Below are 82,722 nucleotides of genomic sequence, written 5' to 3'. Positions count from 1 at the left end.
ACAATATTAAGAAATTTATTCTTATTAACGTTCATAAAGAACTATGTTTTCCATGGCAAAGATAATGGTAGAGGAACCGAACTTATCATATAGGGAAAATTAAGATAACATGCCGGGTAAATATGCATAACTATCCAAATAAAGGAAGATTATGCAATAAAACAGGGGTAGTAATTTACATTATTATGCAATTTATTCTCCAGTTATAGCAATGATTAGAATAAGTGTGTTATAAAAAACGATCATATAAGAACAAAAAGACAGGATAACTGCATTTTCTTGAAACTTTTACTAATTCCATCATGGTATTGCATTCGATAACATAAGAGAACAAATGTGTATTGGTGAGGAAAGGGATTATTTCTCTACTTACTCTCACTTTTCCAGTATTTTCTTTGATTAGTCAATAATAAATCCTTATATTGCGAACATTATCATTAGTAACTGCTACAATGAAGAAATCGTTAACCATATTCTTCGTCATCTTATGTAGTTGGCACCTATATGCTCAATTACCCATTATTCCGGTCCCCCAGCCCGCCACGATGGACACTTATGGAATAAACATCAACCCACAAACTCATTCCAGTACCCCATCTCCCTTTATTAAAAGAGCACAGTCTAATGCATATGATCCTAATGAATTAGAGCGACGTAATCAAAGAACACAACAAGAGATAAATGTAGCAGGATATATAACTGGATATCACCAAATTAGTTGGGACTTAGCCCGATGGCAATTCGATAAATTGCAGTCTAAGCAGGATAATCATCCATCTGTAGAAGGCTTTTCAAGCCAACGCGCACAGTTCCGAGGATGGAAAGATGGCATAAGAGGATCATTTAAAAATCCGTGGAAAGCAATACGTTGGCAATATAAGTCTGTACCAGGTATGACTAAATATTTTTTTAAGTAATTAAAAATGAGAAAAATAATAGTATTTGTATTAGTAATGTTGGTCCTTCTTTCTTGTGAACAGAAATCCGAACGAACAGAAATTAATTGTGTCTTTCAATTACCAGGTAAGGATGTTTTTGTGAAAACATCTAAACGCAAAGGAGGAAAGTTTGTTATTTTTTTCGCATTAGATTCCTTAATGCTAAAGAATAGTCAAGATTCTATCGAATTCCAAACGGGTGGTTACATTTATATGTTTATGGATACAACGAATGTTTATATAAAAGAATATGCTGCTCCCATACAGCATATCCAACATCAACATTTTAATTTCCAAATGATTTCTTTTAGTGATTATGATCGTTTTTCTGAAAATGGAAAACAAATAGAACCGTATTCTTATATAAACATTGATACGAGAGAGTATCACGTGGCAGTAGATCAGCAAGTTATAAGAAAAGGTGAACTTTATGGAGGTTGGTGACTCTGTTTTTTATGATCAAATAAGTAATCTTCCAGAGGGACGTTATCAAATTGTAGATGGAAAGGTTGTTTCATATTAAAAAGTACGTATATAATGAAAACATTATTTTCTAAAAAGAATATCAAAACGTTGTCAATACTATTGATTATTGATATAATTATGGTTGGTTGTTGGACACTGTACACTCAACCTGATAGTAGCCTTAGTATTATTTTATTATTTATTATTCCTATAGTATTTTTAGCCAATTTAGTGATTGCCGGCATATTCTATTTTATCAAGATGTATTATACACCTTTTTTAGTGATTAATGCTTTCTTATCTTCTTTTTTAGTGTACCTTTTTTTTGTACAGTATATTGAAATTGGTAAACGTATTCGCATGGATAGTTGGGAGTTTTTCATTGACGGACTCAAATATACCATATCGTGTGACGGCATTAATAGAGATGGTAGTTATTATAGTATCGAATATAGCCCTGAACCGGGTTTATCAATTGGTGGTGAGAATGAAAGAGGAATTGTTTTCGCTCGAAACGATACCGTATATTTTACTGCCGTAGATAGTACAACATATTTTATTTACAATAATCATTTATATGGATATAAAAATATCGACAAAATAAAAGTCAAAAAGAAGTATTAATTAGAGCTTGCTAAATAATTGAGTAATAAATCTTGTTATAACATAATTTTCCCATATCTATACTCAGCAAAATCAATAATAAAAGATGAAGAAAAATAGAAAGAGAATATTAATAATTATAGCCAGTATTTTCGCAGGGTGTGCACTTACTATTATTGTTATAATTGGTCATACATTGTATGAAATACAGACAGATTTGGAACATATTTTTACCAGACAGAAATCTTACTTTAGACAATCTAGTTTTTCCGGTAAAATCATAAAACGTTATCCATATCAACTGATGATAAAATATGATTCAACTGCAATTCTACCTCCAATGGGTTATCAATTTTTTTATAATTATTACTTTTTCGAACCGGACGACAGTACCGTACTGTTCAACGTACCCGAATCCATTTATAAGATTACAGAATTAAATGATTCTGTTATAAAAGAAAAAGGTTCAGATTCACTCAGAATAAATCAACATACATATAGATTATTAAGTGCAAAACGATTGGAGTGGTTACCTCGGAGCAAATGATTTATACTGAAAATGTAAATGTACAATGGTATGGTTAGAACACTGGTCTAAAAAAGCACAATCGATAATCTGTGGAAGACCCTACACTGGACAACTAAATCTATACCCAGTGGAATAAAATGGTATATAAAATAAGTAATTATGAAAAAAAACACTTTTATAATACTAGGATCATTAGCTTTTCTTTCCTGTGGCGAAACAGTCTATAGGGAAAATAATTACATGTTCCAATTACCCCAAAAAGATGTTTTCGTAAAAACGTCCAAACGTCCAGGAGGGAGATTTGTCATTTTCTTTGCACAGGATTCTTTATCACTTAATAATAGTAAAGACTCTATTGAACTTAGAACAATAGATTATATACAAATCATCGTGAATACTTCAGATATATATGCTCGAACATCCTACTCAACAATACAAAGTGTTGGATGTTCAAAATATAATATTGAGATTGTACCTGATAACTTTTTTATTAACCATTTCTTTGAGAATAATAAACGAAAGCCTCCATATACTTTCATAAATATAGACACTAAAGAATATAATATTATTGTAAATGAGCAGATTATTAAAAGAGGAAATATTTATGGAGAATAACAAAAAAAGAAATGTAACCATGAATAAATATTTAATATTTTACATCATTCTTTTATTTCTATCCTCTTGTAACAAAGTGATTACTGGACGAGTTGATAAAATACAATACACCCCATGGAAGGGAGGTAATGTATTAATGTATAAAATTAGTTTTTGTAAAGACGGAAAAATGGATTCTACTTATTTAATTGGAAACAGAATCTATGTTAAAGGCACTTATAATTCTTTTTATTTTGAAGTAGGTGACAGTATAAACATTAAATTAGGATTGACAGAATACCAAAACAAATTCATTAGTATTCATAAGTTAGTGAAAAGAGGAAATACATTTGTAGAAAAAAGAACAAAAACAATAGGAAGTTCTATCAATCGAGTAGATATTCCCCCTTTACTTCCAACAGCCTATAACAATGATGATAACACAGTAATAATAAACAACTTCTTCAACCAATGGTTTCAATATAATAAATTGAAAATAAGTTCTCCTATTGTTTTTTATGTTAATATTGATACTATAGGAAGAACCCATATCCACCACACATACAGTGATGATCCAAAAATCATAGATTGTATAACCAAAGGAGTAGATAAACTTCCATTATTCACTCCAGCATCTAACAATGGAGTAAAAGTAAACATAATAACTTCCTACGAATTAAAGTAATACGTTATCAAAACTCTCAATTTAAATACATGGACTGTCAAATAACAAACTTATGCATTATAGAATCATTTATATATTCATTTTACTATTAACGTTATTATTGTCTTGTTCAAAGAAAAATAGCGAAAGATGTAACTCTCTTTATGAAAAAGCTTTCAATCGCTGGCTTCAATATTCACTAACAGATAGTACATTATGTCTGGAAGAAGCAAAACTATATTTAGATAGTATTGATTGCAAACCTGTAAAAAGAAAAGTTTTTGAACTGAATCTTTCAATTAGGTATTTATTAAAAGACTACGAAGGAGGAAAGAAATATGTTGAATCATTTAATTCATCAGATTTCTCAACTAATTATAAAAAGGATATGTATATAAAAGCATTTGAAGTTGCTATATTGGAATCTAAAGGTGACACAGTAAATAGAAATCAATTATTCAAAGAACTTATCAATGAGATTCAACTCTATTTAAATAAAAATCCAAACGAAGAATCATTGTATGACCTATTTTTAGTAAAGAGAATAATAGAAGACCAAAATAAGATTCTTAAAGAAATAGAACATATACGTTCATCAAAACAGTATGAAGATAAAGTCATTGATAATATCATTCTGATGTTGACGGCTAACAATGATGAAAATAAGACATTTACATTCAATTGAATAATTCATAAAGGATGGCAAACGATAATGTATATGATACTTTATTTAGTCTGATCGTAAACAACATTCTACTATATTTTTGACTGTATACAACACTATATAAAATCTATACTGAAATAGAAGATGAAGAAAAATAGAAAGAGAATATTAATAATTATAGCCAGTATCTTCGCAGGATGTGCACTTACTATTATTGTTATAATTGGTCATGAGTTGTATGAAATACAAGCTGCCGCGGAACAAGCTTTTACTAAACAGAAATCTTATTTTAGACAATCTAGTTTTTCTGGTAAAATCATAAAACGTTATCCATATCAACTCATGATAAAATATGATTCAACTGCAATTCTACCTCCAATGGGACATCAATTTTTTTATGATTATTACTTTTTCGAACCGGATGACAGCACTGTACTGATCAACGTACCCGAATCCATTTATAAGATTACAGAATTAAATGATTCTGTTATAAAAGAAAAAGGTTCAGATTCACTCAGAATAAATCAACATACATATAGATTATTAAGTGCAAAACGATTGGAGTGGTTACCTCGGGTCAAATGATTTATACTGAAAATGTAAATGTACAATGGTATGGTTAGAACACTGGTCTAAAAAGCACAATCGATAATCTGTGGAAGACCCTACACTGGACAACTAAATCTATACCCAGTGGAATAAAATGGTATATAAAATAATCAATTACAATCATTTATGAATCCCATTAAAATAACATTGCTTACTTTAATAACAGTAATAATATTATTAGTCATATGTGGAACTATCTTTATTCAAAAAATCAAGGTAGATGCTCTTACTTTTTTGGTATATTCTTTTTATCTAACCTCTTTTATTTGTATGACATCTTTTGTTATAAGTTCATTTTTTTATCGTTCCTGGATAAAGAAACACAAAATAATTACTATTATAATCTTAACTATTTTAATCAGTTGGGTATCGATACTATTTTCTATATAAGTTCACTTTAAATACGGTAGCAGCAAGCAACTTACAGATATATAAAACATAGTGCCAGGCAGGTAATTTATTAAAATTAAAACAAAATCAATAATAGAAGATGAAGAAAAACAGAAAGAAGTAAAGATTATAGAATATGGAAACAAAAAAATCGCTAATACCAATTTATGAGTTAGAATTTTCGGATGGTATTTCTTTGAAAATTCATGTAAAGAAAGCAAAAACAGGTATACTAAGTATTATTTTATTTTTTGCACTTTCAATCTTTTTCATTCCGATTATATTCTTTATATATTTGGCTACAACCGGTGAAGGTATTCCTTTGGGTTTCATTATCACTTGCATCGTAGGCTTTCTTTCTTCTGGTTATCTATTGAAATTATATTTGTGGAATAAATATGGAACAGAGGTCATTATTATACAAAAGAAATGCTTAATTCTATATTATGATTACAAGCTATTCAAAGACAATTACCAAAAAATTCATTTTGAGTCGATTCAAGTTTATTTTGAGGACAATGGTATATTAATGAATGCCTCTCAAAGAGTCAGTGATCCCAAGGAAAATGCGAATATAAACAATGTGATTTGTTTTAATTTAGATGGTAAAGATGTAAAATCAGAAGGCGAAATACCTCTTGAAGAGATTATAAAAATCAGTAACTATTTACGTCAAACCAATTAACAAGCAGCACATATAAAATAAGAGTTCACATGTATCAAAATGAAATAGAAAAATTAAATAAAAAGTGTAGGATTTACCTTCTGTACATAATGACATGTATCATGGCATTACCTGTATATTCTCAAGCTACCTACATCAAAGAACAACTGACTCTCACCAATATGCTATCCGGCAAAGACTCCATGGATCTGCAAAAAGCAGTCTATGCCGTAGAAAATGCTTATTACAACGGCAACCTGAATGAAGAGATATTCAATCAGCAAATAGAATGGTATACTAATTTTTACCGCGGTATTATGCAATCCGGCGATATCCGTTATGAAGGACAAGGAGACGAGCAAGCAGCCAAGGCACAATGCGCCGTTTTCGTTTTCATGACAGATTCCATTCCTATGCAAGTTGGAGACACAGTAGCATGGCATACTCCATTTGAATATAACTTTGATGATTACGCCGGACGGGAAAACTGGAACAACATGTTTGTATCACGTATGATGGAAACGAAAAAAGGAAATTGCCACTCCATGCCACTACTCTACAAATTAATTATGGATAAACTCGGTGAGAAGTGCTGGTTATCACTGGCCCCTAACCATATGTACATAAAAGCATGGAACAAACGGGCAGGCTGGTATAATATAGAACTAACCTGTGCCGATTTTCCCACAGATGCCTGGTTGACAGCATCCGGATACATCCATCTGGATGCGATCAGAAATGGCATATATATGGATACTCTCTCCGTTCGGCAATCAATAGCTCTGTGTCTGACTGATTTAGCTCAAGGATACATGCACAAGTATGGGAGCGGGGACGGGCATTTCATTGTACAATGTTGTGATACGGCTTTGAAGTATTATCCGGACTATATCAATGCATTATTGCTAAAAGCACAAATTGTAACACAACAATATAAACAAAGCCCTTCTGTCACCATAAAGAAACAGATGAATGAGCTATACAGCAGAATTCATCAACTTGGGTATCGAAAAATGCCGACTGATATGTATTTAAATTGGCTCTATTCATTAAACGAATATAGCAACGAATACCGGATAAAGAAAATAATCAGCTATAAACAAAAATGAGTAATTACAAGGTTGTACACTTTTGCATAACAAAAGTGTACAACCTGACTATGCAAGAATGTACATTCTTGTTATACCAAAGCGTACACTCTTATATCAACTCATTATCAGCGCTTTACAAACAGATATAAGTTACGATAATCTGTCTTTCAAAACCTGTGGTAACTCAGGCATAGCGCCACTCTGAGTACATACATATGCAGAAACTTCAACTGCCAGTTTATGGGCTTCGGGCACACTCTTACCCTTCAATAACGAAGCACAGAAAGCAGCCGTAAACGAATCACCTGCCCCCACCGTATCGGCTACCGGTACTCTGGGTGTCTCCTGGAAAGAGACTACGCCCGGAGTAAATACATAGCTCCCGTTGGTTCCACAGGTCAGTATTAACATCTTCAAATTGTATTTAGCGAGGAGGATCCAGCATTTGTCCTGAAGATCGATACCCGGATAACCGAACATACGGCTGATAGCAACCAATTCTTCATCATTAATCTTCAGTACATTGCAACGCTGGCAAGACTCACGAATGATTTCTTTGGTATAAAACCCCTGACGAAGATTGATATCGAATATCTTCAACTGCTCATCTCCATCGGGCATCGCGTCAAGAAAACGATTGATAGAAACACGACTCACTTCATTGCGTTGCGCCAGCGAACCAAAGCAGAAAGCACGAGTACTGAGCGCCAAGCGTTTCAGATCATCAGTAAATGGAATATTGTCCCAGGCTACCCCCTCTTTAATCTCATAAAGAGGTATACCAGCACTATCGAGCGTTACCTGTACGGTTCCGGTAGGATAATTCACCACTTGCAACTGATGCTTCAACTGCTTTTCTTTGAATACCTCAAGGATTTCATCCCCTAACGCATCATTGCCAACAGCACTTACCACACGGCTGTCAAATCCAAACTGCGATACATGATAAGCGAAGTTTGCCGGAGCACCACCTATTTTTTTTCCTTCGGGCAGCACATCCCATAGTGCCTCACCCATTCCTACGATTATGTTATTCATACTAATTTACGATTAAACTATTTACAACTTAAATTACTTTTTAATGCGGAAAGTGTAGAATAAGAGATATGCTACTCCAACCGTCATTACGGCTACCGCACCGCTCTGTCCGATGGCGTCAGAAGCAACTCCCATTGCCAAAGGGAAAATTGTTCCTCCGAAAAGCCCCATGATCATCAGACCGGAAACTTCATTTTTCTTATTCGGCATAAACAATAATACCTGAGAGAAAATGATAGGAAATACATTTGAATTACCAAATCCTATAAAAGCAATACAAATGTAAATCATCATCAAGTCATGGAAAATAAACAATCCTGCCATTGCCATCAACATAAAAAACACACTGATAGCAAAGAAAGTTTTAGATGACATTTTACGCAGAATAAAGGATCCTAAAAGACAACCTATGGTACGGAAGATAAAATACAGACTGGTTGCGAAGCCTGCATCTGCTAATGTCATGCCTAAACGCTCCATAAGAATCTTCGGAGCAGTAGTATTTGTACCCACATCAATCCCCACATGACACATAATCCCGACGAATGAAAGTAAAATAAAAGGTTTACCCAACAAAGCCAGGCACTGCATAAAAGTGGAAGGCTTTCCTTCTTCCGGTTCTTCTACTATCGATGTAGCATTCAGTAACAGAATGGCAACAATCGATATAACCATGTAAATGGGGAAAAGTACACGCCAGCCAAGGTCGAATGAAGGAATGGCTTGTGTAGCCCCCCACATAGCGATGTAAGGAGCAAGGAAAGAAGCAATGGCTTTTATAAACTGTCCGAAGGTAAGACTACTGGCAAGTTTGTCACCACTAACAATAGTAGAAAGTAATGGATTCAGTGAAGTCTGCATCAAGGCATTACCAATACCAAGCAAAGAAAACGAAACAAGCATCAATACATAACCATCTCCGAAAATAGGGAGAACCAAAGATGCAAAAGTGATTACAAGACTAAGAAGTACCGTTTTTTTACGTCCGATACGATTCATCAACATACCTGTAGGTACGGAAAAGATAAGAAACCAAAAGAATACCAGTGAAGGAAAGATATTTGCCTGAGCATCTGTCAGACCAAGATCTGCTTTTACATAATTAGAGGCGATACCTACAAGATCAACAAATCCCATAGCAAAGAAACAAAGCATCACCGGGACAAGCTTCGTTAGCGAAGCATTTTTAGTATTTTCCATTATTTTTGAGTTGTTAAGTTGGGAAGTTTTTAAGTTGAGAAGTAGTTAAGTAGAAATGTTTTGCTTAGATAAAGCAGAACTATCCACTACTTACTACTATCTACTTACTACTAATTTATACACAGTAAATGAAGTCACATTATAGCTTCCGCCTTTGGCATAAAAACTAATGCGATTGTAAGGTTCCGATGGGAACACAAGGTTCGTCATCGCAAACCGGCCATCGTCGCCGAAAGCTTCAACACTCGATTTATCAATGAACAGACGAAGTTTCATTTCATTACTACCCCCGATAGGAGCCATTGTAACAGTTGGAAAATCTTTGCTGAATGATACATTTCCACTCTTTGTACGATCCATAGAGAATTTCTTCTCAATCAGATTGTAGCTCATCTCCACTTCTTCTCCTTTTGAATTGAATAGTTGAAATCCGATAACTTCGGCATTTTTATTTTTGATAGTCATCTCTATTTCGTAAGTATCCGTGTTGTCGGCAAAAAGCTTATCCATATTATAAGTACGGTCTACTTTGAAAGTACGCTTCTTTATTGCTTTATCACGTAACTTAAGTAACTCCTTGGAAGGAGTACACTTCACGTAAGTCTCCCCATTGAAAGTATAGAGTGAAAGATCACGAGGTACAGAGTTTGCACTACGGTATTGTTGAGTCGGAACATTGTTCGCATATTCCCAGTTACTCATCCATGCCAAAGCGATGTGACGGCCTTCGGGGGCATTACTCCAGGTTACTGTAGCATAATGATCTTTCCCCCAGTCCATCCATTTGGTTAAAGCCGGAGAGTCATTTACAAACTTCTGTCCATCGAATGAACCCACAAAATACTGCGTGGCCGAGCCACCGAACGGCCCCCCCGGATTAAGGTTACAGATAAGTACCCATTTCTTTAATTCAGTGCCTTCGACAGGTAGTTCTATAAGATCAGGACATTCCCATACACCACCGTGAGCCCCCTGTCCTTCACCGAATTTACTTTCCAAAGTCCAGTCTTTCAGGTTAGGAGAAGAATAAAGTTGCATCTCCTGTCCTACAGCAAGAATCATAATCCATTTCTTTGTATCTTCATGCCATATCACTTTCGGGTCACGAAAATCACGTTGGGTGGAAGTAAGAATGGGATTACGGGCATACTTTTTGAATGTCTTTCCGTTATCGAGGCTGTAAGCCATACTCTGTACCTGACGGTCACTTGCCGAGGTATAAAAAGCCACTATGGCTCCGGCACCAAATCCGGCAGTATTGTCTTTATCTACCACACATGAACCACTAAAGATCGTACCCAGTGCATCCGGAGAGATAGCATCGCCATGATGCTTCCAATTTACTAAATCCGTACTGGTAGCATGTCCCCAATGCATATTCCCCCACATAGAACCGTAAGGGTTGTGTTGATAAAACAGATGATAAACACCATCCTTATATACCATCCCATTCGGATCATTCATCCATCCATAAGCTGGTGTAAAGTGATATACCGGACGGAATTTTTCACAATTGGAAGTATCATATTCATCAGAAAGTTTCATCTCTTTCCAACATATAGCCGAATCCGGAATAAGCTGAAAATTGAAAGAAAGATGTTTGTTATCAAATCCGGTAAGGTCAACTGGTACAAAGTAATCTACTTTATTAACAGCCAAACGGACATTCATGTTACGCACTACATCGTTATCAGCTATCATATACAATTTTGCTTCGGGCGAAGCCTCTTCTACCGGAAGAAGCAAAAACTTTTTCTGCTCTTCTATCTGGACAATACTTTGTCCGTCACCTAAATGTTTAATCACGAAAGGAGGATTTATAGCCGGACAAGAACAGACAGAAGCAGCAGTCCCTACTATAAACAAGGAAAGTGTTTTTCCGATTTTCCGCCAGGAATCTTTTAAATGAAACATGTTGTTATGGTATTAAGATTTTTAAATTCTACTGCTGCAAAGATAGGCGCCATAGCATAGAACGCCTATCACATTTATTGCAAACTATATTATATTTGTTACATGGGTTCTCATTTGCCCAAGTCTGAATATTCGGTATTTATAATATTTGATTCATTCTATACTAATAATGATACGTCTGTCTTTTATATATTTTACTCAATCATTTATTTCACAGCATTTAATATCAAACAATCTAATCCGAAAATACCACCCGTACCATGGGCCTTTTCATTCTTACCAACCAGCTCTATTTTTAGACGTATTTTTCCATTCTCCGGATCATAGCGTCCGATGCGAATAGCCCCGGAATTAACAACACCATATTCAGGCGCACTGCAACCATCAAACAAGGTTGGAGATTTATGTCCATTTACATAAAAGCCGATAATACCATAATCCGGTGCTTTTGTTCCATGAACAGTTATATCATATGGTTTATTCTCAGGCACCTCAAATTCATATTCAATAAAACTACCAGTTTTCCCATGTGTACAGATCAATTGCTTACTCCCACTCCACTTTCCTTTAGAGAAAGTAAGCATGCCCTGACCATCAGTAAATAGTTCTTCGGATTTTGCTGTGGGAGTTAATTTTTCAAACTCTATCGCATTCGTTGCAATCTTGTAAGCGGCCGGATCCGCTGGTTGAGGCAGTAAAGGACGTGTTACCTCCTCTATCAATGTGCTGTTTTCTGCTTTTGCGTTCAGATCACCATACCAATATACAGTAGCAGCATAATCAACCTCACCCGATATCCAACTCAACATTTCTATATCAAAACGAAGGTGTCTATTAAACGGGATCTGATCCAGACTACGGGTTCGGAAAAATGTATTATACCCGATTGACGTTTCAGCATCTGCACGGGTTGCCCCTCCAAACGGTGTATAGAAAGGAATGACAGGAGCCCAGGAACAATTGTAATAATCTTCTGTGCCTGTGCCAAAATGAGAAGGAAAGTCTTTATCATCATCCACCCATATCTTTTCATCTCCTTCTCCATACCATGCTAATGTATGATTAAAAAGCGATAATACATCTCCTTTATAAACTCCACGCCCATTTAATGTTGCAAAATTCCAATCGATACATGCCGCATCATTATCCGGATTTGCTTCTACATGAATGCCATTTTCCTGTCTCCATGAAGAATGAAAATAAAGGCTGCGTTCATCCCATTTCCAATCATCCACACGTATTTCGATATCAGCTTTTACTGTGGTAGAAGATAGGTTCACAAGTTTAAAAAACGCATTACTCTGATAAGGCATTACCCAACGGCTAAGTACATGCCCTTTGCCATCAGCAGAAACATACCAGCTATCTGATTTGTGTGCTCCCATACCTGCTCCCGAGAAATCACTCAAAGGCACGGTAACTGTCTCCACACCATCAAAACTCATTTTAATAACCTGTTCGCGCATCGCCTGTTCATAATGTACTGAATCCACCTGAATATTTATAGATAATAAACGGACAGCATTCGTTCCTTCGGGCAAAGCAACCGACAATGAATCTTTTGAAAACAACTCTTTGGATTCAGTTAACAATGTTCCCTTCTCATAAGAAGGATAATTCCGGAGTAATGAATCCACATATAATATCTTATCTTTATTCTGCTCTACGAGCTCAACAGAAAAAGTTTCAACTTTTGTTCCTACCGGATAACTACGATAATTTATTCCATAGTATTTAGGAGAAGGCTCAATTGAATCCGGTAATTCAAATGTTATCTTACATCCATTACTATAGGGTATGGGTAAAAACAATGTATTACCTCCTTTTCCATCCGGAGTATAATTCGGATGTTCCTGCACTAATTCTTTACCTATTGACAAACCGGAACGGAGCAAATCATAAGCCGGTATCTCCCATTGGGCATCCCCGGCATGATTAAAATAAAAACGCATTATACCACGTTTATCCATTGTTGTTAACCAGAAACGCGTAATAACGCCCGGACCATCCTGATCAAATAAAACATTTTCTTTTCTCCCATTGATTGTATCAACACGGATTATCCCAAAACCATCATTATTGGCAAACCAGCCTGCTGAGTCCGGATGAACAGAACGGCGGTCGTAACTACTTTCCTGACGGCAAGAAAATGGTATGGCGGGAAAACGGGCACTCTCTTCGTAATCAACCATTTCATCTAATAATGAGCTAAAGGTAATATCATATTTTTCTTGTTTACAAGAAAAAAACGACATCATGCTAAACAACAAAAGCAAACAGCGTGTATAATTCATATCGGCATTCTTTAAAGTTTTATAAAAGAAAGTGAAGAGTCATGTTCAATCCCTCCTCTTCACTTTCCATACATACTAAAATTATCTATTCATCATTTTCTCAACCGTCACATTTCCTTCTTTATCTGTTTGACGAACAACATAAACTCCTTTTTCCAGATTGTCTATAACGGCTTCTTCGTTTGCACCGAATGTTGTCATAAGCATTCCTCTGATATCATAAATCTCAGTCTTCACAATTTCTTTCTTATCCTTTGAATATAAAGGAATGGATACAGTTTCACTCGACAAATAAAGCTCATCTACATATATATCCACAGGTTCGGTAAAACTTGCATCTTCTTTCGTATCTACAACATGAGCCTGCAAAATAATAATTTGCAATGGAGCACCCTCCAACAAATTGTCAGGGAATACAAATTCTAATTTTTGCCATCTACCCACCTCTGTATAATCAGCTGTCAGAATTTGTTTCTTTTCCTCACCAGGAGACTGTAACTCCAGACTTACCGGTCCTGCTATACTCTTCTTTACCATCATCGTCATACATCTGAATTCATTTAAATTATTCACCTTAAAATTACGATTAATGGCACCGGAAAATACTTCATCATTCTTTTCTCTCTTAATCCACAAACACTTGTCAGTGGTATTGATACCTGTCTGATCCGGATTAGCAACAATTCTGGCTTTTCTGCTGAACTCATCTCCCGGGAAAGGAATCCATCCACCAGCAATTTTATCTTCTCCATTAAAACCAAATTCCGGCATAGCCTTATGTAAAGTAATCTCATCGGCATACATAATGCAATCTTCGAAATCATCATTGTTATTTTCATCTTCACGATGAATTTCAATCAATATTTTGGTAAGTCCGGTTGCTCCAAGCCCTGAAACATTTATGATCGGAAATGTCAACTTCTGCCAGGAATCATCGGTGGCAGTATATTCTGCATATATCATACCGCTTCCTCCTGTTGGACTCTGTAATTCAAGGCAAACTTTCCCAGGATAGGGCTTTTTTACTAACATCGAAATCGAATTATAGTCAGTAATATTAGGCACACTAAAACTCTCGGATAAAGCGCCTTCCCAAGGCCATCCTATCTCGTCAGAGCCACCCGTCTCTTTAGGACGATTCATTGAGATACATTTAGCTGTCGAATTAACCGCATCCGGAGTTGGATTATCCACTTCCTGTACATTTGTCGGACCGGCAAAGTTGTGCCATTCAACGCCCGAAGTTACATCACCATAAATAACTAAATCATCTTGAGCCAATAATGTAGAAGTGGCAGCAAGTGCAGCAACGAGTAAAAATGTCTTTTTCATGTTATCAATGTTTTAATTTATTAAATAAAGGATTATTCATATACTTTTATATCAGAGAAAGAAATCTCGGTTCCCTTATCTGTAAAAATTGCCCAAGGATTTTTAGGCATTTTGTCAATACGATTAGAGAATGCAATCTTATCATTTACATACATCACACAAACTGATTTTTCAGCCACAATCTTCACCTTAAATTGTTTATCGGCCGGAACTGCCAATGTAACATCGGTTTGTGCAGGAGTAGTCCCACGTGTCAAATCATCTTTTGACATTATCATTTTCTTGGATTTCAAATCAAAACGAATAGAATAAACTTCTGTTTTATCATCACATGCTCCAAAAGCAAACCCAAAAACATCTTCATCGCCGGTGGCTTTGACAGTTGCTTCTATTTTGCATGTCTTATCCAATCGCGGGAAGGACACTGAAGCCACATCCGAAAGAACATATGAATTCTCTTTCTTGACAGCTTTCCCGGATTTATCAATAAGTACTGTCTTTTTCAACGTAGTAAACTTCTTATCAATTCCGTCAGGAAGTTTAAGATCAATGGTTCCGTCAGCATTAAACAACATATGATGGCAAACCAAAGAACCTCCCCACTGATCGGGATCACCATCACCGATACGCGTCGGACACCATCCCGCCAAATAACGTTCTTTTCCGTTTGACATCGTTTTTCCGGCATAGAAAGCAATGCCATCAAATATATCATTGGCAGGTTTTATCCATGGCCCTTTCAATGACTTGGCATAACGATAATGTACTTTACGATCAGCTACATTCGAATAAGTCAAATACCAATACTCTCCTTCCTTAAAGACATCGGCACATTCCATAACCCAGATAGCCGGATCTGTATAAAGAGGTTCCTGCAATGTCCATGCCTTTGCGTTCTGTAACTCTTTAGATGTGAATAAAGCCAATGTTGCCCCTGCATTCGTATGGGTTGTCACCACCATTTTATACAATCCGTCTTCTTCATCATAAAATACATGTGGATCACGACAATCATTTTCCACATATCCACTTTGTCCCCTAAGAGAGAGATAGAAATTATGTTCACCCTTCTTTGTCCAGGTCTTCATATCCTTAGAGGTAGTTAATAAGATAGCCTGTGTAGGTACTCCCATCTCCTGCCACTTCCATTGATGCCCTGTATAAAACGCACAGTATTCTCCGGTAATACGATCTTTAATTACACCACCTGTTCCTAAAGCTACATCCTGCTCTTCTTCTTTCCCACAAGGGATGGTTTCACCACCAAAAGTAAAAGAAGAAAGATCGGTGGAAGAAACCATATGCCATGGATGTAAGAAAGGATACCCCGAACGCCAGTCCTGTAAATAGAAAATATAAAATTTACCGTCATCATAATAAGGTATCGGATCACCTACCCAGCCATTTGCAGGTTTATACCAAGTAGTATAAGCACCTTTCTCGCTGGCAGATTGACAATCAGTGGTTTTATCCACCACCTCTTCTCCTCCGCCATTTGAAGGTTCGCTATCACTACATGCCCATAAATTGAAAGTTGCGAACATAAACAAAACATAGATATACTTTTTCATAATTATGATCTCTATTTATTTTGACTACTAAAAAAATAAGTTTGTTGTTTATAGTAAAGGATAGGATACATCGTTGACAAGCAACGATGTATCATTTTACACCAATTATTTAGTGAGATAATTGAAAACATTCAACGTCATCTTTTCTATATTAGAATAGTATGAATTTGACGACACATTTTCTTTCTCATAATACCAGTCATAAGACGGGGCTCCGATACAAACAGCAGTTCCTTTTCCACCTTCGATACCATCAAATACCGAAACAGCAACTTTTTCATTACAATCATCATCCCAATTGAAAGAAGCCAATGGTGTACCACCCGTCTTTGATGCCCAATCTGCCCAGTCTTGTGTATAAGGGGCAACAAGATCCCACGGACATCCGATATTCCTTCTCCAGGATATCTCTTTCCCAACAAGCCAAACTACCGGCCACGATTGAGTGGTTTTATCAATTGTCACTCCTTTATAAATAGGATGCTCTTCACAACCGGTAATAGCAATACCCCAAAGTTCACCAGGAGCATTCACCTGCCCGGCATCACCAAAACTGCCAAAAGCATTGTTTGGAGTATATGCAGCAGGGGTGATACCCAGACTTCCCGTATAGAGACAAGCTGTTCCGGAAAGGAAAATATTACCACCATTGCTGTAATATCCTTTAATTACATTTGTCACATTCTTATTAGCAGCAATAACCGGCAGTGTATTCGCTTGTTCATAATGGAACCATACCGCTGTAAACTGATTGAGTGAAGCAGCGCCATCTTTCAATGACTCCAATGATACATATTTACTGTTCGGAATATTTTCCATCATCCATTCTGCCGCAGTCTTTTCATCAGCATTAGTCAGTCCGTCAATGGTTTCGGCCGTACCCAGGAATGCATAGGTATGATCACTTTGTATTACAGAAACCTCATAAGTAAAGGTTTCATTCATATAAGTAAGTGTATAAACCACAGGGTTAGTGAAATCTTGTATTTTCGAATTTTCCGGAGAAATAGTAGCTCCCTCTGTATATTCGATTGTAGGAATCAGTTTTGTGATATCAATAGTGGTAGGAACTGTTACACTAATCGTGTTATTAACAGGATCGATCGTACCGACATATCTACCATTGAGTATAAACTTAGTAATTCTGGCATTCAATACTTCAACTGATACTTTATAAGTATTATATAAATTACCGTTTGTCACTTTATATTCCACATTTCCGGAAAAATTCTGTGATTCGCCACTACCCGGAGTTATAACAGCGTTATCTGCAACCTTAATATCAGGCACTAATGAAGTAACATCCGACTTAGGCGGAAGCATTACCTTGATCATCATGGTTTCATTATCGATAACTCCTTGCACCCCATTTATTGTAAACTCATGAATATTCACGTCTTGTGAGAAATCCAATGAATCACGTTTGTCGTCATCACAAGCTGTCAGAAACAGGCAAGATACAGACAACATTATCATTATTAAACTAAAATACTTTTTCATGAATTGTCTATTTAAGATTATTTCCATCCGTAATTCTGCTTGTATAAATCTTTACTATAACCTATCTGCTGCTGAGGTATAGGAACATATTCATTTTTATTTTTTGTAAATACGGCTTCCTTCAGATAGGAACGTCTTGCTTTTTCCGATTGAAAATACTTATTCATCGTTTCACTGCAAATCCCCCAACGAACCAGATCAAAAAAGCGCATATTTTCCATTGCAAATTCCAGACGTCGTTCCCATCTCAAAGCATAGCGGGCAAAGTCTTGATTCCAGGTGCAATTGTTTCCATCCTCATAAAGTGCAACTTCCATAACCGGTTTCAAATCCGGATCACTATAATTTACCATCCCATTCGCACTATCCTGTGCACGTTGACGAACCTGATTTATTAAAGGTAACGCTTCCGGTTCACGGTTTAATTCAATCAAAGCTTCAGCTCTTATCAATAAAACATCGGCAAAACGAATGAGAATTTTATTCATCGAATTGGCATAATACGGAGAAAGGTTAACAAAACAATCACAGGAAGGGTCTACATTCTCTTTCAATGAAGCATAATTACCGTATACTTCCGGGTTACGATTCCACGAATTCTGGAAAAGAAGATCCTCATTGTATTTATAAGGAAAACCATCCATTGCTACCGTACTGAATAAACGAGGATCAGCCGCTTTACTTTTCGAATAATTGGCTATATCATAATTCTCCGAATATACACCGTTGTTTACCTTGAACATCGGCAGTCCTTTGCTTGTCTTAAACGCATTTACGAGATTCTGGCTCGGCTTATGGAAATCACAACATCCCAATCCCTGCGGAACAGAAAGAAAATCTGCAAAATTCAGGTTACCAAACATTGTACCATCATCTTTAGAGAATTGAATGGCAAAAATACTCTCTTTCCCATTCTCAAATTCCGGCATAAAATTATAAGCGAAATCTGTTTCCAAACCGTAATTTGACTTCAAGACTTCTCCGGTATATTTTACTACTTCTTCCAAATCATCAACGTCAATTGAAGTTACTTCATATTTTTCATTCTGACGATAAGCTTTATATAAATAGGCCTTAGCCAGATAAGCAGCAGCGGCATATTTATTAGCTCTTCCTAAATCGGCCTGCTTCTCTGGCAGATTATCAAAAGCAAACTTAAAATCTGCAATAATTTTATCCCACATCTCAACATCAGTCAATTCTACATTAGATATGAACTGATATTGATGTTCGGGGACCGTCTCATCAACAAAAGGGATATTCTTGAAAAGTATTTTCAATAAGAAATAAAAGTGTCCTCTTAAAAAACGCATTTCTGCTTGTCGGGTCACCTTATTCGGAAATTCTTTTTCTGATACAATATTCAATGCATTAAGAGCCGAATTGACACGGGAAATACCACAATACTGCACAAACCAGTATCCATCCGGTTCACCAAAAGTAGTCACAATATGTGTACCTGTCTCATAACAATGCTCTGTATAACCATCGTTTGTTCCACCGCCACCTTTATATGCATCATCAGAACGGACATCACCCCAGGCCCATAATTTCACATCACGTTGATTCATTAATGAAGCATAAGCAGCATTACAAAATCTCTCTGCATCATTTGCCTGATCCGGATCCAAGCCATTTTGGGTAGCTACATCCAGAAAATCGGAACAAGCTGTAAACATTAATGCAGCTCCAATAAAACCCAATATATATTTTATCTTTTTCATGTTTCTGTTAGTTTATTTTCGCATAATATTTGAAACTCAAAAACCAATATTCACTCCTACGGTAAACGTGGTCGGTATCGGATAACCGAACCCTGCATTTTCCGGATCTACCCCGGAGAAGTTTTTACTTTTAATAGTAAACAGATTCTGTCCACTAACGTAAATACGGAATTTTTCAATAAATGCTTTCTCGCTGATTTTACGTGGTAATGTATATCCTAATTGTAAATTCCGTAATTTCAGGAAAGAACCATTCTCTATAAAATAGGTGGATAAACGCCCTTCATCATTCTCATTTAGAGCCGTGATAGCAGGAATATCCGAATTTGGATTACTTGGGCTCCAGGCATTTAATAAACGTGTACCTTTATTGGAACGAACATCATTGATACTCCAGAAATCAGTTTCACTTTTCACTGCATACGTATTCACATCAATGCCATTTACTCCATAAAAGAATGCACTTAAATCAAAGTTCTTGTAACTCAGCTCAATGTTCAAACCATACATAAAATCAGGATGAGGTGAGCCAATCCAGGTGCGATCATCATCATCGATTTTTCCATCATCATTCAAGTCACGATAGCGAATGCGTCCCAAATCTTCTCCGCCATTCTGTGTTGCATGGTCGGCAATATCTTCTTCTGTGCGAAATAATCCATCAGCAATATAACCATAAAACGAATTGATGGGGCGTCCCAGAATATTATCTCCCTTACCGTTTCCGCCATAAGAGTTTTCTACATCGGACGGCAACTTGGTCACTTTATTACGATAACCGGATATATTACCGGAAATATCATAAGAGAGTCCGAAAGGTGTTTGATCACGATAACCTAAGCTCACTTCAAAACCTTTGTTTTCCATTGAAGCACCATTGTACCAACAATAACCTCCTTCACCTATGATGCCTAAATAAGGGGGTTGTACCAAAATGTCTTTTGTTTTCTTGATATAATATTCAGCAGTACCATATAACTTCTGATCAAAGAAGCCAAAATCGAGACCAATATTGGTTTGAGTCGTTGTCTCCCATTTCAAATCAGGATTACCTTGTTGCACTTTCTTATAACCGGAAGGAAGTGAAGTACCGCCTTTTCCTGTCAAGTCATAAGAAGTACCATTCAAAGAAGTCCAGGTAGGATCTCCCATACCATAGTCAGTAACATAAAGTGTATGTACAGCAGTATTGGCCGTTTCCTGATTACCTGTTTGTCCCCATCCGAAGCGTAATTTCAAATCAGACAACCACTCTCTTGTTTTCTCCATATATGCTTCCTCACTGATTCGATAACCCAAAGAGAATGCCGGGAAAGTACCGAAACGATTATTTTTTCCGAAACGTGAAGAGCCATCATAACGAAGTGTTACAGAAGCAAGATAACGATTATCATATGCGTAATTGGCTTTACCAAAATAAGATAATAAAGCATAACTGGTAGCGCCACCTGTCACTTTGGATGTTCCAATTCCCATATCAGGCCACATCTGTTCCGGAGTTTCTACCAGAAAACCATCTTTATATGCAGAGAAATTAATCTGCTCCTCTTTATACATCTCCAAACCTGCCAATACATCAAAATTATGTACACCTATTTGTTTTGCATAACTGGCTGTATTACTCCAGGTCCATTTAGTTGTATAAGTTCCCCCCAAAGTAACAGAACTCAAATCATTATTCAACGTACCAGTTTTATAACTATGCACCATGTTACGCTTATAATAATTTGTATAATCAAGTCCGAAACTACTCCGGAGATTCAATCCTTTCAGGGGTTGCAGATTAATATAAGCATTGCCGAACAAACGCCAGTATGCATATTTATTATCCTTATTATCATACAATAGACGAGCAGGATTATGACGGTCATTCATACCGGTTGTAGGGCCTCCCCAACCTTTGCCGTCTACTGTGTGTACAGGAATCAGAGGCAATGCTTTCAATGCCATGTCCAAAATATTATCATCCGGAATCTGTACTTCTGATGTACGATTTACAGAAAAGTTTTCGCCAATAGTCAACACATCTTTAATAATATGGTAAGATGCATTCATACGAGCTGAAAAACGATCAAAAGAAGTATACTTCAATGTACCATCATTGCTCAGATACCCCAGGGAGAAAAAGTAATCCCCTCTTTCACTTCCATTACTCACCGAAAGATTATATGATTGCAATAATCCTTTTTGAGACACTGCATCAAACCAATCCGTATCAGAAGTAAGCATTGTTTTATCCGTATCCAAATACTTTGGTAAATACATATCATATAAGGCAGCTTCTCCATTATCATCGTATCCCCATTTATAAGTATATCCAATGTTATTTTTATTGGGATCTTCTGAGCTATTTACCGTAGCCTGCCACAATGCCTGTCCGTACTCTTTCGCATTCATTACTTCCAGCTTGTTATTATAAAAAGTCTGGGTAACATAGGCATCGAAATTCAGTTTAATTTTACCCTCTTTCCCTTTCTTGGTCGTAACAATAATGACCCCGTTAGCTGCGCGGGAGCCATAAATACTCGCTGCGGAAGCATCCTTCAATACCTGAATATTCTCAATATCATTTGAGTTCAATTCATGCATTCCACCACGGGTAGGCACACCGTCAATAACAAAAAGAGGATCATTATTATTTAATGTACCAATACCTCTGATACGAACGGTAGCAGCTCCACTTGGGTTACCATTTGCAGTAATTTCCATACCCGGTACACGCCCTTGTAAACCCTTTAAAGGATTGTTCTCCGCAGATTTCATCATATCATCAACCGAAACAACTGTTACAGAACCTGTCAGATCTGATTTCTTCTGAGTAGAATAACCCGTCACTACAATCTGATCCAACTGATAATGATCTGGTTGTAATACTATATCTACTTTATCACCCGCATTAACCCGTTTCTCTTGTTTAATCATCCCGACCATTGAAAAAACCAATGTAGAATTCGGGCTCTTTAAATGAATAGAAAAGTTTCCATCAATATCAGTTATAGTACCATTTGTCGTTCCCTTTTCGAGAACGTTAACACCCGGCAAAGCTTCTTTATCCTCAAATAGTATTACCTTCCCTGTCACAACCTGTGCAATAGATAAAATAGGGAAAAGTAACAAAAGAAAGATTACCATGCTTCGCTTTGTTCTAAAGATAAGTCTCTTCATGTTTTTTGATAGATTTAAAATACACATTAATAAAAAATATCATTTTCTAAGAATAAAAATATAAGTTACCCATCAGAACGAAATACTCACTCTCTTATTTTCTCAGGAAGGAAAGAGAGGTTTCATCAATACCTGAAAATAGATACACTTTACTTCAAAACAGTTATCAGGCAGTCCTACTGCCTATTTTCAAAATTGTTTCGCTATTAATAAGATGCAAAAAAAGAAGTGCAAAGATTATGCAATTCTGAAATACATGTTTACTCTCATTCATAATATTAAAATTTAAGAAATAAAAAAATAAAGTTGTTCTTAATAGAAATCCTATGGCAAAGATATTGCGGAAAACATAAAATAACATGCCACATTTGTTTCATACTATATCAATATTGATACATGGAGCCGTAAACAAAGGACTTTTAAAGTTAAAAGGTAGAATTTATAATTCATGGGAAGTAACCAACCAATAAAAGATATAAAATACAAACTAGTTCCGGCAACACTTTAGCAATCGTATGAACAGAATATATATACTAAAATAATTCCAATCAGTTATTATACAGAATATGCAATAGAGATTATCAGATTAAATAATAAATATGCTACATTTGAAGGATAAATAACAGATAGCATTAAATATAATAAAGATCAGATAATCATGAAAACAATATCCAACTCACAACTTTCCATTCAGGTATCCTCTCACGGAGCCGAATTATGCAGCATTATATCTAACGGAAAAGAATATCTATGGCAAGCTGACCCTACCTTTTGGAAACGGCATTCGCCCGTGTTATTTCCCATCGTAGGCAGTGTATGGGATAATGAATATCACCACGAAGGTGTAACTTATCATCTTACCCAACATGGATTTGCCCGCGACATGGATTTTGAACTTATACTTGAACAACCTGACGAAGTGCGTTACCGACTAATAGATAATGAAGATACGCGAAAGAAATACCCTTTTCCTTTCTACCTCGAAATAGGATATCGTATACAAGGAAAACAAATTGACGTATTATGGACGGTGAAAAATACGGGAGATAAAGATATGTACTTCCAGATAGGCGCTCATCCGGCATTCTATTTCCCGGAATTTAACGAGTCCAATGCCGAACGCGGATTCTTTGAATTTGATAAAAAGGAAGGAATAAAATACATTCTTATCTCCGAAAAAGGTTGTGCAGACCCTAATAAAGAGTATTTGTTGGAGCTCCCGTCAGACGGACTACTGCCAATAGATACACATACCTTTGACAAAGATGCTCTGATAATAGAAAATAGCCAGATAAAAGAAGTAATTCTCTGTACCAAAGAAAAGAAACCTTATTTAAGCCTGCGCTTCACAGCTCCAGTAGTAGGTCTTTGGTCACCACCAACCAAGAATGCACCATTTGTTTGTATCGAACCATGGTATGGGCGCTGCGACCGTGCACACTACACCGGAGAATACAAAGACAAGGACTGGATGCAACACCTGGCAGCAGGCGAAAAATTTCAAGGAGGATATTCTATAATAATCGCCTAATCGTTCATTTTGAGTTACCGGTTAGTTTATTAAAGGGTAATATCCTCAAACATGTGTTTAGCACAGGCATAACCTTCTTCATAGAATTCGGTCAGTTTGTGAATGTCTTTTTCGATGCGGTCCACCATTACAGGTTTAACGGGACGGATAACAGTTATCCGTCCCTCATCCTCCATACGTTCCACCATTTCGAGCTGTGCATTATAAACAGCACAACGGCAACTCAGGGCTTCACGCATTTTGGGATATTTACGATAAACAAATGAAGGGATTTTAATATCTTTATTCTCTTTCCGGTAACCACGATTACGAGTTAAAACCACTACATTGTTAGGGTATCCATCCGTAATAGCACGTTGCAAAGGAATGCTATCAACAATACCACCATCTAACATCGGGACACTATCTACATAGGCTATCGGACAAACAAATGGCAAACTACTTGAAGCTCTTACAATATCAATCACCCGATTCTTATCGCTTTTCTCTTCAAAATAATTAGCTTCTCCGGTCAGGCAATTTGTAGTCACCATCACAAAACGTTCGGAAGAAGAAAAGTAAGCATCATAATCATAAGGCAGGATATGCTCGGGAAACTCAGTAAACAAAAGATCAAAATCCATAATATTTCGTTTCTTGAGTAAATGACGCAGACCAATGTAATGGTACTTCTCCAACAGATCGATGTTACTGTATTTTGCGCGTCCACGCTGACGAGACATATAAGAGAGCCCATTACATGCTCCGGCAGAAACACCGATTGTATATGGAAAACGAATATCACGGTCCATCAGATAATCAAGTACACCACAAGTAAATACTCCCCGCATACCTCCACCTTCAAGCACCAGTCCGGTCTGATTGTCAAGAGTCATAGTTCTTTTCTTTTTGCAAAGATAATGCAAACCGGAAGCAGAATAAAATGAACTCATTCATTTTTTTATGCCAAAGTGCAATTTATATTTGCTTCTCGATCAAAAAAACAAATGAACAAGATTCGCCAATGAATCTAATGAAATTAATGTATCTCCCCAACAAGATCAGAACACCAATACCGGGCAAAACTGCAATAATTATTTCCTTTTTCAAAGTTATTCGTGTATCTTTGTCGCATAAATATAATAAAAACAACATAATAATGAAAAAGACAATTCTTATTGCGGCAGCACTCTGTATTTGCAGTATGAGCATGAAAGCTCAGGACACAAAAGAAGAAGGCTTCGTTTTCACTACAGTTAAGGAAAATCCGATTACATCTATCAAAAATCAGAACCGTTCGAGTACGTGCTGGAGCTTCTCTGCCCTTGGTTTTCTTGAATCAGAATTGCTCCGGATGGGCAAAGGAGAATATGATTTCTCTGAAATGTTCGTGGTTCATCATACAATGGTAGACCGTGCACGCAATTATGTTCGCTATCATGGTGACAGTTCCTTTTCACCAGGCGGAAGTTTCTATGATATCATGTACTGTCTGAAGAATTACGGCCTTGTACCACAAGAAGCTATGCCAGGAATTATGTATGGTGACTCACTGCCGGTACACAATGAGCTGGATGCCGTAGCAGGTGCTTATGTAGATGCTATCGCCAAGGGAAAACTAACCAAACTGACTCCGGTATGGCAAAAAGGTATCAGTGCCATCTACGATACATACCTGGGACAGTGTCCGGAAAAGTTTACTTATAAAGGAAAAGAATACACTCCGCAGACTTTTGCACAATCATTAGGTATAAATCCGGATGACTATGTATCTTTGACTTCATATACACACCATCCTTTCTATAGCCAGTTCTCTATCGAAATTCAGGACAATTGGCGCAATGGTTTATCATGGAACCTTCCGTTGGATGAATTTATGGCAGTAATGGATAATGCAGTAAAGAAAGGGTATACTTTTGCATGGGGAAGTGATGTGAGCGAACAAGGTTTTACCCGTGATGGTATCGCCGTTATGCCGGATGCAGCAAAAGGTGCTGAGCTGACAGGTTCTGATATGGCTCGCTGGACAGGACTTACTGCTGCCGATAAGCGTAAGGAACTGACTGCACGTCCTCTGCCGGAAATGAATGTAACCCAGGAAATGCGTCAGCAAGCATTTGACAACTGGGAAACAACAGATGACCATGGTATGGTAATCTACGGTATTGCCAAAGATCAGAATGGCAAAGAATACTTTATGGTAAAGAACTCTTGGGGCCCGAGCGGAAAATACAAAGGAATATGGTATGCTTCCAAAGCATTCGTTGCTTACAAAACAATGAATATTCTGGTGCACAAAGATGCTCTTCCCAAAGAAATTGCGAAAAAGTTAGGTATCAAATAAGAACTACATTAGTTTTTCAATATACTCCGTAAAACGCTCTTTATAGCTTTCACCTACCGGTATGTAGGTATTCCTATCAAAGATGATACGCAAACGGGAAATTTCTGTAATCTTGCGGAAATTAACAATATAAGAACGGTGTACCCGCATAAACAATTGTGCGGGAAGCCGTTCTTCCAGTTTCTGGAGGCTCATAAGAGTTACCACCGATTTCTCACAAAATATGAATAATATAAAAATAAGCCCTTTATCTGCCTCCTGCAAAGAGAATAGACAAAGGGCCTGTTTTTATCGCTAATCAGATGTTTTCTTACCAACCCTAACCACCGTGTCCACCACCTCCATGATTGCCACCTCCGCCACCAGAAACAGAAGCACCCGAATAAATAGTATAATTTAGGAAATAGGAAGAAGCTTTAGAAAAAGAATCAATGAACAGGCGTTTTTTATCTGCCAATCTTTATAATACTCTGAAGTACTTGGCAATCAAGCAATAAAAAAGTACGTACTTTTACCATACAAAAGTACGTATTTAATACACTGTTAATATGCATTTTAAGTAATAGTTAAAATACTAAGTTCAGAATCATGAAAAAGCATGTTTTTTATTCAGTCAATCTTTGATTGTCTTTCTCGAAAAGCGAAGCTAAGCTGCACCTTGGCATAAAAAATGAACAAGTTCTTTTTATTCTGCTCTCGGTTTGCATTATCTTTGCAACTTAAAAAAACAACCAACAGGATGAAAAAACGAATCATATTTTTATTATTATTCCTTTGCCCTTTCATAATGCAGGCACAAGAAGTTTTTGTCAACGCCGACTTCGTTAGCAATTATATATGGCGGGGTATGAAATGCGGCAATGCCTCCGTACAACCTACCTTAGGAATAAGCTTGGGAGATTTCACTCTTTCGGCATGGGGATCTACTGAATTTCGCAATGAAAATAACGAGATAGATCTTACATTAGAATACGAATTCAAAGGATTAACTCTGAATGTCACCAATTATTTCGAACAAAGCGAAGAAGAACCCTTTGACTATTTCAACTATTCGGCACACAACAGTGGCCATACATTTGAATTTGGGGCAGCATATACTATCAGTGAGAAGTTTCCTCTGACTGCTGCCTGGTACACAACTTTTGCCGGTAACGATTATCGTGAAAACGATAAACGTGCCTGGTCCAGTTATTGTGAACTCTCCTATCCTTTTAATGTAAAGGGAGTTGACCTTGCCATCGAAGCCGGATTCACTCCCTGGGAGGGTATGTACGCTGACAAGTTTAATGTGGTCAATATAGGTTTATCAGCTACCAAAGAACTAAAATTCACCAAGAGCTTCTCACTTCCTATCTCTGGCAAGTTCATAGTAAATCCACACGAAAACCAGGTATATTTTGTATTTGGAATAAGTTTATAATATCACTTTAACCTCCCCCAATAATATAATTATGAAAAAATGTAAGATTACCGTTATGCGAATAGCTTGTTATCAAGATTTGATGGAGAAGTATGAAAATCCGATGGAACATGCTTGTGATATGAAAGAGGGACAAATTTTTATAGCTAATGGTTGGGAGAAACCCAAAGGGATGTGTGATAGTGCCTGGGAGAGTATGTCACCTTTTGTGATGACTTTGGCACATGGCGGCAGCAATTTATACAATGGCTGGATGAAAAATGAAAAGTCTGCCATGATATCGTGCAATGACGGCTTTCGTCCGGTTAGTTTTTTGATTGAAACCATGGAAGAAGATGCAGACTGAAATACGCGCTAAAAATTCTTTCAATTCTTAAAACGATACGACGTCAATTTGTTACGTTACAGCGTTGCCCAAATCTACCACAATACATTACTTTAAAGGAAATAGCATCTCTTCCTGGGGTAACACCCGAAGCCATTAACCATCTACGAAGAAAATTACAGAAAGAACGAAAGTATTGAATTACTTCAAGACTTTTTCATTTGATATTCTTAACTTTGTACCGTTATATATACGAGCATATAATCATGAGAACAAAAAACAAACTAAACCTGTCATTAGGTAGTCTACTACTATCCCTATTTGTTGTTTTTAGTACAAGTTGTAGCAAAAATAGTGATGATAATAATCCTGAGTATCATTTGGAACTCTCTAAGAGTTCCTGCGAAGTGATGCAGGGACGCAGTGTTATCGTAGACCTGACTGCCCATGAAAACACTACGTTAGATGTTAAAAATTCAGACCTGATTGACGTCCTTTATACTTGGGAATTTGGCAGTTATAAAGCTAAAATAGAAATTAAAGGCAAACAGAAAGGCGAAACTGACATAGTAGTCATCGACCATGAAACGAGACAAACGGCTACAATAAAGGTGAAAGTGACAGAATATCCAATGCCTCTTCTTGCCGTCGAGCAACAGAAAGGAAACATTTTTGATATGATGAACTTTTATCTCTATAATAAAAATTCGCAGTCAATCAATTCCAGTGAACTTTCTGCTATATGCGATTCAATCGTTTGGACGGTAGATGGTCTGAATGGTAGTTTTCAAGTGTTTGAACACAAAGAAGGAGAAGATTGGATGGATAGTCATCTGACTTTGAAGTGGGGGCACTGCTTCAAGTATCCCAGTGAATATAAAACTTACCTGACTGCATGGAAAGACAATAAGACAATTTTCCGTCATCAGCTCGATATCTCCATCACCGATAACAAAGATTTTCTGGTTTATAATTGGAGTGACATCACTAAAGATTCTCAAGCCTGGTATTCTTATGCAGATGTACTGAATAGCAGTCCCGATTTGATGACCACATACGGCCTTAGCGGTACTGTCCCATTTGCTGAAGTAAGGCTTTTTCATAACGACATTACTCAAAGTTACCATGTTCTTTATGATTATTTCTGCAAGCTCTATTCAGCTCCAACGTATGAGGATAAAACTGATAAGATGTGGCAACTGTATGACAAATTGTTCTCTGAACAAAAGAAAGATGGTTATCCTGTTGCCATTTGGGTGACAGAACATGCCAATATTATTTTATTGTTGTTGGATGAAGCTATGGAATATCCCGGATATGTGGTTTATGCGGAACCCAACATATTGGATTCGCTATCTTAATCTTAACAAAGAATGAAGAGCGGAAATCTACATCCTCCCTCCTGATCTTTTGCTCAAAAACTTTAAACCTGTGCATTTTCTTAATGGTTTTCTTGTCAGAACCAACTGTTTCCGTAAATTTGCACGCTGATAGTTAACCGGATAGTTTGATAGCAAGATTCTTACTACTGACTACTGGCTACTAACTTGTAGAAATACTAATACTAAAATTAATAGCATGAGTTTGAAAATTGTTGTATTGGCAAAACAAGTTCCCGACACACGTAACGTTGGGAAAGATGCCATGAAAGCCGACGGAACTATTAACCGTGCGGCACTCCCTGCCATCTTCAATCCCGAAGATCTGAATGCTCTTGAGCAAGCTCTCCGATTGAAAGATGCCCATCCAGGCTCAACCGTTACCATCCTTACCATGGGACCGGGCCGTGCAGCCGATATTATTCGTGAAGGACTTTTCCGTGGTGCCGATAACGGTTATTTGTTGACTGACCGTGCTTTTGCCGGTGCCGATACATTGGCTACATCGTACGCTTTGGCTACAGCCATCAAGAAAATAGGTAAGTGTGACATCATCATCGGCGGTCGTCAGGCCATCGACGGAGATACTGCACAAGTAGGCCCGCAAGTAGCAGAGAAGTTAGGTCTGACTCAGATCACATATGCCGAAGAAATCCTAAAAGTAGCTGACGGACACATTACTGTGAAACGTCATATTGACGGAGGTATCGAAACTGTAGAAGGTCCGTTACCCATTGTGATCACTGTAAACGGAAGTGCAGCTCCCTGCCGTCCACGCAATGCGAAACTCGTACAGAAGTACAAACACGCTAAAACTGTTACTGAAAAGCAACAGGGTAATCTGGATTACACCGACCTGTATGACAACCGTGACTACCTGAATTTAGCAGAATGGAGTGTAGCCGATGTGAACGGAGATCTTGCACAGTGCGGTCTTAGCGGTTCACCTACAAAAGTTAAGTCCATCCAGAACATTGTGTTCCAGGCAAAAGAGAGTAAAACCATCAGTGGCAGTGACCATGATGTAGAGAATCTGATTGTTGAACTGTTAGCTAACCATACCATTGGCTAAGGAGTATGAATACAGTAATAGCATTCCTATGCTTACTACTATATTCTAACTACTAACTACTTAAAAGATATGAATAACTTATTTGTATATTGCGAAATAGAAGAAGGTATCGTCGCAGACGTAAGCCTCGAACTTCTGACCAAAGGCCGCTCGTTAGCTAACGAATTGAATTGCGCACTCGAAGCTGTAGTTGCCGGAACCGGTCTCAAAGATATTGAAAAACAAATCCTGCCATACGGAGTAGATAAACTCCACATATTTGATGGTAAAGGACTTTACCCTTATACTTCCCTCCCACATACCTCTATCCTGGTAAATCTGTTTAAAGAAGAGCAGCCGCAAATCTGCCTGATGGGTGCTACCGTTATCGGTCGTGACCTTGGTCCGCGTGTATCTTCTGCACTGACCAGCGGACTTACTGCTGATTGTACTTCACTTGAAATCGGTGACCATGAGGATAAGAAAGAAGGAAAGACTTACAAAAACCTGTTGTATCAGATTCGTCCGGCTTTTGGTGGTAACATTGTAGCTACAATTGTGAATCCGGAACACCGTCCGCAAATGGCTACCGTTCGCGAAGGTGTGATGAAAAAAGCAATTCTTTCTGCTGATTACAAAGGAGAAGTAATCCGTCATGACGTAAAAAAATACGTTGCCGATACGGATTATGTAGTAAAAGTGATTGAACGTCACGTAGAAAAAGCTAAAAACAATCTGAAAGGTTCGCCCATCATCATCGCCGGTGGCTATGGAGTAGGTTCTAAAGAGAACTTCAACTTATTGTTCGATCTTGCAAAAGTATTGAATGCTGAGGTAGGTGCCAGCCGTGCTGCAGTAGACGCAGGTTTTATCGATCACGACCGTCAAATTGGTCAGACCGGTGTGACAGTCCGTCCAAAACTTTACATCGCTTGCGGTATCTCCGGACAAATCCAGCACATTGCCGGTATGCAGGAAAGCGGTATTATTATCTCTATCAATAACGATCCGGAAGCTCCGATCAATACGATTGCCGATTATGTAATCAACGGTTCTATCGAAGAGGTTGTGCCGAAGATGATAAAGTATTATAAACAAAATTCCAAATAACCAAAAACAGGGGTAATATGAAAGGTGTATTTCTGACTATCATAGCAGTACTACTATTTACAGGTAGCAGTACGCTTTCAGCCCAAAAAACAGTTTATGTGGATAAATACTTCCAATGGACTACCGATAAGGAGAAAGCTGTAGAATATGCAGTGATCTCCAAAGCTAAAAAGAAGCAAACAAAAGTAGAATTCTACACACTTGATGGCAGGCTTAAAGGAATAGGTCACTATTCTGCTTACACAAAAGAGCTGAAAAACAGAGTGAGAAACGGAGTCTGCACTTTTTTGTATGCCAATGGCAAAGACAGTCTGGTAAACATCTATAAGGAGAATCGTCTGGAAGGTCAAAGCATAGCTTATTATCCGGAAGGAAATACAAAACTGATTATTACTTACAAAGATGGAAAGATGGAAGGAAAATTGGTAGGATACTATCCGGATGGGAAGCTACGCAGAGAAGAATCATATCTGAACGACAAATGTACAGATGGAAAGCTTCTGGCTGCCGACGGCAGTGAATTACCGTTTGAGCCTTACTTTGTAGCACCGGAATTTCCCGGAGGTATAGATGCACTGGCCAAACTGTTAAAGGACAACTTAGCGTACCCGCTTGATGCTGTCAGAGCCAAAACAGAGGGAAGAGTTATTCTCCGGATTGTGATTGACGAAAAGGGGCATATGACGGCTCCCCGATTAATTTCGGGTGTCGATCCTTTGCTTGACAAAGAAGCAATGCGCATTGTCGAAGCTATCGGCCGTACTCATACATGGACTCCCGGCAAGATAGATGGAGAAGCAAAACGCATCAGCTATACATTACCAATTAATTTTCATTTACCTTCATAAATTGGAATTTAGAATCTGGTAGTTAGTAGCCAGAATCTTTTCGGCATAGCAATACTGGTAGCTGCATCGATTTAAACTACTAAATACTTACTACTAATTACTTATTATAAATTATTATTAAAATGGCCAATTTTTATTTAGATACTCCCGAATTAAAACATCATCTCAGCCATCCGCTGATGAAGAGAATTGTTGAGCTAAAAGAGCGTAATTACGCTGATAAAGATAATTTCGACTATGCTCCGATAGATTTTGAAGATGCAATGGACAGCTATGACAAAGTGCTGGAAATTGTAGGTGAAATCTGTGGCGACGTCATTGCTCCCAATGCCGAAAACGTTGATCACGAAGGCCCGGTATGTGCCAATAACCGTGTAACGTATGCCAGTGGTACAGCAGCCAATCTGGAAGCCTGCCGTAAAGCGGGATTGATGGGTATGGCTATGCCACGCCGTTTTGGTGGACTGAATTTCCCGATTACTCCGTACATCATGGCTGCCGATATCGTAAGCCGCAGTGATGCCGGTTTCGAGAATCTTTGGGGATTGCAGGATTGTGCTGAAACGATCTATGAATTTGCAAACGAAGATCAGAAGAAACGTTATATCACCCGTGTCTGCGAAGGTGAAACCATGTCTATGGACCTGACTGAACCGGATGCTGGTTCCGACCTGCAGGCTGTAATGTTAAAAGCAACCTACAGCGAAAAAGACCAATGCTGGTATCTGAACGGTGTAAAACGTTTTATCACTAATGGTGATTCCGATATCCACCTCGTATTGGCTCGCTCGGAAGAGGGAACACATGATGGTCGTGGTTTATCCATGTTCATCTACGACAAACGTAATGGTGGAGTGAATGTTCGTCGTATTGAAAACAAGATGGGTATCAAAGGATCTCCTACCTGCGAACTTGTATACAAAAATGCTAAGGCTGAACTTTGTGGTGACCGCAAATTAGGTCTTATCAAATATGTAATGGCACTGATGAACGGTGCACGTTTGGGTATCGCTGCTCAGTCTGTAGGAATCTCACAAGCTGCTTACAATGAAGCGCTGGCTTATGCACAGGACCGCAAACAATTTGGTAAAGCAATTATCGAATTCCCTGCCGTAGCCGAAATCCTTTCATTGATGAAAGCCAAACTGGACGCTTCACGTACACTATTATACGAGACTGCCCGCTTCGTTGACGTTTACAAGGCATTGGACGATATAGCCAAAGAACGTAAACTGACTCCGGAAGAACGTGCTGAGCAAAAGACTTTTGCTAAACTGGCAGACGCCTTCACACCACTGGGCAAAGGTATGGGTAGTGAATTTGCCAATCAGAATGCTTATGACTGTATCCAGATACATGGGGGATCGGGCTTTATGAAAGATTATGCCTGCGAACGTATTTATCGTGATGCACGTATCACTTCTATCTATGAAGGAACTACTCAATTACAGGTAGTAGCCGCTATCCGTTACGTTACTACCGGTGCCTACCTCAATCGTATCAAAGAGTATGAGAATATGCCGGTAGCTCCCGAAATGGAAGGTTTGCACAACCGCCTGAAAACAATGGCAAGTAAATATGCCGCTTGTGTTGCTCAGATTACAGAGGCTAAAGATCAGGAGTTGCTCGACTTCTGTGCACGTCGTCTGGTAGAAATGGCTGCTCACATCATTATGGGACACTTGCTCGTACAGGATGCTTCAAAGAATGCCGAACTTTTCGGAACATCTGCACAAGTATATGTACGTTATGCTGAAAGTGAAGTAGAAAAGCATATTAACTTTATTCGTAAATTCGATAAAGACGATTTGGCTTACTACAGAAAATAAACAGCAATCAAATTAAGAATAAGGAAGGTGTGTCAAAAGTCTGAGAAAGCTATCAATATGTAACTTTAGAAACGCAGATTAACACAAATGACCGCGGATTTAATTTAATCTTTGCGTTAATTAGCGTTAATCTGCGTTTTAATGATGGTTAATTTTACTTTATTGACACACCCTCCTTTTTATACCCAACCTACCCTACCATAAAAGTAATAAATATATCACTTCCATAATCTTTACTTTTCAGGTTTATTCCGTATTTTTGCGTAATAATAATTAACTCCACACATCACATAGCAATGAATTTTGACCAACAAGAAGAACAACTGATTCAATCCGACGACGTCAACGAAGAAAAGAAAGAACGAAATTCAATGTTTCTCCCACACAAAGGTTTTATAGCTACTCCCATTCTACTGGGTATTAATGTGCTTGTTTTTATTCTTATGACTCTCTCCGGTGTCAACCTGTTTGAACCTAAAACTCTTGAACTACTACAATGGGGAGCCGATTTCGGACCACTTACACTAACCGGCAGCTGGTGGCGTACACTTACTTGCAATTTTATACATATAGGCATCGTTCATATTCTGATGAATATGTATGCGTTGGTTTACATCGGTGTGCTGCTCGAACCGATACTCGGAACACGACGTATGTTTGCCGCTTACTTATTAACAGGACTTTGCTCCGCAGTGTCCAGCCTCTTCTGGCATGCCGAAACAATAAGTGCCGGAGCCTCCGGAGCGATATTCGGTCTATATGGAATATTTCTGGCATTTCTTTGTTTCCATCATATAGAGAAAGCACAACGTAATGCATTACTTTCAAGTATATTGATTTTCGTTGGTTACAATCTGATATATGGATTAAAAGAAGGTATAGATAATGCCGCCCATATAGGAGGATTAATCAGTGGATTCATTTTAGGTTTCGTCTATGTAATGGCACTCAATGAAAAGAAACCAGAGTTACAAAAAGGCTATACGATGGGAGGAGAAGCCGGAATCTTATTGATATACCTTATAGGACTTCTGGCCCTCAGTAAAAATGTTCCCTCCGACTATCAGGATATGCGTCACGAATGGGATAGCGGACTCGTACAAGCCTATCTTGCCGGTGAACCCAATGAATCGGAGGAGTATGAAAATCAGAAAGAACAACCCATAAGCAAACCTATCACCACCAAAGATCAACTACCACCTTACACTCCTTTTACCGCTTCAGATACGTGGTTAAACTTCAGCAGTGAAAAGGCAGGCATACAGCTCCGTTATCCTTCCAACTGGCAGACGGCAGAAACTACCCGCCAGGGCGATAAAACAATATTACTTCAACAACGTTGGACCAATGCTGCCAATCACCTTATAATCACTGTTTCACAATACGATACAGACGAAATATACGAATACAATAAAAAATTATCTCTCAGTATTCCACGAAATGCCCAAAATGAGCCATCAGAAAATTATAAGCGTAGTACACTTACAATCAATGGTTTGAATTTCATAAAAACTGACAATATGCAGCATTTAGGTGCACCCGACGAAGAAGGTTATGAAATACTGCAAACTGTTCTTTATTATTTCTCTCCTGAAAAGAAAACAATATATGCGTTCGTTATGATGATTAATGATGAAGCTGCCCAACAGGATTTAGACGATATGCTTGAAAACGTTCAGTTTACACACCCATAAATATGAGTTCCGGTTATATAAAAACAAAAGCTCCGTTCAAATAAGACGGAGCTTTTGCTTTATATAACCGGCAGAAATTTAGTCCATATTGAACTAATCGCCAATTTTCATTACCATTCTACTTCTTCCAGGCCATGCCTTCTATATACCAAAAGCTGGCTTTGAAGCGAATTGATTTCTTTACGCATACTCTCCATCCTTTCCAATAGATGATGAATGGCATCAATACCTTCCATATTGATAGACAGGTCATAATACATACGACTGTAACGTTCCACTTCCGGAAGCTGTGATGCAAGCAGATAGTGTTCACCACCTTCGATATGTACCTCAATCAATCCTCCCTCCTGCAATAACTCTATAAAGGAGGGCTCAATATGGCATTTGTGACAGTATTCACTGACTATAATTAATTCGGTCTGCATAGTGCTGATTTTTTTTAGTTCATACTCTGTAATTCCCGGAACAATTCTTTCTGCCTATCTGTCAGATTGGTAGGCACTTTGACATTATAGGTCACTATCAAATCGCCAAATTGTCCTTCCTTTTTATAAACAGGAAAACCTTTCCCCTTCAACCGTACCTTCGTACCATTCTGTGTTTCAGGTTTCACCTTTAGTTTCACTTTACTGTTCAGTGTATCAACCTCCTGTTCACCTCCCAATACAGCCGTATAAAGATTCAGCGGAACATCGATATAAAGATCATCGCCTAAACGTTTGAACACAGAATCTTCAGGAATCACAAACGTGATATACAAATCTCCGGCAGGGCCACCATTAACGCCTTCACCACCATACCCTTTCAGTTTGATAACCTGTCCATTGGCTACACCAGCAGGAATAGTGATACGTACATTCTTACCATTCACCGTCAATACCTGTTTATGAGTCTCTGCAGCGTCACGAAGAGAGAGATGAAGTTCTGCGTTAAAATCTTGCCCACGGAATCCCGCACTACTACGGCCGCCTCTACCACGCCCGCCAAACATGGACTCAAAGAAATCAGAGAACCCTTCCCCTCCTGTTCCGGAAAATCCCTGACCATCCGATGAATACCAATACGCATTATCATCACCTCCTCCAAAGCCGGAGAATCCACCACTGCCACCAGCCTGTTGCCGAGCACGTTTCTGAGCTTCAAATTCATCAGCATGCTTCCAGTGTTCACCGTATTCATCGTATTTCTTACGCTTCTCCGGGTCACTCAACACCTCATTTGCCTCATTGATCTCCTGAAACTTATCCTTTGCACCTGGATTGTTTGGGTTCAAATCCGGATGATACTGGCGGGCTAACTTACGAAAAGCCTTCTTAATATCACTTTGAGAAGCACTTTTGTCTACTCCAAGAATTTTATAATAATCTATATAAGCCATGCTTTTATATATTTAAACGTTCTACTACTTTAAACGTTTACAAATAACACGCCAACACAGCATTTGGATTCATTTTTTAATAAATCTTCAGACTCTACTCTTTATGAAACAAAAATAACCGGAATACGAAACCAGAAACAGGCTCCCTCTCCTTCTTTAGAATCAACGCCAATAGCCCCTCCTAAACGTTCTACAATGACCCGACAAATTGCCAGTCCCAATCCGGTTCCCTTTACAAAAGCATTTAGTTTCACAAAACGTTCAAAAACCTGCTCCAGTTTATCCGCAGCAATACCCATACCGGTATCCTTACAAAAGAAATATATTTCATCCTTTGTTTCACTTATACGGTATCCGATAGAGATGCTACCCCGTTCAGTGAACTTCATAGCATTACTCATTAAGTTAATCATCACCTGAGACAAACGTACCCTGTCTGTATTAATCACACAAGCAGGTGCTTTCTCTATAAAAGAGATCTGCACTTCCGGAGAGTGATCTTTCTGCTCCATCTGATGGCATATATTACCCATTAGTTCATTGACGTCAGTAACGGAATAGGAAAAATCCATTGTACCTGCTTCAATTTTCGATAGATCCAGAATATCATCAATAAGTTGCAGTAACAGTTCGTTGTTTGCAATAATAATCTTCATATACTCCTGTTTCTCTACCGGATCATCTACCTGGCAAATCATATCAGAGAACCCCACAATCGCATTAAGAGGAGTACGTATTTCATGACTCATATTAGCCAGAAAAGCGGATTTTAACCTATTAGATTCCTCTGCTTTATCTTTCGCCTCCCGCAAGTCTTGTTCTATCTTCAGCTTTTCTGTAATATCTTCAAAACGCAATAATCCGCCTATCACCTCTTTTCCCCCCGTAGCATATACAGGAGTAGCCGTCACTTCAAAATCAACCTTATCGATGCGAATGGTATGACGAACAATTATCCCCTGTTCTATGGCCTCCTTAAATGCACAATGTTCACAAGGCTTATCTCTCAGGGCACTGGTTTGATAACAAATTAATCCCGGAGTATAATGTCTACCCGATACCAAACTCTTAATATGCGTTGTCTCCTCCCACTGCACTCTATAAGTTTTATCAATATAGATCAGTCCAAAATCAATACTCTTTAGTGCAAGGCTCTGCTTTTTAATCGCTTCTTCTAACTCTTCTTTAGCTGCAGTAATCTCCCTTTCATATTTTTTCAACTGACTGACGTCCCAACGAGCTACTAACAACCATTTACCTAATGTTTCCCAGGAAAGAATCGATTTCATTACAATTGTGTCATGTATTACACCATCTGTAGTTGAATACCGCTCTTCAGACCGATAAGGTTTTCCTATTCTGACTAACTCTTCATCAATGCTCCGATAATGTCGCCCTCTCTCCTCCCCATAAATATCATAATCATTGTGCCCTATCGCTTTCTCACGTTTTATCCCCGATTGTACCTCCGATTCTTTATTCCAATAAGCATAACAAAACTCATTCTGGATATCTTTTACCATGATAGGAAAAGGAAGGTTATCTAATATATCAGACAGAAAATGACGATAATCCCTGTTTCTTGTAACAATTTTCTTCAAATGATGAAGTCGGTACAATAAATAAAATATGATCATAAATAATATAACCAATAAAACGAAAAGCCATAAATAACTGTTTATAAGTCCATTGCCAGGGACTAATAGTAGATTGTTTGCCATAAGTTTGTACCTTGATATTTAAAAGGGTAAATATATAAATAAGTTTAGAAAAAACGCTAATATTTAATCTCTTCTTTTGTGGACATCTTAAAATTTACATCCTTTAAACCAACAATTAAACGAAGTACCAACCTCCTTATTATTACAATAATAATTGTTTTTTAGTATATCTCAATTTACACTTTTATCCTATTTATGTTCATAAATTACCTCAAAATCCAACGCGTACTTAATTCTAAAAATAAACCAACGACACTAAACAGTTATTAATAAATTAAAGAATTTGTCTCTAAAATTAAATTAATATACTTTATTTGTATCATACAACTTAACGCATCTTTAACCTTAAGCAAATATTCCCCCAATATGCAGCGAAAACATTGGATATCTATTGTTGTATTCACTCTCTGCGCCATTACCGTACGGGCAGACGAATGGATTCGGATCAACCAGCTTGGCTATCTGCCTGAATCAAAAAAAGTAGCAGTACTCCTAAGTGAAGAAGATAGCAGTGTAAAAGAGTGTTCACTTATCGATCTCTTCACTGGAAAAACTGTATCTACATTTACATCCATCCAACCAACAGGTGCACTTGGGAGTATGAAAAGTACATTTCGACTAGATTTCAGTGATTTTAATCATCCCGGTACCTATTATCTAAAAGCCGGTAATACCCGGTCTCCTTATTTCCCGATAAATAATCAGGTATACAATGGAACAGCCGATTTTTTACTTAACTATATGCGCCAGCAACGTTGTGGTTATAATCCATACCTAAAAGACAGTTGCCATATGGATGACGGATATATCATCTGCCATCCAACTAAAGACGGAACAAAAATTGATGTACACGGAGGTTGGCATGATGCAGCCGATTATCTTCAATATACTACTACTTCAGCCAATGCCATTTATCAAATGATGTTTGCTTATCAACAAAATCCGGAAGCATTTAGTGATTATTACGATGCGAACGGACACCGAGGAGCTAATGGAATTCCTGATATTGTAGACGAGATAAAATGGGGACTCGACTGGCTAAACAGAATGAATCCGACTACCGGAGAAATGTACAACCAAATTGCCGATGATCGCGACCATGCCAGTATGCGATTGCCCAATCATGACAAGGTGGACTATGGATATGGCCCCGGAAAAGGAAGACCGGTTTATTTCTGTAGTGGTGAAAAACAGGTGCGCGGTGAATTTATGAATGCAACAACAGGCATAGCCAGCACTGCCGGAAAATTTGCTTCTTGCTTTGCATTAGGTGCCCGAATTTTAAAAGACTTTTATCCGGAATTTGCTCAGGAGATTGAAAAGAAAGCCGATGCCGCCTATGAAGAAGGCATCAAAAAGCCAGGAGTCTGCCAGACTGCCTCTGTCCGTTCGCCCTATATCTACGAAGAAGATAACTGGACAGACGACATGGAGCTGGCAGCTATTGAATTATATAAATCAACCCAAAACAATAGATACCTGCAACAAGCTATAGAATATGGACGACGTGAACCGGTGACTCCCTGGATGGGAACAGACAGCGCCAGACATTATCAATGGTATCCATTTATGAACATGGGGCATTACTGGCTGGCAAAAACTGAAAACAACACACGATTGAATGAAGAATTCATCCGTAATATGCGTACCGGACTTCAACGTACTTATGAAAAAGCCCGGCAAAATCCATTCCTATACGGTATCCCTGCTATCTGGTGTTCCAATAATCTTACTACAGCCATGTTAACTCAATGCAGATTGTATAGAGAAGTTACCGGAGATTCTACATACGAGGAGATGGAAGCCTCTCTGCGCGACTGGCTATTTGGCTGTAATCCCTGGGGAAGCAGCATGATTGTAGAACTTCCTTTATATGGGGATTATCCTTCAGAACCTCACTCCTCTTACTTTACCAACAACACAGGAAACGCTACTGGCGGACTTGTTGACGGTCCTGTTTATACCAACATATTCAACAGTTTGAGAGGAGTAAACATTTCCACCGGAGAAGCTTATCAACGCTTCCAACCAGGCACAATGGTATATCATGACAGCACACACGACTATTCTACCAACGAACCGACAATGGATGGAACTGCCTGCCTGACCTATTATCTGTCTGCCCTTCAAAAAGAAGGAATGAGACAAGCCCAATCCGACAATGATAAAAACATCTATAGCGAAGGAGGTATTATACGTACTGACCCTTCTCAAAAGCAACTCACACTTATTTTTACAGCAGCCAATAAGGCAGATGGAGCTGATGCCATCATTCGTATATTGAATAAACAGAAAATACAAGGAGCTTTCTTTTTCACCGGTGAGTTTTTCGAACTTTACCCGCAAGTAGTACAAAAACTAAAAGCAGAAGGACATTACATCGGCAGTCATAGTTATGGACATTTACTATATAGCCCCTGGGAGAATCGGGATTCACTCCTCGTCACACGTGAGGAGTTTGAAAAAGATATGCTGAAAAGTTATGAAACACTCAGTGAAGCAGGAATTATGTACAAAGACGCCCCACTCTACATTCCTCCCTATGAATACTATAACAAAAAGATAGCAGCATGGGCAAAAGCCATGGGTATACAACTTATCAATTTCACTCCGGGAAGTGGCAGCAATGCAGATTATACTACCCCGGACATGAAAAATTACAAAAGCAGCAAAATGATTTATAAAAGAATCATGCAGTTAGAAAAAGAAGAAGGTCTAAATGGACATTTACTGCTAATACACCTTGGAACATCCGACTTGCGGACAGACAAATTCTACAATAATTACTTAGAAACAATGATAAAAGCTCTCAAGAAAAAAGGCTATAGATTTGTTCCCCTACGTACAGCAACAGGAATATAAACAAAGGTACAAAAGGTTAGTTTATTAGGTTATCATGAAAAAGGTTCGTACCTGTGAAGGCCCGAACCTTTGTTTTATGGTTCATCCGACAAATATGTAGTTATCAAAAAAGTAATTACCGGATTTTTTCAAGCAGAAATGTGAGAGAGAATATAAACGTTTATTCTGATGTAATCTATTGATTTATAACGAATATAAACCTCCTGTTTAAAGACAGACAAGAGTGTACACTTATCCGAGTGTTAATTGTACACTTTTGCCATACTATATTGTACATTCTTACCATGCTAAAGTGTACACTTATGCAAAGCAAGCCCAAAGGGTTAAAAAAACACATTAACAATATTAACAAACCGGCTATTTGTCAGACGAACCTGTTTTATTCTCTCCCCGCTCAAAAACAAGTTATTATCAGATATTTAGCAGATGAATAAATTGGTCAATATCCTCTTCTGTTGTATCAAATGAGGTGACAAGGCGAATTTCATTATTCCCTTCATTCCAGAAATAGAAAAAATAGGATTGAAGCATTCTGTCTATTACCGGACGAGGCATCGTCAAAAACAATTGATTGCTCTGCATCTTTTGAGTAAAACAAACGCCTGGAAAATCTTTCAAAGCTTCATAAAGTCTACGAGCCATGGCATTGGCATGAGAAGCATTCTTCAGCCAAAGTTCATTCGTCAGATAAGCGGTAAACTGACAAGAGAGATAACGCATTTTTGAAGCTAATTGTGCCGACTGTTTCCGTACAAATCTTGCTTCCGCTTTTAATGTATCATCAAAGATAACAACGCACTCTCCCATCATCAAACCGTTTTTGGTTCCACCGAAACTAAGAACATCAATGCCACAATCTACCGTCAATGCTTTCAGAGAGAGATTGAGGGCAGCACAAGCATTTGCAATACGTGCACCATCCATATGAACGCGCATTCCATACTGATGTGCCAATGAGGTAATAGCTTTTAATTCTTCAGGTGTGTAAACAGTACCCAGTTCGGTACACTGAGAGAGATAAACGGCACCTGGCTGTGAGTGGTGCTGATCGCCAAAACCGTGAAGATAAGGAAGAATAAGTTCAGGGCTAAGTTTGCCATCCGGTGTAGCTACCGGGCGAATCTGACAACCGGTCATCTTTACCGGAGCACCACATTCATCTACATATATATGGGCTGTTTCAGCACAAAGAATTGAATGGTAAGGCTTTGTCATCAGTTGCAAAGCAACCACATTACTTCCCGTACCATTGAATACAAACAGAGGTTCACAATCGGCAGTAAAGGTTTCTTTAATTTTCCGGACCGCTTCTTCTGTCCATGGATCATCACCATAACCCAGTGCATGATTCCGGTTAGCCTGCATCAGTGCTTCCATCACAGCAGGATGCACACCGGAATTATTATCAGAGGCAAAACTTCTCATAGTCTTTTTGAATAAAATTTTCTGCAAAGGAATAAAATTATTCTCAGAAAAAGGATGCCTCTAAATAAAGATTTATAAAGAAAGAGCTACTTTTATCCCGATTGAAAAAAGTAGCTCTCCTTTATTATCCTAAAAACAACTCACACTCAATGTGTAAATGAAACCGGTAATTTCAACTCTTCACCTTTTTGTCCTATAATAAAACCTTTATTGTTCCACACACGGGGATACCCTCCGATATTATTATTAATAAACAACAGACGGAATGCATGTTTTCCTTGCTGCAAAGCAAGGGAAGTGCGGCTATGAGAATGACGTATCAGCTTACCATCATTGCTCAATACAACTTTCCCGTCTACCTGAAGTTCATCCATTTCGGTTGACAGATAATAGACTCCATCACAGGGAACCTCAAAATATCCTGAATAACAAAATGCTCCTTTATCTTCCAAAACCGGTTTTAATTCGAAATCCGTCACTGTCTTAGACTCTTTCCATACAGCATTTTCTGTATCCTTTACATAATAAAAATCTCCATCGGCATGCGCCAACTGCATGCCGGGTTTCGTATCATCTTTGTATGCCGGAAGTAAATCTTCTTTCACCACTTCAATCACCCGGGTTCTGCTCATCTTGCCCGAAGGCAAAAGAGTAGCAATACGTATCACCTGATTAGTACTGACAATAATAGGGTCATTGTAAACTGTCGAGTGTATCGTTGGTTCACTTCCATCCAGTGTATAGACCATTGGCAGATTACGACTGTTTGAGAAACTCAGTGTATCTGTTCCGACAATAGCAACACGATCTGCCATCGGACCTTCCGGCAGTGGAATATGATAATTGATATGATGTTCATCCAGACGTACCAACTGATTATTTAACCTGCGTTCAAAAGAGGCATAATCCTTCTTCTCCAAAGGAGTCCAGGTCAGTTCGGCTACTGCCAGTATTCTGGGATAAAGCAGGTATTCGGTATAATCCGGAGTAGTTGCATATTCCGTCCACATATTACCCTGGGCGCCCAGAACATGAGAACGCAAATCTGCCGGTATTTTCTCTGAAGTAGGATTATAGTTATATGTCTTGCTCAATAGTGTTGTAAAATTAATCGCAATAGGTTCTACCTCAATATTACCCTGTCCAAAATCAATATACAACCATTTGGCAGGAGTCATAATGACATCATGTCCCATGGAGGCGGCTTCTATTCCTCCCTCTTCTCCACGCCATGACATCACTGTAGCCGTAGGAGCCAAACCTCCTTCAAGTATCTCATCCCAACCTATCATACTCTTTCCGTGTTCAAGAAGTACTTTCTCAATACGATGTACAAAATAACTTTGCAGTCCATGTGCATCTTTCAACTTCTCATCCCGTATGCGTTTCTGACATTTCGGACAAGCATTCCATTTCACTTTCGGACATTCATCTCCTCCGATATGGAAGTATTTCCCCGGAAACAAAGGAATGACCTCTTCCAATACATCTTCAAGAAATTTAAAGGTCTGTTCATTACCCGCACAATACACATTTTCCTCTACTCCCCATTTGTTTCTAAGCTGAAAAGGACCTCCGGTACAGGACAACTCCGGATAAGCAGTCAAAGCAGCCAAGGCATGCCCCGGTAACTCTACTTCCGGGATAACAGTAATAAACCGCTCGGCAGCATAAGCCACTACCTCTTTTATTTGTTCCTGTGTATAGTAACCTTGATGAATGGTACCATCGGCATTGTGACGGACAGAACCTATTTCAGTAAGTTTTGGATATTTCTTTATTTCAATCGTCCACAAATGATCATTCGTAAGGTGCCAATGGAAACGATTTATCTTAAACATTGCCATCACATCCAATTGCTTTTTCACAAAATCCACATCATGAAAGTGCCGGCTAACATCGAGCATCATTCCCCGATAAGGATAAGCCGGTTCATCCTCTATTACAACACAAGGAAGTGTCCACACAACATTTTTCACGGGTTCTTCACTTTCAATCTCTGCAGGCAGAAGTTGCATTACAGTCTGCATACCATAAAAGATACCGTGCGCAGACTTTGCCTGAACAGAGATTTCCCGGGAAGTAACAATGAGCTTATATCCCTCGTCCTTCATACTTAAAGCAGGATCCAGAGTCAACCGGATACAATTATCTTTTGCTTCTTTCACAATATCAGGACGGTGTCCGGTAGAGTGCTGCATCTTTTCCGCAAAATAGCCGGCAACCGTTTTTAGAGTATCATTATCAGTAACAAAACTAGTTTGAGATGTTAATGTAAATTCACCGGTTTGTTGCTCTATCATTTTAGGCTCGGGTACAATATGAAGCCCTTCATTGTAAGATTTCACTTCATTTTTGTTCTCACAGGAGAATAATGTCACCAAGACAAAGAGTATCAGATAAAAAGATTTAATTCGCATATATTCCAAGTTTTATTGATAATAACAATTCATTTAATTTTCTCCATAATTGATACGGACATTGATAATTCCTAAATTGTCTACAGGAACTTCCAAAGATTGGTATCCTTTTTTCCTAAAAACCAAAATCTCATGGTTTCCCGCATCAATCCGATACTGTCCTTTATCATCACTCTGTCCTAATAGTTTTCCTGAACTCCCGGCATAGATGTTCACACCACCAATCAGAGTAGCCTGTACATCACGTACTTCACCATGAATAGAAATATTCTTGCTACTTTTAGCCACTTTCATACCTTCAGCAGAAGCCGAACGTTCAAAATCACCTACTATCACCGTTTTTCTTTGAAGGATGTTGTCAGAAGCAGTTCCTACCTGCAGTTCGAACTCGCCGGGTTCAACTATCCTCCTGTTTCCGGCATCAACAATATACAAATCTTTCACGGCAACTTTCAACCGGACAGTCCGGGTACTTCCAGCCTCAACCAATACCTTTTCAAAATCACGAAGCTGCTTAACAGGAGTGACCACCGTACTCACTTTATCACGTACATACAATTGAACCACTTCCTTTCCATCCCTCTTCCCTGTATTTTTTATATCTACTTTTACATATATCGTGTCAGTAGGATCATAGTGTTCCTTATCCGTTTCCATAGACTTGTATACAAAGGATGTATAAGTAAGCCCATGCCCAAAGGCCCACAAAGGATCGGGACTGGAGAAAACATAATCTCTCCCCGGAGTTTCATAACTTCCGGGATTTTTATAAAAACCTTTGTCAGAAGGAAGATAGTCATAATAAACAGGCAAATGTCCCGTACTCTGTGGGAAAGAAAAAGTAAGCCTGCCCGAAGGAGAAATTTTGCCAAAAAGGATATCAGCAATCGAATTTCCGGCTTGTTCTCCTGCATACCATTGAGTCAGAATGGCTGGTATATGTCTCTTTTCCCAGGAAATAGTAAAAGGTTTACCGGTTACTAAGACCAGCACTACAGGTGTTCCGGTTTCATAAACCTCTTTTATCAACTGGCTCTGTGCTCCGGTTAGGTTCAAGTCATTTAAGTCAAATCCCTCTCCGCAAGTAGAGCTTTTATAATCACGAGCCAAAGCGGCACTGGCACTACCACAAAAAACAATGGCTACCTCACTTTGCCGGGCTACCTCAACCGCCTTCTTTATCCCACTGGTGTCCAGAGAGACCAGACTACACCCTTTTTCATAACGCACCGTTACTTTGTCCCCCAACAGCTGTCTGATTCCAGCCAATGGAGTCACTCCGTCTTTATTATTACGGCTCCATGTATAATCACCGAATTGCACCTGGTCGGCATTAGGTCCGATTACTGCTACCGATTTCAACTTTTCGGCATTTAGTGGCAAAAGTCCGTTTTCATTTTTCAGTAATACTACAGATTCGTCTGCTATCTCTTTTGAAAGCTGCACTCCTTCCTGCGGATGCATTTTGCAATGAGCGTATTGTTCACCATAAGGATCTTCAAAAAGCCCCATTTTAAACTTCACATACAATACCCGGCGGACAGATTCATTCAGAATCTCTTCATCCAGTTTATCTTCTTTAATAAGATCAGCCAATAGCGGATAGCAGTTACTGGAAGCTTCTACGTCAAGTCCGGCAGTAAAAGCCTGCATGGCAGCTTCTTCCGAATTATGAGCCGTATAATGCAATGTTTTCAACATTTCAATCGCTCCCCAATCAGAATATACATATCCCTTAAATCCAAACTGATTACGAAGTACCTCAGTTAATAAATAATGAGAAGCAGAATTAGGAATACGGTTCCATGAATTATAGGTAGACATTACAGCCAGAACAGGCGTATGCTGAATCACCATTTCAAAAGGTTTAAGATATACCTCGTGTAAATCACGGAGCCCGCATTCTACAGAAGCCAGATTCAAACCACTAAGTGGATTACCGTGTGGTCCGTAATGTTTCAGCATTGGCGAAATGCCATTATCCATATATCCCTTTACCTCTGCAATTCCAAACAGACCACAAAGAATCGGGTCCTCTCCAAAAGATTCCTCCACACGCCCCCAGCGTAAATCGCGTACTACGTCAATGCAAGGAGCCAGTACCTGGTGCATCCCCTGGGCATGCAGATCTTTCGTTATCATTGCAGCTTTACGATAGGCCAGTTCCGGAGAGAACGTACTACCAAGGGCCACATTCTGAGGATAGATAACAGAGCCTTCATGTACAGAACCATGCAACGACTCCGCAACTGTAAATACAGGTATACCAAGCCGGGTATTCTCTACCATAAACCTCTGTATTAATTGCATATTTTTCCGGCAATTTGCACCTGTAAGCGGAAAACCCTCTACAAATCCCCAACTCATTCCTTTAGAAAAGGCTTTCAGTTTCTCTGTATCCAATGTTTGTCCATTGAATATATTCCAGGAATGGATATGTCTGATCTGTGCGACCTTCTCTTCCAGAGTCATACGACTTAAAAGATCATTCACTCTCTCCTCTATGGGCAGGTTGGGTTGCTTATAAGGAAGTTCCTGAGCAAACACAGATATTCCCGACAGGAATAAACTACTGCAAAATAACAACCGGGATATACTCATTTTTATCATCATATACTTGTTTTTCAATTTTTCTGATAATTTTGTTCTATTTCGGTATGGTAACGTTTATATAAATCTTCAACAACGGCTATGGTTCCTTCAGGATTCACCCGCGAAAGATAAGTTGAATTGGTAAGTACCCATTCCTGTTCCATTTTGGAATAATCCGGATACGGCAGTTTCTTTCCATATAGCAAACTGGTTTTGTATGTCACATAAGCCTCCCAGCGAGGAAGGTAAAAATCGATCAATAACCCACTCCATTCTTTGTTAGCATAGTCGTGCAAATCCGAATCAGTATCCGTCCAGGTCGTAATCAGCCTCTTAGCATTGGTAACAAAGCGTCTCTTTTCTTCCGGTGTCCCCCCTGCCTTTTCTGCTTCTGCCAGCCACGTACCCAACATAAACTCCTTACGCGTAGATAGCAACCGGTCTTCATCCTTTATAATATTCAAGAACTTGCCACTATATTCCATAAAACGTTCTTTGTCTTTTTTCTGAAATGCCAGCACCATTCTTTCATGCAGATATTTGGCATAATCGGACAAAACCTGACGAGTGACATCCGTTAAATCGTATTCATACGTATCCGAATGATTAAATCTCTTACGCGATTGATAAAGAAGATCCCATGCTTTTACCACCTTCACCGGATCATAAAACATCACGGCATTTCCCCAGGTAGATACATGCTGAATGGTATCAGAAGGACGGGCACAGATATAAGACTCTACAGGACCTCCCAACTCATTATGACATTCGTAGATTGTTTCGGATAATAATTTCCAGGCCCTGTTACAATTGTTATCCTCTGTTCCATACCGATAATAAGTGTAATTGTCAAGCCATTGAGGAATATGAATGCTGTCCGTTCGCCAGGCCATATCATACACCATATCATAGACAACCGGGATGGTCCCTATTCCTTCGGGAGCCGTGCCAATACCACATATGTTTTTCCCCATCGGATGGTGTTTGGCAAAGACAGGTCCTGACGCATAACTACTCATCTTACCATGCAATCCTGTTTTTCCTCCGAAATTGGGCAGAGCACACCATATCCATTGATGATTCCAATGTCCTTCCGGCTTGTGGAACATGGAAGTTTTAACTCCCCCCCATTGGGGGCGTTCGCAAGCCATCAAATCCAGAATAATGGTTTCTCCGGGCTTCAAGCCTTCCATTAACTCTTTTACCGGATTGTGTTGCCATCCCTGCAATACCCACACAGCCTGCGGATTTACTTTTCGCATAGCCTGTAATATCTTTTGCGCAGCAAGTTTCACATTAATTCCCTCAGAGGTTCCTCCCTCATGAAAAGGGTCTCCACCAAAAAACTGTGCTTCACCGAATAGATTCTTTTGCTCTTCATAATAGATAGCAGCAAGTTTATCAAAAAGCGGATCGGTAGGATCCAAAAATGCAGGCCGTTGGTAAGTACCCCATATCCCCTGATCTTTAATGCGGGCATCAGGAAATTTTTCTTCCAATGCATTCGGAACCATACCATAGAATCCCTGAAACACGGGCTTCATTCCCAACTCCCTCATTCGCTTCAACATCTTCTGCTGCAAATCGGTCTGTCGTGCTATAAATTCCGGAGTTACCGGACCACCAAAACCTTCAAGATTTCCCATTAACCACCAGGCTTCATAACCTGCTCCCGGCAAAAACTTACGTATATCATCTTCACTGAAGTTTAATCTCCGCAATGTATTCTGCCATACCGCATACTGACTATACACAGCCATCAGCGGCATATTGATACCTTGAAGTGCCATTCTGTCTATCTCTTTCTCCCATTGTTCCCAATCCCAAAAAGCCATGGAATAACTGTATGTACAGTAATTCAGATAATAACGATAGGGAAAAGAAGCCGTAACTCTCACTTTTTCTCTAACTGGTGGCAAGGGTACAGGTAACTCTGATAAGTTATTGCCACACCACGAAACCGATTTGTGGCAATAATTCCTCAAATAATGATTCAATCCCCGCGCTATAGATACACCATTATTCCCCCTGATGATAATTCTATCATCTGCAGCCTGCTCCAATTCAAAGAAGTCGGAATCCGAAGAAAGCTTCTCGAAGATGAAGGAAGAAGAATTATTATCCGGCAATAACCGTTCAGCTAACTCACTAACAGGTTGATCTGATTCAGTAGACATTGAACATCCATACATTACCATGGATGTAAAAAAGAGTAAGAGGATTCTTCGCATCAGCATATATTTTAATTAATTAAGATCATGCAAGTGTCTCTACGAGATATTTTTACTCGTAAGGGGGAGAGACACTGCTATCGGACAACTATTATTTTTAGAACTTCACATCTACAAAAACGGGATAATGATCGGACACAGTAGCTGTATCCACACTCTTGCCATCCACAGAAACAGTACGTAAAATGTGCGTCCGGAGAACTTTTACTTTTGAAGCCTTTCTGTTTTTCAGCAACAGGACATAATCAATTAGAGCTCCGGAGTCTGTTCGTCCCGGGATCGAATTTCCTGTAGTATCACTAATAATATCAAAGTACTTTACCCACACCGGGAATGAAACACCGCCATTGGGCCAGCGATGAGAATCATTCAAGTCACCGGCAAGAAATACCGGTTTACTTTTTTTCCCGACCCAATCGCAAACTATTTGAGCTCCTTCCCTACGCTTTTCGTCATTCAGGTCTGAGTGTGTACCTATAAATATAAAATTTTTCAATTCCACTGCTACCGCTGCCCGGGTTTCATCACCAGGTAAATGAATGACCTGTATCCCCTTAACGGGCAGTGTATTCTTTATCAATACTCCACAGCCTATACTACCTTCGTCAAACGGAGCCGCACTGCCATAATAAGGTACATATCCGCTACCAGCTGCATCAGCAATCTCTTTCAACAGATAACGCGCCCCTCTGCCTACAGCAGCGCTATCCAACTCTTGCAAAGCAACCACATCCGCATCCAAAGCCTTTATCACTTTACCAAGCTTCTCAATATTATCCTTGGTCAACTCACCCGGATCTGTAGCTCCTTTACAATAATGAGTATTGTAAGTCAGCAGACGTATGGCACCTTTTTCTTTATTATAATTCTGAGCACTCACACAGACAGATAACAGCAAAGCAGCTCCGACAAAAAATAGTTTTCGTAACATGACGATCATAGGTTATATTATAACTGGTTTATATATTAAGATTAATTTTTTACGATTTTTCGTATCACGCATTTCCTGGTAGAGGAAACTTTGACAATGTATACTCCTTCGGGCTGATTTGACAGATTCACAGAATTAATTATCTCACCATTTACGTCTATCACATTTTGTCCGGTCAATGAATAGATTTCTACACGATTCACCTCTTCTTTTTCTCCTCTTACGTAAAGAGTGGCATCAGCAGAGTTAAAGCATATATAAAAATCTTCTCCCTTTTCTATATTCGTGATACTCGTATAACCGGGGAGTGTTATATCAATAAAGACAGGATAATGATCCGAAACGTTTTTCAGATCAACCGTAGCTCCATTTATTTCAATAGTACGTACAATATGAGTTTGTTGTACCTGTATTTCAGAATTACCATAATCGTGGAAAAGAACATAATCAATCAGTCCCTGATCGGCTCCTTCATTTCCATGCACTCCATTCCAGACTGTATTGCCTTCAGTATCACTTACTATCTCAAATTTCTGCATATAAATAGGAAATGCTATTCCTCCGTTTCCCCACCGGTGACAATCATTCAAATCGCCTGCCAGGAAAACCGGTTTACGAATATAATCCAATTCATTATTAATAATATTAGCTCCTTGTATGCGTTTGCTATCATTCAAATCTCCATGAGTACTTATAAAAACAAATTTATCAAGATCGGTCCTCACTGCTATCCGTGGTTCATCTCCCGGCAATGCAATCTTTTTTATCTTATTCACGGAAAAAGATTTCTTTATCAGGCTGCCACATCCCACACTGCCTCCATCCCATTTGGATGCAGCTCCATACACCGGAGTATAATCGAGCCCGGTTGCCTGGGCTATCTGCTCCAACAAATATCGTTTACCCCGGCTATTTGCTGCGCTATCAAGCTCCTGTAGAGCAACCACATCCGCATCCAGTGTCTTAATCACCGAAGCCAGTAACCGCGTATTGCCATCGTTAATATTACCGGGATCAGTTCCTCCCTTACAATAATGAGTGTTATATGTCAGGATTCTGATTACATTATTATCCTTGGGATAAGTCTGGGCTGACAATTGCAGACATATCCATAAAAAAGTTCCAAAGAATATATACTTTCTCATAGTGCTTTGCGGTTTTCAACAACCGGCAGAAGAATATATACCTTCTGCCAGCCGTTAAGAGTTACTTTAATAAAATTATTTCTTGATAATCTTCACCAATGTTTCATCCGCAGATGTAATTACCTTCACAAAATACAAACCAGAAGTAAGATCTGCTACATTCACCTGTTGTCCCCCTTTCACACTTCTTACACATGCACCTGTAGTAGAATAGATATCAATGCGCTGAACATCCGGCGCTGATACATAAATCACTTCATCAACCGGGTTGGGTCCTACTGTTATCAATTCTCTTTGAGACGTGTTCACTCCTGTAGAATAATTCTTTACAACCTTTACCCACACTGTATTCAGAGCAAGCTCGGGATACGTTGCATTCTGCATTTCACAACGATATACTTTACCCACACATTCATCTCCGAAGCTAAACCATCCATTTGCATCTGCTGATGTCGGTGTGATAATATCACCATCTTCATTTTTCCAGGTAAATGTGGTTAGTTTCCCCATTACATCATATTCTCCGGACAAGTCAATATCTTCATCTACTTCTATCTCATATTCGCCTTTATCGTTTTTCACACCTACAGGAAAACCACCTGCTGTGTTCCACTGAGATTTATAACCACTTCCCAATACTTTACCTGTAGCAGGGTGTAAAGGCAGTGTAGAATAAGAGTAGCAATTGTCTTCCAGATTTAACAGCCAATCCAAAAATTCAGTCTTCCGACAATCCGTACAAACAAAAGCTGTTTCATCCGATAGAATATTTTTATACCCGGCAAGTTGACGGCATTTTCCGGTAGAACCACTCAGGTCAATCTGTTTCACAAAAGGATTACGTCTGATGTGTAAATAACAGTCATTTTCTCCATTATTCATAGCTATTTTTACCGTATCCATCTGAGTGTTTGAGATATGTACAACCGAAGCCTTGCAATCTCTCAATACAAATTTTCCTTTCAGGTTTTTCACAGCAGGCAAAACAGGATACCATTTGTTATCTCCTTCTGAATTAGTCCATGACAAACTACTCGTTCTTCCATTAAAAGGAGCAGCAGCATTTACGCAAATTCCGAATATAGTTTCCGCATAGGTAGCAGAATAAGATCTCCAGATATTCCCCTCTGTATTTTTCCAGGTATTCATATCACTCCAGGAAAAGCCTTCCCGATTAATATCAATCCCCATTGCTTCTGCGTTGCATTTTCCTTCAATAGCAGAAGGTTGTTTAAAGAATGCGGCATAATCAGCAACTTCTTCCGCATTGAAATTCCAGATTTGTTCCTGTGCAAATACAGTTGTAGCACACCAGGCAAATGTAGCAATAGCAAATACCCGCTTTCCAATCAAAGTAATACTTTTCATAAGTCAAATAATTAAGTGTTAAACAATTATTTCATATTTAGATGTGGGGGCTTTTTGAACGGCCCCCCTTTTTTATTTAAAAGCTGAGTCCGTCTTCCCAGTTCGGATTCTGTGTTATGTTTCCATTACTCAGTACTCTTTCCTGAGTGGGTATAGGATATAAATAATCCCTGTCCTCCCTCCATTTACGAGGTTCATCCTTTACATCGTGTACTATAATATTTCCTTTCAATCCGTCTGTAAAACGGAACTCATCACCCAGTTTATAGAACTTACGAATGTTTTTCACAGCTGCTCCCGAGGGTTTCTTTCCGGTATAAATACAGATATCCACTTTGTCTTTATCCAGCAGAGTACCGTCATTCATGTCGAATACATCGAAGCGGTTCTCCCCTTCTCCCTGGTTCAATCCGGGGAAATACATGCCCAGATAAGGTTGCTCAAAGATTTTACCTTCTTTCCACCTCATCACATCATAGTAGCGAAAGCCTTCAAGAATAAGTTCAACCGTACGTTCACGTCGTATTTCAAGGATTACTCCCTTATTCGCTCCGGTTACATTTGCATATCCTGTTTCCACATTACTGAGATAAGGATCCGGATTGGCATTAGCTGCCGCCATATCTATATTAGGCATTCCCACCCGGTCACGAATCTTTTTAACCGAAATATTCAGATCATTCTGAGTCAGTGTACCTCTTTCGGCTTTTGCTTCAGCAAAATTGAGATAAACTTCTGCTGCCCTGAACAGGATATAATCGTTTGAAGATTTCATGTATCCGTCTCCACTGGCATCGGTCACCCATTTTATAATCTGATAGCCGGTAGTAGAGGAGTTAAAGTTGGGTGACTCTACCGTAGTACTATTAATACGGGTATATCCGGGTCCTACCACGGTCTGTGTCAAACGTGGATCGCGGTTCTGCATTTCATCATAATACTGCATCGTTTCATATCCGGCTTTATCAGTAAAACGACTTCCATCAGTCATCAGATAGCTATTCACCACTTTCTTATTCATTCCGGGACGTCCGTAGGTAGATGCCATCGTATTATAATTAGCTTCATGGACAACAGCTTTACCCAAATCATAGTCTCTTGCCAGAATAACCTCCTGCGCAATGGCATTCATCGAAGAAAATAAATCGCGATATGGTTTTTCACCTCCTTTATAAATGGAATAAGGACTACTTGTGATAAACTCTTCCGATACAGCGATACATTGATCCAAAAGTGCCTCATAACCGGGTATACCATGATATTTGCGATAAGTACCTTCAAAGAGACAAATTCTCGACTTCAAAGCCATTGCTGTCCATTTGGTCACTCTATACAACTCAGCCTTATCGGATATATGTGCAATAGCATAATCAATATCCTCCAATATCTTTTCTACAACAAATACTCTGGAATCACGTGGTTTTGTCAGATCGGTATCATCCGAGGCCATTGCCTTCTCATGCCAGGGCACATCCCCGAAACGCTTTACTTTTTCAAAATAGAAATAAGCTCTGAAAAAGCGGGCAATGCCATCATATCTTTCCCGTATGGCCGTATCCGGACAACGATGGGAATGCGCCAGGTAGAAATTGATGTTACGCAGATATCCCCAATCCCATCCACCTCCGGAAGTAGGAATGGTACGCGACCCTACCACCGCTTCCGGAAGAGTGAATATGCACACTACATCTTCACTTTCACCATAACCGGAAGGAGCTCCCGGAAACAACCCATAAAAATTATTCGTTGCACTCCTCAGTTCCTGTTCATCATTATAATAGGTCTCTGGCGCTAAAGCATCGAGTGGAAAGCGGTCCAGCATATCTGCACAACTTGTTGCTCCGAACAACAGGAGAAAAGCATATATATATTTATTTTTTTTCATCTTCTTATCTTTTAGAGGTTAATTAAAAGGTTACATCCAAACCAAACGAGAATGTTTTGGCATAAGGATATACACGCGCATCAGCATCGGCAGAGAACTGTTCAGGATCTACATAATCAGTCTTTAGCTTCGTCCATGTCAACAGATTATCTCCGCTAAAATAAAATCTCACCCGGTCCATTCCTACTTTAGCAGTCCACGCACGTGGTATCGTATAACCGATTGTGAAGTTTTTCAGACGGCAATAAGCCAGATTCTGTAAGTAACGGTCATTCACCTTTGCCAGTGAACGGTCACCTTGTGCTGCATATCCGCGCATTCTCGGAAAATAAGCATCAGGATTCTCTTCCGACCAGATATTATCAGGCAGGTCAACCGGAGTGAATGAAGCATAAGGACGGGCAAATCCTCCCCAGAAAAGCATTGCATTCCCTCCCGGATAACGGTTCTGACGTCCTACTCCCTGGAAGAAGGCCGAACAGTCAATGCCGGACCAGGTAAACCCGAGGTTACCACTATAGGTATAGCGCGGTCTCGAATTACCGATAATACGCATATCTCCACGGTCATCTGCTGTTTTCTTTCCATCATCTATCCTTCCGCTGCCGTCAAGGTCTTCAAAAATCATATCACCTGCTTTCAGACCTTTATTCTCTCCAATAGCCGTTTCAAGGATATTTTTACAAACATAACTATGATCTATGGCTTCCTGATAGGCTTTCGCCTCTTCATCTGTTTTAAACAGGCCTGATACGTGATAACCCCATATCTCACCAATTTCCATCCCTACATAGTAACTGGATTTACTGAACTCTTTCAAAGGATTGTCATACTTCGTGATGTGTGAACGGCTGTCTGCCAGACTCAGTGACAGATTATAACTAAACGGCTTCTCCAGAAGAGTGAAACTATCATTCCAGGCCAGAGTCATTTCAAATCCCTTTGTACGTAAGTCCGCTGCATTTTCACGTGGCTGGGTTGCTCCATATACACCCGGCAACACTTTACCCGGTATGAGCATATCCCGTGTATCCCGAATAAAGACATCCGCACTGTAAGTCAACCGGTTATCAAAGAATCCCAAGTCAATACCCAAATTCTTGTGTATTATGGTCTCCCATGTAAGATTACCTGCGGTAGGTGGAGGGCTAACTTCTGCATAAGTCAGTTTCTCGCCATCGATAAGATAACCATCAAACTGCACCATACTTAATTTTTGCAGATAAAGATAACAATCCTTAACCGCCTGATTTCCCAATGCACCGATAGAACCTCTCACTTTCAGATTAGAAACAACATTACGAACCGGTTCAAAAAATTTCTCCTCACTGATGCGCCATCCTGCCGAGAAAGAAGGGAAAATACCGGCACGCTGATCTTTCGGAAAACGGGAAGAGGCATCCCAACGAACGTTTACCTCAGCCAGGTATTTGCCTTTCCAGTCATAACCCAAACGTCCGAAATAGCCCAATAGAGCCCATTCATCCTGTCCTCCTTCCAAAGTGACATCCTTACCAATATCTCCCAGGTTAAAGTCGTTCAGGTTGTTCGACTGTATGTTCAGTTTGGTTCCGTAAATTCTTTTATAAGCGCTCTGTTCATAGTTGAAACCGGCTACTGCACGCAGATTGTGTCCGCCAAAAGACTGGTCATAGCTTAAATAAGCATCCACACTGTGATAATAAGTTCTTTCGTTCAATTGCCGCAACTTATTCTTAAATAATGAACCACCGGCATCTTCCGATACTCCCGGATGTTGAGAGTATTGCGACTTTGCCGTACGCTCCATATAATCAACCGTATTATATTTAAAGCTATAATTTGTATTGAGAGACAGCCCTTTATACAATTTAAATGTTGCACCCACCGTATAGGTTATCTGCTTCTTGTCCTCCACAGATTTAGAATTACCATCGGCAGTCATTATATGTACCCCGTCAGTGGGTTGCTCCGAAATGACCGGGTTGCTGAATACATGGGTTCCGTCCGGATTATACGGCATCAGGAACGGCATTGCATGGAAAGTATAGTTGGGCAGATTGTTCCCGTGTCCCAATCCCGGAGCCGAATATTTAGATGAGAAGAAACTTGTGGCAAAGTTAAGAGACAGCCACGGTTTTACCTCTGCATTGAGACGCGCCCTGAGATTACCGGTTTTATATTTATCCGGATTCTGTGCATAGATACCGGTCTGCGTATTGAAGTTCCCGCTTACCAGATAATTTATCTTATCAGTACCACCGGATATACTCACATTATTATCCCAGGTTGGCCGACTGGAATCTATCAGGTAATTATACCAGTCAAAATTGGCATAATACATATACGTATCTTCTCCCGTACGGTTTTGTACCACTGTCCACGGACGTTCGGGGTTCTCTGTTTTATCATACCTCCGGGCTTCAAGTTCTTTGTAATCATCTTCGGTATAACGGGTATAAGAACTTCCGTTGTACGAACGCATGAAGCCGTCCACCAATTTAGCCGCATCATATCCGGTCGTAATAAAGTCAGTATTTGTTGTCTCGGTCGAGAAACTGAAACGCCCGTTATAATTGATCTGCATCTTTCCGCTTTTCCCCTTCTTGGTAGTAACTAATATTACACCAAAAGGCGCTCTGGCTCCGTATATGGCCGAAGAAGAGGCATCTTTCAATACAGAAATGGACTCCACATCGCGTGGGTTCAGATTATCGATGTTTCCCTCGATACCATCTATCAATATCAACGGTTTAGACTCTTCATTGATAGAAGCAAAACCACGAATATTCATATTGGTGGCTTCTCCCGGTTTTCCGGAACCAAAAGATATATTCAAGTTAGGGATTGTACCTTGAATAGCCTGTCCCAGAGTAGCCACCGGACGGTTTTCTATCGCTTTGGCATCCGTATATCCCACGGCTCCAGTCAGGTTTGCCTTCTTCTGTGTACCGTAACCGATTACCACTACCTCGTCCAGCGCATTATTATCTTCCTCCATTCTTATATTAATGGTAGTCTTATCCTTCACTTTCACAGAGAGGGGTTTATAGCCAACATACGTAAAAGTAAGCGTACTCCCCACCGGTACTTTCATATAGTAATTACCATCAATATCGGTGATTCCTACCCCTACCCCATCTACGGCTACATTCACACCAATCAGTAACTCTCCGGCGACATCTGTAACTTTTCCGTTTACGGCAAGCTCTTTGCCAACTTGCGCCTTTTCCTGTAGTTTGGAAAGAACAATATGATTGTCTCTTATTTCATAATTCAGTTGTTGCCCTTCGAGTATGAGGGTAAGAGCTTTATCCAGAGATTCGTCTTTGATATTCATCGTGATACGCTGATTCATATTGACGTCATTTACATTAAAGAAAAAAGACTTACCGGTCTGTTTTCTTACGGCTTCAAGCGCTTCCTTAACCGTCACATTCTTTAGGTTAAGCGATACATTCTGTGCCTGGATCAGGGTACACCAGCAAAACAGCAGCAATGTAAATAGTCCTAATTTTTTTTTCATCATAAGGATTAAATAAGATTAATACGGAAAAAACAATAAAGCAGGAATCTCAAAACATAGTATACATAGATCGAAGTATTCCGGTTTATATAAGAGACAGGTACGGGAAGAAATTGTGTAGTCTGAAAACCGACTTTTTTTAAAATATATTTCAATAGAATAAAACCCACCGGAAGTCCTAACGAAACCGATCGAAGGCCAGTGAGGAACGATGTAAAACATGTACATGTAAAGCAGTACGAGATGCACATGTCGTACTGCTCCACATGTACATCTCGTACTGTATGACATGTACATCTCGTACATCGTTCCTCACCGATAAGAAAAAGGAGGTTCAGGAATAAAAGAAAAGTATCTCTAAGAGAACAAATATTGAATTAAAGCTCATCTCTTACCCATCTCATGCCGGGCAAACAACTTTTACGGATGCGTTTTCCTGCCAGACTGGTTTCCACCTCTATCTTACGGAATGAATTAAGATGAATAGCGTTAATCAAATCTTCATCGGGAACAATACGAAGAACTCCGTTTTCATACCCCGCCGAACAATTCCAACTTTGTATCCTACCCGTTTCATCTATTACTACATAGGCAGAAGTCAGAGTACACTCCTCCATTACTTTAAAAATTTCCTGTACTGTATTATCTCCCGAACCACCCCGTTCGCCAAAAGCACAAACAGAGTTCTCGTCATCGGGGCGTAACCAGGGACTGATCATATCCAGATATTGCTCTCCAACAATAGAATCTACCGGATGCCAGTCATGCCGTTTGTCACTCCGTTCCACACAAACCATCCCTTTTATATAAGGCTCGGGAACAAATCCCCAGCGTAAATGTCCATTCAAGTCCATAATCTGAGCACATGCTCCTAACGTATCCATAAAATCAGTAAGATAATGTACTTTCCCTGTCAATAAATAAAGGTAATAAGAGGCATAAATTTTCCAGGCCGTCCAGCCATGGGGAGAATTCATAATCTGATTGGGAACGAAATAGACATCGAGCGCTTCCCAATAACGAAGCGTCCCACCCCGCATGCGGCAATCAGGAATGAGTAACTGCTCCAGACACTGGTGTTTGTCCATCAAATAAACTGCTGCCGACGTATACTGCTGACGTTTGCCAGAATCCTCTTCAGATAAACCGCGCAAAGCCAATTGTAAAGCACTACAAGTTATCATCCCATCTTCAAAAGTCATATCTCCTTCTGTCTGAATATCGTCCAGACGCAACAACAGATCGTCGATTGCTCTGTAAGCCGACTTTTGATGCCTTTCGTAGCGTTCTTTCCATTGGGGAAGCCCCATAAAGTTCTTTTCGGCTGTAACCAACTCGAGCATGGATTTTGCAGGATAAATTACAGCTGTATAATGTGTTCCTTTAGAACGATAGGCACCATCCGCGGACTGAACCTTCTCCGAACAAAGATAATCACCAATATGAGCCGCTTTCTCCAGATAACTAATCTCTCCTGTTGCCTCCCATAAATCAACAAGCATACCAATCAGCGAAGAGAAGTTTTGCACCCGGTCCGGTGCTGCTTCTTTCTTCGGAATCCAGGTCAGAGTATCTATAAAAAACGGAAGTGTACGATTGAACCGTTCTTCAAGTCCCTTATCTTTAGAAGTATCCGGAAAATGCCGGGCGGCAAGAAAAGCAGTATAGTAGCCATAGAAAGCTTCGCAACCATTGGAGAACAAAGGCGGATTCTGCGCAACAAAGTCACGGGCATTTTTCATGTACCATGACCAGGGGTTGCGTACATAAATACTCGCTTCTGCAGTTTTCCTGTTTGTGGTTGTGGCCTTGATCTGATAAACTCCTTTTTGAGCAGAAGGTACGAAACTGGCTGTATATAAGTATTCAGAAACCTTATCAACGGATAATTCGGTTAATGCAGCATCCGGAGCTTTTACAATAAGACTTTTCAAAGGATACCGGCTGTGAATATACAGACGACTCTTCTCTTTTCCGCTGATCGTGTATTTGTCACACTCAATCATCGGGGCTTGTATCCATTGAGACAAGGTTTCTTTCACTTCGGACAGCTGACCGATACCTCCCAAATGGAGTATCCATTTTTTAGTCTCGCCAGGTTTCAGCAAGATTTTGTTCTGCGGATGTCGTTCCGGTAAAGGCAAACAATGCAGCAAGTCCAGACTTGCAGTTTTTATCTGATGTCCCCATTTCCACTCCAACAAACCTTCATATACATAATTCAATGCATAGGAAGCAACTGGCTCTTCTATACCAATTCCCATAATAACCTGCCTCGGAGACATGAAATATCCCCAGGTAAAATCTTTCTCACACCGTAGTAAAGTAGGAAAGAACTTAGTGTCCCACTCCGGAAATGTTTTCATCTCTGAGTCTATTCCAATAAAAAGACGGGAATATTCCGGTTCAAAGATTTCTTTTCCCCGATTGGAGAGTATACACTCTACAATCAAATGATCTGCTGCAGGACGATAGCGGAGTGCATAATGAATAGCTCCTGTTTCTGCTTCAAAAGTGCCGGGCTGACCAGAGGATGGAGACAGCCGTATGCCTTTCCAGGCCGGACCGGCCAACGTATCCTCTCTGAAAGGAATTATTTCCCATACATTCCCTATTTGCTGCTGATATTGATGAATAACTCCACTTTCGGGATGAATGAGTACTCTCCACCCTTGTTGTTCACTACCCAGCGTCAGATAATCTTTAGCAACAAGAGATAAAGGCTGAATTATGAATACAAAAACAATGCAGTAAAAAACGAAACATTTGCGCTGCTCTTTCATGTGAATTGTATTTTGTGCTTCCCGCACGGGAAGGTGCGACAGGCGATGGTTTATTGAAACGCAGGATGAACGCAGATTTTCGCAAAGAAAAACAAATAGATGATAAAGAACTACAGTCTTTTAATCTGCGTTCATCCGCGTTTCATCAGAGATTTAAAACTCTGTGTAACTCTGTGCGACTCTGTGGTGAACAGAATCAGAAAAAGAAAGAAATACTAATGATAAATACGAATCTCCTTTTTATCCATATCATAACGATAATTGAACTTATTCGTAGCTGCCATAATGTCCATAATCTGTACTATATTATCAGCTTCTATCGTGATGTCTCCATAGAATATCAAGTTCTTCAAATCATCATTTTCAAAATGAATAGTAACATCAAAAGCTCTCTCTAAAACTTTAGCAATAGTACCCAACTTCTCTTCATTAAAGAAAACATCATCATAAATCCATGAATTAGCATATTCTGCATTGATATCCTTCAAAGTCAGCACTCCGGTTCTTTTATTGCAAGTTATCAGCTGGTTGGGTTTCATCACAATAGACTTATCATATCTACTATCGGAAAAATCAATAGAACCCTCCAGAAGTGCCACGCGAATCTCATCATCATCCTGATAGTTCTGTACATTAAATTTAGTACCCAGCACTCGCACCTTTACATTGCCCGAAGTTACAATCAAAGGTAATTCAGGATTCTTACTGATTTCAAAATATCCCTCGCCTTGCAAAGTCAAATCACGGTTACTTACTCCAAACTCGTTGTTATAACACAAAGTAGATGCCGCATTCAACCATACCAAACTTCCGTCCGGCAAACTCATCTTCACCTTTGCTTTTCGGGGAGCTTCCAAAGAATAAGTCAGAAGCTCTTTATCCTGAAAGCGTTCAAATAAGTATTGCGTTCCAATTCCTGCCATGAAAATAAAGAGCACGCAGGCTGCATAGTAAAACACCTTACGAAGAGGAAAAGTCCTGTTCTTTATTTTCTTGTCAGTACTATTAATGCGGGCCACGAAGTTTTGGTAAGCCTGTTCTTTATGAAAACGGGATTTCTCTGCAGAACCGGCAGAAACTAACCATGACTCTTCAAACTGCCGGAAATAGGTTTCATTTTCGGCAGACTCCTTTACCCATTTCCTCAAAGCCTGTAATTCTTCGGAAGAAATGGTCCTCTCCAGAAAAGAGAGTATTAAGCTATCTATATTTGTTATATGTTTCTCCATAATCTATAACTAAGACAAGTATCTCGTGTTTTTTGTGTAGTCTGATAATCCTATTTTGTTTCAAAATTATTAAATGATCGTTAATAACACAAGAATTGATATCACATAATCCTTTAATTCTGCCCTTAACTTCATCAACGCATTTTTCATATGATACTTTACTGTATTAACAGAGATATTCAACATACTTGCTATCTCCTCATACTTCATATTATCAAAACGGCTCATCCGGAATACCTGCCGACACTCGGGGGACAAGCTATTTATCACCTCATTTATTTTATTTTCCAGTTCCTGTTCAAGCAAACTCTCCAACGGATGTTTGCTTTCGATAAAAAACAGCTCTTCGATAGCCGCTTTATCTTCATATTGATTAATACTGACCTCCCGTTGCACATATTCCTGCTGAAGATAGTTGATACAGCGGTTTTTCACGCTTCGCACCAGATACGACCGCAGTGAATATTTAATATCCACACTCTCTTTTATTTCCCACAAATTATAAATGATTTCTCCTACTATCGTTTCCGATATAAAACTATCCCTCAGATAACTATCCGCAATCAAGCACAGGTAATCATAATATTTATCGAAAATAAAACGGAAAGCACACTCATTTCCCTTTTTCAAATGCTCTATGACATTATTATCAGTGATAATAACGGCATCTTTTAGTGTAATAGCCATAGTTAATTCCCAGATCGGCTCATCATTTTAGCCAAATTAAGTAAAAGATTTGATTGTTGTACTTCAAAGATAAATAAAAACATTTGTACTATTCACAAAAACTCATAATTTACTTCTGCTGCTCAAATAGCCAATCCATAAAATCAGGAAAATTAAAAGCCGGATTCCAGGAAAGATGATCACATCCATAGAATTCAATATATTCGACTTTAGCACCGCATCTTTTTAATACTTCATAAGCTTGCCTGGAACACTCTACAGGCACAGCCGTATCCTTTTCTCCGTGAAATATCCGAAAACAGACTTCCTTTGCTTTTGGTAACCGCTGTACATTCACAGATCCGCAAATAGAAACAGCCGCTGCAAAAAGATCCGGAAAACGGCATACCATATCGTAGACACCCATTCCTCCCATCGACAAACCAATAATGTATATCCTGCTTTTATCAACTTCAGGCTTATTCATATAATCATCCAATAAGTTTTTCACCTGAATAATAAAAGGGCTCATCTCGAATGTTTCCGGAAAACTACTTCCATCAAAGTTAGAGGGTTCAGCAATAAAAGGACCAAAGTTTTTTTTAGGACATTGCGGAAATATTACAAAAGCCGGAAACTTTTCTCTATTTACCGGATTGAGAAATAATCCTGAACCATGTTTTAGTTGAGTTTCGTTGTCATTTCCACGTTCTCCCGCACCATGTAAAAACAAAACCAAAGGGTATTTCTTTCCGGAGCAAAGATTATCCGGTTGTAAACATCGGTAATAAAGCGTATCTTCTCCATTGGAAGTAACATTATACTTATAGGCATATTGCTCCTGTGCTTCAATATTAGTACTCCACAAACCTATTATTACCAAGAAAAAACAGACAGAAAACACCTTTGATTTTCTGCTCACGTGATGGTTTTTCATAATTGACTATAGTTTATTCAAAGTTTTAACGCATTTATAATAAGACAGGAATATAAGAAAACAGGGTAGTAAACAGATCGATTTTTAACAATTAAAATATTCCGGAGAATCGTGCAATAACATAGGAGAGTGATAAAAGAAAAACGATGGCTTAACAAAGAATAGTTCAGCCTGTCAAGCCTGTATAATATGGTAAGCCAAAATACGTACTTAACTATGTATTAAATACGTATTTTTATATAAAAAGAGTACGTACTTTCTGATATGAAAAATACGTACTCTTATGCAGATAAAAAGTAATAGTTCAAAAACCCGTTAACAATGTTAAAGCAAGGCAGGTTAAGATATTAATTCATATTTTAAAGCCGGAAACCATTTCTCCAATATATTATCCACTTTGGACTCTATTTCAGGGGTAATGTGTCTTTTTACTTTCTTATATGCTATCATTACAGCTGCCATTTCATCTACCCACCCGATCACCGGCCACCGCCTTGTAGATATCAAATCAATAGGTAAAACTAAATAAGAAAGAGCAGAAGCAATCAAAAGTTTATCCGACAGTGGCGTTTCCGGACTCCTCAGCACATAGTAAAGAGACAATACCGGACGCATTGAAGTGCGGCCAAGACTTTTACCCATATCTTTGATATTCTCTAAAAGTTGATCCAAATCCCAGTTTGCAAAAAATTTATTCATAATCATTATTCTTTTATAAGTACTGATTCTAAATTAGTATACTCTATAAATACGAATTTATTGAAACGCAAATGAACGCAGATTTTCGCAAATTAGGTTGCTGCGTTATGCTTGAAAATAATATCCCTTACAGAAAATCTGCGTTCATCCGCGTTAATCTGCGTTTCAATAATAACCCGCTAAATAATCATTTAATTGTGATGTATTACTTATACTTATTTATTATAGGCTGACTTCTTCTTTTTTCTAATCCAATAATCAGCTCCCAACAGTCCCAAAGATAGTAGAGCGATGTAGCTGTAAAATCCTAAAAGTGAGGAGGATGCTCCTGATGGCTTCCAACGAGGCATAAAATCAACCACACTAAAGTCTAAATAGAAAAACAAACAATACACTACCAATACTATCAATACAGTAACGGCAATACTCAAAGAAAAAACAGTGATCCGTTTTCTTCGTCTTTCCATTTTCAGAGCCTCAGCCCGTACTTGTTCCATCATACGGAAGGAAAAATTGGAAGGAAGTCCAGTCGTTTGCCTCCGTTCCAAAGCTTTCTTAATAGTATTATTTCCATTCACATCCATAATCAACCTTCATTCATTAGTAAATATAACTTCTTCCGAACACGGTGTAATCTCACTTTGACATTGGCAACGGTTAATTTTAATATTCCTCCAACCTCTTCTATCGATTTCTCTTCATAATAGAAAAGAGTTATTAACGCTTTTTCCTCTACACTCAACAAATCAACAGCATGTACCAAACGGGAAATACGCTCTTCATCATCTGTTGGTTCAAACAAAGTTGCCACTTTTTCATCCGGTACATTATTAATGGCATTCTCCTCTATATAAAGAAATTCATGCTTCTTTTTACGGACAGCCGATATAGCTGTATTGTAAGCTATCCGATACAGCCAGGTAGAGAAAATACAATCTCCTTTATATCCACTCAGATTCTTAAAAGCCTTTAGAAACACATCTTGCACCAGTTCTTCAGCATCTTCGGAACAACCTACAATCTGCACAATCAATGAATAAAGAGGACGACCGTAGCGATCGAGAAAGACAGAAAAGCATTCTGTTTCTCCATTCAGGATTCGTGCGATGTATTGTGCTTCTTCGTTCTGTACCATGATATCCATTAGACGCAGGGGGAAGGAAAAGGTTACAATCAGTAGTAAGTAGACAGTAGTAAGTAGATAGTAGTAAGAATCTATGCAGCATATTGGCCTTGCCATTCCAAAAGAATTCTAATTACCAACTACCAGCTACTGTCTACTTACTACTGATTGTAACCTTTTTCTTTCTTCTGCGTCAAACAGTACAAAGAACGAAATTATTCATTTAAAAACATACAATTATGATGGATTTTATTATGGTTCCGCTTATTATGGGAATTATCACACTGGGAATTTATAAATTGTTTGAACTCTTTGTTTGCAGACGCGAACGAATGGCGATTATTGAAAAGCTAAGTGACAAAATTACAACCACGGACTTAAATGGAAAATTTTCTTTGCCAGACTACAGTCACAACCGGTCTTTTAGTGCACTAAAAGGAGGATGCCTGATGCTCGGTATAGGATTAGGACTGTTAATAGGTTTCATTATCTGTGCAGTCTCTATTCCCCGCTATGTATTTATGGAAGATATCAGTTGGAATGTACGCCAAATGACCAGCATCATTTATGGTGCCAGCGTATTGCTATTCGGAGGAGCAGGACTTATCACTGCTTTCCTTATTGAAAACAAAATCAGTAAAAAAACTAAAGACCAATAAACAAGCTGATATAAGCTATGTCAAAAGCCTGATAAAAATATCAATGCGTGACTTTAGAAACACAGATTAACGCAAATTGGCGCAGATGCAATTTTATCCTTGCGCAAATTAGCGTTAATCTGCGTTTTATTGGTAGCTAATACTACTTTTGACATACCCTCTTATGTCCAACTATCCGATATACACATTCACACAAAGGTAAATGTAAAGTTCTTCTTCCTGCTGTTCAAACTCGATTTTATCTTCTCTGGCCAGCCAGCCAATAGCCGCTCCCAACTCTTTGTCTTTTAGCCCGGATTTCCTTTTAAGGCTACCATAGCTCCACTTTTCATTGTTGCAAAGCAACTGCCAAACTTTCCCGGCATTCAAGCCTATTTCCATTTTATCCATTTAATACAGTTATTTAGAGGTTAAAATACAATCGGTTACCATTTATGCTTTAAAGTTAACAAATCAGCACAAATATAGTTATTGCAAGAGTATTAAAAATCCATTACACAAGGCATTTTTAACACAAATATCATCTTATAGTACAATACATTACTGTCATTAGTATACGTTAAACGTACAACCTTTTTCCATTACAATATGTTATTTCATTATTACATTAACCTATAACTGAATAACAAATATGGCAAAGAAGGTAGCAAATCAACTTGTAGAGACATTGATTGAAGCAGGTGTTAAGCGTATTTACGCAGTCACAGGCGATAGCTTAAACGAAGTAAATGAAGCCGTAAGGCAAAACGAAGAAATGAAATGGATACATGTCCGCCACGAAGAAACAGGTGCTTATGCAGCCGGTGCAGAAGCACAACTAACCGGACTACCAGGATGTTGTGCTGGAAGTAGTGGTCCCGGACATGTTCATCTGATAAACGGACTTTATGATGCTCAACGCTCAGGTGCACCGGTTCTGGCTATTGCCTCCACTATTCCTACCGGAGAATTCGGAACAGAATATTTTCAGGAAACAAATACAATCAAATTGTTCAGCGATTGCAGTTATTACAATGAAGTGGCAACAACTCCTCAACAATTCCCCCGTATGTTGCAATCCGCTCTACAAACCGCAACTACCCGCAAAGGAGTTTCCGTAATAGGGCTCCCAGGTGACCTGGCAAAAAAATCGGCAGTTAATGTAGATTCTTCCGTTCATATTTATCCAAAAGATTCTTCGGTTTGTCCTGCAGAAGAAGACTTAATACAACTGGCAGCAATGCTGAATCACTACAAACGTATCACATTATTTTGCGGTATTGGTTGCAGAGGGGCTCACGACGAAGTTATCCAATTATCCGAAAGGCTCAATGCCCCGGTTGCCTATACCTTTAAAGGAAAAATGGAAGTACAATATGATAATCCTTATGAAGTGGGTATGACCGGACTTTTAGGAATGCCTTCGGGTTACTACAGCATGCATGAAGCAGAAGTACTAGTTATGTTAGGAACAGATTTCCCCTATTCTACTTTCTTGCCCGATGATATAAAAATAGCTCAGATAGATATAAAAGCTGAAAGGTTGGGACGCCGTGCCAAAGTAGACATCGGTTTATGCGGAGACGTAAAATCGACACTACAAGCACTTCTGCCGATGTTACAACAGAAAAAGGACGACTCATTCCTGTTAAAGCAACTGAAACGTTATGAAGGTGTGAAAAAAGACCTGATTGCTTACACCGAAGACAGAGGAAAAGAAAATCTGATTCACCCGGAGTACGTCATGTCCGAAATAGACAAGTTAGCTTCTGATGATGCCATCTTCACCGTCGATACGGGAATGACCTGCGTATGGGGTGCCCGCTATTTACAAGCAACAGAGAGACGCCATATGCTCGGTTCTTTCAATCACGGTTCAATGGCAAACGCATTGCCACAAGCCATCGGTGCAGCACTGGCTCGCCCCGACCAGCAAGTTATTGCACTCTGTGGTGACGGAGGATTGTCCATGACACTCGGCGACTTGGAAACCGTTGTACAATATAAGCTTCCGATAAAAATCATCGTATTCAATAATCACTCCTTAGGCATGGTGAAGCTCGAAATGGAAGTAGACGGATTGCCGGACTGGCAAACCAACATGCTCAATCCGGATTTTGCACAAGTAGCAGAAGCAATGGGAATGACCGGATTTAATGTATCAGATCCTGACAAGGTGCTCACTACCCTATACAATGCCTTCGAAATAGACGGTCCTGTTCTGGTTAATATCATGACTGATCCGAATGCGCTGGCTATGCCTCCTAAAATTGAAATAGGACAAATGGTAGGTTTTGCACAATCCATGTACAAACTATTGATTAACGGACGCTCACAAGAGGTAATTAATACAATCAATTCAAATTACAAACACATAAGAGAAGTATTTTAGAGAATCTTCTTTCAGAAAAAAGATCAGTAACAATAATATGCAGGTTTACAATAAAAAAGCAAACCTAAAGTTATAATTGGAAGAGTGTGCACCTTTACATTACAAAGGTGTACACTCTTATTATGTAGGGATGTACAGACTGTTAAAATACAATAAAGTCAATTATTCATATAAAGGGTTATCACATAGCAGTGTGTCCTTATAGCACATACAATAAAGAAACGGATAAAAAACAAATTACGGACAAATACAAAGGCTATATTAATGAAAACAATACTATCAAAACCCTCAGGACAGACTGTAACCAGAGAAGCAAGAGACTACCTTATGATAGCTTTAGGAATGATTCTCTACGGAATCGGCTGGACCCTTTTTTTACTTCCCAATGATATCACTACCGGAGGAGTACCCGGTATCGCCTCCATCGTCTACTTTGCTACCGGATTTCCGGTACAATATACATACTTTGCCATCAATGCAATTTTATTAATGCTGTCTCTCAAAGTATTGGGATTCAAATTTAGCCTGAAAACGATATTCGGTGTACTGACACTCACCCTTTTCCTTTCGCTCATTCAAAAAGTAACAGCAGGAGTAACTCTGTTGCACGATCAACCCTTCATGGCTTGCGTGCTGGGCGCTTCCTTCTGTGGCAGTGGTATTGGCATTGCCTTTTCTGCTAACGGAAGTACCGGAGGAACCGATATTATTGCTGCCGTTATCAATAAATACCGGGACATCACATTGGGAAGAGTTATGCTCATCTGTGACCTCATCATTATCTCATCCAGCTACTTTATCCTGAAGGACTGGGAAAAAGTCGTTTATGGATATGTAACCCTCTATGTTTGCAGTTTTGTGCTGGATCAGGTGGTAAACAGTGCACGACAATCTGTTCAGTTCTTTATTATCTCCACCAAATACGAAGAGATAGGAAGACAAATCAACGAATATCCACATCGTGGGGTAACTATAATCAATGCTACCGGCTTTTATACAGGAAAAGAACAAAAGATGATGTTTATTTTGGCCAAAAAGAGAGAATCAACCATCATATTCCGAATCATCAAGGACATTGATCCAAACGCTTTTGTCTCACAAAGTGCCGTTATCGGAGTCTATGGAGAAGGATTCGATCATATAAAAGTAAAATAACTACTGATCCACTCCCCCCATAAATATCTGTCATTTCATCAAAAATTAGAATAAGAATCGTCTCAAAACTCTTCCTGAACATACTAAGCAATGGTCGTAACCTGATTTTGTTGAATGAATACAAAATCAGATCATCACATTTATTATCTTCAGCTACATTGAAAATAATGGCAGTCTAACCTCCCCGTTTGCTTTATAAACGTTCTGAATAACAAACGAATGAATTACTGATACACAAAACATTAATAGCTACAATAAAATAGAACAATCTAAGAGCCTGTTTAAATTTTCCTCTTAAAAGACTATACATTAGATTTAATAATAGAAGATGTTTTGAGCGAAGCTAATGCTGAGCAAAATTTAAACAGGCTCTAACTCTGTATTCAATAAATCTCAAATAACATCTTCCAACAATTCTGCTTTTATCTTAAATATCACAAACTAGCATAAAATCAAAGAAAAACAACTTTTTCATTTCTTCATGCTCTGAAATACATTAATAAAACGCCAATAAATATACAAAAACAGAAGATATTCAGACTTCCTGCTAATAAAAACCTTCAGACTTTATTAATTATTATTATATATATTATATCTTTGCACCGCTTTCACTATAATTAATATTAATAATCTGTTTAGAAATAAATGATTTGCACACAGAGAAACAATATAACAGGAGAATCAACAATACTACAGGATAAAAATACTCCCTACCTCTGCGGTCAATAAAATAAATTTCAAACAGATACTAAACTTTATATTTCTTTTTTATTATTAATCCTAAAACAACATTACTAATTATGAGAATCTATTTACGCTTTCTGACAGCGTTCTTGCTCATTTGTTCAGTAGGAATACTCCATGCTGAAACACTGAGAGATTTACACGTAACAGGTATTGCAACAGCAGATGGAGAACCCATGCCAGGAGTTTCTGTCTTATTGAAAGGTACCACCACCGGAACTATTACCGATATTGACGGTAAGTACTCTATTCAGGTTCCTTCTAACGGAACATTGGTTTTTAGTTTTGTAGGAATGAAAACAATTGAAATCGCAGTCAACAACAAACAAGTAATCAATGTGGCATTAGAGAGTGATAGCAAAGAACTGGATGAGGTAATGGTTGTAGCCTATGCAACCGCCAAGAAATACAGTTTTACAGGTGCTGCAGCCACTGTAAAAGGAGAAGACATCGCTAAACTACAAACATCCAGTATATCAAAGGCATTAGAGGGTACAGTAGCCGGATTGCAGGCCAGTGCAACCAGTGGACAGCCCGGTACTGATGCCGATATCCGTATCCGTGGTATTGGTTCTATCAATGCATCAAGTTCTCCGCTATATGTAGTAGACGGAGTTCCTTACGACGGTAGTATTAATGCCATTAATCCTGAAGACATTGCATCTATGACCGTATTGAAAGATGCTGCATCTGCAGCTTTGTATGGCTCGCGTGGTGCCAATGGTGTCATCATTATTACCACCAAACAGGGTAAAACAGACTCAAAAACAAGCGTAAACCTTAAAGCTACATTCGGAGGGTCCAACCGGGCTATCAGAGACTATGACAGGGTAGGTACAAATGATTATTTTGAGCTGTATTGGGAAGCAATGCGCAATCAATATGCCAAAGACAAAAAGAACTATCCAACACCTGAAGCAGCAGCTGCCGCAGCCTCTGCCAACTTAGTAAAAAGACTGATGAACAGTGGTCCTAACCCTTACGGAACCAACTATCCGCAGCCGGTAGGCACAGATGGAAAACTACTGGCAGGAGCAACTCCGTTATGGGATTTCGACTGGCAGGATGCTATGGAACAACAGGCTCTGCGCACAGAAATAGGTTTAAATGCTTCCGGCGGCAGCAAAACAAACCAGTATTATTTTTCAGCAGGCTACCTGAATGATAAGGGTATTGCTTTAGAGTCAGGTTATGAACGTTTTAATCTCCGCACTAATGTCACCAGTGAGATGACTAAATGGTTAAAAGGAGGTGCTAACATCAGTTTTGCCCACTCTAAACAAAACTATCCCACATCATCTGATACTAAAACAAGTAATGTTATCAATGCAGGACGTACAATGCCCAACTTCTACCCTATCTATAAAGTGAAAGCAGACGGTTCTTTTGATACAGAAGATGGCGAACTGGTTCCGGACTTCGGTTCATACCGTGCAAACAATGCGAACTGGAACTTACCGGCAACACTGCCTTTAGACAAATCAGAACGTATGAGAGATGAAGTTTCAGCCCGTACATTCTTAGAAGTGACATTCATTGAAGGACTAAAGTTTAAGACAAGTTTCAACTTTGACCTGATCAATTTCAATTCATTGGACTACACAAATCCTAAGATTGGTCCTGCAGTTAATACAGGAGGTGGCTCCAGTAGGGAAAATGACCGTACACTTTCATGGACCTGGAATAATATTATCTCATACGACAAGAAAATAGGCGATCATCACTTCAACATCCTTGCAGGACAAGAAGCATACTCCTATCGTTATGACGAATTAACAGCCTCACGTTCTAAAATGGCTATTCCTGATTATCCGGAGTTGGTTGTAGGCTCACAGGTGACAGGAGGTTCAGGATACCGTATTGACTATTCTTTAGTAGGATATCTGATGAATGCTCAGTATGATTATAAAGACAGGTATTATCTGAGTGGCTCTTACCGTCGCGATGGTTCTTCACGTTTTGCTCCGGAGACACGTTGGGGTAACTTCTGGTCGGTAGGTGGTTCCTGGAGAATAAACCGTGAAGCCTTTATGCAAGGTACTGAAAACTGGCTGTCTGCACTGACGTTGAAAGCAAGCTATGGTGCACAAGGAAACGATAATTTAGGTTCGTATTATGCAAGTAGCGGTCTATATACCATCATTTCGAACAACAACGAAAGCGGATTGGTAACCGACCGTCTGGCTACTCCTAATCTGAAATGGGAAACCAACTTAAATTTCAATGTCGGTATCGACTTCTCTTTGTGGAACAACCGTCTATCGGGTTCTTTCGACTTCTTCCAACGTAAATCCAAAGATTTGTTATACTCACGTCCTTTAGCTTCTTCACTCGGATACACCTCCGTTGACGAAAATGTGGGAGCACTGAAAAATACAGGTTTCGAAATTGATCTGAAAGGTACAATCATCGACGTGAAAGACTTTAAATGGAATTTGGGATTAAACTTAACCCATTACAAGAATAAAGTAACGGAATTGCCTTTGAAAGATATGCCTCAGGGCAGTTTTACAAAACTGCAGGAAGGACGTTCTGTCTATGATTTCTATCTCAAAGAATGGGCAGGAGTCAATCCTGACAATGGAGAACCATTGTGGTATATGAATCAGAAAGACGAAAACGGCCATACAATCAAAGTTACTACCAATGATTATAGCAAAGCTAATTATTACTTTGTCAACAAATCGTCCTTGCCCAAAGTATATGGTGGTTTCAATACTTCATTCTCCTATAAAGGAATTGAATTATCAGCCATGTTCTCTTATAGCATTGGCGGATATGTTTACGACCGTGATAAAATAATGATTCTTCACTCAGGTTCTGCCGCCGGACGCTCCTGGTCAACAGAAATGTTAGATCGCTGGACTCCTGAAAACAGATATACAGATGTTCCCGCCCTTAGCACAACAAGCAACCAGTGGACCAGTACATCTACGCGATTCCTGTACAACAACTCATATTTACGTCTAAAGAATGTGATGTTATCTTATTCGCTTCCTCAGTCATTAATAAGAAGAATAAGTTTGAGTAACCTTCAGATCTTTGTTCAGGGAGATAATTTATTAACCCTAAGCGGACATCAGGGATTAGACCCGGAACAAGGTATAACAGGAGTTACTTATTACAGATATCCTGCTATGAGATCGATAACAGGTGGTATTAATGTTTCATTCTAATCAGCATTCAACAATTTAATATGAAAAAATTAATAAAGAATACAGCTATACTTGCTACAGGTTTACTGATGGTAACCGGATGTAGCGGTGATTTCCTTGATCATACTCCAACAGATTCCGTTGATTCGGGTCTGGCTCCTACTCCCGAAAATGCCGAACGTATATTCATCGGTGCATGGTATAACTTAATGGAATACGGAACGACTTATGCAAACATTGGTTATCGTGCTTTATCTTTAGCAGATGATATGATGGGTAGTGATGTTGTTTTACGTACTGCCAACACATACGGATTTAGTGCGACTTACAAATTAAATGAGGTTTCTATTCCAACTGCAGGGAGAGCCAGTTTTGCATGGACTACATTCTATAAGACCATAGACAACTGCAATTCTGTAATCTCCATCAAAGGAGATACAGAAGATGAAGACTTCCGGTATGCACAAGGACAAGCACTTGCTTTGCGTGCTTTCTGTTATCTGCATCTTGTGCAACATTATCAGTTCACGTACCTGAAAGATAAAAGTGCGCCTTGTGTTCCGCTGTACACAGAACCTACTACATCAAAAACAGAACCTAAAGGCAGAGCTACCGTAGAAGAGATATACACACAAATCTTTAAGGATCTCGAACAGGCGAAAACTGATTTGGACGGTTTTACTCCATCTACAGCACAGGAAAAGTACAAACCCAATGTAAGTGTAGTCAACGGATTATTGGCACGTGCTTATTTACTGACAGGCCAATATGAAGAAGCGGCGAAAGCAGCAAAAGCGGCTCAGGAAGGATATCCATTAATGAAAGACGCTGCTACCTATAAAGGTTTCAATGATATAAGTAATTCAGAATGGATATGGGGACATCCTCAATCTACGACTCAGTCCGATCCCAGCTACAACTTCTACTATGTAGATGTAGAGGAACCCGACTCATATAATAGCTTTATGGCAGATCCTCATTTCTATAATCTGTTCTCCAAGAATGATATCCGTAGAGAACTATTCAAATGGATGAGAGAAGGATATATGGGATATTGTAAATTCCGCATCCGCGCCGACCAGACTGGTGACATTGTTGTCATGCGTTCTGCCGAAATGTATCTGATTGAAGCCGAAGCTATGGCCAGAGACAATGCAACATCCATTACAGATGCTGTGGCTCCGCTCAACACATTGCGAAACGCAAGAGGATTGACTGATTATGATGTAACAGGAAAAAACAAACAAGACCTCGTTGAGGAAATTTTAGTAGAACGCCGTCGCGAACTATGGGGAGAAGGATTCAGCATGACTGACATCTTAAGAACTCAAAAACCCCTGGAACGCGAAATGCTGACTAAAGAAGAAATGGCTCAGATAGAAGGTATCAAGATTATCACCGGTGACAAACCGGAAGATACTAAATACCTGATAGATTGCTGGCAAGAAGATGGCACGTATGAAGAGAACGAACCAATCGGCCACTACGAAGTGGCATTCCCTGATGGAACAGAATTTACTCCCAACAGTTCATACTATCTATATGCGATTCCGGAAAGTGAAACCAACGCCAATCCCAATATCCCTTAAATTTATATTCTGTTTCTTCCGGAAGTCTGTAATGACTTTCCGGAAGAAACAGAGCTTACTTGATAAGACTAAAAAGCCGCTCCAGATTATCTGAAGCGGCTTCTCTTTTTAATCATGGGATGATATTACATCATTCCACCCATTCCTCCCATTCCGGGAGCGCCCATAGGCATTTCGGGTTTATCTTCTTTCTTTTCTACAATTACACATTCAGTAGTCAGGAACATACCAGCGATAGAAGCTGCGTTTTCCAAAGCTACACGAGCTACCTTAGCAGGATCTACTACACCGGCAGCATGCAGGTTTTCGAAAACATCCATACGGGCATTGTAACCGAAGTCACCTTTTCCTTCACGAACTTTCTGAACGACTACAGCACCTTCTTTACCAGCATTAGCTACAATCTGACGAAGCGGTTCTTCAATAGCACGCTTAATGATTTCAACACCGGTTGTTTCATCGGCATTGTCACCTTTCATACCTTCCAGCACATCAATAGCACGGATGTAAGCTACGCCACCACCCGGGATGATACCTTCTTCGATAGCAGCACGAGTTGCACGAAGTGCATCGTCTACACGGTCTTTCTTCTCTTTCATCTCTACTTCAGAAGCAGCACCAACATAAAGAACAGCCACACCACCTGACAATTTAGCCAGACGTTCCTGCAGTTTCTCGCGGTCGTAATCTGATTTAGTAGCAGCAATCTGTGCTTTAATCTGATCGCAACGTTCTTTGATATTTTCTTTTGCGCCAGCACCGTTTACGATGGTTGTATTATCTTTAGAAACAGTCACTTTGTCAGCAGTACCCAACATTTCGAGAGTAGCCTGTTCCAGTTTCAAACCTTTCTCTTCGCTGATCACCACACCACCTGTCAGGATAGCAATGTCTTCCAGCATCTCTTTACGACGATCACCGAAGCCCGGAGCTTTCACAGCACAAATCTTCAACTGAGAACGCAGACGGTTCACAACCAAAGTAGTCAGTGCTTCGCTATCCACATCTTCTGCAATCACCAACAGAGGACGACCTGTCTGTACAGCCGGTTCAAGGATAGGCAAGAAATCTTTCAGGTTAGAGATCTTCTTGTCATATATAAGGATGTAAGGTTTCTCCATCTCACATTCCATTTTCTCTGTGTTAGTCACAAAGTAAGCTGACAGATAACCACGATCGAATTGCATACCTTCTACTACACCAATAGTAGTATCGGTACCTTTAGCCTCTTCGATAGTGATCACACCATCTTTGGAAACTTTACGCATGGCATCAGCAATCAATTTACCGATAACCGGGTCATTGTTGGCAGAAACAGTAGCAACCTGTTCAATCTTGTCATAGTTGTCACCTACTTTTTCAGCCTGGTTCTTAATAGACTCAACCACTTTGGCAACAGCCTTATCCATACCACGTTTGATATCCATCGGGCTTGCACCGGCAGTTACATTCTTCAAGCCTTCGGCTACGATAGCCTGAGCAAGAACAGTTGCAGTTGTTGTACCGTCACCGGCATCATCACCTGTTTTAGAAGCAACTTCCTTAACCAGCTGTGCACCTGTATTCTGGTATGCATCTGCCAGTTCTATTTCTTTAGCCACTGTTACACCATCTTTAGTGATGTGAGGAGCACCAAACTTCTTTTCAATAATTACGTTACGTCCTTTCGGGCCAAGTGTTACTTTTACTGCATTTGCCAAAGCATCGACACCTTTTTTCAATTGGTCACGGGCATCGATATTGAATAATATTTCTTTTGCCATAAGTCTATATCAATTATAAATTATTAATTTTCAATTATGAATTATCCCAAAACAGCGAGAACATCACTCTGACGCATGATAAGGTATTTTGCACCTTCCACTTCAAGTTCTGTTCCGGCATACTTACCATAAAGAACAGTGTCACCTACCTTTAATACCATCTCTTCGTCCTTTGTACCGTGACCTACTGCCACAACTTCACCTTTCAAAGGTTTTTCTTTTGCTGTATCAGGAATAATGATACCGCCAATTGTTTTTTCTTCTGCAGGTGCAGGGAGTATAAGCACTCTGTCTGCTAATGGTTTAATGTTCATAGTTACTTTTTTTGTTTTATATGTTATACATAATTATATTATTCATTATCCTTTTGGAAGGACGAAAAACAAATTGCGAAAACTGTGCCAAAGCGAAAAGATATTGGAAAGATGTTGGTTTGGCAGACAAAGACTGACAAAATGACAAGAGAGGGCAAAATAAAATACATCCGTTATTATCTTTGTGTACCATAAATTTGCGATAATCTGCGTTTCTATGATACTATCATTTAATTAGAATACAATACTTATTACAGAATATACTGTATAGTTTCTAACTACTTACTACTAAATTCCAACTACTTTTTTCTACCTTTGCACGTCATTTTACGCAAACATTTTACTTATGAAAAAGAATCTACTACTTACAGTATGCCTTCTGGCAGCAATAAACGGATCGGCCCAGAAGAAAGATTTCAGTTATAAATTTTATGGTCAGATCCGTACAGACCTTTATTATAATAGCCGTGCCAATCAAGAAACAGTAGACGGGCTATTCTACATGTATCCGCTCGACGAAAGACTGGATGCAAATGGTAAAGACCTGAATGCGACTGCTAATGGAAGTTTTTATACCTTATACACCCGGCTTGGAGTGGATGTGACCGGTCCGAAACTCGGAAAAGCCAAAACATCAGCCAAAGTAGAAGTAGACTTCAGAGGTTCAGGAACAAGCTATTCCACTGTTCGCCTGAGACACGCCTATCTGAATCTGGACTGGGGGAAATCTGCTCTATTATTGGGACAGACCTGGCATCCCCTGTTTGGTGATGTCTCTCCGCAAATATTAAACTTATCGGTAGGAGCCCCTTTTCAGCCCTTCAGCCGTGCTCCGCAGATACGCTATCAATTCAAGAACAAGAACATGCAACTGACGGCAGCAGCTATCTGGCAGTCACAATATCTGTCGGTAGGACCGAATAATGTAAAGAGCCAGAATTATATTAAAAACAGTTGCGTACCGGAGATTTATGCCGGTATAGACTATAAGGCAGGAAACTGGCTGGCAGGTGTGGGTCTTGAGTTACTGTCTCTCAAACCAAGAACGGAATCAACGGTAACGATAGTTGATCCGGTTACAAAGGCGGAAGTCAGCAAAACTTATAAAGTGGACGAACGCCTCACTACCCTCTCCTACGAAGCACATGTGAGATACACCAATAAAGACTGGTTCATTGCAGCCAAAAGTGTACTTGGCAGTAACCTGACACAAACTTCGATGTTGGGCGGTTACGGTGTTAAGTCCACCAATCAATGGACAGGTGAACAGGAGTATGCTTCTATTCTGAATTCCAGCTCATGGCTTAACGTAGTGTACGGTCAGAAGTGGAAACCGGGTATCTTCTTAGGATATACCAAAAATTTAGGAACAGGTGATGCCGTCACCAAACTTTACGGTACAGGAACCGATGTTGACCAGGTAGTAATGGCAGGAGCCGAACTTACTTACAATGTAGCCCACTGGAAATTCGGACTCGAATATACATTAAGTTCTGCCTGGTACGGTTCAATGGATGCCTCTAACGGAAAAATAAAAGATACCCATTCCGTCTGCAACAACCGTATTGTAGGAGTTGCCATGTTTATGTTTTAATACTAATTTATCCCGGCCATGAATAACAGAGTACTTGTTCTTATTTACACTTGTCTGTGCCTGTGCATAGGAAGTGCAACACACCTTAAAGCGCAAACGTTCAATTACAGTCAGATGCAAGAGCATCCCCGCTTATTGCTGAAACAAGGCGAAGAACAACGTATTCACAAAAGCCTCAGCGAAAGCGTCGAACTACAACGGGTGTATAATTACCTGCTGGATGAATCCGACAAATTACTCACCCGCCCCACATTAGTCTACAAGAAAGAGGAACGCCGCCTTTTAGCTGTATCCCGCGAAGCGCTAAGACGTATTTTCTACCTTTCGTTCGTCTACCGGATGACGAATGATGAAAAATACCGGTTGCGTGCCGAGCAGGAGATGATTGCCGTTTGCTCTTTCCAAGACTGGAATCCCTCTCACTTTCTGGATACGGGAGAGATGACGTTGGCTGTCTCTTTAGGTTACGACTGGCTTTATGATAAATTGCAGCCCGAAACAAAGAAACTGATTAAAGAATCGATTCTGAATAAAGGTTTTGCCCCATCCAAAGACCGCCAATACAACTCTTTCCTACGGACAGAGAATAACTGGAACCAGGTTTGCAACGCCGGTATGGTATACGGAGCACTCGCTATTATGGAGGATCATCGGGAAGAAGCAATCGAAATCATCGAACGGGCTATGTCTACCATCGGTATTTCGGTGAAAGGATATGCGCCGGACGGCAACTATCCGGAAGGATACAACTACTGGGGATACGGAACCACCTTTAATGTTTTCCTGATTGCTGCACTGGAATCTGCCTTAGGTTCCGATGGCGGATTGTGCAAGGTGGAAGGCTTCATGGAGTCCGCCCGCTATATGGAATATATGGCAGGAACTACCGGACTTGCCTTTAACTTCAGCGATGCACGCGAAACCATCCAGGCTTTACCGGCTACCTTCTGGTTCGCTGCCCGCCAGAAAGATCCTTCTTTGCTATGGAATGAGAAGATATTCTTATCACGTGCAGATACTCATTTCACAGCCGAAGAGACCCGTTTTCTGCCCATTATACTCATTTACGGTTCTCTTATTGACATGAAGGAAGTTACTCCCCCGACTGCAAAAATATGGGTAGGACATGGTAAAACTCCGGTAGCACTGGTACACACTTCCTGGAAAGAAGGTGAAGGATGTTATGTGGGTATCAAAGGCGGGACTGCCTCTACCAGCCATGCACATATGGATGCAGGCTCTTTTGTGTTCGAAGCTTTGGGAGTACGCTGGGCACAGGATTTGGGTATGCAGGAATATTATTCGCTGGAGAAAGAGAATGTACGTTTGTGGGATAGCAACCAGAACGGACAGCGCTGGGATATCTTCCGCTATAACAATTTTGTGCACAACACACTAACCGTAAACGGTAAGAAACACAATGTGAAAGGTTTTGCCCCTATCACGAAAACCTATACGAAAGATGACAAGTTGGGAGCTACGGTAGACTTAACTTCGCTGTTTGAAGGCGATTTGAAAAAGGCTACGAGAGAGGTGGTTCTTATCAAGGAGAGTTATCTACAAATAACAGACCGGGTACAGGCGGCTGCAAACCCTGCCTCTGTCCGTTGGACACTGGTCACTTCCGCCGCTCCGAAAGTGCTGGATCCGCATACGATAGAGTTGACCAAAGAAGGTAAAAAGTTACATCTGATTATCGATAGTCCGGCCTCCGCTTCCTTCTCCATAGCCGATAATACACCGGTACAGAGTTATGATTCACCCAATCCCGGTTCGGTTCGTATTTTCTTTGATGCAGGGCTGAAAGCAGGACAAAAGGAAACATTAAAAGTACGGTGTATCCCGCACGGGGAAGTTCGGTAGGCGGTGGTTTATTGAAACGCAGATTGTCGCAAAGGAAAACAAAAATAAGAGAAAGAATAACCGAATTTTAATCTGCGATAATCCTTTAGATTTGCATCATAATAAATAGAGGTTGAAATATTATCTTTGTAGTTAAAACAAGTTAACCAAGGAAAG

Annotated in this window: 61 protein-coding genes and 1 pseudogene; 28 read left to right on the top strand and 34 right to left on the bottom strand. The window is 39.3% G+C overall.

Annotated features, from left to right (window positions below; genetic code table 11):
• The first annotated feature begins 452 nt into the window (after window positions 1–452).
• From HCG69_RS20740 to HCG69_RS15615, 10 genes are all read left to right on the top strand, one after another.
• Entirely contained in the window at window positions 453–917 is a 465-nt protein-coding gene (locus tag HCG69_RS20740) for a hypothetical protein (protein ID WP_255586122.1), read from the top strand.
• Between the two features lie 6 nt (window positions 918–923).
• Window positions 924–1,382 carry a hypothetical protein gene (locus HCG69_RS15655; RefSeq protein ID WP_007486178.1) on the top strand — a complete coding sequence of 153 codons (459 nt, stop codon included), beginning with the start codon at window positions 924–926 and terminating at the stop codon, window positions 1,380–1,382.
• A 93-nt stretch (window positions 1,383–1,475) separates the two neighbouring features.
• On the top strand, window positions 1,476–2,027 hold the full coding sequence (locus HCG69_RS15650) for a hypothetical protein (protein WP_221650812.1): 552 nt from the start codon (window positions 1,476–1,478) through the stop codon (window positions 2,025–2,027).
• Window positions 2,028–2,112: 85 nt separating this feature from the next.
• The gene (locus tag HCG69_RS15645; RefSeq protein WP_221650811.1) at window positions 2,113–2,553 is read left to right on the top strand and encodes a hypothetical protein; all 441 of its coding nucleotides are present in this window, start codon (window positions 2,113–2,115) and stop codon (window positions 2,551–2,553) included.
• A gap of 141 nt (window positions 2,554–2,694) precedes the next feature.
• A complete protein-coding gene (locus HCG69_RS15640; RefSeq protein ID WP_221650810.1) occupies window positions 2,695–3,150 on the top strand; it encodes a hypothetical protein in 456 nt (151 codons plus the stop codon).
• On the top strand, window positions 3,110–3,814 hold the full coding sequence (locus HCG69_RS15635) for a hypothetical protein (protein ID WP_221650809.1): 705 nt from the start codon (window positions 3,110–3,112) through the stop codon (window positions 3,812–3,814). The genes HCG69_RS15640 and HCG69_RS15635 overlap by 41 nt, the downstream gene beginning before the upstream one ends.
• Before the next feature lie 52 nt (window positions 3,815–3,866).
• On the top strand, window positions 3,867–4,478 hold the full coding sequence (locus HCG69_RS15630; RefSeq protein WP_221650808.1) for a hypothetical protein: 612 nt from the start codon (window positions 3,867–3,869) through the stop codon (window positions 4,476–4,478).
• 123 nt (window positions 4,479–4,601) lie between these two features.
• A complete protein-coding gene (locus HCG69_RS15625) occupies window positions 4,602–5,042 on the top strand; it encodes a hypothetical protein (protein WP_221650807.1) in 441 nt (146 codons plus the stop codon).
• 550 nt (window positions 5,043–5,592) lie between these two features.
• Window positions 5,593–6,141 (top strand): hypothetical protein, encoded by a 549-nt coding sequence (locus HCG69_RS15620; RefSeq protein ID WP_002561021.1) that lies wholly within the window; start codon window positions 5,593–5,595, stop codon window positions 6,139–6,141.
• A gap of 101 nt (window positions 6,142–6,242) precedes the next feature.
• Window positions 6,243–7,229: a hypothetical protein gene (locus HCG69_RS15615; RefSeq protein ID WP_255586121.1), complete on the top strand. Its 987-nt coding sequence runs from the start codon at window positions 6,243–6,245 to the stop codon at window positions 7,227–7,229.
• A 132-nt stretch (window positions 7,230–7,361) separates the two neighbouring features.
• Here the strand turns inward: HCG69_RS15615 and HCG69_RS15610 are convergent, their stop codons facing one another.
• The 9 genes from HCG69_RS15610 to HCG69_RS15570 all read right to left on the bottom strand — a co-directional run bounded on the left by HCG69_RS15610 (window position 7,362) and on the right by HCG69_RS15570 (window position 22,949).
• Window positions 7,362–8,249 (bottom strand): carbohydrate kinase, encoded by an 888-nt coding sequence (locus tag HCG69_RS15610; protein ID WP_221650805.1) that lies wholly within the window; start codon window positions 8,247–8,249, stop codon window positions 7,362–7,364.
• A 33-nt stretch (window positions 8,250–8,282) separates the two neighbouring features.
• A complete protein-coding gene (locus tag HCG69_RS15605; protein WP_221650804.1) occupies window positions 8,283–9,449 on the bottom strand; it encodes an MFS transporter in 1,167 nt (388 codons plus the stop codon).
• Between the two features lie 96 nt (window positions 9,450–9,545).
• Window positions 9,546–11,363: a GH32 C-terminal domain-containing protein gene (locus tag HCG69_RS15600; protein ID WP_221650803.1), complete on the bottom strand. Its 1,818-nt coding sequence runs from the start codon at window positions 11,361–11,363 to the stop codon at window positions 9,546–9,548.
• Window positions 11,364–11,569: 206 nt separating this feature from the next.
• Window positions 11,570–13,657 carry a glycoside hydrolase family 172 protein gene (locus HCG69_RS15595; RefSeq protein WP_221650802.1) on the bottom strand — a complete coding sequence of 696 codons (2,088 nt, stop codon included), beginning with the start codon at window positions 13,655–13,657 and terminating at the stop codon, window positions 11,570–11,572.
• A gap of 81 nt (window positions 13,658–13,738) precedes the next feature.
• A complete protein-coding gene (locus tag HCG69_RS15590; protein WP_025866996.1) occupies window positions 13,739–14,989 on the bottom strand; it encodes a T9SS type A sorting domain-containing protein in 1,251 nt (416 codons plus the stop codon).
• Between the two features lie 32 nt (window positions 14,990–15,021).
• On the bottom strand, window positions 15,022–16,560 hold the full coding sequence (locus tag HCG69_RS15585; RefSeq protein WP_195349752.1) for a glycoside hydrolase family 32 protein: 1,539 nt from the start codon (window positions 16,558–16,560) through the stop codon (window positions 15,022–15,024).
• 105 nt (window positions 16,561–16,665) lie between these two features.
• Entirely contained in the window at window positions 16,666–18,060 is a 1,395-nt protein-coding gene (locus HCG69_RS15580) for a DUF4960 domain-containing protein (RefSeq protein ID WP_223381340.1), read from the bottom strand.
• Between the two features lie 17 nt (window positions 18,061–18,077).
• Window positions 18,078–19,784 carry a RagB/SusD family nutrient uptake outer membrane protein gene (locus HCG69_RS15575; RefSeq protein ID WP_195660575.1) on the bottom strand — a complete coding sequence of 569 codons (1,707 nt, stop codon included), beginning with the start codon at window positions 19,782–19,784 and terminating at the stop codon, window positions 18,078–18,080.
• Between the two features lie 36 nt (window positions 19,785–19,820).
• Window positions 19,821–22,949: a TonB-dependent receptor gene (locus HCG69_RS15570; protein WP_025866993.1), complete on the bottom strand. Its 3,129-nt coding sequence runs from the start codon at window positions 22,947–22,949 to the stop codon at window positions 19,821–19,823.
• A gap of 658 nt (window positions 22,950–23,607) precedes the next feature.
• On the opposite strand from HCG69_RS15570, the gene HCG69_RS15565 reads away from it, so the two are divergent.
• Window positions 23,608–24,480: an aldose 1-epimerase family protein gene (locus HCG69_RS15565; protein WP_221650801.1), complete on the top strand. Its 873-nt coding sequence runs from the start codon at window positions 23,608–23,610 to the stop codon at window positions 24,478–24,480.
• Window positions 24,481–24,509: 29 nt separating this feature from the next.
• On the opposite strand, the gene HCG69_RS15560 is transcribed toward HCG69_RS15565, so the two are convergent.
• A complete protein-coding gene (locus HCG69_RS15560; RefSeq protein WP_221650818.1) occupies window positions 24,510–25,355 on the bottom strand; it encodes a patatin family protein in 846 nt (281 codons plus the stop codon).
• Window positions 25,356–25,618: 263 nt separating this feature from the next.
• Between HCG69_RS15560 and HCG69_RS15555 the strand changes: the two genes are divergently transcribed.
• Window positions 25,619–26,803 carry an aminopeptidase C gene (locus HCG69_RS15555; protein WP_221650800.1) on the top strand — a complete coding sequence of 395 codons (1,185 nt, stop codon included), beginning with the start codon at window positions 25,619–25,621 and terminating at the stop codon, window positions 26,801–26,803.
• A 3-nt stretch (window positions 26,804–26,806) separates the two neighbouring features.
• On the opposite strand, the pseudogene HCG69_RS15550 reads toward HCG69_RS15555, so the two are convergent.
• Both HCG69_RS15550 and HCG69_RS15545 read right to left on the bottom strand, forming a co-directional pair.
• Window positions 26,807–27,019: pseudogene (locus HCG69_RS15550) on the bottom strand (LytR/AlgR family response regulator transcription factor); the annotation flags it as partial.
• A gap of 103 nt (window positions 27,020–27,122) precedes the next feature.
• Entirely contained in the window at window positions 27,123–27,260 is a 138-nt protein-coding gene (locus tag HCG69_RS15545; RefSeq protein ID WP_221650799.1) for a hypothetical protein, read from the bottom strand.
• A gap of 282 nt (window positions 27,261–27,542) precedes the next feature.
• Between HCG69_RS15545 and HCG69_RS15540 the strand changes: the two genes are divergently transcribed.
• The 8 genes from HCG69_RS15540 to HCG69_RS15505 all read left to right on the top strand — a co-directional run bounded on the left by HCG69_RS15540 (window position 27,543) and on the right by HCG69_RS15505 (window position 36,459).
• Window positions 27,543–28,223 carry a transporter gene (locus HCG69_RS15540; RefSeq protein ID WP_221650798.1) on the top strand — a complete coding sequence of 227 codons (681 nt, stop codon included), beginning with the start codon at window positions 27,543–27,545 and terminating at the stop codon, window positions 28,221–28,223.
• Window positions 28,224–28,254: 31 nt separating this feature from the next.
• Entirely contained in the window at window positions 28,255–28,569 is a 315-nt protein-coding gene (locus HCG69_RS15535; RefSeq protein WP_221650797.1) for a TIGR04076 family protein, read from the top strand.
• 245 nt (window positions 28,570–28,814) lie between these two features.
• The gene (locus tag HCG69_RS15530) at window positions 28,815–29,909 is read left to right on the top strand and encodes a hypothetical protein (RefSeq protein ID WP_221650796.1); all 1,095 of its coding nucleotides are present in this window, start codon (window positions 28,815–28,817) and stop codon (window positions 29,907–29,909) included.
• A 217-nt stretch (window positions 29,910–30,126) separates the two neighbouring features.
• Window positions 30,127–30,999, top strand: coding sequence for an electron transfer flavoprotein subunit beta/FixA family protein (locus HCG69_RS15525; protein ID WP_221650795.1), 873 nt, complete (start codon window positions 30,127–30,129; stop codon window positions 30,997–30,999).
• A 69-nt stretch (window positions 31,000–31,068) separates the two neighbouring features.
• Complete coding sequence (locus tag HCG69_RS15520) at window positions 31,069–32,088, top strand: electron transfer flavoprotein subunit alpha/FixB family protein (RefSeq protein WP_002560946.1); 1,020 nt, start codon at window positions 31,069–31,071, stop codon at window positions 32,086–32,088.
• A 17-nt stretch (window positions 32,089–32,105) separates the two neighbouring features.
• On the top strand, window positions 32,106–32,936 hold the full coding sequence (locus tag HCG69_RS15515; protein WP_221650794.1) for an energy transducer TonB: 831 nt from the start codon (window positions 32,106–32,108) through the stop codon (window positions 32,934–32,936).
• 122 nt (window positions 32,937–33,058) lie between these two features.
• The gene (locus HCG69_RS15510) at window positions 33,059–34,765 is read left to right on the top strand and encodes an acyl-CoA dehydrogenase family protein (protein ID WP_221650793.1); all 1,707 of its coding nucleotides are present in this window, start codon (window positions 33,059–33,061) and stop codon (window positions 34,763–34,765) included.
• A gap of 296 nt (window positions 34,766–35,061) precedes the next feature.
• Window positions 35,062–36,459 carry a rhomboid family intramembrane serine protease gene (locus HCG69_RS15505; RefSeq protein WP_255586120.1) on the top strand — a complete coding sequence of 466 codons (1,398 nt, stop codon included), beginning with the start codon at window positions 35,062–35,064 and terminating at the stop codon, window positions 36,457–36,459.
• 110 nt (window positions 36,460–36,569) lie between these two features.
• Here the strand turns inward: HCG69_RS15505 and HCG69_RS15500 are convergent, their stop codons facing one another.
• From HCG69_RS15500 to HCG69_RS15490, 3 genes are all read right to left on the bottom strand, one after another.
• Entirely contained in the window at window positions 36,570–36,884 is a 315-nt protein-coding gene (locus HCG69_RS15500) for a chaperone modulator CbpM (RefSeq protein ID WP_221650792.1), read from the bottom strand.
• A 14-nt stretch (window positions 36,885–36,898) separates the two neighbouring features.
• Window positions 36,899–37,837, bottom strand: a complete 939-nt coding sequence (locus HCG69_RS15495) for a DnaJ C-terminal domain-containing protein (RefSeq protein ID WP_002560941.1) — start codon at window positions 37,835–37,837, stop codon at window positions 36,899–36,901.
• A gap of 101 nt (window positions 37,838–37,938) precedes the next feature.
• On the bottom strand, window positions 37,939–39,558 hold the full coding sequence (locus HCG69_RS15490; protein ID WP_221650791.1) for an ATP-binding protein: 1,620 nt from the start codon (window positions 39,556–39,558) through the stop codon (window positions 37,939–37,941).
• Between the two features lie 366 nt (window positions 39,559–39,924).
• Here HCG69_RS15490 and HCG69_RS15485 point away from each other — a divergent pair, with 366 nt between their 5' ends.
• Window positions 39,925–42,420 carry a glycoside hydrolase family 9 protein gene (locus HCG69_RS15485; RefSeq protein ID WP_221650790.1) on the top strand — a complete coding sequence of 832 codons (2,496 nt, stop codon included), beginning with the start codon at window positions 39,925–39,927 and terminating at the stop codon, window positions 42,418–42,420.
• A gap of 411 nt (window positions 42,421–42,831) precedes the next feature.
• Here HCG69_RS15485 and HCG69_RS15480 read toward each other — a convergent pair whose 3' ends face one another.
• The 16 genes from HCG69_RS15480 to HCG69_RS15405 all read right to left on the bottom strand — a co-directional run bounded on the left by HCG69_RS15480 (window position 42,832) and on the right by HCG69_RS15405 (window position 67,371).
• On the bottom strand, window positions 42,832–43,845 hold the full coding sequence (locus tag HCG69_RS15480) for a low specificity L-threonine aldolase (RefSeq protein ID WP_221650789.1): 1,014 nt from the start codon (window positions 43,843–43,845) through the stop codon (window positions 42,832–42,834).
• Between the two features lie 146 nt (window positions 43,846–43,991).
• Window positions 43,992–46,265 (bottom strand): family 20 glycosylhydrolase, encoded by a 2,274-nt coding sequence (locus HCG69_RS15475; RefSeq protein ID WP_221650788.1) that lies wholly within the window; start codon window positions 46,263–46,265, stop codon window positions 43,992–43,994.
• A gap of 33 nt (window positions 46,266–46,298) precedes the next feature.
• Entirely contained in the window at window positions 46,299–48,878 is a 2,580-nt protein-coding gene (locus HCG69_RS15470; protein WP_370634156.1) for a glycoside hydrolase family 3 C-terminal domain-containing protein, read from the bottom strand.
• Between the two features lie 11 nt (window positions 48,879–48,889).
• Entirely contained in the window at window positions 48,890–51,088 is a 2,199-nt protein-coding gene (locus tag HCG69_RS15465; RefSeq protein WP_221650787.1) for an alpha-N-acetylglucosaminidase, read from the bottom strand.
• A 97-nt stretch (window positions 51,089–51,185) separates the two neighbouring features.
• The gene (locus HCG69_RS15460) at window positions 51,186–52,019 is read right to left on the bottom strand and encodes an endonuclease/exonuclease/phosphatase family protein (RefSeq protein ID WP_221650786.1); all 834 of its coding nucleotides are present in this window, start codon (window positions 52,017–52,019) and stop codon (window positions 51,186–51,188) included.
• A 41-nt stretch (window positions 52,020–52,060) separates the two neighbouring features.
• Window positions 52,061–53,164 carry an endonuclease/exonuclease/phosphatase family protein gene (locus tag HCG69_RS15455; RefSeq protein ID WP_221650785.1) on the bottom strand — a complete coding sequence of 368 codons (1,104 nt, stop codon included), beginning with the start codon at window positions 53,162–53,164 and terminating at the stop codon, window positions 52,061–52,063.
• A 75-nt stretch (window positions 53,165–53,239) separates the two neighbouring features.
• Window positions 53,240–54,532 carry a T9SS type A sorting domain-containing protein gene (locus HCG69_RS15450; RefSeq protein WP_221650784.1) on the bottom strand — a complete coding sequence of 431 codons (1,293 nt, stop codon included), beginning with the start codon at window positions 54,530–54,532 and terminating at the stop codon, window positions 53,240–53,242.
• Between the two features lie 76 nt (window positions 54,533–54,608).
• On the bottom strand, window positions 54,609–56,417 hold the full coding sequence (locus HCG69_RS15445; RefSeq protein ID WP_221650783.1) for a RagB/SusD family nutrient uptake outer membrane protein: 1,809 nt from the start codon (window positions 56,415–56,417) through the stop codon (window positions 54,609–54,611).
• 22 nt (window positions 56,418–56,439) lie between these two features.
• A complete protein-coding gene (locus HCG69_RS15440) occupies window positions 56,440–59,925 on the bottom strand; it encodes a TonB-dependent receptor (protein WP_221650782.1) in 3,486 nt (1,161 codons plus the stop codon).
• Between the two features lie 374 nt (window positions 59,926–60,299).
• The gene (locus tag HCG69_RS15435; RefSeq protein ID WP_221650781.1) at window positions 60,300–62,705 is read right to left on the bottom strand and encodes a hypothetical protein; all 2,406 of its coding nucleotides are present in this window, start codon (window positions 62,703–62,705) and stop codon (window positions 60,300–60,302) included.
• Between the two features lie 215 nt (window positions 62,706–62,920).
• Window positions 62,921–63,934, bottom strand: a complete 1,014-nt coding sequence (locus tag HCG69_RS15430; protein ID WP_196039732.1) for a FecR family protein — start codon at window positions 63,932–63,934, stop codon at window positions 62,921–62,923.
• Between the two features lie 69 nt (window positions 63,935–64,003).
• Window positions 64,004–64,621, bottom strand: a complete 618-nt coding sequence (locus tag HCG69_RS15425; protein WP_122200797.1) for an RNA polymerase sigma-70 factor — start codon at window positions 64,619–64,621, stop codon at window positions 64,004–64,006.
• Window positions 64,622–64,730: 109 nt separating this feature from the next.
• A complete protein-coding gene (locus HCG69_RS15420) occupies window positions 64,731–65,537 on the bottom strand; it encodes a prolyl oligopeptidase family serine peptidase (RefSeq protein WP_255586119.1) in 807 nt (268 codons plus the stop codon).
• 339 nt (window positions 65,538–65,876) lie between these two features.
• A complete protein-coding gene (locus HCG69_RS15415; protein WP_370634155.1) occupies window positions 65,877–66,236 on the bottom strand; it encodes a YkvA family protein in 360 nt (119 codons plus the stop codon).
• Window positions 66,237–66,451: 215 nt separating this feature from the next.
• Window positions 66,452–66,820, bottom strand: coding sequence for a hypothetical protein (locus tag HCG69_RS15410; protein WP_221650779.1), 369 nt, complete (start codon window positions 66,818–66,820; stop codon window positions 66,452–66,454).
• 2 nt (window positions 66,821–66,822) lie between these two features.
• Window positions 66,823–67,371 (bottom strand): RNA polymerase sigma factor, encoded by a 549-nt coding sequence (locus HCG69_RS15405; RefSeq protein ID WP_221650814.1) that lies wholly within the window; start codon window positions 67,369–67,371, stop codon window positions 66,823–66,825.
• A 230-nt stretch (window positions 67,372–67,601) separates the two neighbouring features.
• Between HCG69_RS15405 and HCG69_RS15400 the strand changes: the two genes are divergently transcribed.
• Complete coding sequence (locus tag HCG69_RS15400; protein ID WP_221650813.1) at window positions 67,602–68,018, top strand: DUF6249 domain-containing protein; 417 nt, start codon at window positions 67,602–67,604, stop codon at window positions 68,016–68,018.
• A 171-nt stretch (window positions 68,019–68,189) separates the two neighbouring features.
• Here the strand turns inward: HCG69_RS15400 and HCG69_RS15395 are convergent, their stop codons facing one another.
• Entirely contained in the window at window positions 68,190–68,408 is a 219-nt protein-coding gene (locus tag HCG69_RS15395) for a winged helix-turn-helix domain-containing protein (RefSeq protein WP_122200800.1), read from the bottom strand.
• A 241-nt stretch (window positions 68,409–68,649) separates the two neighbouring features.
• On the opposite strand from HCG69_RS15395, the gene HCG69_RS15390 reads away from it, so the two are divergent.
• The 4 genes from HCG69_RS15390 (at window position 68,650) to HCG69_RS15375 (ending at window position 77,032) form a co-directional block, all read left to right on the top strand.
• The gene (locus HCG69_RS15390; protein ID WP_221650778.1) at window positions 68,650–70,389 is read left to right on the top strand and encodes a thiamine pyrophosphate-dependent enzyme; all 1,740 of its coding nucleotides are present in this window, start codon (window positions 68,650–68,652) and stop codon (window positions 70,387–70,389) included.
• 264 nt (window positions 70,390–70,653) lie between these two features.
• Complete coding sequence (locus tag HCG69_RS15385; RefSeq protein WP_221650777.1) at window positions 70,654–71,544, top strand: YitT family protein; 891 nt, start codon at window positions 70,654–70,656, stop codon at window positions 71,542–71,544.
• Window positions 71,545–72,344: 800 nt separating this feature from the next.
• Entirely contained in the window at window positions 72,345–75,464 is a 3,120-nt protein-coding gene (locus tag HCG69_RS15380) for a TonB-dependent receptor (RefSeq protein ID WP_221650776.1), read from the top strand.
• A 20-nt stretch (window positions 75,465–75,484) separates the two neighbouring features.
• Window positions 75,485–77,032, top strand: coding sequence for a RagB/SusD family nutrient uptake outer membrane protein (locus tag HCG69_RS15375; protein ID WP_221650775.1), 1,548 nt, complete (start codon window positions 75,485–75,487; stop codon window positions 77,030–77,032).
• 125 nt (window positions 77,033–77,157) lie between these two features.
• Here the strand turns inward: HCG69_RS15375 and groL are convergent, their stop codons facing one another.
• Together groL and HCG69_RS15365 are read right to left on the bottom strand one after the other, a co-directional pair.
• The gene (gene groL / locus HCG69_RS15370) at window positions 77,158–78,795 is read right to left on the bottom strand and encodes a chaperonin GroEL (protein WP_221650774.1); all 1,638 of its coding nucleotides are present in this window, start codon (window positions 78,793–78,795) and stop codon (window positions 77,158–77,160) included.
• Between the two features lie 41 nt (window positions 78,796–78,836).
• Window positions 78,837–79,109, bottom strand: a complete 273-nt coding sequence (locus HCG69_RS15365; RefSeq protein ID WP_002560908.1) for a co-chaperone GroES — start codon at window positions 79,107–79,109, stop codon at window positions 78,837–78,839.
• A 346-nt stretch (window positions 79,110–79,455) separates the two neighbouring features.
• Between HCG69_RS15365 and HCG69_RS15360 the strand changes: the two genes are divergently transcribed.
• Both HCG69_RS15360 and HCG69_RS15355 read left to right on the top strand, forming a co-directional pair.
• Window positions 79,456–80,703 carry a hypothetical protein gene (locus HCG69_RS15360; RefSeq protein WP_221650773.1) on the top strand — a complete coding sequence of 416 codons (1,248 nt, stop codon included), beginning with the start codon at window positions 79,456–79,458 and terminating at the stop codon, window positions 80,701–80,703.
• 18 nt (window positions 80,704–80,721) lie between these two features.
• Complete coding sequence (locus HCG69_RS15355; protein WP_221650772.1) at window positions 80,722–82,566, top strand: heparinase II/III family protein; 1,845 nt, start codon at window positions 80,722–80,724, stop codon at window positions 82,564–82,566.
• The last annotated feature ends 156 nt before the right edge of the window (window positions 82,567–82,722 follow it).

The sequence above is a fragment of the Bacteroides sp. K03 genome, assembly GCF_019734355.1.
Taxonomy (GTDB): domain Bacteria; phylum Bacteroidota; class Bacteroidia; order Bacteroidales; family Bacteroidaceae; genus Bacteroides; species Bacteroides nordii.
The sequence above is the reverse complement of the archived record's forward strand: the minus strand, read 5'-3'. Positions and strand labels throughout refer to the sequence as shown.

Bases quoted from the DNA above. Each gene is read 5' to 3' on its own strand.
- HCG69_RS15390 (WP_221650778.1), top strand. From the start codon at position 68,650: ATGGCAAAGAAGGTAGCAAATCAACTTGTAGAGACATTGATTGAAGCA.
- HCG69_RS15615 (WP_255586121.1), top strand. From the start codon at position 6,243: ATGGCATTACCTGTATATTCTCAAGCTACCTACATCAAAGAACAACTG.
- HCG69_RS15540 (WP_221650798.1), top strand. From the start codon at position 27,543: ATGAAAAAACGAATCATATTTTTATTATTATTCCTTTGCCCTTTCATA.
- HCG69_RS15555 (WP_221650800.1), top strand. From the start codon at position 25,619: ATGAAAAAGACAATTCTTATTGCGGCAGCACTCTGTATTTGCAGTATG.
- HCG69_RS15465 (WP_221650787.1), bottom strand. From the start codon at position 51,088: ATGCGAAGAATCCTCTTACTCTTTTTTACATCCATGGTAATGTATGGA.
- HCG69_RS15620 (WP_002561021.1), top strand. From the start codon at position 5,593: ATGGAAACAAAAAAATCGCTAATACCAATTTATGAGTTAGAATTTTCG.
- HCG69_RS15435 (WP_221650781.1), bottom strand. From the start codon at position 62,705: ATGAAAGAGCAGCGCAAATGTTTCGTTTTTTACTGCATTGTTTTTGTA.
- HCG69_RS15625 (WP_221650807.1), top strand. From the start codon at position 4,602: ATGAAGAAAAATAGAAAGAGAATATTAATAATTATAGCCAGTATCTTC.
- HCG69_RS15490 (WP_221650791.1), bottom strand. From the start codon at position 39,558: ATGGCAAACAATCTACTATTAGTCCCTGGCAATGGACTTATAAACAGT.
- HCG69_RS20740 (WP_255586122.1), top strand. From the start codon at position 453: ATGAAGAAATCGTTAACCATATTCTTCGTCATCTTATGTAGTTGGCAC.
- HCG69_RS15630 (WP_221650808.1), top strand. From the start codon at position 3,867: ATGCATTATAGAATCATTTATATATTCATTTTACTATTAACGTTATTA.
- HCG69_RS15455 (WP_221650785.1), bottom strand. From the start codon at position 53,164: ATGAGAAAGTATATATTCTTTGGAACTTTTTTATGGATATGTCTGCAA.
- HCG69_RS15655 (WP_007486178.1), top strand. From the start codon at position 924: ATGAGAAAAATAATAGTATTTGTATTAGTAATGTTGGTCCTTCTTTCT.
- HCG69_RS15460 (WP_221650786.1), bottom strand. From the start codon at position 52,019: ATGTTACGAAAACTATTTTTTGTCGGAGCTGCTTTGCTGTTATCTGTC.
- HCG69_RS15470 (WP_370634156.1), bottom strand. From the start codon at position 48,878: ATGATGATAAAAATGAGTATATCCCGGTTGTTATTTTGCAGTAGTTTA.
- HCG69_RS15600 (WP_221650803.1), bottom strand. From the start codon at position 11,363: ATGTTTCATTTAAAAGATTCCTGGCGGAAAATCGGAAAAACACTTTCC.
- HCG69_RS15520 (WP_002560946.1), top strand. From the start codon at position 31,069: ATGAATAACTTATTTGTATATTGCGAAATAGAAGAAGGTATCGTCGCA.
- HCG69_RS15515 (WP_221650794.1), top strand. From the start codon at position 32,106: ATGAAAGGTGTATTTCTGACTATCATAGCAGTACTACTATTTACAGGT.
- HCG69_RS15585 (WP_195349752.1), bottom strand. From the start codon at position 16,560: ATGAAAAAGTATATCTATGTTTTGTTTATGTTCGCAACTTTCAATTTA.
- HCG69_RS15605 (WP_221650804.1), bottom strand. From the start codon at position 9,449: ATGGAAAATACTAAAAATGCTTCGCTAACGAAGCTTGTCCCGGTGATG.
- HCG69_RS15535 (WP_221650797.1), top strand. From the start codon at position 28,255: ATGAAAAAATGTAAGATTACCGTTATGCGAATAGCTTGTTATCAAGAT.
- HCG69_RS15405 (WP_221650814.1), bottom strand. From the start codon at position 67,371: ATGGTACAGAACGAAGAAGCACAATACATCGCACGAATCCTGAATGGA.
- HCG69_RS15450 (WP_221650784.1), bottom strand. From the start codon at position 54,532: ATGAAAAGTATTACTTTGATTGGAAAGCGGGTATTTGCTATTGCTACA.
- HCG69_RS15395 (WP_122200800.1), bottom strand. From the start codon at position 68,408: ATGGATAAAATGGAAATAGGCTTGAATGCCGGGAAAGTTTGGCAGTTG.
- HCG69_RS15495 (WP_002560941.1), bottom strand. From the start codon at position 37,837: ATGGCTTATATAGATTATTATAAAATTCTTGGAGTAGACAAAAGTGCT.
- HCG69_RS15500 (WP_221650792.1), bottom strand. From the start codon at position 36,884: ATGCAGACCGAATTAATTATAGTCAGTGAATACTGTCACAAATGCCAT.
- HCG69_RS15640 (WP_221650810.1), top strand. From the start codon at position 2,695: ATGAAAAAAAACACTTTTATAATACTAGGATCATTAGCTTTTCTTTCC.
- HCG69_RS15575 (WP_195660575.1), bottom strand. From the start codon at position 19,784: ATGAAAAAGATAAAATATATATTGGGTTTTATTGGAGCTGCATTAATG.
- HCG69_RS15530 (WP_221650796.1), top strand. From the start codon at position 28,815: ATGAGAACAAAAAACAAACTAAACCTGTCATTAGGTAGTCTACTACTA.
- HCG69_RS15440 (WP_221650782.1), bottom strand. From the start codon at position 59,925: ATGATGAAAAAAAAATTAGGACTATTTACATTGCTGCTGTTTTGCTGG.
- HCG69_RS15385 (WP_221650777.1), top strand. From the start codon at position 70,654: ATGAAAACAATACTATCAAAACCCTCAGGACAGACTGTAACCAGAGAA.
- HCG69_RS15360 (WP_221650773.1), top strand. From the start codon at position 79,456: ATGAAAAAGAATCTACTACTTACAGTATGCCTTCTGGCAGCAATAAAC.
- HCG69_RS15355 (WP_221650772.1), top strand. From the start codon at position 80,722: ATGAATAACAGAGTACTTGTTCTTATTTACACTTGTCTGTGCCTGTGC.
- HCG69_RS15425 (WP_122200797.1), bottom strand. From the start codon at position 64,621: ATGGCTATTACACTAAAAGATGCCGTTATTATCACTGATAATAATGTC.
- HCG69_RS15375 (WP_221650775.1), top strand. From the start codon at position 75,485: ATGAAAAAATTAATAAAGAATACAGCTATACTTGCTACAGGTTTACTG.
- HCG69_RS15650 (WP_221650812.1), top strand. From the start codon at position 1,476: ATGAAAACATTATTTTCTAAAAAGAATATCAAAACGTTGTCAATACTA.
- HCG69_RS15445 (WP_221650783.1), bottom strand. From the start codon at position 56,417: ATGAAAAAAAATAAATATATATATGCTTTTCTCCTGTTGTTCGGAGCA.
- HCG69_RS15525 (WP_221650795.1), top strand. From the start codon at position 30,127: ATGAGTTTGAAAATTGTTGTATTGGCAAAACAAGTTCCCGACACACGT.
- HCG69_RS15475 (WP_221650788.1), bottom strand. From the start codon at position 46,265: ATGCGAATTAAATCTTTTTATCTGATACTCTTTGTCTTGGTGACATTA.
- HCG69_RS15570 (WP_025866993.1), bottom strand. From the start codon at position 22,949: ATGAAGAGACTTATCTTTAGAACAAAGCGAAGCATGGTAATCTTTCTT.
- HCG69_RS15485 (WP_221650790.1), top strand. From the start codon at position 39,925: ATGCAGCGAAAACATTGGATATCTATTGTTGTATTCACTCTCTGCGCC.
- HCG69_RS15610 (WP_221650805.1), bottom strand. From the start codon at position 8,249: ATGAATAACATAATCGTAGGAATGGGTGAGGCACTATGGGATGTGCTG.
- HCG69_RS15420 (WP_255586119.1), bottom strand. From the start codon at position 65,537: ATGAAAAACCATCACGTGAGCAGAAAATCAAAGGTGTTTTCTGTCTGT.
- HCG69_RS15415 (WP_370634155.1), bottom strand. From the start codon at position 66,236: ATGAATAAATTTTTTGCAAACTGGGATTTGGATCAACTTTTAGAGAAT.
- HCG69_RS15380 (WP_221650776.1), top strand. From the start codon at position 72,345: ATGAGAATCTATTTACGCTTTCTGACAGCGTTCTTGCTCATTTGTTCA.
- HCG69_RS15560 (WP_221650818.1), bottom strand. From the start codon at position 25,355: ATGACTCTTGACAATCAGACCGGACTGGTGCTTGAAGGTGGAGGTATG.
- HCG69_RS15410 (WP_221650779.1), bottom strand. From the start codon at position 66,820: ATGGATGTGAATGGAAATAATACTATTAAGAAAGCTTTGGAACGGAGG.
- HCG69_RS15480 (WP_221650789.1), bottom strand. From the start codon at position 43,845: ATGAGAAGTTTTGCCTCTGATAATAATTCCGGTGTGCATCCTGCTGTG.
- HCG69_RS15580 (WP_223381340.1), bottom strand. From the start codon at position 18,060: ATGAAAAAGTATTTTAGTTTAATAATGATAATGTTGTCTGTATCTTGC.
- HCG69_RS15565 (WP_221650801.1), top strand. From the start codon at position 23,608: ATGAAAACAATATCCAACTCACAACTTTCCATTCAGGTATCCTCTCAC.
- HCG69_RS15505 (WP_255586120.1), top strand. From the start codon at position 35,062: ATGAATTTTGACCAACAAGAAGAACAACTGATTCAATCCGACGACGTC.
- HCG69_RS15365 (WP_002560908.1), bottom strand. From the start codon at position 79,109: ATGAACATTAAACCATTAGCAGACAGAGTGCTTATACTCCCTGCACCT.
- HCG69_RS15595 (WP_221650802.1), bottom strand. From the start codon at position 13,657: ATGAATTATACACGCTGTTTGCTTTTGTTGTTTAGCATGATGTCGTTT.
- HCG69_RS15400 (WP_221650813.1), top strand. From the start codon at position 67,602: ATGGATTTTATTATGGTTCCGCTTATTATGGGAATTATCACACTGGGA.
- groL (WP_221650774.1), bottom strand. From the start codon at position 78,795: ATGGCAAAAGAAATATTATTCAATATCGATGCCCGTGACCAATTGAAA.
- HCG69_RS15510 (WP_221650793.1), top strand. From the start codon at position 33,059: ATGGCCAATTTTTATTTAGATACTCCCGAATTAAAACATCATCTCAGC.
- HCG69_RS15645 (WP_221650811.1), top strand. From the start codon at position 2,113: ATGAAGAAAAATAGAAAGAGAATATTAATAATTATAGCCAGTATTTTC.
- HCG69_RS15430 (WP_196039732.1), bottom strand. From the start codon at position 63,934: ATGGAGAAACATATAACAAATATAGATAGCTTAATACTCTCTTTTCTG.
- HCG69_RS15590 (WP_025866996.1), bottom strand. From the start codon at position 14,989: ATGAAAAAGACATTTTTACTCGTTGCTGCACTTGCTGCCACTTCTACA.
- HCG69_RS15635 (WP_221650809.1), top strand. From the start codon at position 3,110: ATGAGCAGATTATTAAAAGAGGAAATATTTATGGAGAATAACAAAAAA.